We start from the raw sequence: 115,343 nt of genomic DNA, 5'->3' as shown, positions 1-115,343 counted from the left end.
GGACAATGCTTTTTGAAGAAATCAACCCGGAAAAGCTGGACCTGATCACAATTGTAGGTGATGTGAAGGGCATTGACAGCTTGAGTGATGAGAAAATCAAGGAAATTAACCAGCACCTTCTGGTGCGCAGCTTCGACGAATTTTTGGATAAATTTTCGCCGACTGTGTATTCGTTTTTTAACGCGGCTAATCAAAAAGTGGTCTATACCCTCAAAAAGCCGGAAGGGATTGATGAGGACAGCATTTCTGAAATTCGTGTGAACCAAAGTAATGATTTTCTGAAAATGTTGTTTACGCTCATTGACACCAAGCGTAGTCAAGGAATCACAAACGTAGATTTCAAGTTTGAAAATCTGCTGGACATGATTTCTCCGAAAAAGGTTATGGACGATATTCGCCAAGTCCGCAAAGAAATTCACTATATGTATGGTGAATATGACAAGCTGGATGATGGCGATCCGAAGAAACTCGACATGGGCGACAAGCTGAATGGCATGTTCGAGGAAGCAAGCCAGAACTATAACAACGTTATGGCGATGCTGCCATTGGCGATTGAGGATATCAAAACCCGCCTTTTGCTCGGTGGTGCCCAGGAGGAAAACTCCGGTGAGCTGATCCAGGTGGGTATGCTCTCCATTGGGGAAAGCGGCGAGCTGAAAATCATTGAAGCACCGAAGAGTGACAGCACCGAGCTGATGCTGCTGGATGAGAACAGCACGGGCGATCTGTCACAGGTGTTCGAGGAAGATTACAACTCTATTACGGATACGCCTTCCGACTATGTGAAGGATTTGGTGGTGCGCACGTTTGTGCCGCTGCCAGCTGTTCAGACCAAGGTCGATACAGCAGTTGAAGTTCAGAACTACAACACGTATCTGGAGTTCTATAAAAATGCCAAGGATGATTTCGTAAAGGCGGTTAAGCCGCTTGTGGAAAAAATCCTCGGTGTCAAAATGTTCTTCGATCAATATGCAACGAAGAGTAAAGGTATGTTACCAACCATGCTGGTGGCAAATAACAAGCTGGACATGCTGGTGAAAAGCAGCAATATCCCGCGTCTGGAAACATACCTGAATACCGTGAATGCCAAAAATGAATTCAGCGACACGATCTGGTTCGGTATCGTCCCATCCGTCGAGCTGGAAGCAGCTGGTAAGGTGAAGGTTTCACGTGAACGCTTCAAAGGCAACGAGAAGGTCGTTAAGCAGGGCGGAAATTCTATGGAATCGCTCTCGATGCTGCTGCAAGTCGTGAAGGATTACAAAATTCAAATGTTCTTTAATTTTGAATCCGGTGAAGAAACGACTTTCAACAGTATGGCGACAGCAGGCATCGATAAATATGTCGATAAATGCGCCAGTCTCGTTCGCAGAGAATACAGCGAATTTGCAATTCCTTGCGTACCGAACTTCACGATTATTCCGAAGGACAAATCGGGTGTCATTATCGACAGCAAAATGCTACAGACCGAAAGCGGTGTGGAGCTCTCCAAGGAGAAAGAGGATATTCTCAAGCTGTGGATCGAAGGCGTTTATGTGGGTGCAGCCTATGTTGCCGCTGGTTTGGTCGCTTCTTATCAGTGTCCTGAGTACCTGCGTGAGACATTCAAAACGGTCAACAAAAACTTCCCTGGCGTACGCTTTGACATTGAAGCGGGAGACAACAGTCTGCGCACGGTGACGACGATGGCCAAGGAAATCACCGGGTTCACCAACACGATCAAGGATGCCATCAACCGTAAAAACTTCGGTTTTGTGTTCTCGTCCGAGAATGCTCAGATTCAGGATAAGGATATCCGCCGGATTACCGTCTACAAGGCGAGAAGCATGGCGATGTCTGAGGACGGCTTTGACTCCATCTACAAGACGCTGGTCAGCACGTACATTGAACGTATTTTGCGCTACCAGACAGGAGACTTCAAGCACGAAAATATCGTCCGCTTCTTCAGTAACAATCCGAGCAGCCAAAAGAGCAAGTGGTTGGGCAGCAGAGGATCTGTTAACTCGATCATTCAGGACGGAGACGATATGAGCTTCATTATTGATGAGAAAAGCAATATGTGCCATATCGATCTGGTCTTCAACGGCAATGTGAAGAACCTGGAAGTCATGATTACTAAAGGAACCAGCTCGGTCAAATCATGATCCGAGCGCTACGAAAGATGTTAGAGGCGATTCTATCCAGAACTGCCTTTATACATAAATTGCGGAGAAGCCCTGCTTCTCCCGCCATCATATTACCTAATTTCAAGGAGGCAACACACATGGGATTCAGACTGAAAGTTGAAGGACAAGAAACAATCGAGCTGGGCTTGGATAACATCCAAACGGTTATTTATGACACCGATACACCGGACGACTCCAATGCACGTTCCACTGACGTAGGCTCCACGCTGCGCATCAGCGGTAAAATTATCACAGCCGTAGACGGCGACAGCGCGGATGACACGCTGAAACTGGCTTTGTGGTCCCTGGTTCCTGCTGAAAAAGCAGACAGCTACCGTAAAGTAACACTGGAAGTTATCGCAGCTGACCAAGTTGTGCGTAAAATCCACTTCCCGAATGCATTCGTTGTAGACTACAACGAGCACTTTGGCGACACAGAAGGTGTAGGTGCGTTTACACTCTTCATCAAACAAAAGAAAGACAAAACCGAGCTGGCTACCATCGACGGCGGATATCCGGTTTAAGCTTGACGTCCTGACGTTAAGCGCAGCTTGAACACACACTCACTCCACGTGCAAGCGTAGGGTGGATCAATATTAAGAGGCCCCCGGGTCTCTTAATATTTGTTTTTTTCGGAGAGGGGAACATCACACAATGACCAATTATTATGAGCTGCTCGGTGTCAGCCGGGATGCTTCGGAGACAGAGATTAAGCAGGCTTACCGCAAACTGGCCAAAAAGTATCATCCTGATACCAACCAGGGAAGCGAGGAAGCAACGCGCAAGTTCAAGCTGATTCACGAGGCTTACAATACCTTGCGTGACGAAGCATTGCGGCAGGCATACGATGCCGAGCTCATCCGAAAAACAGAGGGAGCTGGCGGACCGCAACAAGATAGAGGAAGAGGGTCAGCATCTTCCAGCGGTGCTCGCACCGCAGCCAAAGGGTTTAATCCGGCTGATATAGGAACTGATTTTGAGCAATTTTTCGGTTTTCATCCGAAAACGAAGGAAGGCTCACCGGGGAAAAAAACGAAAAAATCCGGTGATCCGACGGATACCTCGGCGATGTTTAATCAGTTTTTCGGTATTCGTAAAAAGTGATGATTTCAGGATAGAAACGGGGGAAGCAAGCAGTGAAAACGGCGCAGAACAGATGGGTTTTCATCATAGATGTTGCCATGTTCGGGCTGATGCTGGCGATCGCCTATTATATGTTTAGTCGTACAGGCTATAGCGGTTTGAAAACCGTGGTCGTGATAGGTATCGGAATCGGCGTGCTTGTATACATATTGCGTAATCTGGTGTCAGTTGAACGTGTAGCGAAGCCAAAGACACAGCGCAATCGGATTGCCAAGCTGATACTGATGGATGAAGAGGGTGAGTCCATTAAAGAATGGTATATCGAAGGCGAAACTTCGCTCCTGATCGGCAAAACAACGGGTCGCTCCGAGGCGGATATTGATTTGGCAGGCACAGATTATGCATCTCTTGTAAGCGTGGAACATGCAGTCCTCAATCGGGTGAACAGTGACTGGTTTGTGGAGGATGTGGATTCTGGCAATGGTACGGGGTTGCGACCTGCGAACGAAAGTGTAACCAAGAAGCTGGAAAGCGGTGAGCCGTACCGGATTTACTCAGGTGATTTATTATATATTGCCAATACGAGGCTGCTCGTTAAATAGCTGAAAAGACAATCATGACAATGGGGGAAGGAACCGATTATGAGTTTGACAAGATGCCCGAACGGACACATGTTCAGTACACGAAAGCATGGAAATACGTGTCCTTATTGTAATACGGTGGTAAATGTAGCCGCACCCAAAAGTGTTGAACCAACGGCAAAAACCAACGGTGCGGGAGACGATGACAGAACGATGCCGTATTTGGGCGAGACTGTGGGGATTCACCCGGTAACCGGGTGGCTGGTATGCATCGAAGGAGCGCAGGTGGGTCAGGACTACCGCATTATGGCCGAGAAAAACTTTATTGGACGCGCCGAGGAAATGCATGTCCGTATTATTGGGGACAACACGATTTCCCGCAGAAATCATGCGGTCATTGTGTATGATCCGAAGAAGCGTAATTTCTACTTGCTGCCGGGGGATTCGTCAGGCTTGGCGTATCACAATAACGAGGCAGTATATTCACCAGCAGAGCTGGCTGCTTATGACGTGATTCAGCTGGGACATAGCAAATTTATCTTTATCCCGCTGTGCGGTGCCCATTTTGAGTGGGACAACGAAAACTAGGACGGAAGTGGGCATGGTGCAGGGAGGTAACGAAATGCAGCCTTATTTTGTTGTATGCGGAGCTGCGGTGCTATTCGCTGTTCTTCTCATGATCCGCATGCGGCTGACGCGAAGTCCCGGCAGCCGTACCGTGAGTGGAATTGAGATCGGAAATGGTCAAACGATCGGGAGCCGAAGCGAGCAGGATGATTATTTTGCAAGTATGACGACAACTGTCGGTACGCTGGCGGTTGTCGCAGACGGCATCAGCGGACTGGCTAATGGGCGCATGTCCAGTACGTTAGCGGTGACAACCTTTACGAAGGCGTTCGTCAAACTGGAGGATGCGTCGAACCTGAACGGTTATTTTGCAGAAGCGGCAACTCAGAGCAATCGCGGTATTTTGCAAAATTTGAATGGGCAGGGTGGAGGAACGACGCTGGCGGCGGTCATTATTTGTGGCTATCAGTTGTATTACGGAGCGGTGGGCGATAGCCTGATTACGATTTACCGCAATGGTCATTTTCAGAATGTTAATTCCAAGCATACGGCGGAAACCTTGCTGGAGGAACGCGTGCTGGCTGGGCAAATGACCTCGGAAGAGGCCAAAACGAGTCCGGTTCGCAATCAATTGGTCAATTATTTGGGCTATGAGGGCTTTGAGAGCATGGAGCTTGGTGCGGCACCGATTCGCCTGTACGCAGGCGATCATGTGCTGTTGTGCAGCGATGGCATTCAGGAGGCACTGACTGAGATTGAGCTGGAAGAGATCATGCGCAAGGGTGGAGCACCGCAGGAAATGGCGGAAGCGATGATCGATACGATTAATGATAAAGGCTTTAAAAGTCAGGATAACGCGACAGTGGTTATGTTGGCGATAGGATGAAACCAGAAAGACGGGGGTAGCGATGCGCAAGGACAACAGCGATTTTAGTACCGCCTTTGTGTCGGAAGCGGGCTCTTACATAGACAACCGGGACTATTTTGCATTCATGGAGACGGACGACATGGCCTGTTATGTCCTCGCAGACGGTCTGGATTCGGATCAGGAGCTGCGCAGCGCGGAAATGGTTGTCAAAACGGTACTGGAAAACTTCATGGAGAAGCCTTCCATGTCCAAGCGGCGCCTGATGAGAGACCTGCGTGAAGCGCAGGATTGGCTGCAATTCGAAAGCCGCCGTGTGCGGCTCAAGGCCAGTCTGCTCATAGTGGTGACCAACTACAACAAAATGGTATATGTTTCGTGCGGTAATGTGAGGCTGTATCATTTTCGCAATGGACGGCTTAATTTTCGCAGTAAGGATCATAGCTTGGCTCAGTCATTGGCGGATGACGGACGTATTCCCGACGAAGCGACCAGCACGCATGAGGAACGGGGCAATCTGCTGGAATACCTGGGAAATCCGAATGGAGTTCATGCCCATTATGCCAAAAAGACGCAGCTTGCAGATGGAGATGTAATGCTGCTTGCCACATCCGGGATGTGGGAAGATGTTGAACTGGCGGAAATGCTGGGTGCGCTGGAGGAAGCAAAGGACCCGGTCGTGCTGACGGATACGCTGGAAGAGGTTCTGCTGAGCAAGCAGCGTCGGGCGGTGAACAATTATACGGCTGCCGCCATCTATGTGAACAAAATTTTTCAGGAAAAGCCTAAGAACCGCCGCAAGCTGATCAAACGGATTTTGATTGCGTTGCTCGCTTTTGTGATTGTAGGCGGAGGAGCATGGATTACCCTGGCCCGTATGGCTGCGAACAAGGCGGCTGCGTTGGAAACGATGGTCGAATCGGCTCAGGCCGCGGATGATTACGCCAGGGCAGGAGATTATGCGAAGGCGCTCAAGTCCTACAGTGAAGCGAAAAACGCGGCAGTTAAAATTAACGATAAGATTCACAAGCGACTGTATACGGCAGAGCAGAAAGTATCTCAACTCATGGTTGACGGAGACGGATATGTGGAAAAAGCAGACTTTGCCAAAGCCGAAGCGAGCTACGATAAAGCGAGGAAAAGTGCCGGTCTGTACCCGCCTTTCAATGTGAAGGATATTGAGAAAAAAATCGACCAGCTGGACAGCTATGCCGAGACGGCGAGCTGGATGAAGGACGGAGATTTGAAATTTCAGGGCGGAGATTACGCGAGTGCGCTCAAGCTGTATACGAAGGCGAATAAAGCTGCGATGGAATCCGGTTATACATCTGCGCAAAAAGAGTTGGAGAAAAAGATTACCGAGACTAATGATAAAATGACGGCCATCCAGCAGCAGCTCAAGGAAATTCAGGCTGGCAAGCTTCAGGCCAGAGGGGATCGGCTGATGAAGGACCTCGATTATGAAGGAGCCATTGACGCTTATAGCGGGGCACAGGAGATTTATCAGGAAATCGGCAAGCTAGAAAGTGTGCTGGCATTGGAGCGAAGTATTGCGAAGGCAGAGGAGAAACAGAGCGCGGACCAGCAGAAAAATGGTCAGCTTGCTGATGGAGCGTCACTATCTGACGGAGCGCTGAACGATACAGGCACCGGGGACGTAGCGGACGAAGCTGCGGCTTCGGCTGCTGCGCCAGCTGCTACAACATCGCAAACCAAGGCTGCGACAGCTACGGGTAATGCTGCGACAACGAGTTCAGGGGGTACAGCGGACGCGAAGAAGGAAGCTTCATCAGCTACAAAGAACGGCAGTACGAGTGATGGAAATGCTTCTTCGACGAAGGCAGTTGTCAACAAGGAGAAAGGAACTGCTGATTCCACTTCCAAAGAAGCAGGTACGTCTGATTCAGGCAGCAAGGATCAGGCGGCTGCGAACGGGAATTGAGGTTTTCATGTTCAATGAATGCTGGAGCCGGAAAGGAGTGAGGCGTCGTGAAAGAGCTGGTGCAGGACCGTTTGAGCAAGATGGACGATTTGGAGCAGAGACGTTTGCTTAAAAATATGATGGCGGGGGTGTTTATGAACCTCGTCGAATATCAGGAAGAAATGACCCGCCAGCTGGAACGGCGGGTATTTGAGGAAATTGAGAATACGGAAGAGAAGTTTGACGTGTACGTGTCATTGACATCACGTGAGGACTATGATCCGATTCATGAATTTTTATTTCCGGTGTTGCCGACAGATACCAAGGACAAGGTGATGGATATCAGCCGTGTGGCAGAGGTCGTTCGGGAAGGCGGAGCGTTGCCGTTGTTTACTCTTTTTCTGGAGATGGAGACCGAGCAGATCACCGCGCTTGTACGCAGCAAACGGGTTTTCGGGGGAACATTGGTAACGGAAACCGGAAGCTATCCGATTCGTTTTCGTCTGGAACACAACCGTTCTTATATTTTAGAGATTGAGAAGCTGTATCTGATGTTCATGCAAAATGGCATGCCGTGGAAAACGATTAATCACCCGTACGCTTATAAATTTGTCGATTGTGTACTGGTTGGAGGAGAAGGCGAGCCTGACGCTGATGAGGAAATCCACGAAATTACGATCTCATTGGAGGAATTCGACGTTTTTAAGAAGGTGGATGTTTTTCCACTTTGGAACATTGAACGACTGTCTCTGAAAAACAGTGGTTTCCCAATACCAGCTATAGATCATGTGAACTATGAGCATGTGCTTCCTTTAAGTAAAACAGGACCTGAGCACGGCTACCTGATTGACGGAGTGGAAGGCGATATCCGGTATATCAAACGCACGGAAGAGGAACTGACGATTGTCACGCCACGTGATAAGTCCGGCGAATGGAATGTGTTGAAGGTTACGAAGCCCGTCCCAACGCGGCTTAGTCGTCAGACCTATCCGGTGTTGTCCAATCGGCGGCAGGACAGCTTTTTGGGCCGCTATGCAGGCAAACAGGCTGTGATCGTTCGAGCCAAAGCGGAGATTACGCGCATTGTACATTCTTTTGAAGCTGCACAGGGATTGGAATTGGAGCGTGTGGACATTTGGGGAGGCACAGGCAGAAATGATGTGAGCAAGCTTTTATCCAAATCCCAGACGTATCCGTTAAATCCGTTTGTCAGTGACAACGTGCGGACGGAGGAAGGCAAGCAGATCATGCGATTGGGGTTCAGACACGGTTCTGCGGAAGCTTCGTCAACATTTCCTGCATACATTTTATCCGACTTGATGAGCTTTCTGGTGTCGGAAGTGCAAATGTATTTCCCGGAGTACAAGTGTGAAGGAGAATGGCTGTGAATTACGTCTGGGATTTGCTTATGCGCGCAAAGGAACAGGAGTTAGATGTTAACAGCTTCCGGTTTGTACCCGCTGTTAGCTACTCCCCGTATATGGAGCTGAGTCTGACCGAGCTGAATACATCCGAGCTGGAGCAGGTGGTGGAAATCAATCCATACTACCGCTTTTATTCTATTTTTCGGGACCTGTTTCCGCCGGATGCTGAGGAGTACCTGGAGCTGAGAGAATCGCTGTTCGATATTATGATACATTTTCTGGCCGAAACGGATTTGTATCAGGGCATGAATCGGCGGGAGTACCATATCCGGTTTGTTCAGCGTGACATCGGGAACGGCATTTTTGGCCCGAAGGTGAGCGAAAGCTTTGTACAGTTAAACCGTGATGAGCAGGATGCGATTGCCGAAGGATTGCTGCGGCTGTATGAGACGGGGGAAGCTGTACATCTGCTAAAAGAAACGATGCGCCGTGTTTTTCACCGCTCGATCATTTATACCAATTGTGAGGAAAAGGACGAATTGCTCATCTATATCGGTCAGGAGGAAACGCAGTTATCACGGACCAAAGCAGATTTAATTCTGGATCTGTTTCTTCCGGCGCGTTTTACGATTGAGCTGTATTGGACACGTCATTTCGGTATTTTGGAGGCAGACCCGACGATGAAAATAGACGCTATTGCCCTCTATTAAGGCCAAATGGCAGAGAAAGGACATGTGAACGATGAACGGACCCTATACATACAGACTGCTTGACCCGCTCACCGATCGAAAAGGTATTCGCTTCACGGCGAAATACACGCGGGCGGAGCTAGAGCAAATGACAACCTTTCAGTTGCGCGGAATATGCGATAAGGAGCGGCTGGTCGAGGGCTTTGCTAATCGTCTGGCACGTGAGGAACTGATCCGTGTGATTCTGCGGTTTCGGAGTGCAGAGGAGCACCTGCTCATCACACGGCCCAACCCCGGCGGCTTCGAGCGCATCGAATCGGCACTGCGGCAAAATTGGAATGATCGACGGCAGGAGAGCGGCGGTATCCGGGTTCCCGCCAAAATCACGCTGTATCAGGGTGTGCGTACAGGTCGAATGGACAATTACCGGATTGAATCCGACTTGCCCTGGCTGAATGCGTCTAATGTGCTGCTGGTGAATGCGGTAGGCGACCTGTGCGGTATTTTGAATTTGGTGAAGGACGAGGGGCGGACAGGCGTATATTACCTTTCCCGCCATCTCGACGCTGAACTGCGGGAGACGACCAACCATAATTACAGTCTGCTGTTTTTGCGAAGACAGGAATCGGAATATTTTTATAACCTCTACTATGGAGATAAGCCGATGCTGCCATTGAAGCTTCAAGGCCAACGTATTCCGGTGGCAGAGCTGATCATTCGCGGTACTGAAACGACAGATGCAGTATTGGCGGTTGATTTTGGCACCTCGAACACCACGGCAGGCGCATATCTGGATAGTTCCTATGTTACTGCCCCGGATGCGGGCATGAGCAGCACGGTACGGCTAAACGCGATCAACTATGTGTCCTTCCCCGGCCCGGAGGGAGCGGAGGGGGATTGGATCGAAGTGTTGCCGACCGCCATTCGTGTCGCGGACTGCTCTAACCCGGAGCATATCGTATATGTATTCGGAGAGGAAGCACTGCGTGGAACGGATGTAGCGGGCAGCCGGGCGACAGTACTACGGGGTATCAAGCGCTGGGTCAACGACTATAAGCGAACCGAGGAATTAATGGATTCCGAGGGGAATACGGCGACTGCTTTCCGCAGCGAAATTCTGGCGGCTTTTATACGCTATGTGATTGCCACAGCCGAGCAGCAATTCAAGTGCCGGTTTCGTAACCTTCATTTTTCAGCACCCGTCAAGCTGCAGCCTCAGTTTATCGAGATGTTTAGCGATATTTTACCGGATTATCGGATTGAAGCAGAGGATGCACTGGATGAAGGGCTGGCTGTGCTGTACAATACACTGGCAGACCAGATGGAACGAGGGACGTTTGCGGATGGTGAGGAATATCAGGCTCTTGTGATCGATTGTGGTGGAGGTACAACGGATTTATCATCCTGCCGATTTCGCATTGAGGATGGACGTATTGCCTATAAGCTGGATATCCACACCACGTATGAAAATGGGGATACCAATTTTGGCGGAAACAATCTGACGTATCGGATTATGCAGTTCATGAAAATTGTGTTTGCAGGCTATTATGCTGCGGAAACGCGATTGCCTGACACTGATATTGATGCCTTGATCGGCATTCCTTCAGGGGATTTGTACCGCCATGTGGATGAGTTTGGCGTAGATGCTGTGTATGCCGGACTGGAGGAACGTTATCGAGAGGCAGAGGCCATCTTGCCTACGGCATTCAAGCAGTACGAGCATGCCACACGGGATGAATATCAGCGGGTGCTAAGCAATTTTCATCTGCTGTGGAGCGCGGCGGAAAATATGAAAAAGGAATTTTTCTTACGCACAGGCATCCTGCGCAGCCGCTTCGAATCAGAGCAGGTATTTTCATCTGAAAGCGATCTGAACATTGCCGTGATGGATCGTTGGCTGGTTTCAGTCATCGAAAATGGACGTTTTCGTGATGAATATGGATTGCCTGATGTAGTGTTCAATATCCGTGAAATACAGCAGCTTCTCAAGGCGGATATCTATAATATTGTGCGTAAGTTTCTGGATGATTTTTATCAGGAGGGGCGCTTGCAGGATTACTCGATTATCAAGCTGACCGGGCAGTCCTGCCGAATTGATGTGTTCCGTGAGGCACTCAAGGAATTTGTGCCGGGGCGCAGTATTGAGTTCCGTCAGAAGGCGGAGGACCTGAGTCGGGTGCCCGAGCTGAAAATGGCCTGTCTGCGCGGCGCTATCCGTTACTTGAACGCCAAAAAAATGGGCACGATTGAGCCTGTCATTACCAATCATATTCCAGCTATTCCGTACACCGTCAGCGCATGGACGCATACGGGGCGCGAGAAGGAGCTGATTGCGAGCTTGGAAAGCAACCGCGTGCGCGGCTCTATTTCCAGGCCGTCCCATGCGGCCGAGGTGGAATTTTTCCTGACGGCGAACGGTGGCAAGCTGCGTCAGCGCCATGTGTACCGCAGTCGGCCAGAAGCCTTTGAGCCGATGCCATATGAGGAAATCGCCGTGCTGTACGGGCGGGATATTCCGCAGGATGATACCGACTCTATTCGCAACGGTGAGACGAAATATTTTGTTTTTGCAGGCGACAGCCGTTGGGGCTTTTATGTGGTGCCGGTTACCCGCCGGGATGAATTGCTGCATCTGGGACCCAAACGCTTTTTTGCCTTCGAAAACGATCTCTCCGAGCTGGATTTCTTTGACGGTACGAAGTAGGACAGGCCAACAGAGGCAGCATACAGCGCGATACGAAGACACTATGAAGTGCGAAATACCAGGAGACACCGTGGAATAAAAATACAATATATGGAGGATATAGTATGTTATACGCAGGTTTTTGGAAACGGGTTTTGGCGAGTATTATTGACAATCTGTTGATGTGGTTCGTGTTTATGATTCTGGGTCTGATCTGGTTTGTGATTCAAGCCATTGGGGACTGGGGGTCTTCTTCGGTGGAAACCTCTTTACTCACAGACGGATCGCCCCCTATTTTTACCATAAAGATGGTTGGACAGACTTTGCTTAATTGGGGTGCGCTGTGGCTGTATCACGCGATTATGGAATCTTCCAAATGCAAAGCCTCGGTGGGCAAGCTGGCTCTCGGGATCGTCGTGGTAGATGAGTTTAACCAGAGGCTCAGCTTTGGACGTGCCAGTGCCCGCCATTGGAGTAAGTTTATATCCGCTATCATTCTGTGCATCGGCTTTATCATGACAGCCTTTACAGCTAGAAAACAAGCCCTTCACGATCTGATCGCTCGTACCTACGTCGTGGATAAACGCGAGCTGAATCATATCCTGCGTGAGCAGGCCGAGCGGGGAGCCGGGCTGTAAAGGTAGATAAATAGATCTTAAAATCCTAATGAATCGCAGTTTTCAATCAGGGGGAGCACGATGGATATACGCAGATTTTTAGAAAAGAATTTTCGCCTGTTTACTGGATTACTCGGAGGAAGTAAAGCTCAGCCCACCGATGATGGAGTTACTGTTCCACCTCCTGCGCCCGGTGTGAATCGGCTGTCTGTTCCCCTGAATAAAGAAGAATTGTGAAAGGAGGGAAACCATGTTAACCCATATCGTTCCGAAGTTTGAGAAAGGCCGTATTCTTAAAACCGAGATGCTGGAAAATCTGCGAGATTATCCTCGCAGTTTTCTGGATATCCGGTATCAGGATTATTCGGATGGCATTATTACCGGGATGAACGTCACTGTCGGGGAGCACACGCTGACCATTGGCAGAGGCATTGTAAAGCACAAGGGCAGGCTGTACCTGCTGGAGCAAGAGCAGGAAGTACCATATAAGGCTATGGGGCGGCTGTCGGTGTTGAAGCTGCTATTTATGGAACAAACGGATCGACCGGATTTCACTGTTCATCATGCGGATATTGTGCTGGAGGATCAGCCAGAGCTGGGTCTGGATGAACTGGAGCTGGGCAGGTTTAAGCTCAAAGATGGAGCCGTGCTTCGCTCGGATTATCAGGATTTTGCTGATATGGCTACCGAATTCAATACATGGAGCGATATCCATGCTCCCTTTGCAGGCTTGCATCAAAGTACATTGCGCCCGGAAACGATGCGGTATTTTGCATCCGAGCTGCTTAAAAGTGGCGCAACCGATCCGATGGATTGTATGTTTGCGCTCATGTGCCTGAACCTGGAAGCCGTGGACAGAGAATCAATCCAGCATTACATTGCAAACCGAAGCGGTGCGGAATACAGAGACTATTCCCAGGTACAGCTACACAGACAGTTGGTTCTTATTCTGGAAGGCGCTGGACGGGGGAAACGTACAGCAGGGCGTTGGCAAGGCGGCGGAGCCGGACGGATGATTGTGGATTAGTCTCAAAATTTGACAAAGCCCTCAATATGGAAGTAGGATGCTTTAACGTATTCTTTTAAACAAAAATTTACATATGTCCAAAAGTAGGAATAAAGTCGCTGGGGCTATTAGACACTCGTTTGATGAATTGAAACTTCCTTTATTTGCGAAAAATCGACATTCATTTTGACAGAGGTAGATGTGTTGAAGGGAGTTATAAGTAAATGGAGTTGCCGTAGCAACGAACTAGGCCTCGTGAATCAGCTGTTTTTTGTTTATTTTACTTGTTACAATAAAACCATTAAACGACCGTATCCTTTTGATATGTAATTCCGTCTACCTCAATGAAACACTCAAACTCAAATGGACTGAACAAAGGGGGGCCCCAAATATGGCCTTTGTGATATCCGAACGGATGAAAAATGAATCTTCCCACTCTAAGGGAAATGAACCATTCCAAAAAGTACTTCCTGCGTTGTATCGCTACTGTCTTTCGTTGACAGGCTCCACATGGGATGCGGAGGATTTGGCGCAGGCGACTTTTCTGTATATGCTGCAATCTGAGAAAAAACTGCATGAGCTGGAAAATGGCGAGGCTTATTTAATCCGTTCCGCGCGGAATCGATGGATTGATGATATCCGCAGGCAAAATGCTCAAAAGCGCCTGTCTGCGCCTGGCGAAGGAGATTATACTCGAAAGTATGATGAGCCTTCACCGAGTTATGAAGAAAATTACACACCAGATCTGGAACTGGCGCTTCAATATTTAATGACACATGTATCAACATGGCAGCGGACCATCTTGGTGCTGCGGGATGTATGGGGCTATACGGCGTCGGAAACGGCAAAGATGCTGAATACGACGGAAGGTGCGGTAAAAGCGGCCTTAAGCCGGACCCGCGCTTTGCTTGCCCAGAAGCACAAAGAGGGAAATGGGCTGGAGTCTGTAACCCTACCTGAGCATGAAGAGGAGCGGGAATGGCTTAAGGCTTATTTGGCGGCCTTTTGTGCAGGAGACGCACAACGCTGGATTGCGCTTGGCTTGAACGATATGGCTGAGCCAATAGCGATTGCCGGATCTGTGCTGTATCAGAGCTTTTATTCTTCTGGCGCTCAAATGAACTCTAATCCTTCCCATGGCATGCAGGCTAGGATGGCCGCTTAACAAGAGGGGGGTTTTGGCAAATGAGCACCATTCCTTATGTAATTGAGCAAACGAGTCGCGGAGAGCGAAGCTATGATATTTATTCCCGGCTATTAAAGGATCGTATCATTATGGTGTCGGGTGAGATTGAGGATCAAATGGCAAATGTCATTGTAGCGCAACTGTTGCATCTTACCGCCGAGGATTCCGAGAAGGACATACAGATGTATATTAACAGTCCGGGCGGGTCCATTTCAGCGGGGTTTGCCATTTATGATACGATGCAATTTGTGAAAAATGATATATCTACCATATGCACAGGCATGGCAGCGAGCTTTGGTACGATTTTGCTGACCGGAGGCACGAAGGGCAAGCGGATGGCGCTGCCCAACAGTGAGATTATGATTCACCAGCCGTTGGGCGGAGCCAAGGGACAAGCTTCGGATGTGCTGATTTACGCCGAGCGTCTGATCAAGAGCCGGAAACAGTTGAACCGTATTTTGGCAGATCATACCGGGCAACCGCTGGAGTGTGTGGAAAAAGATACCGATAGAGATCACTTCCTTACGGCTGAGGAAGCGGTAGCATATGGCTTGGTGGATCAAATTGTTACTCGGATCTAGCCTTTATTGAAAAATTTCATGTAGTCCCTCGCTAATTCTGAAAAAATTCAAGGTTTGTTCATTGCAATTTCAAAACAATAGGTTTATAATTTCAAACGGATTCAAAGGGGCTTATCCCGGAATCCATGGGAATTCATCCTATCTGAGCTTGCGTGTGCATGCTCAAATAAGAATTAAGCGAGGGATTTACAATGAAAACCTGCTGCACCATCCAGGTAGACGAAGACAGTTTAGTTATTGATTTGCCGGAAGAAGGAACCACGCTGGACTCCCTGCTCGGTGATATTGAGAGCTGTGGTGGAAGTGAAGAGCCTTGGCTGCAACTGATCGACAAGGTAATGGGCAACTCATCTGAGACTATACTGACAGGTCAAGTGACGGATGGCGGCGATACGAAGGAAGATCAGACGATCAAAAAACCTCAGGCAGCCGCTCAGGGGTAATAGGCAGATCATACGTTAATACGATATTTTTAACACGATCCGATTCACATACATGATCATGTATAAGACTGCTATACCGGGCCGAAGGGCATGGGGGAGCAGTCTTTTTTTTAGGCTTTTTAGAAGTTTTAGGATCCTTTTTCGTAGTGGCAAAATTCGTCAAATTTCGCAATTTTCAGGTGGGTCTTTTGTCCCGAAACCGTGACTTCCTGTTCATTTTCCACCATAAAGTCGAAATATAACATGGAACTAACTATAATAGTAGTAACATCCATATACAGGTAAGTGACACCTAATGTTGGACCTGATCCTCTTGCTGTATAAAGGAGGGGAGCGAAAAGGCGGAGAACAACGTACTGATAAGCTTATCCACTTTATTAAAAGGAAGGAATGTGTAAATGATGAATGGGCAATGGGTCCTGCCAAGGATCGCAAAAAGAGTAGCGGTGATGTTAACTGCGGTGTTACTGTTGACGTTAACGAACGGATTTAACTGGAATGCGCAGACCGCAGAGGCTGCCGGGACAACTCCCGTGGAGCGTTACGGACAACTTTCAGTGAAGAATGGTAAGCTGGTGGATAAAACCGGGAAGCCTGTGCAGCTCAAAGGGATCAGCTCTCATGGTGTCCAATGGTTTGGGGATCTGGTGAATGAGGACTCGATGAAATGGCTGCGGGACGACTGGGGCATTTCCGTGTTCCGGGTTGCGCTATACACCGAGGAAGATGGTTATATTGCCAATCCTTCATTAAAAAATAAAGTGAAGGAAGCCATTGAAGCAGCACAGAAGCTGGGATTATACGTTATTATTGACTGGCACATTCTCTCGGATGGTGATCCGAACATTCATAAAAATGAAGCCAAGGCTTTCTTTAATGAATTTGCAACTCAGTACGGGAATTTGCCAAACGTGATCTACGAGCTTGCCAACGAACCGAACGGGAACGTGAACTGGAACAACCAAATTCGTCCTTATGCGTTGGAGGTATCCCAGGTTATTCGAGCCAAGGACCCGGACAATATTATTATTGCAGGTACAGGCATGTGGAGTCAGGATGTACACGATGCAGCAGATAACCCACTTCCAGACAAAAATACGCTGTACACCGTGCATTTCTATGCGGGTACGCACGGACAATACCTGCGGGATCGCGTCGATTACGCGCTGAACAAGGGCGTGGGCATATTTGCTACGGAATGGGGAACCAGTGATGCTTCGGGTAACGGGGGGCCGTTCCTGAATGAGTCTAAGGTATGGACAGATTTCCTGGCTAGTCGTGGAATCAGTTGGGCAAACTGGTCGTTGGCCGATAAAAATGAAACCTCTGCTGCGCTTTTACCTGACGCTAACCGTAAAGGGGGATGGCCTGATTCACAATTGTCAGCTTCCGGTAAATTCGTAAAACAAGCCATTCTGGAAGGCTCCAACAACAATAATGGAGGCGGAAACAATGGTGGCGATAACGGTGGTGGAAACAACGGCGGCGATAACGGCAACGGAGGAAGCACACCAGGCGGGGACGATCAAGGGATTGTGCTTCAGTATCGCACCGGAGACACGAATACCAAGGATAACGCAATCCGCCCTGAATTTAATATCAAAAACACAGGAAAAACGGCTGTCAAGCTGAGTGATTTGAAAATTCGCTACTATTACACAGATGAAAGCAAACAAGGTCAGCAATTATTTGTAGACTGGGCCAAGGTTGGAAATGAAAAGGTAAAATCGACTTTTGTAACATTGCCAGAGCCGAAGGCCAAGGCTGATAAATATGTGGAAATTTCATTTACTGATGGAGCGGGTACTATTCAGCCCGGCGGGGAAAGCGGAGAAATTCAACCCCGTATCCATGCTGCGAACTGGAGCAATTTTGATGAAACCAATGATTATTCGTATGGTTCCAGCCAAACTGCCTTCGCAAACTGGGACCGTGCAACCGTTTATCAACAGGGCAAGCTGGTATGGGGTATAGAGCCTTAAGGCACAACAGGGATCATGCCCGGAATGAGTAATGAACATGGGACTTTTGGGTCCATACTTTTCAATATTGGATTATATAGTATGCGCCTTTGGTATATGTGTACTGGAACTTTAGGAGGGCGATTTAAGAACTTTGGTTCCGGTGTTCATACTACTAAAGTACCATATGATATTCGACTTTAGTGGTGCTTGAACTACTTCCATAGCACAGAGGGCTTGGTCCTAATGGACCGTCCCTTAACAAAGAACCCCCGTGTTTGCCATTACAGGCAGGCGGGGGTTCTTTACGTTTCCAAATATAGGTATTTCTAGGTTCAATCGTGTTTAAGCTAAATTAAAAGCTTTGGCCAGCAGACGATAGGACTGAACGCGCTTATCAAAGTCATGAATGGATGAGACAACTAGCAGCTCATCGGTACGATACTGCTCAGCCAAGCGCAGTAATTGCTCCTTACACTGATCGGGTGTACCGACAACGCGCCATGATGCTGACTGACGCAGTCGCTCGCGATCAAACTCCGTGTACGGATAGGACAGCGCTGTTTTCACTGATGGCAGTGAAGTCATTTCTTTGCCTTGCATAAGCAACAGGAAAAACAGGCTGGCGCTGGAAGCCAACTGCTCGGCCTCTTCTGTAGTTTCGGCGCATGACACAGTAACTGCCGCCATGGAGCGGGGCTTATCGCCCAGGATGGAAGGCTGATACTGATCGTGGTAACGTGCGGTAGCTTCTACCCCACCTGGTGTGCCGAAAAATTGGGCAAAGGCATAGGATGCGCCCATCATCGCGGCTAATCTTGCGCTTTCTCCACTGGAACCGAGCAGCCACAGTTCAGGAATGGTCGAAATCGTCGGTGCCGCATGAAGTCCGGCAAACCGATGGTTGGCAGGCACAGAATCATGGAAATAATCAATTAAATCGAGAATCTGTTGTGGATATTGCTCGACGGATTGGTACTTACCTTCCTGCAAGGCACGTGTTGCCAGCGGCAAACCGCCCGGAGCACGTCCCAGACCCAGGTCAATTCGACCCGGATGAAGCGCCTCCAGCAGCCGGAAATTCTCAGCGACTTTATATGCGCTGTAGTGTGGCAGCATAATACCGCCTGAGCCGACACGAATACGTGACGTATTCGCAGCCAAATGTGCGATCAGCACCTCAGGACTGGAGTGTGCAAGCATTTTGGACGCATGATGCTCAGACACCCAATAACGGCTATATCCCAGCTTGTCGGCTTCACGCGCTAACGCAGTTGTATGGGATAAGGCATCCTGAGCAGTACCACCTTCAGGAATATGAGACTGGTCCAGTATACCCAGTTTAAGCATTTTGCAATCACCTCTTACACAACTGTATCAGACACAACTCATTTGGTCAAAACTTGAAGTTGGATTATTTGGAGTTGAAGCTGAATCGGTTGGAGTTTAGGAATCTTTTCGTTATAATGAAAGAAGTGCAGGATGAGAGAACATCCTTGCTTTTGGAAAGGGGAACGAATTTGTGTTAAGAACACCTTTGGGGCGTGTCCGACTCATGCTCTGGATTCAAGGTATAGCGTATTTGGCAATACTATTCACCCATCAGCCGCTGCAAGCTGCGGGCATGACCCAGACAGTCATGGTGATCGGTAACATATACCGGATCAGCTTTTTGCTGCTCCTCGTCGCTTTGATCTATGGCAAAACAGCACTGAATTGGTCCCTACGGCGGCCTCTATTCATTATGTTTGCGTCCTTCATTCCTTTTGGTCTGATCATTATGGATTGGATTTGGGTGAAAAAATGGACAGGGGATTCGGCAGCAGAACAGCGAGCCGCATCGTAATAATTTAGTAAAGGTCGAGTGAGATTCGAGGATCTGCTCCTTAAGCCCCTCAAGCGGGACTAGCCCCGGTGCAGCAGAGAAGAGAGCATTGCGCAGATTGACGCGTGGTGTTCTTTTTTTGTGCACCGGAAACTAATTTAATTGAATGCCTTCACTAAAAACTCAGCAGTTTTACGTCTTTGAAAGCCGTCCACCCAATGACCGGTAAATGGATAAATTTCAATCGTTTTGGGCGATTCAATGCGATTATATGCGGCAAAAATCGTTTCCGGCATACATACGGTATCCTTGAGTCCCACCGATACCATGACAGGAATATGAATGCGATGAGCAAGATTCATCACGTCAAAATAACTTAATGTATGTAGCACCTGCTCCAAATGCTCTGGAAATCGGTTTGCGAATTCGGCAGCTTCCGTCAGCGAGCTGGTAGAATTCATCATACCAAAATCCATATGGCACATATTAGGAATGTCAGCCACCGTAACAGCAGCTTTATCACTGAGTGCAGCTACCATTAATGCAAGTCCGCCGCCCTGGCTAGCCCCAGAGATTACAATTTTGCTCGCATCCACATCCGGCTGCTCTGCCACCCAATCTACGGCTCTGAGGGCATCTGTCGTTATCGTTTTGTAGTAGCAGGTATCCTTATCCAGGATTCCTTTCGTTACCCAGCCTTTAACCGTACCATGAGGATCATCCAAACGATCTCCTGTTTCACCACCCTGACCGCGTACATCTACGGCAAATACAGCAAAGCCAAGCATCAGCCAGGACGAGTAATCCTCAGGATAGCCCTTGCCACCTGTGTAGCCATGGAAAAGGACAATACACGGCAGCTTTTGATTTCCGGCAAATTGGGGGCGTATATACCATGCATGCAGCGGCGTATCATCTACACCTTCAAAGGTAACCCGTGAGGCATGAATATGAGGATACGGCGTTTCCACTGGTGTTTTGAACGCACACACGGGTTTAGCCTGTACATCTTCCAGTGTTTTGTCCCAGAACTGCTCGATGTCCTTCGGGGCGGTCAGATCCGGTTGATACTGCTTCAATTCGGCAATTCTTTTTTCAATGAAATTCATAGTGAAAAAATCCTCCTTCATATATAGAACGAGTATCTACTCAAGCTTTACCCGGTAGAGTAGACTCTTCCAGCTCTCTCAGCAGCTCAAATGCTTCTTCGTTTGTGCTTCCGCACGTATCCTCATCAGCATGAAATCCACTGCATACGGCTGGCCGCTCAGGCTTGCCAAACAATCGGCAACGGTTATCCGAAGTGAGCTGTGGGCAAGGGACACCAGCCGGTTTTCCATCAGGCATGCCGGGAATAGGAGATGAAATCGTAATAGCAATACAGCACGCGGCGCATCCGACACGACACTCCAGTTGGGGTCACTCCTTATCATCTGTTATTTTTGCAACGTATGCATGAAGCGACTTCAATGAAGCCATAATGTGAGGATGGCACAAAAAAAGCAGGAATACAAGGATGACTGTATTTTATACACGCTTTTCACACAAGGGTTATAAATAAGCAGTTAGGCACGTAGGATGGTATCAAGCTCCTAAGTCATTGTTCTGTTCATTAGGTAATATTAACCATTTGTGCTCAACGTGTTCAAAAGGAGTTCGAGTGGTTAATAATAGAACACAACGATAAAAACTTAAATGAGGTGAAGTAAAATGAGTTGGTTATGGGCATTGATTGTTGGAGGTATTATTGGTTGGTTGGCAGGAATTATCGCAGGTCGTGATGTTCCGGGTGGCGTGATTGGTAACATTATCGCTGGTTTTATCGGTGGATGGTTGGGTGGCTTGATTCTGGGCGACTGGGGTCCTGAAATCGGATCGTTCTACATTGTCCCTGCATTAATTGGTGCGATTGTGCTGGTTGTTATCGTAAGCTTGATCTTCCGTTCCATTGGACGGAGCAGGGGCTAACACATAAAACATCGATTCCACTAGCCCTTATAGGGCATAAGGCTACAAAATGAAAAGAAGCTGCTTCCCGCAAGGTTCGCAAATGAACCTGCAGGAGCAGCTTTTTTTATTGAAACCGCCTGATATGAGGCACACATAAAACGCCCAACACGATGCACATGCCAACGGTTGAAAACAGACCGATAGTGAAAATGCCGCCAAGCTTGTCCGCCATCGCACCCACAGCCAGATAGCCTACAGGCAGTAAGGCAAAGGAAAACATTAGATCCAGACTGGCTACACGGCCAAAGGATTCGGCGGGAACCATTTCCTGAAGGCTTGTTTCCCATATGATCGCAAATATCATAATGCCGAACCCTTCAAGCATCATGCTCATAATCAGTCCCGGCATCCAGGTGACTACAGACAACAATAATAAAGCAAGCCCGCTGACAAAAGCCCCGAGGTAAGCGAGCAGGCCGCGATGCTTCCAGTGCTTGCGCGACCCGTATACAAAGGCACCCAGCATAGCGCCGACGCCGCTACTTGCCATCGCAACGCCATACACGACTGGACTGTAGCTATGATGAACCTTGAACAGCCACGGAATGAGTACTGCAATAATGCCTGAGTAACAAATATTAATGAAGGAAAAAGCCAGAATCGTAATCCACAGCCACGGATGACTTTTAAGAATCGTAAAGCCCGCAATAAAATCTTTGAGAAAATGCTGACCTTCCTGATCCTGTTGTTCTGCATTTGCCTGGCGCTCACCGATGAGCGAGGCCAAATGACTGCTCAGCATCCAGAAGCAGGCAAAAGATATCAGATAGGCGACAGAATCCAGACCAAAGCCGACCCCTGGTGAGGTGAAGGATACAATGAAGCCGCCCAGTGGAGGGCCGAGAAGGCGGACGGCTTGAATACTAATCTGACTGAGCGCGTTAGCCGCATTGCGAATGTCCGGCGTAAACACCTGTGCGCGCAGGGCAGAATAAGCCGGATTAAAGATACCGTCCATCAATCCGTATAAGGCAAGGCCAACGAACAGATACGGCAGTTTCATCCCGTCGGTAAACATCAGCACCGCCGCAGCGAACATCAGCCCAAAGCGGGCAATGTTGGTGAACAGAAGCAGACGGATTCGGTCGATCCGATCTACAATCATCCCTGCAAAGGGCAGAATAAGCACGTTAGGCAGCATATAGACAGTCATCGCCAGGCCCATGATTGTAGTCGAGCCCGTCAGGGAATAGATAACCAGTGGCAAAATGACGGTGGTGACTGAGGTTCCCAGCATAGCGATCCAATGTCCAAGCCACAGAAGAGTGAACGCTTTGGATTGCCTTAAAGGCGAAGTGAAGGTGGCCCAAGCTGAACGTCTTCCTTCGGGTGAAGCAGAGGATAGGGTTGAATTTTGGGTTTCCATAATGCCTTCCTTTCAATCGAAAACGAGGTAAATATTACTAATCTTCATATTGAAATCAATTATACGAAACCTTGGACGTAAAGGTACAGAAAAAAGTTACTGTGAGGATAGATAAAATGAATAGTCTGTCTATGAATGAGTCAACCTAGGATAACTTTGAGCCCAGAAATGCTATAGCTCACCTTTTGCATAGGGATTATTGGATAAAAGCATTGACGTGTAAAAATGAATGATGTACTATTCAATGAGCCAGCTAAGTGCTAGGTTATCAAGAAAAAGGAAAAGAGTGTGGTTAACATGAAAAAATTTAGATTTTTACCAGTCGTACTGATCGTAATGGCTTTGCTGGTTTCGGCCTGCGGCAACAACGATAAAGGTACTAATTCAAATAATGCTTCTACCGGGGATGCCGGGTCTACTAATGGAAAAGCAGATTCAACCGCCATAGCTACTTTGGAATCTGTAAAAGCGAGCGGCAAGCTGCGAATCGGTACGGAAGGTACCTATGCTCCATTTACCTACCATGATGCTGCTGGTAAGCTGACAGGCTTCGACATCGATATTGCAACTGAAGTAAGTAAGCGTCTGGGCGTACAGCCGGAGTTTATCGAGACGCAATGGGATGGTATATTCGCGGGATTGAACTCCAAACGGTTTGACACGGTGTTCAATGAAGTGTCCATTACCGATGAGCGCAAGCAAAAATACGATTTCTCCGATCCGTACATTGTCTCCAAGGCAGTGCTGATCGTGAGCGAGGATAATAATGACATCAAAAAGTTTGCTGATCTGAAAGGTAAAAAGGCCGGGCAATCCCTGACCAGTAACCTGACTCAAATCGCGAAGAGCAATGGCGCGGAAATTGTGGCAACGGATGGATTCAATCAGGCGATTGATCTCCTGACATCCAAACGAGTGGATGCGACCGTCAATGATGGTTTGTCCTATCTTGATTTGAAGAAGCAAAAGCCTGACGCTCCCATCAAAAAGGTAGATGAATCTCCAGATGCTTCACACAGCGCGGCTGTTTTTAATAAAGGCAGTGAAGACTTGATCAAGGAAGTCAACAAAGCGCTGGCTGACATGAAGGCTGACGGTACGTATCTGAAAATTTCCGAGAAATATTTTGGATCCGACGTATCCAAATAACACACGAATAACCGGAGTCTCGCCATGTCGAACCGGACTTTCGCAAACTTATCTTTTTAAAGGATGTCTGCACAATGGATGATCGCCAGATACAAATTATTATCGATTCATTACTGCCTCTGCTGAAAGCAGGGGTTTCTTTCACGATTCCGCTCACACTTATCTCTTTTGCTCTGGGCTTGATACTGGCGCTGGTTACGGCGTTGGCTCGACTGTCCAAATGGAAAGTACTTAAGCTGATTTCCGGCTTCTATGTGTGGGTGATTCGGGGAACACCGTTGTTGGTGCAATTGTATATTATTTTCTACGGCTTGCCTTCAGTTGGCATTACGCTGGACCCTTTCATTGCTTCAGTGATCGGCTTTACGCTCAGCGTGGGGGCTTATGGCTCCGAAATTATGCGTGCGGCTATCATATCCATTCAGGAAGGTCAATGGGAGGCTGGCTACTCCTTGGGGATGACGCGCTGGCAAGTGCTGCGACGTATCGTGCTTCCGCAAGCAGCCCGTGTGTCCGTACCGCCGTTAGCGAATTCTTTCATCAGTTTGGTCAAGGATACTTCGCTAGCTGCGACGATCACCTATGTGGAAATGTTCAGAACAGCTAACCAGATTGTAGCCACCACGTATGAGCCGTTATTGGTGTATACCGAGGCGGGGGTTATTTATCTGCTGTTTAGCACCGTATTGACCGTGCTGCAAAATTACCTGGAGAAGCGGCTGAGACGTTTTTCCGTCAGATAAAGGAGATTGTACGGTGATCCAAATTCGGAATATACACAAATCGTTCGGCTCGCTGGAAGTGCTGAAGGGTGTTAATGTGACGTTGGATAAAGGGAAGGTGCTGGTAATCATCGGCCCGTCCGGCTCTGGAAAAACAACGCTTTTGCGCTGTCTGAATTTGCTGGAGGTTCCCGATCAGGGTGAGATTCAGGTGGGGGATATTGCACTGAATTTTGCCAAAGGAACGAAGCTGCGGCAGGAAAGCATCTTGGCGCTGCGCAAGCGAACGGGTATGGTGTTTCAATCCTACAACCTGTTTCCGCATATGACAGCAGTTCAAAACGTAATGGAGGGACAAGTCACCGTTCAAAAGAAAAACAAGGACGAGGCACGCAAACGCGCATTGGAGCTGCTTAAAAAGGTGGGACTGGCTGACAAAGCGGAATCCTATCCCCATCAGTTGTCGGGCGGACAGCAGCAACGCGTCGGTATTGCCCGGGCAATGGCGGTCGAACCTGAGGTGCTATTGTTCGACGAGCCGACCTCTGCGCTTGACCCCGAGCTGGTAGGTGAGGTGCTTAAAGTTATGAAGCAACTGGCTGCCGAAGGCATGACCATGGTCATTGTCACCCATGAAATGAAGTTTGCCGCTGAGGTCGCGGACCATGTGATTTTGATGGATCAGGGTGTGATCGTTGAACAGGGGACGCCACATAAGGTTCTGGAGCAGCCCACCAGTTCACGAGCTATTCAGTTTTTAAATCGGTTGAGCGGGGAAACAGAATAAAAATGAAGCTGGAAAAAAGAAGAACCTCTAAATGCGCCATTATGGGCATCAGAGGTTCTTCCTTTTTATGATGATTTAGAAGAATCCAACGCGTCCTTCGGCCACATTTTTTAACCAGTCCTGCTTACGGCTCTTATCAAGCTCGCCTCTCATACCTTTAATAATCAGCTCAATATCTGTTTTTCCACTCTCATGCCATTCCAGAGCAGTGCTGACATACAGCTCGCCGAGCTGAGCCAGGGAGAAGCCGTCAGTCATCGCTGCTGCCTTCTGTGTACCTGTCTCTCCTGCAAAAATAAGGAAGTTGCGCAGCTTGAGATACGCCAGTCGCAGCGCTTCGTCCGGCAGACTGATTTCATAGGCGCGATCGAAACGACCCGCCCGGTTCATCAGACCCGGATCAATTTTTTCGGGATAATTGGTCGTTCCGATCAGGAAGATGCCCTCCTTGGAAGTAGCGCCATCAAGCGTATTCAGGAAAAAGGAACGAACCTCCTGCGGCATGGAATCAATATCCTCAATGACCAGCACCATCGGAGCCAGACGGGTAGCCGCCTCGAACACCTCTTTGACTGATTCACTAGTTGTATACTCCGTAATTTGCCAGTAGGCGGCCGGACCTGGTACGCTGCTCGCAATAGATTTAACAAGCGTCGTTTTCCCGTTGCCCGGATGGCCATACAGCAGAATACCGCGTTTGTATGGAATATTATAAGTCTGATAGAATGTACGATCTGCTTCAAAAAACTGATCGAGTGAACGGAAAATATCGCGCTTGATTTCCGCTTTCAAAATAACGTCATCCCGCGTAATGGCACGGGTAATCGGCTCCGCCTGCCGGGATAATCCGCGGCTTGTGTCCGTAAAGACGGTGACCCGCTTCATGTTCTGCTTGCGTTCACGCCCGCGTACCCCCGCGAGGAAGCCTTGCAGTTCCTGATCGCCTGTCGCAAATACGTAATCTTCATTATATACGCCATTTTCACGGAAAAAGGGAACCCGCGCCAGCGCGATGCCCCACTTGGGATAGGCGAATACATTATTACGCATAGACAGGTGCACGCCGTATTCTGGAGTGGGCCCGTCATCGTCATATTGGATGGTACGTTCCTCCAGGCGATCAAAGACCCGTGCCACATGCTCCAGATCCGGGCTGCCTGAACGAATGTCCTCCTCCAGCAAGTCCCAATACTCAATATTGGGATCGTCGCTGGCATACAGCTCATATTTTACGCCATAGCGGTTATATAGGGCCTCACTGATGCCGTCGATCAGACGGGCATAAGCGGCATAGCCGGTAATACGCCCATCTGTACGTTCATCAAATTCGTAAATAGCTGGGATGTCTATACTCAATTATTTGGCTCCTTTCAGGGCGGCCAGCGGCTTGCATTTAGCTACAACGGCTGCGAGTCCTGCCCCGGTGACACTTTCAATAATATCATCTACATTTTTGTAGGCTTGGGGAGATTCGTCGAGAATGCTTTCCAGCGATGACTGATTGACCACAATCTCGTCGTCTGTCCCTACACCAAGTGCTCCGGCAAAATCGTCCACACTTACGAGCCGTTTGGTCGCAGAGCGTGAACGGATACGGCCCGCTCCATGGCAAATGGAGTGGAAGTTATCCTGCCCGCCCGGCAGACCGACCATAATATAGGAGGACGTCCCCATAGAGCCGGGAATCAAGGCCGGATGTCCTGTTTCCCGGTAAGGTTTTGGATTGTCGGGATGTCCGGCTGGAAGGGCGCGGGTAGCCCCTTTACGATGCACAAACACGTTACCGTGATCCGGGTGGGATTCCTCCCAACCATAATTGTGCATCAGATCGTACAAGGTGCGCAACTCGCACTTTGTACCAAAGACATCACGGAAGGCTTCACGCACGGAAAAAGCGATCAAATGTCGGTTCACCACCGCATAGTTCAGCGCCGAGTACATCATATTGATGTACTGCGCAGCTTCGGGATGCTCCAGAGGGGCAAATACCAACCTTGGATCAGAGGTACCAAGCCCAAGGCGACCCATTGCTTTGGCAATGGCAGACGAGCTGGTTTGGCTGACCGCTCCACCCCAGGCACGTGATCCGGAGTGGACCATGACGGCAACCTGACCGTCGAACATTCCCCAGGCTTCGGCTATTTCACGGTTGTGCTCGGCAATCTCAATCGCCTGAATTTCAACGAAATGATTGCCTCCACCCAGCGTGCCAAGCTGTCGGTGAGCCCGGTGCCACGTGCGATCTTCGACGAGATTAAGTACCTCTTCATCAAATGAGAATTTACTGTGCTCTACATGGGTGAGTGAGGTTGATTTTTTAGGCGTGTAGCTGTCTGGAATATATTTATTGGGTAACCCATGCAGGCCCTTGCGTACAATATGCTCCAGCCGGATATCTGAATAATGTCCCCGCTGGTGGGCTTCCATCGGCAAATATTTATCAATGGTCTTGACCAGCTTGCGGCGCAGCTTGGTTTCCTTCAAGGCATCCTTGTGCAAATTTGTCAGGTGTACGCGCATGCCGCAGCCGATATCGCTGCCGACGATGGAGGGAGATACATAGCCGTCCTCCATTCCCCATACCGCTGTCGTGCCGATGCAGGTTCCGACGCCTACATGCACATCCGGAGTATAGCCCATATAGCGGATACCGGGAATTTGTAAATTGTTATTAGCCATCTCGAACACCTTGTAATCCAGCGAGGAGAAAAGCTGCTGAGAAGCATATACGGTCAAATCGCCAGCCGGAAGCTTCATAAGATGGCTGTATGGTCCCTTTTCTAAGAACGAGTCTGTTGTGTGCTGTATATTCATATGGTTGGATAGTTCCCTTCTTCATGTAAATCAGGATTTTGCAAAATCCTGAAATCTAAAATTACTTACAAATTAAGCTTTAAAAAAGAAAATAAAAAAAAGCCGCAGACTTGTCGTCTACGGCTTCCTGCACCGAAAGTGTCATTACACGTCATGATCTATACATCATTAATACGTAAAATAACCTGTTCTTCCAATAGCATTAAATACAGAAAAAAGCCTGGTTAATCACGCCGTCAGACAGCGCGATGTCACCCATCATGTCGCCCGAACGGGGCCGATGAGACGAAAATTCATATATATGGTTTTGTCATGCTGCCTGTCTGTCACCATCATGTAAAGCTCAGTCATGTCTGTCGGCCCCCTTTTCCTAAAGTTAATTGCTATGTTAATGGAAACCTGTGGAAGCTGTCAACCCTGAAAAGAGGGAGAATGGAAAGATGTGACTTTAATCATAGTGAAGTGTGAGTTAGATCATAGTTCAAATGACCCAAACCTGTTATTGTCTAAATATTCAAATATTCAGAGATTGTTGATGGTTTACAGGACAATTTTTGTGAGGGGGACGGAGCAAGCATGGAAGGGGATCTCCAGAAGTTTAAGGCCGACTTTTTCAAAGCATTGGCTCACCCTCTGCGCATCCGCATTCTGGAGGTGTTAAGTGAAGGGGAGCGGAACGTAAATGAGCTACAGACTGCGCTCGGTTCCGAAGGCTCTGCCGTATCGCAGCAGTTGGCCGTGTTGCGCGCCAAAAATTTGGTGAGCAGCATCAAGGAAGGCACGACGGTCGTTTACTCGTTGCGGGACCCGCTCTTGACGGAACTGCTTGCGGTGGCGCGGCAAATTTTTGACAATCATCTGGTCGAAGCGATCTCGTTGCTGGAGGGTATTCGGAACGAGAAGTAATGCTACTACAGAAAAGAAGGGTTACAGAGGATGAAGTGGATGGGAAGGTTCGAGGGATATAACGCAGGAGCTTTGCGAAAGGACCTGATTTCCGGAAGTATCGTGGCAATTGTGGCAATTCCGCTCGGTATGGCGTTTGCCATTGCATCAGGAGTAAAGCCGGAATACGGGCTGTACACGACCATTGTGGCAGGAGTTTTGGTTTCACTGTTGGGAGGGTCCAAATTTCAGATTGGCGGACCGACGGGCGCTTTTATTCCGATTTTGCTGGCTATTGTCATGCAGTACGGTTATGAGAATTTACTCATAGCCGGTTTTATGGCGGGGATTATGCTCATCTTAATGGGCGTGCTGAGGCTAGGCGCGTTAATTAAGTTCATCCCCAAGCCGGTAACGATTGGCTTTACGGCGGGCATTGCCGTGACGATTTTCAGCGGTCAGATTGCTAACTTTCTCGGCTTGCGCGGAGTAGAGCGGCATGAAACGTTTCTGCCTTCTATGGCAGAGCTGATCCATCGCCTGCCTTCACTGAATGTGTACAGTATTCTGACGGCGGGTATCTGTCTTGCCGCCCTCATTCTGGTGCCTAAAAAATGGCCCAAGGTACCCGGTTCACTCGTGGGCCTGCTCTTATCCACGCTGGTGGCAGTCTGGCTTTTTCCGGGTCAGGTGGCAACGATCGGCTCCGCATACGGCGCAATTCCGGCATCTCTGCCTGAGCTGCATGTTCCAGGCGTGACCTGGGACCTGATTGTGAAGCTGCTGCCGCCCGCACTTGTCATCGCAATGCTGGGAGCTATCGAATCCCTGCTTTCGGCAGTGGTTGCTGACGGCATGACAGGAGACCGGCATAACAGCAATCGTGAGCTGGTTGGACAGGGTGTTGCCAACTTGCTCACACCGCTATTTGGCGGCATTCCTGCGACGGGGGCGATTGCGCGTACAGCCACAAATATCCGCAGTGGTGCCGTGTCTCCCATGTCGGGTATTGTACACGGCTTGGTTGTGCTGCTTATTCTGGTGGTTTTTGCTCCGTATGCATCCAATATTCCGCTGGCGAGCATGGCCCCGGTGTTGATGGTGGTCGCCTGGAATATGAGCGAGCGCAAACATTTTGCACACATCCTCAAGACGCGGACAGCTGACTCTATTGTACTGGTTGTCACCTTTTTACTGACGGTATTTACGACGCTGACTACGGCTGTTGAAGTAGGTCTGATTCTGGCCGTTGTGCTGTTCGTCAAGCGTATGAGCAGTACACTTTCAGTGGATAAGGTACTACCCGATCCTTCTGTCAAGCATGAAAAAGTCGGCGCGCATATGGTAACAGAGCAGCATGATTGCCCACAGGTGGCGATTTATAGTGTGGAAGGCCCTCTATTTTTTGGTGCCGCTTCGGCATTGGAAAATTCGGGGATGGGAGGTCAGGCTAACCGCCAGCAAGGGATTTTGCTGCTGCGTATGGGTAAGGTTCCCTTTATGGATATGACAGGAGAATCTAACTTTACCACATTGATTCAGAAATATCGGAAATCCGGTGGAACGGTGCTTGTTTCCGGCCTTCAGCCACAGCCTCTGGCATTACTTCACAAAACCGGATGCTACGACATGATCGGACATGAGCATTTTTTCGAGCATACAGGAGAAGCCCTCACGGCAGCCATAGCACTGGTGGATCGGGATGCATGTCGCGGGTGCAGCCAAATGGCTTTTCGGGAATGTGCTGCTCTATGCGGTAGATCGCAAGCACTATCAAAACCATCCATTTCGGATGGAGCTGTTCCGGTTCCCATACCTGTAAACAGCGGCAGATAGCCCTCTCTGAACTCTTCTATTGGAGTGCAGAACGAATGCTGAAAAATCTCTTTTATTTTTACGATTAGCAGTGCGCCCTCAAGATTAGCACCTGCTCGTAAAAACGGAAGAGGTTTTTTGTTTTCGAAGAAAAAGGGAAAAAATTCAAAAAAATGCTTGTATATCTGTTTTTATGACATTATACTAGATTCAAAAGATACCAATTGTATCATTCTTTTGTTTTAATTTGGTTTTTAATGCACAGATATTAAACCCCTCGATAACTTCTAGCTTCATACCCTACTTTTTCTTCACGTTTTTCTCTTACTTTTTCCAAAGCGATATAAGCTGAATTTTAAAAATTTACATGGGAACGAGGTAGGCAGAATGGTGCTGTACGAGCATCAGCGGTCACCTTTGCCCGAAGGATTACTGTTTCTTTCGGTCCTGCCCTCTTGGTTGTTCACCACAGAATCATGACCTATGGATTCCATGCTAGAATCTATATTTTTTGAAGGAGGTGAGGGCCAAAGGCTATTTTGTGAGCTTTTCACGTGGCTGTCGGCAGGTTATTCTTGAGAACCATAAAACCAAGTAAAGGGAGATGGAAAGTATTGATTAAGTCGAAAAATATCAAAAAGACGTTATCGGCTAGTTTTACTGCTATTCTTGCTTTTTCTCTGATTTCTCCGGTGTACGGAGATGCAAGCACAACCACCGCGGCAGGAGCTTCGACCATTTCCGCCAAGGTTTCAGCCAAGCTGAACCAGCAATTCAGTGACAGCGAGTACGTCACCTATCTGGTCAAATTAAAAGATCAGGTAGATACAGAGTCGGTTGCCAAGCATGCTTTCCAAAAGGCTTCCGCAGACCAGATTTCTCCGGCTGCCGCTAAGCTTTCTGTACGTACAACGGTTGTGAACTCTCTCATTGATACTGCTGAAAAATCTCAACAGCCTGTGGAAGAATACTTAAAGAAGGAAGTCAATAACGGAGGCGTCAAAAAGTACAAGAGCTACTTTATCGTGAACGCGCTTGCGGTAACGAGTACCAAGGAGGTATTGGATAATCTCGCCACACTTCCTGAGGTAGACAAAATTTTACCGGATGAAACGCGGGAGCTGCAAAAGGTTGAAATAGATAAGGATGCCCAGCCAGCAGTCGAGGAAGCGACAGCCGAACAAGCTGTTGTAGACACGGCTGTAACGGAAGAGAATGCACAAAAATCCGTGGAGGAATCCGTATATAAGGATGCTGTAACGCCGAGCCGAGCCGAATGGAATATTTCCAAAATTAAAGCACCACAGGTTTGGGCTAAAGGCATTGACGGCAAAGGGGTTGTCGTTGCCAATCTCGATACAGGCGTAGAGTACACTCACCCGGCGCTGAAAAGAAAATGGCGCGGCTTGAATGCTTCCGGTCAAGTCGTGAATCCAGAGCTGAGCTGGTATGATGCGGTTAACGGAGCATCACTGCCAACAGATTCAAATGGACACGGTACACATACGATTGGTACGAGCGTTGGCTCGGATAGTAACGGTACGAATGAAATCGGGGTTGCTCCCGGTGCCAAATGGATTGCTGTTCGAGTGTTCAACCCGAGCACGACAGATTCCATTCTGCTGGACGGAGGTCAATGGTTGCTGGCTCCAGTAGACAAAAATGGCAAGAAGCATCCTGAGCTTGCACCGGATGTGGTGAATAACTCATGGGGTGGCGGACCTGGGCTGGATGAATGGTATCGTCCTGTCACCAAAGCGTGGAGAGCGGCACAGATTTTCCCTGAGTTCTCTGCAGGTAACACGACTCTGTCAAATCCGGGCGGTCCTGGGTCTGTAGCCAATCCGGCGAATCTGCCGGAAGCTTATGCCACTGGAGCGACTGATGTCAACAACAAGCTGGCCAGCTTCTCGTTGCGCGGTCCTTCTCCATATGGCGAAGTGAAGCCTGAAATATCGGCTCCTGGGGTAAACATCCGTTCCTCTGTTCCTGGCGGAGTATATGAGGGGGGCTGGAACGGTACTTCCATGGCAGGCCCGCATACGGCCGGATTAGCGGCATTGCTGCTTCAGGCCAAGCCATCCTTGACAGTGGACCAACTGGAGGATGTTATTTCGAAAACAGCGACGCCGCTGACAGACAGCCAATATAAAACTTCACCGAATAACGGCTATGGATATGGCCTGATCGACGCGTTGGCTGCGGTCAATTCGGTACTTAACTAGAATGATCTGATCGTTCTTTAGAAAGATTTCGGAAATCCCTTGGAGCGGCTCGTCCAGAGATTGCATACACCTGCTAACCGTGTAATGTAACATTAACGCAGCCGCTACAAAGGGGTTTTCGTACATAGAAAATACAAAAATTATAAATTTCAAGGAAATTGCAAAAAAATCACTTGTATATCTGTTTTGATAACTTTATACTATCCATAATATATGTTTTTATATCAATTTTTAATATAAAATGTAACGATATAACATGTCGTGTTATAGCATGTTCTCTCTTCGACATTCTCCTGCTTGTTCTCCTTGGTATCTGCTGAATTTCATCGCATGTTATCTTTGATTCACAAACTCATCTATGAAATACATTCACCTATGAAATAAACTCACCTAAGAAAATCCAAATCGTTTTATACCTGAGCATTTTGCAACAATCCCAAGAGCGATTTCAAATTGTACTTTCGAGCGTTGGGGATCGAATGATGCAAAATGCTGACCTCTATATTCTATGAAGGAGGTGGTTGCCAACCATATCATGTTGTACAGCCCGTAGATTTGATGTGAAGGCAAGAAGGCATGAGGTCTTACTCTCGTACAGGTTATACCAGAAATATTAAACCTAGTAAAAGGAGTGGAGAAGTAATTGATTAAACCTAAACGATTTAAGAAACCACTATCTATCGGACTATCTTTGCTTATGGCCTTTTCTTTTGTTCAACCCGCTTTGGCGAATAACACACCGGATGGCTCCAAGCTGGAGTTGAAATCAGCTGCGCACAAAGTAACGACTGCGAAGGTATCCCCTAAACTGACCAAACAGTTTGAGGAGAACAACTATGTAACCTATCTGGTCAAATTAAAAGAACAGGTAGACACGAACAAGGTTTCCAAAAATGCTCTCCAAAAGGCCTCGCTTGAGAAAATAACACCCTCTGCCGCCAAAATGGCTGTTCGCAGCAATGTGATCAGCTCTCTGCGTGAAACCGCTTCAAGAACCCAATACGGGCTTGAAAATTATTTGGATAAACAATCAGAGAGCGGCGGAGTGAAGGAATATAAAAGCTACTTTATTGTCAATGCCCTGGCGGTCACAAGCACCAAGGAGGTGCTGGACCATATTTCGCAGCTGCCTGAGGTAGACAAAATTTTGCCGAATGAAACACGTTATCTGCAAAAGGTGACAGTTGACAAGCAGGCAGAGGGAACAGCAGCCAAAACTGCTGAAACAGCGACAGCAGACACTGCAAAATCTGCAACGGCAGAGAAAGCAGTAGAGCTGGAAAAGGACGATAGTAAAACATCGGCGAAGCCAGACAATGCAGGTAAGAACGCTGTAGACCCGTCTACCGTGGAATGGAATATATCACATATTAATGCACCGCAAGTATGGGAACAAGGAATCGACGGAACCGGAATCGTCGTGGCCAATCTCGATACAGGCGTAGACTATACTCATCCGGCCCTGCATCGCAAATGGCGCGGTCTGGACGCGGCAGGCAATGTCGTGAATCCCGAGCTGAGCTGGTACGATCCGCATAGTCATGCGACGTTGCCGGTCGATCAGGAAGCGGATTCCCACGGTACGCATACGATGGGAACGATGGTCGGCTCCGAGGAAAATGGAACGAACCGGGTCGGCGTTGCGCCTGGCGCGAAGTGGATTGCCGTTCGGATTTTTAATCCGGAAACGACGGATGCAATTATACTCGACGGCGGTCAATGGCTGCTTGCGCCAAGGGATGCCCAAGGCAATCTTCATCCCGAGCTTGCACCGGACGTGGTGAACAATTCGTGGGGCGGCGGACCCGGCCTCGATGAATGGTTCCGACCTGTGGTTCAAGCATGGCGGGATGCACAGATATTCCCTGAATTCTCCGCAGGTAATACTTCCCTTTCCAATCCGGGCGGTCCTGGATCGGTAGCGAATCCGGCTAACTATCCGGAATCCTTTGCTACTGGAGCAACCGATCTTAATGACAAGCTGGCTAGCTTCTCACTGCTGGGACCGTCGCCATATGGCGAAGTGAAGCCCGAAGTTTCTGCACCGGGTGTAAATATTCGATCATCCGTTGCTGGCGGTGCTTATAAAGGCGGATATAACGGAACTTCCATGGCGGGCCCTCATGTAGCGGGACTTGCGGCTCTGTTGCTGCAAGCGAATCATTCGCTTACCGTGGATCAACTGGAAGAAATTCTGGAAAATACAGCTACACCACGCACGGATAGCACATATCCGACCTCTCCGAACAATGGCTACGGACATGGTGTCATTAATGCATTGGATGCAGTCGGCTCTGTCGTTCAGGGCTTGGGCTCCGTATCCGGTAAAGTTGTAACAGGTGGAGATGATCTGGAAGCGCCTGTTCTGGAGCATACACCGTCTGCTGCGGCATTCGAGGGCATTGACATACCTCTGACTGCTCATGTAACGGATAATGTCGGGGTGACAGCAGTTGAGGCCTTTGCCAAAACAGCGGGTACGTCAAACTATGTATATATTCCGTTGGAACGGACCTCCGGCGACAGCAAAGACGGTACATATCAAGCGTCCATCCCGACTTTCTTGGTGGATAGCGCCGGTCTGGAATACTATATTCGCGTGAATGATTACGGCAATAACGGTTTTGAAACCGAAGTGTACAAGGTTAATGTCTCCAAAGGCGTCAAACCTGGCTATACACAGGATTTTGAAAAGGATATTGCTGGTATCAATGTCGGTGGACAGGGTAGTGTCTGGAAATGGGGAACCCCGGTAAGTGGCCCCGGAAGCGCACATTCGGGAACGAAGGTCCTTGCGACCAATCTCGAAGGCAAATATGCGTCCAACTCTAACAGCTATTTCCTCGCTCCTCCGATTGATCTGACCAATAGTCCCAAAGGGGCGTTGCTCAGCTTCAAGCATTGGTACGATATTGAAAACAATTCTGATTTGGGCAAGGTGTATATAGCCACCGCCAACAATCAGAATGCATTTGAGCAGGTATTATCATTTACAGGCACCAGCAACGGCTGGAAAACACAATATCTCGATCTGCGAGCATTTGCAGGTCAGAAGGTATACCTTCTGTTCAACTTTACAAGTGATAATACGGTTGTAAAAGATGGCTGGTATATCGACGATCTGTCGATTCAGGAGCCGGATACCGTTGCACCTGCCGCGCCAAGTAATCTGACTGCCGAAGCGGATACAGTCGGCAACGTCTCGCTGGCTTGGAATGCTTCATCCGATGAAGACGTGAAGCAGTATAAGGTGTATCGCTCCACCCAATCGGGCAAAAATTATACTTCGTTGGGTACAACCTCTGGACTGACCTTCACCGATACAATCACGGTCAGCGGCTCGACCTATCATTATGCAGTGGCGGCCGAGGATTACAGTGGTAACGAGGGAGCCAAGTCGAATGAGGCTTCACTGAGAGTAGAAGTGCCGGATACGCTGTATAGCGATTCGTTTGATGGCAACTCGGATAACGGCTGGACTCATTCTGGTACCAAGGATGAATGGGAACGTGGCATCCCCACAGAAGTGGGACCAGAAAGTGCAGTATCCAGACCAAACGTATGGGCAACCGATCTCGATAGTAACTATGAGAGCGGAGCTGACTTTTCGCTGGTTTCTCCAAAAATTAATTTGAATGGTGTGCGGAACGCAACACTTACCTTCAACCACTGGTTTGAAATTGAGTCCGGCTATGACTTCGGTTATGTAGAAGTGTCCAAAAATAGTGGCGACACCTGGACCGAGCTGGGCAAATTCTCTCATAACACTAATGGGAAAAAATGGACTCCAGTTTACTACAATCTGGATAGCTATACCGGCAATGAGATTCAAATTCGCTTCCGCTTGAAATCGGATAACAGTGTGAACAAAAACGGTTGGTACATTGACGATTTCCGTGTACTGGGCATTCCAGCTTCGACAGTGACCAAGGATGTAGTACCTGAGTCGAATATCAAACTGGAAAAAGCGGAAGAACAATTCCCACTGTACAAAATTACAAGCACCGAAAAGAGTGAATTCCAGGAAAAAGTGAAGCCGACGGAAACAACGGTGGACAGTGGACGTGTCGGTCTCGAAAGTCTTCCTGCCAGCGCCACAGTTACCGTACTGGAAACCGGACGTTCGGTGAAAACCGATCCGACCACAGGTAAATACAGCTTCATTCACGTAGCAGGCGATTATACGCTGAAGGCTGAAGCCTATGGCTATGAGCCTCAAACGAAGCAGGTCACGATTGAGAATAATAAAGTAATCAGAGCGAACTTTAGTCTCCAAGCGGTACCTCATGGTACGATTCACGGAGTCATTACCGATAAGCAATCCGGTGAACCGATCCGAAAAGCGAAAGTGCTTGTGCTGGAGGATGCACGCATTGCTCCGGTAGAAACCAATGAGGCTGGAGAATTTACGCTGGATGTGCTGGAAGGGACATATACATTATCCATTGCAGCAGAAAATTATTACAGCGACAGTGTCACGGTCACAGCACCTCCGAACGGCAGTGTGGAAGCGAATGTCGCATTGAAGCCATTTATCGGCTTCCAGGGGGGCATCGCTTACGATGACGGTACCGGAGAAAATGCCAGAGCCTTTAACGCGGCAGGCAACTCCTGGGCAGTCAGAATGACACCTGAATCAGAGGTGGCTCAAGTGACAGGAGCGTCGCTTCTGTTCTGGAATTCAACCTTCCCGAATCCGGGAGGAACGGCGTTCAAATACTCCGTATATGATGCATCTGGTGCGGCAGGCGCACCGGGACGTCTGCTGGCTGGTCCATTTGATGGCACAGCCGTTCGGGATGAAACACAGTGGACGACCGTACAATTCCCTGAACCCGTAACGGTTCAAGGCGACTTCTATATCGTCTATACGCAGCCAAGCGCAGGCACGCAAGCTCCGGGTCTTGCTACAGACGAGAGTGGACCCAATGCGCTTCGTAGCTGGCAAGGTGTAAGCGGCGCATGGAGCCAATCACCGGAGGATGAGGGCAATTACATGATCCGGGCGATCGTCAGATATCCGGTTAATGCGCCAACGATTACAACACCGACCAAGGCAACGTATACGAAGGAAGAGACAATCACCGTTACAGGTACTTCCCCGGCAGACGGAGCGGATATCCAGCTTTTTAACGGTAATGAACTGGCTGGTACAACCAAGGTGAAGGATCGCCAGTTCAGTCTGGCAGTCGATCTTCAGCCGGGTGCCAATCCACTGAGTGTTCAGGCGGCGGTATACGGCAAAGCAACAGATCGTTCCGAGCCTGTGGTCGTCATACTTGACCAGACTAAACCGGGTCTGATCTTGACTTCGCCAGATGAAGGAGCCCGTACAAATGCGGGTGTCGTCAGTGTAACAGGTACGGTGTATGATGAGTTCCTCACCAACTTGACGATTAACGGGGAGCCAACCGAATTTGGAAGCGACGGCAGCTTTAACAAGCGGTTGCTCATCAATGAAGGGGAAAATCAAATTACGGTAACGGCCAAGGATCTTGCCGAGAACGTAACTACGGTTACCCGTTCGGTGTATGTCGATACAGCCTTGCCGAAGCTGGAAAATATCAGTCCTGCTGAGGATGTGCGTATCACTCCAGGGCAACCGGTGCAGGTATCCTTCGACAGTACGTCCGGATTGGAGGCATCCTTCCGTGTGGAATTGCCTTTCAATCTGACCACCTTGGCCCGAAACGAAATTCCATTAAACGAAACTTCGTCAGGTCATTATGAAGGAACTTACTTCACTTCCTCTTCTCTGAGCCTGGAAGGCGGAGTCATCGTGATCCGGGTAAGGGATGCAGCAGGAAATGAAGTGGAGACGGAAGCACCCGGAAGATTGTATGTAACGAAGGGTGGAGGGCAGGACCCTGATCCGAATCCACCGACCTCTAACGAGAAACCAGTTGCAATCATTCAGGCGAATGATTCAGCCAAGAAGAACAAGAACGTTCAGTTTAACGGAAAAGCCTCACGTGATGTAGACGGTGAAATCGTCAGCTATAGCTGGAACTTCGGCGATGGCGATACAGCGTCCGGCTCCAAGGTAAAGCATAAATTTACCACAGCCGGAACGTATACCGTGGAGCTGACGGTGACAGATAATAATGGTGCAAGCGGAAAAGCTGCGCATACCATCACGATCCGTTAATAAGGTACACGGAATGTTTCTTTTAAAATAACAACAGAAGACCCACAGCAAGCCACCATTTTCGGAGGTCTGCTGTGGGTCTTTTTGAATTGTGGAACAGGTCTGGAAGCGATAGAATGAATAGAAACATATAAAGTGAATCTATTCACAATACTATTTTTTAGACAGGAGAGAATCATATGATTCATTTGCAAAAAGAAAGCGGGCGTATCCGCCTTGTGCTGGATGCCTATTTTATGGGAGAGGACATGGTCGTACTTATTTCCGGCGGCGATCAGCCGCATCTGGGAACGATTACAGCAGGCGCCAGACTGGAGCCGATCCAAACCGTTCAATTGCAAGCCCACAAGGAATTTTATATTACCGAAGAAATTGCCGTTCGTTTGCGAAAAGAGTTTGCGGGTAACTTTGCAATTTGCTGCGGGGCGCATATGGACCATGTAACGAAGGACGAAATCCGAATGTTGACGGAAATGGCTATACAATTGGGTAAAGAGCTGATCGATCAACTCAAGCAAAAACGTCTGTAACGACTGTAGCGACCTTTTTAAGAAAACTCCTGAATGAGCAGATTTCGGTATGGATATTTACTGTAAGGATACTTAAAAAGCAAAGCAAAGCCATGATCCTCGATTTGTACGGATTTCAGTGCAGTGGATGGAATCAAGCTGCGGATCATCAGAGTAACCGCACGCTGGTCTTTCTGGTTGATGGCTTTGGCTAAAGCAGAAGCAAAGCATCGATTGCGTGCCAATTCGAGATACAGCGGAAAAACGGCTCTGGCGATGGCGCGGTGAACCCTCGGCTCAAATGTAAACTGCACCGTACCGGGTGGAATCGTCGTTCCGTTCGTATAATACAGCATTGGTGGCTGGGCCAAGAAGGAGATAAAATAGCCGATGCCATTCGTGCCCAGTCCTTGCTTGGCAGCAAATGGCGCTACCGAGCAGAGAAGGGCCTTCATCCGATCCAAATTGCCATGCACTACAGCACGTGACCATTGAACGGCGAAAGAACGACGGGTGGCAATAGCTTTGTAAAATGGCAGCATGGCGGCGGATATTTTCCTGAGCATGTCAGCATTTAAGCGTTTGTGAGGCGAACACCTTCTGCGGGATGTTGCACGATATACCATAGCTCCGACCTCCTAGGCAGGATGCTCTCAGGGAGCGCATTTTATCAGTAATAGGTAAAATACTGTATGCCCGATCACTACGAAAAGTGATTATGTATCCATATTTTGTTGCTAATAATTAACTGTTTTTAAAATTTATTGGTCGAATTTCTGATCATAGAATTTTTCTTCAATTTCTAGTGATGTCTCTATCGCTTTCTTGTTTAATAAATGTGAATAAGTATCTAATGTTATAGTTACACTTGTATGACCCCATATCTCAGAAACTACCTTTGGATGTATCCCGATGGATAACATTAGTGAAGCTGCTGTGTATTCAATTCCCAAAGATTATTTTCAGAGCATACTAACAACAATGGCACTGGTATTTTGATACCAGTGCCATTGTTCAGGCATTTATTCACTTTTTTTCGTAAACTCTGATATTTACCCTAGATAAGCTTTTCATTCAACCACAATATGATTATTATCCACAATCACTTTGTTGTTACTTTTACTTTATAAGGATAAGTTTCACCATCCTCTTCAATATTAAAATGTTTAATTTCATCTGGAGTTGCGGATACAACCAAATAAACAGATTTTTCATCTCCTTGCAAATTCAATGAATTTTTCCCTTTGTTCCACATTGTAGAATATCGGGTATCCCCCGAATGCGTTACGGTAACAATGCTAGCTCTCCAATCAGCGCCTTTTGCTGTGCTTGTTCCTTGGAAATCAATGGTAACGGAAGCTTTGCTCAAATCAACATCTAAAGGAACAATGTTGTAGCCTGTCTGTTGTGGAGCCTTGTTTTCAGGGACGGTCATCCAGCCGCCTTTACCACTTTTCAGTGTTGTATATATCTTTTCATAATTGCCGTTAGTTCTCAAAAGTTCATCTAAATGTTTCAAATAATATTGTTGGCTCTTGAAGTCCATAGTTACCAATCTTCTTGCCATTCCACCCAGTAATTCTTTAGTAGAAACTCCAGTTACCTTTTCCATAGATTCAAAGTAGGTCGTATCTTTTCCGCCGTAAGACAATAAATCCAACATTGCTCGATGGCCAAGTCCGTTGATGTGATCTGGATTTTCATTAATATACAGGAGAATAGGCCATGCATCGTACCAATTCTTTACATGTGGAAAATGTGATTCCGAATTCAGTATAAAGGGGGCAAAAAAGTCAGAGTCTGGACCATATACCGTTCCACCATAACTGTAGTAATCGCTACCCAAATATTCATTACGCAAGAAGTTAGCTACCGCTTCATACCACTCATAAGGGACCTCTCCTCCATTATGATAGGTAAATACATGGCCTAATTCATGAGGAACTACCCAGCTTGGTGGGTCTACACGCATCGCAGCCGGCATCATGACCATGTAAGCAAATGCATCGTTGTCTACTGACATATAAGCCCAATCTTCGTCAATCTTTTTCAGTCCAGTGCTCGCAATGTAAATGTTCGTTTTATATTTTCCAGTTAAATTTGGAGAAGTTCCGATATCCCCCAATCCAAATTTATCCATGTAAAATGAACGGATACTTTCGAGGTTGGCCAAGTTGCCTTGAACAAAATCCCTATTTACTGTTCCAGTTGTATCTCTGTTTCCCCAAATAATTTGAAAATGCTCGGAGGTAGCACGATTTACAGAAGAATCAGATAAAGAATAAAAAGCATCTCTTGCCTTGTATTCGTTTGTATTCTTCGTACTTTCTGTAGTGATAACGCTTTCATAACCTTCAGCTTTTGCCGTTTTGGCAGTGCCTAGTAAATCAGCTACTGCCCCATAGCTTGTTACATTCAATAATAATAAAACCATTAACAAGCAGCATACTAGCTTTTTCATAATTAACACTCCTTTACATTAATGTAGTATATTGATTTCTTTTATATAATAACGCAAATTCCTCGATGCTGAAATGAAAATATTTTAATGTTTTATATTATTTTCCAATAATAAAAGAACAGCCTGCGAAATCAAATTGATTTAGCTGAGAATATTACTTAGTACCTTGATAAAATCAAATTTAAGGATAAGAGGTTTTGATTTTTTTGCTGCTGGATTCGAGTTGGCGAATGGACAGATATAGAAAAAGAAGATTACTATTATCGTTGCGTATACTCATATAGACCTGATGTTATAATTATAAGGACAGTGGCTCTTGTCTATTTTCTAGATCATTGTGCTAATTTGGGTCCTCTACGTGAGACTGCTGAAGGTTTGGGTGCCGATCGTCAACATTATTGTTGAATTGTACCAAAAGAAAAAGAAATAGACCGCTGCCCTACTTTGGTAAGGTAACAGTCCATTTCATGATACAACCTATTGGCGACCGCTCTTCAAAGCGGCTGTTGCCAAAGAGTGAGGATATTAGTGCATCTAAGCTTCTTTAGCTCTTGACTACATTTTATATAAAGGCCAATGATCTCGACAATTAAGTACAGACGTATTGCGGTAAAATGTATTGTGAACTTTAATCAGAATTGCATATGGCTTTAAAAGATAACCATCATTTTTTGAAATAAGTACTGTCCTGATTTGTAAGATTGTGGTACCCTAGAACGTATATATTGTTATTTTACATATTGGAGCTGAATCAGACAAATGAGTAATTTATACAAAGACCCCCAATCGTCCGATCCTTTTCAGGAGACGAATGGTTATAACGCCCCATTTAATCCGCCCCCACAGCTTCCGCCTACAAACAGTAAAGCTGTTGCTTCGATGGTGCTCGGTATTCTAGCTGTCGTCATTCCCTATCTGGGGTTCATTATCGGCATCATCGGTATCATTTTGTCCAGTCTTTCCCTGAAGGAAATTAACCGTCATGGCGAACAAGGCAGGGGTATGGCTATTGCCGGATTGGTATGCAGCATTATCGGAACACTGATCTATGCATTGATCATCATTTTCATAGTCGTTGTTTTTGTTTTAGCAGCCTCAAGTGGCGACAATCCGTTTTCCGACATTTAATGAAATCAGTGAGCTCATACACTTGTACTCTTCACGATGGGGATTCCAGATGCTATGATGAATGGAGTCCAATCAAGGAGAGTGAAAGTCATATGGCACGTACTCAAACACAAAAAGCGCTAAGCAAGGCGAAGCACGCCGGAAACTACTGCTCTGCACAGAGCCGCAAAACAAATGGTCATTATGGCGAGATATCGCAGCATGTGCGAATGAAGCCAACCAAGCAGGAACAATTACAAAGAATCAAGCACAAGAAGCGAATCGTTCAGAGCGACGCTTCTTTTTTTGTCTTCCGTGTTATTATTTTATTCCAAGTTGTTAAAAAAGGACTTGATAATAATTATCATTCTTGCTAAAATATAAAAAGAAAAAGGAACCCGGCTAGGGGCTCCTTTAGGGTAAACCAATGCTTTACAGAAATAACCAACCTTATTTTGCTTCAAAGGTTTTGCAGTCCGTTTCTTCGGACTTGTGAGTGTCTGTAGGTCTGTTGCTTACGATATAAATGGAGCTTGCGCTACATTTATTTTCTTGAGCCCAGTGTGTACATGAGTTCACTTCACACATAACGTCTTTTGCCATGTTGTTCATCTCCTTATGAGTTGGATGTAATAGGCTAAGCAAATAAATACGGTCAGGCAAGGTAGGACTTGTCCAACTGTGATTACCCTCTTATTGGAAAGAGGGATTTTGCTATGCCTACTTGTACAATATCAAATGAATCTTAAAATTGCAATGTTTGCTTCAAACAAAAGCTGTCCTCCATGCAGAGCGGAATACCCCTCTGACGGAGAGCAGCTTTTTTGCTGTCTGAACATATAACAATAACGGTACTAAAATGACTTAGCGAACGGCAGGGATATCCACGATCGGGTCAATGTCAGCCTCGTAATCCACACCCTCAAATTCAAAGCCAAACAGTTTAAAAAATTCGCGGCGATATCCTTCAAGATCAGACAGCTCGTAGATGTTGTCTGTCGTCAGCTCGTCCCATATTTTCGCTACCTCAGCCTGAACATCTTCTCGTAGCTCCCAATCATCAATGCGAATACGTCCTTCCTCATCCACAGGAGTTTCCGGAGCATAGAGACGCTCGGAAAACAGACGGTAGCTCTGCTCCACGCAGCCTTCATGTAATCCTTTTTCCTTCATTACCTTGTACAAAGCGGAAATATACAGAGGTACGACTGGTATAGCAGAGCTGGATTGAGTGACCAGTCCTTTGGTGACTGCCACGAAAGCGCGTCCGCCTGTGGCTCTCAGTTGATCATTCAGCTGATGTGCTGTCGCTTCCAGATGATCCTTTGCACTTCCGATCGTACCTTCTCTGTATACCGCTTGGGTAATGTCTGAACCGATATACGAAAAGGAGAAGGTGGTCGCGGAATCAGCCAGCACACCGCCCTCACGCAAGGCGTCGATCCACAACTGCCAGTCTTCGCCGCCCATAACCTCTACAGTCCCCTGCACTTCTTCATTTGTCGCTGGTTCCAGTGTAACGCTGCTCACTTCGCCAGTGTGGAAGTTGACTGTTTTATTTGTGTACGGCTTGTCAATGGGTTTGAGCACGGAACTAAACGTTTCACCTGTACGGGGATTGGTGCGGCGACCGGAAGCGACACTGTACACCACCAAATCGACTTGCCCCAACTCTTTGCGAATGACGTCCACCGTTTTGGCTTTGATTTCATCCGAGAAGGCATCCCCTGTCACGCTAAAGGATTTAAGCCCTGCTTCCTGAGCAGCCTTTTCGAATGCAGCGGAATTGTACCAGCCTGCCGATGCTGTCCGTGTAGCTGTAGCATTACTAGGACGATATACGCCGATTGTATTGGCCCGCGCTCCGAATGCAGCCGTAATGCGGGAAGCCAGGCCATATCCGGCAGATGCCCCGATCACAAGCACATTGCGAGGTCCCTCGATAGCAGGATGGGCTTGCACATAGTTAATTTGTTCCTGAACATGTCGGGCACACCCCACTGGATGAGCAGTGGTACAGATAAAGCCGCGTGTTCTTGGTTTGATAATCATTTTATTGTAATTCCTCTCTTCTTGTAGCAATCTTCACCCTTACTATTTTAACTTTTAACAATTTTTTTTCAAACGTGGATTTTATAGAGCCTTTCCTGGACAAAAGTGAATCCCGTATGCAGGGTGGCAAGTGCCTAAGAGCCTGCATATGATGCCGTAACGATAAATATGAGAAGGGAGAGAGCTGCTTGAAGAACAAGAGCCGAAAGACCACCAGAAGCAAAAAGCCGCTCTATCGTGTAATTGACCCGGATATGAATGAATTAAGTATGATACAGCGCTTGAAGCCACAGCCTGCGGAGAGGGAGACAGAAGCAAGACTTCATCAGGTTGCTTCTCCGCCTCCCCCAATGGTAGAGGAGGCGGAGCTACAGACCATTGCCGAGCCCGAAGTCCCAATCGGGGACGGGACGGAGAATAAAGATGCAGGTGCAGCAGAGGAAACTCAAGTATTGATGGATGTGCCCGAAGAGCCTGAGCTTCTATCTGAGCCTCTATCTGAGCCTCTGTCTGAGCCCCCGTCTGAGCCATTGCCTGAAGCGATTGACGTCGAAGAAATTTTGAACAATAAAAAGGCGCCACATGTAAACAATGCTTTCATCTATACAGACGATTTAAGTGATCTGGCTGTAACCGGTGAGAAGATCGCTCCCGCCTCCATAGATTCCAGCAAGCTGAAGCAAGAGAGCGTCCAAACGGAAACTCTGGCGGATTATGCTGTTCATACCATTAAAATAGCTGACGGTGCAGTAACTTCTTCGAAAATTGCCCCGGATTCCATTACGGTGGAGCATCTGTCGGACGCATCGGTGGCAGGCAGCAAGTTGCAGGATCGTTCCATTGGCGGTGAGAAGCTTCGTGATGGCAGCATCACCCCGGAAAAGCTGGCCGATAAGATTATCAGCAGCGATCATATCGCGAATGGCTCGATTGAAAGCCGACACTTTAAGCAATGGATTGTGTCTTCAGAAATGCTTCAGGATCAGGCGATCACCTCTGATAAAATTCGCAGCGGCACAATCCAATCTAACAATTTGGCCAATGAGGCCGTCGACAGCTCCAAGCTTGGAGATCAGTCTGTGACCACGTCCAAACTGCGGGATGGGGCTGTGGATGGCTCTAAAATTCAGGCTGGCAGCATTGAAAGTGCACATTTAACGGAGCATGCCATCACTGCCCGGCATCTGGCACCCGGTTCGATTAACCGCAAGCAGCTTTCCGACGGAATTGTGGGCAAGGAACAACTGGAAGAAGGAGTTGTCAGTGGGCGTCATCTGGAGTATGAGGCCGTCACCAGTGCGCATATTCAGGCTGGAGCGATTGAAAGAAAGCATCTGAGTCCCGGCTCCATTGGGGAAGAGCAGCTTGGAACGGGCCAAGTAACAGCTCGTCATTTGGCAGACCGGAGTATCCAGTCCAACAAGTTGGCGGATCAATCTGTAGGCTCGCTGCAAATTGTCGATCAATCCGTGACTTCATCCAAAATATCGGATCAAAGCATTTTACCGCACAAAATCGCCGATGAGGCGGTACTTACCAGACATATTGCCACAGCGGCTATACAAGGCCCTCAGCTTGCTCCGGAGGCGGTCTCTTCATTACATCTTCAGTCCGAAATTATTCGGGAAAATCATATTGTAACGGGTGCAGTTACGGAGCATCATTTACAGTCCGGGGCTGTCACGAGCGAGAAATTAGGGAAGGGCGCAGTTCTGGATCACCATGTGGCGAATCAGGCGGTCAAGGAAAATCACATTGCTTCGAACGCTATTAAGCCTGACAAAATTGCTGACGAAGCGATTACGGAAAGCAAAATTGCCGCAGGGGCGGTAACCAGAAATAAAATTGCGCCTCAAGAAATTGCAGATGTACACATTGCATCCGGGGCTATTCGTGAAAACCATCTGGCGGACAAAAGTGTGGGTGGTAAGGCATTACAGGCTGAGTCCGTTCGTTCGGCGCATTTGGCCGTGGGTTCTGTGCTAAGTGAACATATCGGGAACGGAAGTGTGGGAACCTCGGCTTTGCAAGGGCAGTCTGTTACCGCAGACATATTGGGTGAAGGCGCTGTTCAAACAGGGCATCTGGCGAGTGGAGCGGTGTACTCCCATCATTTGCAGGATCATGCGGTAACTTCGCTGAAACTGTCGCCAGAGAGCGTAGCTACGGATAAAATTAATGATCTGGCGATTACAGCTCCTAAATTGGCAGAGGGCAGCGTAACTTCCTCCAAGCTGTCCGCACGTTCCGTGCAGCCGTGGCATATCACGGATAAAGCTGTACAGAGCAATCATCTGGCTGTTGAAGCGGTGGAAGCGAATCATCTCGCTCCTGAATCCGTCACCTCCAACCATTTGCAATCTGCATCGGTCCTGACCAAGCATCTCGCCCCGGATAGCGTATCTGGTCATATACTTCAGGCGGAAAGCGTCACCTCGGAGAAGCTGGCGGCTCGGGCCGTGCAAGCGCCCAACCTGGCGGAAAGCAGCGTCGGTCCTGCACATTTGGCTGCGCAAGCGGTACACACCCAGCATTTGGCAGCCGGAGCGGTACAGGAAACGGCACTGGCTCAGAACGCGGTGAAGTCCGAGCATCTTGCACCGGAATCCATCCAATCGGAGCATTTGCAAAACGGGGTCATTCAGGGAGAGCATATCGCATTCCAGGCCGTGGCGACCTCGGCCTTACAGGATGAAGTGGTCACCTCTGTCAAATTGGCGGAGGAAAGCGTAACTTCTACCAAGCTGTCTGCCCATGCAGTGCAGTCCGGGCACATTTCAAACGAGGCGGTCCAAAGCAACCATCTGGCTGTGGCAGCTGTCGATTCGGCGCATCTGGCAGCCGGAGCGGTCACCTCGGTACATCTACAAGCTTCCACGGTGCTTACGAGACATCTGGCCCCGGATAGCGTATCCGGTCGTGCGCTCCAAGCGGAAAGCGTCACCTCGGAAAAGCTGGCGGCGCGCTCGGTACAAGGAATGAACCTCGCAGAAGGCAGCGTCGGTCCTCCGCATCTGTCTGCGCAGGCCGTACACCCCCGGCATCTGGCAGTTGGAGCGGTACAGGACAGAGCGCTGGCAGAGGGAGCTGTGAAGTCCGTGCATATCGCACCGGAGTCCATCCAGCCGCATCATCTGCACATCGGAACCATTCAGGGCGAGCATATCGCATCACAGGCGATATCGACCGATGCTTTGCAAAGTGAGTCTGTTACGTCCGACAAACTGGCGGAGGAAAGTGTAACCTCCACCAAGCTATCTGCCCATGCAGTGCAGTCTGGGCACATTACAGATGAAGCCGTACAAAGCAGCCACCTGGCTGTGGCGGCTGTGGATTCGACACATCTGGCAGCCGGAGCGGTCACCTCGGTTCATTTGCAGGCTTCCTCGGTGCTTACGCGACATCTGGCCCAGGATAGTGTATCCGGTCGTGCGCTCCAAGCGGAAAGCATCACCTCGGAAAAGCTGGCAGCACACTCGGTGCAAGCGACGAATCTCGCGGAAGGCAGCGTTGGCCCTGCACATTTGTCTGCGCAGGCCGTACATCCCCAGCATCTGGCAGCCGGAGCGGTACAGGACAGAGCGCTGGCAGAGGGGGCTGTGAAGTCCGTGCATATCGCACCGGAGTCCATCCAGCCGCATCATCTGCACATCGGAACCATTCAAGGCGAGCATATCGCATCACAGGCGATATCAACCGATGCTTTGCAAAGTGAGTCTGTTACGTCCGACAAACTGGCGGAGGAAAGTGTGACGGCCGCCAAGCTGTCCGCCCACTCGGTACAGCCGTGGCACATTACGGACGAAGCGGTGCAAGGGAACCATTTGGCAGAAGAAGCGATTCAATCGAGCCATTTGGCCCCGGAAGCCGTCACCTCTGACCATTTGCAGGCTTCGGCGGTGCTTACGAGACATCTGGCTCCGGATAGCGTATCCGGTCGTGCACTTCAAGCGGAAAGCGTCACCTCGGAAAAGCTGGCGGCGCGCTCGGTACAAGGAATGAACCTCGCGGAAGGCAGCGTCGGTCCTGCACATTTGTCTGCGCAGGCCGTACATCCCCAGCATCTGGCAGCTGGAGCGGTACAGGACAGAGCGCTGGCAGAGGGGGCAGTGAAGTCCGGGCATATCGCACCGGAGTCCATCCAGCCACATCATCTGCACATCGGAACCATTCAAGGCGAGCATATCGCATCACAGGCGATATCAACCGATGCCTTGCAAAGTGAGTCTGTTACGTCCGACAAACTGGCGGATGAGAGCGTGACGGCCGCCAAGCTGTCCGCCCACTCGGTACAACCGTGGCACATTACGGACGAAGCGGTGCAAGGGAACCATTTGGCAGAAGAAGCGATTCAATCGAGCCATTTGGCCCCGGAAGCCGTCACCTCTGACCATTTGCAGGCTTCGGCGGTGCTTACGAGACATCTGGCTCCGGATAGCGTATCCGGTCGTGCGCTCCAAGCGGAAAGCGTCACCTCGGAAAAGCTGGCGGCGCGCTCGATACAAGGAATGAATCTCGCGGAAGGTAGCGTCGGTCCTGCACATTTGGCTGCGCAGGCCGTACATCCCCAGCATCTGGTAGCTGGAGCGGTACAGGACAGAGCGCTGGCAGAGGGGGCAGTGAAGTCCGTGCATATCGCACCGGAGTCCATCCAGCCGCATCATCTGCACATCGGAACCATTCAGGGCGAGCATATCGCATCACAGGCGATATCAACCGATGCTTTGCAAAGTGAGTCTGTTACGTCCGACAAACTGGCGGAGGAAAGTGTGACGGCCGCCAAGCTGTCCGCCCACTCGGTACAGCCGTGGCACATTACGGACGAAGCGGTGCAAGGAAACCATTTGGCAGAAGAAGCGATTCAATCGAGCCATTTGGCCCCGGAAGCCGTCACCTCTGACCATTTGCAGGCTTCAGCGGTGATGACCCGGCATATTGCGCCGGGAAGTGTATCTGTTCACGCGCTCCAGGCAGGGAGCGTGAACGCTGAGAAGCTTGCGCTTCGGGCAGTGCGTGCTTCGAATCTGGCGGAAGCCAGCGTAAGCTCCGTACATCTGATGGAGCAAGCAGTACACCACCAACATCTGGCTGATGGGTCGGTACAGGAATCAGCGCTGGCAGAAGGCGCGGTGCAATCAAGGCATATCGCATTGGATTCCGTCCAGTCGGAGCATCTGCAAGCAGGTGCCATCCAGCCGCAGCATATAGGCTGGCAGGTGGTGTCGGAAGACGCAATGCAGGAAGGAGCGGTTACGTCCAGCAAGATCGTGAATGGAGCGGTACAGTCCTGGCATGTGGCCGAGGAGTCCATTGAAGGCCGACATATTGGCGAGGAAGTCATTGATACGTATCACCTGAAGCCAGGGGCGGTGACGCTGGCTCAGCTATCCACAGATATTCACCTCGCGGGGCTTTTGCCGGAGGAAGGTATCAGTGGCGACAGACTCCAGGTAGATAGTGTATCTCGAAGCCATCTGAAAGCTCAGGCCGTCGACAGCGAGGTGCTGAGCCCGGAAGCTGTAGGATCGGAGCATCTACAGACCGCTGCGGTACAAAGCCATCACTTGGCAGAGCAAAGCATTGAAGGGCATCATCTGGTGGAAGGCTCCGTAGGCTCGCGTGAGCTGGAGCTGAACGCAGTGAAGCCGGAGCATCTGAGCATCACCCCGGTTCGTACTTGTGCCAATCAGTCTGCATTGCAGCAGTTTGGCAGAGCGCCGTTTCTTTTGAAGGGCAGCGAAGGAGAGACGGAAGTGACCATTGTATTCGCAGAGCCTTTTATGAACCCGGACTATACGCTGGTAGCGATGACGAACCATCCTCTATTTCATGCGACGCTGAAATCGCAGACGCCGAATGGAGCGGTGATCGTAGTAACCAAATGGAACGAAACCGCGCACAACTACGGTATTGTTTCCTGGATTGCCATCGGTTAGTGAATGTAATTGTGTAAAACTTATAGCGTGCAGACTCACGTATTTTCTGAATACGGGGCTGCACGCCTTTTCATATACTTTTCACACATTTGTTCCACAATTATCCCGAATTCTCCTGATAAGCTAAAGATACTTTAAAGGAGAGGTGATACAATCATGAAAAAATGGACTAAAAATGCAGCAGCCGTATTGACCGTAGTAAGCGTACTGGGAGGAGCAAGCAGTGCATTCGCCGCTACAGCGACACCAACGCCAGCTACAACTGCAACAGCAACGAAAGCACCGGCGGTTACGACCCCGGCTACCAAAGCACCAGCAGTAAAAGCACCTGCGACGAAAACACCAGTGGTGAAAGCACCTGTTAAAAAAGCTGCAACAGCTCATAAATCAACAACAAAAGCGAAAAAAGCTCCAGTCAAAAAAGCGGTTGCTAAAAAAGTAGCCCACAAAGCAAAAACAGTAAAAGTGAAGCATCGTACCGTTAAACATCATGTGAAAAAACATCATGCCGTAAAAACAAAAGCGCCAGCTCACAAAACTCGTGCACACCATGTTGTAGCTAAAAAAGTGGCTCATAAAGCTCCTGTTAGAAAAGTGACTCATGCAAAAACAGTGGTAAAAACAGCTCCAAAAACAGCAGTGAAAACAGCCCCAAAAGCAGCTAAAGTGGTAACAACCAAGAAATAAGGTTGGAGCGCAATTCGCCTCCAGCTCGCCTGGCATATACAGCAGCGATTCATGATAAGAAAAGACGGGACCGGGGACGGTATACCCGTCTTTTGTCTATTTTGCTAGGCTTCTGTTAAGCTTATAGAGAGGATGAAATCATCCAGAACAACGGCAAGGGGTTAAGGTCATGACAAAAATAGTGGTAGTAGATGATGACGTGTTCATTTTGCAATTAATATCTGAATATTTAAAAAAGGAATCCTACGAGGTGGCTTCCTTTTCCAGTGGAAAAACACTGGTAGAGCATATCCGTACCGACCATCCGGATTGTCTCGTTCTCGATATCATGATGCCCGGAATTGATGGACTTTCCCTGTTGACTCAGCTGCGTGAATTTACGGAAATGCCGATTATTATGATCTCCGCTCGAGGGGAAGAAACTGACCGTATTCACGGGCTGGAGCTGGGATGCAGCGATTTTTTAACTAAGCCATTCAATCCTCGGGAGCTGGTTGGCAGAGTCAAAGCCATGCTGAGGCTGACCAAGGCCGGAACATCTGTACCGGACGATAAGGAGGCAGCAGAGGCAGTCGGAAATGTATGTCGTGCGGGCAATCTGTGTATTTTCGCTGAATTTCGTAAGGTAACGGTGGACGGTCAAGAGCTGAATCTAACCTCGCGTGAATTTGATTTGCTGCTGTTTCTTTCGAATCATTTGGAAAGACCTTTTGGCAGGGAGCATCTGATTCAGCAGGTGTGGAGCTATGATTTTATAGGTGATGTGAGGGTCGTGGACGATCTGGTCAAACGGATTCGTAAAAAGCTGGCGGAATGCCACTCTACGCTCGTCATTAATACCGTTTGGGGATTCGGATATAAAGCAACGGTTCAGGAGCAGTAGCCATGCGTACGATGAGAGCTAAAATACTGCTGTCTCTATCCATCGCAATGCTCATTACCGTTTGTATTACGGTGGTTTTGTTCATCAGGCTTATCGACGACCTTCTTGTAAATCAGGCTAAATCCAAGCTTCATGAGCAGGCACGCAAAGCCGTCCATATTATGAGCGACGGAGGCTTTGATCGGCTGGATAACGCTGAGCTTAACTATGTTATCAAAGGTATGCTTTTGTCTGCCGATTATTTTATTTTAAGCACGGATAACCGCATCATCGACTCCAGTGTTTCTGGAATGGAGGGCAAGAAGATAGAGAGTTTGCTATTGATCCGTCAGGGTTTTTTTGCATCCGTTCATCCGTCTGCCCATGATCTGGCTACCGTACATGAAGGGGTTGCTGTGCTCCAAGGTAAAAAGATACTGTTTACAAATGAAGAACTGCCCGGGCAGCCTTTTCGTATTTTTGTATATTCACCGCTGTCTTCTTTAAGAGCGCTGTATGTGCCATTAATGAGAACCACGCTGCTATCCATTGTCGCGAGCTTTGTCGTCATTCTCGTCATTGGACTGATGGTCGTTTCACGTCTGGTGCGCCCACTCAAACGTCTGAAGGAGGCCGTAGGCAACTACGAGCCGAATCAACCACAGGATAGTGATTTTCCACAAGCGGACAAAAGTGAGATTGGCGAGCTGATCGGTACTTTTCACTCCATGTCTACCCGTATACAGCAGCATCACCACGGTCAAATTGAATTTTTGCAAAATGTATCTCACGAGCTAAGGACACCGTTAATGTCCATTCAAGGCTACGTTTACGCCATTCAGGATCAGGTGGTATCCCAGGATGAGGGGCTGAGTATCATTAAAGTGCAGTCCCAGCGATTAATTGATATGGTGGAAAAGCTGCTTCAGCTATCGAGGCTGGAGGCGTTGAACGAAGAATGGCCTGTCTCTCTGATTGATCTTAGAAGCATGGCAGAGGACGCTGTTCATTTGTTGATGCCGGTGGCTGCCGAACGCTCGATCTCGCTTCGCGTGGAGGGGGAGGGCCTGCATGTAGCTGTTCCGGCCGAGCAATTATTCCGTATGATGCTGAATTTGTTGCAAAATGCGGTTCGACATACCTCCACGGAGGTTGTCATCCATTTGGAGGCGGGAACGACACCGGAGGTTGTATGGATAATCCATGTGGATGACGACGGAGAAGGTTTAACCGAAGAAGAGGCGGCTGAGGTGTTTGGACGATTCTATACCGGCTCGAACGGTGTTACAGGTCTGGGATTGGCTATTTGCCGCCAAATTGCCTCCCGGCTGAACGGAGAACTGATCTGCACACGCTCGCCATTGGGTGGAGCACGGTTCAGCTATATTCAACGCATGTTATAAATGAGTGCAAAAAATGGTTAAAAATGATCGTTTTTCTGGATAAACATTCCGTTAATATAACACAATATGACAGGTTTTAGGTATTATTGCAGATATAGCTTGACTGGCGGGTACTAAACTGAGTAAAATTAATCGTATATACCTTGACTCTTGAACGTCGTTTTTTTAGATAGTGGTCAATAATAGTGGTTAATAATAAATGAAAGAGTGATGAGATGAACCGCCTTTTGGAAGTGAAGGACTTAACGATATCTTTCAAGACCCGCCAGGGACTAGTGCAGGCCATTCGTGGCGTAAACTTTCATGTCAATAAAGGAGAGACGCTGGCGATCGTGGGCGAATCCGGCTCAGGCAAAAGTGTAACTTCACAGGCTGTGATGAAGCTGATTCCGACCCCTCCCGGTATTTATCAAAAGGGTCAAATTATTTTTGACGGACAAGAGCTGATTAATAAAACGGAAAAGCAGATGCAGAAAATTCGCGGTAAGGAAATCGGACTGATTTCTCAGGACCCGATGACCTCGCTTAACCCGACGATGAAAGTCGGCAAGCAAATCACGGAAGTGCTTTTCAAGCATGAAAAAATATCCAGGGATGCTGCTCATAAACGTGGTATTGAGCTGCTTAATCTGGTAGGTATTCCACATCCGGAGCAGCGTTTTAACCAGTATCCGCATGAGTTCAGTGGTGGTATGCGTCAACGTGTCGTTATCGCGATGGCATTGGCTGCCAATCCGAAGCTCCTGATTGCCGATGAGCCGACGACTGCACTGGATGTAACGATTCAAGCTCAAATTTTGGAGCTGATGAAGGACCTTCAAAAGAAGATCGACACTTCCATCATCTTTATTACCCATGATCTTGGCGTTGTAGCGAAGATGGCGGATCGTGTTGCTGTTATGTATGCCGGACAAATCGTGGAAACGGGTACAGTTAATGAAGTTTTCTATAACCCGAAACATCCATATACATGGGGACTTCTCGCTTCCATGCCAAGTTTGGACAGTCACGGTCAGAAGCTGGCAGCGATTCCGGGTACACCTCCTGATTTGCTTCATCCGCCTGTAGGGGATGCTTTTGCAGCCCGCAGTGCTTATGCGATGAAGATTGACTTTGAGAAAGAGCCTCCGCTCTTTCAATTATCCGATACGCATTTTGTGAAATCATGGTTACTGCATCCGGATGCGCCTGCGGTTGAGCCGCCAGAAGCGGTAAAGGCCAAGCTTCGCAAGCTGGATAATGCATTTGAAAAGCCCGTTTTGGTAGAACAATACGGCGGTTAAGGTGTAATGTAGTTTGTAAATAAACCGAGTCAAAATAAAGAAGGGCTGTTCTCTCCGTGGAAGAATCTACGGTGGGAACAGCCTTTTTGGTGTGAAGCCGCAGGTTGTGAGAGCCTGTGGCTATTTGAGCTAGCGGGGCAGTTTTTTACAGCTTGCCGGAACCGGCTTGGGAAGTGACTTCTGCCTTCACGCTGGCGGATGGAGAAATCTTATCGTTCAGCGATGGTTTCCAGCCTACAGAGGAGCTTAGACCCGCGCTGGAGCCTGCATTTACGGCTTGTCCATTCAGGAGAGTGCCTGTGTCGGACAGGGCGGTGCCTCCAAAGACAGTTACGATTTTAGCTGCGGACAAACCTGCAACGTCGATAACATTGTTTTCGGCGAAGATTTTGGAGGATTTGCCTGCGCCCCATATATACAGCGAAGGATATTCGGAGCGTTTTACATCACCTGTATAGTAATTGTTGTACAGATGGACTTGTCCATACCGCACGCGTGGTGTGCGTTGTACTGTGTTTTCATAATAATTGTGATGCAGGGTTACACGTAAAGCCCCTTCATCTGCTGTTTTGCTGTCGCTGTTGCCAATAATCGACGTTTTATCATGATCGTAAAAGTGATTGTAAGAAGCAGTAACCAGATCGCCTTGGTTAATCACATCGAGAAGTCCATCATGATGCTGATATTCTTGACCGTAAAAGGTGCCGTTTCCGCTATCGGGGCGAGATCCATCATTGAAGGTATTGTGGTCTACCCATACATGTGTGGCGCCATTAATTGTAATGCTGTCATATTCCGAATTCCAGTTGCCTGTACTACCGTCAGTTGGGTCCCACTGAGGGAAATAATCGTAGGCATCCTGGAATTCAATATTACGGATAATGACGTTGTCCGTCCCTTTTTTCAGTTGGAAGTTTACGCCGTTAATGACGGCATCGCTACCCAGACCGACAATCGTTGTATTGGACGGAATTTCAATGACGACACGACTGGCTTGACTTTTTTGTGAAGCTTCACGTGCCTTTTCCAATGTACCGGACGGAACCTTTTTACCCCACGTAGATGGATCATATGCTTTGAGGTATGCATCGAAATCATATTTAGGGTCCTTGTAATCGTTTAATCCTAACGGCTTGTTATTGTCATCGACATTGACATTGATTGTGCCTTTGACATAAATGATTTTAGGAGTTGTATTACTGCTTTTACCCAAGGCATCCACAAGCTGTTTGCGATTTGTTACGGTGAAAATATTGGAAGAAGAGGCTGCAGATCCGCCTGTTGTGCCTGTAGAAAAGGCTGCCCATCCGTTCTTGCTGCCGAGCACCTCCTTACCAATATCGCCTGCCGCATGAGCGGGTGTGCCAAGAGGAGCAAGGGTAGTGAACAGCAGAGCTGCTGCAATGCCGAGTGAAAATCTCTTTTTCATAAAGTGACCTCCGTATATGGGGTTAGTGGAGTAGACGAACGAAGGGAGTCCCGGGTGCTCCTATGGTTTCTACTTTTCTATCATACTTCTTGTTCCAGTATTTGTTAATATAATAAAAGTTACATACTAAAATATTTGTCGAAAATTTTACATAATACAGCGTACCCCTACTTTTTTCCATTAATATCGTAGTTACACTAATGGAAACGTTAACAATCATATGAAATGGGAATTGTATATATGAATATATGGAATTGTTTTTGTATTTTCTACTCGGAAAATCATTATTTTCCGTATTCTGAATTCGCGCTTTCCGTGGAAAAATACTGGGAAACGAACAAATTTCATGCTACAATCAAAATTGGTAAATATAACAAAATTGAGCATATTTACCACAATACTAGCAATGGGTCGTACACTAGACAAATGGAAGTGAACATAGGTTAGCTGAAAATGTTAACGATTTCAATCTAAGAGGAGGAATCTCAAATGTTAAGAAACCGCTCATTTTATCGCAGATTTTGGCTGACTGCGTGGGCAGTCCTGTTACTCATACCAGCCGCTCCAAGCTGAAATATATAGATGAATAGCACCATTTTGATCTATATATTTCTGATTACAAGTCACTTTGTGGATTTTCGCAAAATCCTCAGGTACAATCCTTGTAATATAGCTGAGGAGGAATGGGCATCATGGCAGAGCATTTAGCAGATATCTTGAAGTTATTGAAGCAAAAAGAGTGGGTGGATTTGTCCCACGCCTTTTATCCTGAAATTCCTCATTTCCCGGTATTCGATGATGTTCAGGTAGACACGCTGTTTACTCATGACGATGGTTTTTTTGTGAAGCAATACCGCTTTCCGGGTCAGTATGGTACTCATATTGACGCGCCAGTTCATTTTGTGAAGGGCAAACGTTATTTACATGAGCTTTCCTTGAAGGAACTGGTTCTGCCACTGGTCGTTATCGATCGTGCAGCAGCTGTCGCCGCTAATCCCGACTATGAGCTTACGGTTGCGGATATTGTAGACTTTGAGAAGGAGCATGGACGAATTGTTGATCAAGCTTTTGTAGCCTTTCGCAGTGATTGGAGCAAGCGTTGGCCTGATTCGGAAGCTTTTTCGAACAAGGATGCAGCCGGAGACGCACACTGCCCGGGCTGGTCGCTGGAAGCGCTGCGCTTTTTGGTGGAAGAACGGAATGTGGCTGCGATCGGACATGAAACGCTGGATACCGATTCCTCCGTGGCCTATCGCAAAGCAGGCAAGCTGGTAGGGGAATATTACATATTGGAACAGGATCGTTATCAGGTTGAGGTGCTGACGAATTTGGACAAGCTGCCCGCGATGGGTGCTGTTATTTATAATATCGTTCCGAGCATTCAGGATTCCCCCGGATTTCCGGTACGTTCCTTTGCTATTTTACCTTAATCATAAACAAGGAAAGGTCGATTACAGACATGAATATCTGTGATCGGTCTTTTAAGATCTATATGGGTAGTATGCAGTTATGCCAATCGGTTGCTTTTCCATCCTCCTGGGCTGAAACAGTCAGCTCATTTGATTCACTCCTCTTATTCACGGTTTAGAACGTCCGTTTTTATTTGGTTACATATCCATTTTTATATTAATAAAACAAGACGATAGTTATCCTTTTTCGCCTTGCATAAATATCATTTGCAATTTAGTTAGTTATCACTTACTATATGCTTATGAACAAGAAAACACATGTAGATAGCAAAAAGAAGGATATTATGCAAGCAGCTATGCGCTTATTTGCAACCAAAGGCATCGACGGCATTTCTGTCAAAGAAATCGGGGAGGCTGCCGGTGTGACGGATGCCGCGATTTATAAGCATTTTAAGAGTAAAGATGCGATGGCCCTGGAAGTATTCGGGCAGTATTGCAACAGCTACACTACGTTGATTGACTTCTATCGCAAGCAGAGCGGGAGCTTTATTAGTCGTTTTCATCAACTGGTGGACGAGGTGCTTGTGATGCACGATGAAGACCAGTATGGTCTGCTTCTGTTATCACAGCATCATGAGCTGTATGTAGAGGCCAGCCAAAGCTCGAATGTCCGGCAGCCGCAGGATGCGTTAGTCGAATTTATCGAGCAGGGGATTCAGCACGGAGAACTGCCCAAGCAGGATGCCCTGCTATCTGGTGTGCTCATTATTGGGGCCATTACACGCTTGTCCGTGTCCAGTCTGGAGGGTGAATTGCCCCAGCAGCTTATTCCGTTTGCAACGGAGGTCAAGGAACGTTTAACCGCTTTATTAAGTCAAGGTCAGTAGTGACCTTTTCTTTTTAAATATAAAGTTAGTGTTTTCTAACTAAAAAAATAAAATATGAGGGTAGGAAGTGGCTCGAATGTCTAAAAAGATATTGGTTATTCAGGGAAATCCGGTCGTTGGCAGTTATGGAGAAGCGCTGGCTCAATCCTATGTAAAAGGAGCGGAGGCTGCGGGGGCTGAGGTGCGTTTATTGCAGTTGTCCGCGTTGGACTTTAATCCTAATCTATTAGGTGGATATCGCAATAAATTGCCGCTGGAACCGGATTTAATCAAGGCTCAGGAATCCATTAAGTGGGCAGAGCATCTCGTTTTCGTCTTTCCGATCTGGTGGGGCAGCTTGCCCGCATTAATGAAGGGTTTCATTGACCGTACCTTTATGCCGGGGTTTGCGTTTAAGTATCAAAAGGGAAAGTCGTTGCCTGACAAGCTCTTAAAAGGCAGAACGGCCCGCCTCATTACTACGATGGACGGACCGGGCTGGTATTACCGATTTTTCCAGGGACAGCCTGGGCATCGAATGATGAAGGATTCCACGCTGCATTTATGCGGTGTCAAACCGGTGCATTCTACTGTGATTGATCTCATGAATAAGAAAACAGATCAACAGCGCAACGATTGGCTGAGCAAGGTCGAGCAGCTAGGACGCAGCATGAGTTAAGTTTTCATGATGCCGGGATCAGTCTGATTCCATTGCTGGATTTAATGAATCAGTGGGGACAGGATCATCAAAAGCTGAGAGCTGCATCGGAGTAGATTGGTTAATAGAATAGGGTCAGCCTAACAGTCTCTCTTTGAAGTAAAAGAGGGGCTGTTTGTGGCACGTCTCACAGGGCTACATCTGGGAGATGATCCGGCTAAAGTAACATTCTCCCCTTTGAAAAGTTGATTTCCCTATCCCGTCCTGTTTTTCGTTCCCTCTATAATCAAATTAAAGATTCTAGGGGGGCATTCGATGAAACTGAAAAAAGTACACGCCTATGTGTTTGTATTCCCGAGTTTGTTTCTGACCCTTGTGTTTGGCATTTATCCTCTGCTTTGGGCACTACGCTATATGTTCTATGATTATCAGGGATTCGGGACGCCTGTTTTTATTGGCCTCGATAATTTTGCGCGAGTTCTGCGAGACCAGCAATTCTGGTCCTCCGTGGGAAATACCGGGATTTACGCTCTCGGCAAGCTGCTCATCACCATTCCAATGTCTCTGGTTTTGGCTATTATTTTGAATCGTAAGTTAAAAGGGCGTTCCTTGCTGCGGGCGATTTATTATGTGCCCACGATTTTCAGCGCCTCGGTGATGGCGATCGTCTTTTTTATTATCTTCAACTCCTACAACGGAATTTTGAACCAACTGCTGCTCAAGTATCATCTTGTCTCTGCCCCGATTAACTGGCTTGGTGCCGATCAAGCCATGATGACCACCATTATCATCGCCATCTGGGGCGCTGTGGGCAACTACATGCTACTGTTCCTCGCTGGTCTTCAAGGCATTCCCAACGACCTTTACGAAGCGGCTTCGCTTGACGGTGCTAATGAGTTCCAGAAGCTTAAGTATGTGACGATTCCGATGCTGGGACCTGTTATGCAGATGATCATCATGCTGGCCATTACCATCTCCCTCAAGGGCTATGAGAGCATCATGGTGCTGACCGAAGGTGGTCCTTATGGAAAAACAGAGGTGATGTATCTGTATCTGTTCAAATTGCTGTTTCCGGTGTCGGCTGAAAGCCAGTCGCTCCAGCAATTGGGTTACGGCAGTGCCGTCGGCTTCACTACAGCGTTGCTTGTAGGGGGAGTTACGTTCATCTACTTCCGTATTTCCAAGAAGCTGAATGATATTTACTAGAAGCAGGCAGGAGGAGAACAGAATGAATCATACTCATACCAACCATACCTTATCCCCGAAGCTGGTGCGCTGGACTGGCAAGACAGTGCTCTGGGTGTTCCTGCTCACGACGGCCATTCTAGCGATATTCCCGATTGTCATCGTGGTACTCGGCTCGTTCAAGACGAATCAGGAGCTGACCAGCAGTGCAACCATCTGGCCACAAAGCTGGCACTTTTCCAACTATGTTCAGGCCTGGAAAAACGCCAATTTCTCCCGCTTTACCCTGAACAGCATTTTTGTAAGCGTGGCTACGACAATCGGTACTCTGCTGGTCGCGTCCATGTCCGCCTATGCAGTGAACCGGGTACATTTTATCGGCAAAAAGGCGTACTCTCTGCTCATGGCATCCACCTTGTTTATCTCGATCGGGGCTGTGGTGCTGCGTCCGCAATTTGACTTGATGGTCATGCTCGGTCTGAACAAGACGCTGTGGGGCATCATCATTATACTGGTCAGCACACATGCCACCTGTTATTTCATGCTGATTGGATTCTTCAGAGGTATTCCCAAGGATCTTGACGAGGCAGCGATGATTGACGGCTGCAACTTTTATTCGGTGTATTGGCGGATTGTGCTCCCGTTGCTGCGGCCTGCGCTTGCCGTTGCCGGGCTCTCAGCCTTCCAGGGCTCATGGAATGAGTATATTTTGCCGCTTGTGTTCACGATGAGTAATCCGGAATTGCAGACGCTCCCAGTAGGATTGGCTAATCTTCGGTACGGTATCGGAGCTGCCGCGGAGGTTCAACTGATGATGGCTGGCGCCTGCCTGTCCATTCTGCCGCTTCTGGTGGTCTATGTGTTCGCCAGTAAATCGTTTATGCAAGTTACCGCTGGTGCTGTCAAGGGGTAGAGTAACTTGGGTTCTGTTGATACAATGGGCTTCAAGGAGTGGTGGCCAATGAGACTCAGTTTCTACAAGCTTTCTCTGAAAAAGAGAATTCAACTGCTATTTATTTTCCTGGCCATATTGTGCATCAGCGTGACGGGGATCTGCTCTTATCTCTTTGCCGCTCGCAGCATCGAGCGCAATGCCTTGCAGCTTAAGCAGGGAATTTTAAAAAAATCAGTGCAGGTGATGGATGAACATCTCAGGCATATTGTAGTTTCGTCTTATTCCTTTATGCTTAATGAAACGTTCAACCAGGTGATGAAGGATGTGCGCAGCAATAATGCTGTCAACTATTATCAGAATCTGTCCTTGTTGCAGACTTCGTTTGCCCAGTTGAAGCTGGTGGAGCCGCTGATTGATACAGCTTATCTGAGTACGCCAATCGGCGATTTCTTCTCCACCAAAGATTTTCCCGACCGGACGAAGCACTTTTCGGAAGAATATGGAACCTATACAAAGCAGATAGGCTGGAATACCCTGTGGATCGGGACCCATCGCAACGAGCTGTTTCAGTGGAAAGGCAACGTGCTGTCGTTGCTGCTAAAGCCGACGGTGCTGGACAATCATTATATTCCGAATGTATATATGGTTGTGAATATGAGAGAGCAAGCTATGCGGGCCATTCTGGAGCAGGATCTGATGAATAATCAGGTTCAGCTTTTTTTGCTACAAAAGGATGGAACGATGGTGATCCAGCCCGAAGCCCGGCAGTATGATTTTAATACAGAACGGGAGTTTATCGACCATTTTAGCAGGGGAGGAGAAGGGGATTTCCATTATACGAATGCCAAGGGAGAGGAATTGCTGGTCAATTACAACACACTATCCATGAATGAGGATTGGGTGATGGTCAGCATTCAGTCCAAGGCCGACCTGCTATATCCGTTGAAGAAGATCCGCTGGCTGATCATTTGGATTATGCTGTTCTGCATTGTGCTCGCGCTTATCTTGTCCAACCTGCTGGCCTCCGCTTTATTGAAACCGCTTCATAAACTACAGAGCCTGATGGCTAAGGTGGAATACAATGATCTGGATGTGCGGTTCAACAGCAGGTATGAGGATGAGGTGAGCAGTGTTGGCCATACATTTAACCGAATGCTGGATCAGATTCAGTTGCTGATTCAGGAGGTGCGGACTTCGGAGCAGGACAAGCGCAAATCCGAGGTCAAGGCGCTTCAGGCGCAGGTGGACCCTCATTTTTTATATAACACGTTGAATACTATTTTTTGGAAAAGCGAAAGCGGCGAGAAAAAAGATGTTAGTGAGATGATTGTCTCCTTGTCGCTATTGTTCCGGCTAGGACTGAACAACGGGAACGATATCACTACCTTGAAACAGGAAATTAAGCATGTCGAGCAATATTTGCAATTGCAGCAAAAATGCTATGAGGACCTATTTACGTATTCGATCCATGTTGAAAATCTATCATATCTTTCCATTTCAATGTTGAAAATACTACTTCAGCCGCTGGTGGAGAACTCCATTCTGCATGGGTTTCGAGACAAGGCCGTTCTTGGCAATATCTTCATCAAAGTGTACCGCCAAGGCGAGTTCCTGCTGCTACAAGTGACCGACAACGGCTGCGGAATGGATGCCGGGCAGATGGAAAAGGCTGTGTACGAGCATGATGCCGACCGCAAGGGTTATGCGCTCTCCAACCTCCGGAGCAGGCTCAGTCTGCATTACGGGGAATCGGCATCCATTACGTTCAGGAGTATTCCAGACATCGAGACGACCGTTACCATCACAATCCCGTTCATGTAGGAGGTCAGAATGGATCACTTGACGATGTGTGTTATGGATGATATTCAAGCCGTTGTAAAAGGAATATCTGCGACCATTCCATGGTCGGATCACCATATTGAGGTTGTGGGCACCGCAGGTGATGGCGAGCATGGTTGGACTCTTCTGCTGGAGAAAGATCCGGATATCGTCATCAGTGATATCCGGATGCCGAAGCTCAACGGTCTAGAACTGATGAGGCGCGCTTCTGACCAATGTTTACGCGCCAAATTTATTTTTATCAGCGGTTATTCCGATTTCAGTTATGCGCAGGAAGCGATTAAGCTTGGCGCTTCCGATTATTTGCTAAAACCGTTCACTCCGCCAGAAATTCTGGAAGCGGTGCTGAAAGTGAAGAAGGTAATCGAGTCCGAACGAGCCAAGTCGGAGCAGCTTAAGCAGTTGGAGCAAAAAATGGACGCCAGCCATTTGCAGCTCCGCCAGGATTATTTGACCAGTCTGCTTCGCCAGGAAACAGGTGGCCGTCTAAGCGATAGCCGTTGGAGCGATCTCCATATTGATCTGGAAGCCGATAAACTAATGGTCATGGCCATCGAAATGGACTGCTATACCGAATACGGCTACACTCTGCATCTTGACGACAACGAAATCATTCCCTTTGCGATCAAAAATATTTTGGACGAGACGCTGAATTTGCATACCCGGGGTGTTGTGCTGCATGAGAGCAAGCAGCGGCTGGCAGCCATCTTTAATCCGCCAGATGGGATGGAGACTTCGGAGTTGCTGGAACTTTGCCGGGGAAATGTGGAGAAATTCAGCAAAAAAACCGTTTCGATTGGCCTGGGCACGATGGCCCGGGGACCCAGAGAAATCCATGCAGCGTTTGTGCATGCCGCCAAAGCGCTGGCTTACCGTTTTTACAGCGAGGGCAATTGTGTATTCCGGTATACGGAACTGGCGCAGGAGGATTTTGCAGCTCCAGACTACCCTGTGGAGAAGGAAAAGGAATTGCTGTATGCGCTGAGATGCGGTAATAAAACGAGCTGTCACCTCATGATTGACGACATTTTCCACCAATGGACATTGTCCCAAAAATTTCCGGAGCCACTGGCTATGATCCGCTTACTGTCAGGGCTCGCCTTCGCCATGTATCGGGCGTTTTGTGACGAGATCACCGAGGAAGAACGCATCCAGTTGGAGGCTGACTTAACAGCGCTGGAGGAGAACCGTTCGTTGACCTTCGGCGGCTGGAAGAGCTACATCAATCATTTCAGCAGTAAGGGCTGTGAATTTGTAGAGAAGAAGCGGCTCAGGGATGTTACGCAAGCGATCCATCGGGCCAGGGAATACATCCGCCTGCATCTTCAGGAGAATCTAACGCTTCACAATTGCGCTCGGGCGGTTCATTTAAGCCCAAGTTATTTTGCAAACGCCTTCAAGAAGGAGACAGGCATGACCCTGATCCAATATATTACCAAGATGAGAATGGAAAGAGCAAAGGAACTGCTGATTGCAGGAGTACAGGTGCAGGAAATTTCACAGATGCTCGGATATGAGGACCGTCCGTATTTCAGCGGTCTGTTTAAAAAGTATTGTGGCATGACGCCCACCAGTTTCAGGCAGATGTATTTGAAATGAACACCAAGCCGGGACAATCATTTTTTCCCCCATACAAAGTTAAAATGTCCCTCACTCCCGTGAAAACGGAACCACTATGATTACGTTAACGGGTAACCGCAGAGGTTGTCCGGAAAAACATAAGGGGGCATAACGATGGTAAAGAAGTGGATTATCCTAACATTGAGCGCAGTCCTGGCCTTGAGCCTGGGCGGCTGTTCATCGGACAGTGGCAATAATCACGCTCCGGCCGATTCCAAAGGAACTACGGGAGCGAAAACCAAAATCATTTACTGGACGCCTGACCGCCATGATGCCGATTTCATGAAAGCAAAGGTTGACAAGTTTAACCAGACAAACCGAGATAATATTGAAGTGGAAATGAACGTTATGGGCGACAATTATCCGCAGGCGGTGGACATCTCGTTTGCCAGCAAGCAGGCTCCGGATGTACTGCAAGTCAACGATTTCCAGACCTATTACAAGAAAGGCTATCTGGCCCCGATCAACTCCTATATGAGCGACGAGATGAAGGCGACCTTCAAAGACAGCCTGATCGAGAATAAGAACACCATCGACGGCAAGATATTTACCTTGCCCAACACCGGGCAAATCTGGAGACTGATTTATAATAAAGATATCTTTAAGAAAGCAGGCATCGCTACTCCTCCCACAACGCTTGCCGACATGGTGGTTGCGGCCAAAAAGATTACAGAGGTCGGCAAAAGCGAAGGTATTTACGGCTTTGCCAGTCCGTTCAAGAGCGGAAACGGCTTCTGGCGGGCGGCGAATACGATTGCAGGCGTCAGCAACAATACAGGCATCGACGGTTACAATTACAAAACAGGCCAGTTTGATTTTGGCATGTACAAGGATATCGCTTTGGCGCTGCGGCAAATGAAAGAAGACGGCAGTATGCTGCCGGGAGTGGAGAATCTGGATATCGATCCGCTACGCGCGCAATTTGCCCAAGGTAAAATCGGGATGTACATTAACCACTCGGCTGAACCCGGAGTGTACAAGGACCAGTTCCCGACCACCGAAAACTGGGGAGCGGTTCCCGTGCCGTCTATTGACGGAACCATTAAAGGGGCATCGCAAATTATCGGCGGTTCCTACATTGGTATCAGCGCAGATTCCGCCCATAAGGAAGCGGCCTGGAAGTTTATGGAGTACGTGTACAGCAAGGAATTGCAAAGTGAATACTATGAAAAGGGTTATGGAATCTCCTTAATCCCAGCCGTGTTGAGCTCAGGCAAGAAGCCGAGTATTCCGGGCATTGAAGGATTCCTGCCAAAACGGGTTGACGCTATTTATCCAGCTAATCCAAGTATAATTACGGAAAGCTCTTTGGAAGGCATGAAATGGGCAGAAGCCTTTAACGTATTTGTATTCACCGGCGGTGATGTGAATGCCATAATCAAGGATTTGGATACCAGGTATAATACATCTCTGGAAAAATTAAGAGCATCTGGTACTACCAATATTGTAGCTGATCCCAATTTTGATGCTGCCAAGCTACAGGGCAAATTGTCCACAGAAGAATAACCTGTGGCTGTCCCGCGGCCGATTCCCCAAGCGGTTCGGCCGCTTATTTTATCTGAAAGGGGTAGAAAAGCATGATTATTGAAAATGGGGAAGCCAAAACGCATGTCATTGACGGAAGCAGCTCCCGCAAAATTCTCGGTATGGGTGGAACGCTGATGATGGTGGAGGTCACCTTTCGCAAGGGCGGAGTCGGAGAAGTCCATTCCCACGATAAGCATGAGCAGGTCAGCTATATTGTAAAAGGAAGCTTCGAGGTCCGAGTCGGCGACGAGACGCGCATTCTCAAGGCGGGAGATAGCTTCTACGCGGGTTATAACGTTCTGCATGGCGTGAAGGCGCTGGAAGACTCCGTCATTCTGGATGTGTTCAATCCCTTCCGCGAAGATTTTCTTGAGGATCAGCAATGAACGACTATTACCTGCCGCAGCTCGAATTGCGCAGGACTGCGGAGTATTACGCCCGCCATTTTCCCGGCGAAGCCGAAGCGTCAATCGCCATTGCCGATCATGCTGTGGTCAATGAATTTATCGTGCCTTACACCCATGACTTGAGCCGCTGGATTCCACTAGGCGATCCGGTAGATTGGCTGCATAATCCCTCCAAGGACCCGGAGTTCACCTGGGGAATCAATCGGCATTGGCATATGCCGGATCTGGGCAAAGCATACCTGATGAACGGCAATCCGCAGTACGTCTCCGCGTTTATCAACCATTATCGCGGTTGGCGAAAGCAGAACCCGGTTCCAGTCGTTCCGTCCTATGAAGAAGCCGTTTTCTTCCAGAAGCTTGGCCCTTGGCGGCTGCTGGAAACCGGATTGCGCGTGCAGTCCTGGATCTCTGCCTACAAATATATGGAGGACAGCTCACTACTGACGGAACCGTTTCACGCCGAATTTTTGCAGGGGCTGGAAGAGCATGCTGAGTTCCTCACCCGGTATCTGGGCAGTACCGAAATTAATCATGCCATTATGCATATGCAAGGTCTGTTCATGATCGCCACATTTTATCATTGGCATCCACGCGCGCCGTATTGGCGGCAGTTGGCGGCCGAGCGGCTGGAGCTTTGCCTGCTGCATCAGGTTGGCCCCGAAGGGGTGCAGATTGAGCTTACGACCCATTATCACAATGCCAGCATCGAAATGTTCGGTACCCCTTATTTACTGGGCCGGCTGTCCGGTTATCCCTTCTCGGAATGGTTCGGCGAGCAACTTCGCAAAATGACGGCATTCACGGAGGGGCTTATTCGGCCAGACCATCAATCTACCGGAGTCGGCGACTCCGACTGGGTTGGTGACGGGCGGCAGCGGTTGACGCTGTTGGGCGCGATTCTCGAAGATGACGAACTGATCTGCCGGGGGGCGGAAAGTTCGGAAAGCCTGTGGCTGCTGGGAGCGGAGAAATACGAACGTTATATGCAGCTTCAGGCTGCTTACAAGCCTTCAACGGCGAGCCGAGCATTTCCACAGACCGGGTACTATGTAATGCGGGATGAGCAGCAGTATTTGTTTTTTGACGCCGCCGCTATGGGCGGGGCGCACGGTCATGCCGATGCGCTGAATCTGGAATGGATGTGGAAGCAGCAGCTTTTTTTCACAGATACCGGACGGTATACCTACGAAGAAGGGGAATGGCGCCATTATTTCAAAAGCACACGGGCGCATAATACGATCACGGTGGACGGTGAGGATCAGACGCCGTATGTGTCCACGCAGCAATGGGGCACACCTGCGGCCGAAGCGAAGACATACCGCTGGGAGAGCAACAGCCGTTATCACTTCATTGATGCTTCCCATGACGGTTATACTCGCTTGTCCGATCCTGTAACACATCGCAGGTGGGTGCTGCTTGGTTCGGAGGTTCCAATTATGCTGTTAGTCGATTGGCTGGAAGCCGAAGCGGAGCACGAGATGGAGCAACGGTTTCATCTGCACCCGGAAGCTGTAGTAGAGCTGTTGGAGGGCGAGACGGGTAGTCTGGGCGCTTCCGCTTCCTTGGTTTATCCGGGTTCTTCTGTCAAGCTTGCTATACAATGGACAACGGCCGGGTTGACGGAAGGGCGCTTCACGGTCAGCGAACAGCAGGGCTGGGTATCGAAAATATACGGCTCCAAAGCGGAGACGCCTGTGTTACAGGGACAAGCCGCTTTTTCAGGAAAAGCAGGCATTCTTACGGTGTGTCTGCCGGAGGATTCGGCCGATAACGGCGAGCCGCTCCGCCTGACCGCGTGGGAGATCGATCCTGCGCGTCAGCGGGTCGAGGTGTCCTATGTGTATGGTACCGCATCCGGAACCATCGTAATTGATGGCACCACGCTGGAATGGAGGGATCATGGATGACGGGCGATGCTAAGCCGGACACACCTACCGCGTGGATCGCGGGGATTGATGTCGGCGGCACCAAGACCTTGTTTTGCCTCGCTGGGGTGGACGGGAGCATTCGCGGCAAACGCAAGCTCGATACGCAGCTGAGCAGGGACCCGAAAAGCTTTATGGAATGGCTGTTTGCCGAGCTGGGGCAATTTTGCCAAGCTCATGGAACCAAACTTTCCAAACTGGCTGGAGTGGGTATCGGCTTGCCGGGAGTGATGAATGAGCAGACAGGCATTCTGTCCAGCGCTCCAGCACTGGACTGGCCGGCAGAGGATATTCGCCCGTGGATTGCGCACAACTATGAAGGAATTGTGGTGCTGGACAATGATGTGAACATGGCGGCGCTTGGGGAGCAGTGCAAGGGTGCAGCGGCTGGCTGTGAACATTTTATAATGATTACGGTCGGCACTGGCATCGGCGGTGCGTTGTACCTGAACGGGCAGCTGTATAAAGGGGTGACCTTCTCCGCTGGGGAGATCGGGTACTTCGTGATCGAAATGGATCGGGAGACGCTGTCCGCAGGGAAGAGCGGTGTCTTGGAGAGGTTCGGGGCGTTGGAGAATCATGCTTCCGGTACTGGCATCGCATTACAGGCGGCGCGTTGTATGGAAGACGGGGAGCTGTGCCCGGTGCTCTCGCTGCAGGCGGCTGGCGGTCCGGTCACGGCCAAGCATGTCTTCGCGGCGGCTGCAGAGGGCAGTCAGCTCGCGGCCCGCGTGTTGGACCGGGCTTATCATCTGATGGCCGTTGCCATCGCCAACTTGACCATCACACTTAATCCACAGCTTGTTGTGCTGGGTGGCGGCGTCGTGGAGAAAAATGCGGAATATGCTGGCGAATTGGCCGAACGTGTCTCCGCATTAAGTCCTGTTGCTGTGGACATTCGCAAGGCGGCACTCGGCAACGAAGCGGGCGCGATCGGAGCGGTCGAGGCCATCAGGAGAGCGCTCCGGGGCAGTGGGCGGCTGACGGAATCTTAAGCATCCTGCAATACGTACCCCGTTATTTATGAGGAGGCCTATCTTGATAAACGTACTGAAATTAGACAACGTTGAAGATTTTGTACAAATTCGGGCCAACCTGATAGTCAGTCTGCTTCAAAGCCACTTCAACGTCGTTGTGATAGTCGATAAAAGGGTCGGAAATGCCTGAAATAGCGGTTGCAAGAGAGGGATTATCTGCAAAGTTAGAGTACCGACAAATAACCGTCTCCAGTTGAATGGTAAGTGTGCAGGATTGCACGCTCTGATCATCAACTGGGGAACGGTTTTTTGTTGCACGAACGATTGGGATGGGAAGCTTCATTATTCCTGAGATCGTAGTAGGGATAGTCAAATCAGCTTGTCTCCCTCATTACCAAGGTCAATCTCATTGTGACGTAGTGAATCTACTCTAATTTGTGAATGAAGCATGGAAAAGTTGATCGCGACAAAAATAATACTTCAAAAAAAGGATGATACAGGAAAATGTCGAAATGAAGAAGAGGGGTATACCTATAACACCATGATTTTACATAAAAGCATACTAATCGAAGATATAGAGGGATCGAAACATAATGGATGAACAGAAGTTTTTACTGATATTAAAAGATAGGGATCGTACTGCAGAAGTTCTTTCATTCGCGATACAAGGGAATAAAGCGACTGTGACGTTCCAAAATGACTCTAGTAAAACCTATAACTATCCGCTAGATCAGTTGCATACGTTAATAAGCCAAAATCCGAAAGTGATAGATGTATCCGAACAGGAAGTTTTTGTACAAGAAAAGCCTTTGAAAGATGTCAAGCAAGTCATTTTATTCGACCAAAAGGTGAAAATATGGCTTACATGGGGAAGAACACTGATTGTAGATGCTGATCAGCTTACACTGCACCATCGCGCCTTAACCAATGCTAATGCCATCCGCATTCTTCAATATTGGACGGAAATATCAGAGCATACCCAGATAGATAATGGAAACGATCTCGAATCCGAGTCTCATTCTTTTTTGAGTAAACAAATGGTAAGGTTGAATGCTTTTATTCATCTCCAAAGTGCTCTTAGCTGTTTTATAAATCAAACTGCCTTAACTCGGAATGCACCGCAGACAGATCATATGATTTTTCCTTTTAAATTTAATTTGAGTCAAAAGCAAGCCTTGATTCATGCACTCAGTAGCAATATTTCCGTGATTGAGGGGCCGCCTGGTACAGGTAAAACACAGACCATTCTCAACATTATTGCGAACCTGACGATCATGCAAAATAAGACAGTAGCAGTTGTTTCAGGAAACAATGCAGCGGTGCAAAACGTGAAGGATAAGCTGGAGAAGTCGGGGTATGGCTTTTTTGTTGCTTCGCTGGGCAATGCGGAAAATCAGAAAGCTTTTTTTGAGCATATTCCCCAATATGACAAGTCTGAAGAATGGAAAAGCGAGCAATCCGTGCCCGAATTGATGCACCGGATCAAAGAATTGGATGATCAGATCCATAAGCTGATGGAGCTTCAAAATGAGCAGGCCCAATTAAAGCAGCAGTTAGCGGCCTACCAATTGGAGCAGCAACATTATGAGCATTACTATGAGAATCAGGATTCCGAGGAAATTAAGCCAGGACTCTTATACCAAGTATATCGCAAGTTTTATCGGGAAAGTCCGCAAAGTATCCTTTCGTTTCTGGCTCATCATCATGTGGCTGCGGCGCAAGGAAAGCTGAACAGTTGGCTGTATAAGGCCAAAGCAGCGTTCAAATTCGGCTATACCGATTTTGTGAGCTTACGTGAACATCAAAATGATGTTTTGTTGAATCTTCAAAAAGAATTTTATGCCGCTAAAATTAAGTACATCGAGCGAAAAATAGAGCATATTCAAAAGGAAATGGATAAAGCCACATTTGATGAATTGTTGTGTGAGCATGAGCGGATTTCGACGACTGTATTTAAGCATCAACTACACAGCAAATACCACGCAAGACAAAGCTTGAATTTTGAACACCGCACCTATAAAAGAAAGTATAAGGAATTTGTTCAGCATTTTCCTGTGGTGTTGAGTACCACCCATTCCTTACGCAATTGTGCGCCACCAAACTTTCTATTTGATTATGTCATTATCGACGAGTCCTCACAGGTGGATCTACTGACAGGAGCTCTTGCTTTGTCATGCTGTAAAAATGCTATCATCGTAGGGGATACGAAGCAACTGCCGCATATCGTGGACTTAAAGATCAAGAACAAACTCAGTAAGAACGATGTTGCTCATCATTTCGATTATTTCCAGCACAATATCCTGTCCTCCATGCTGTCGCTGTATGGTGAAGCTTTACCCAAAGTCATGCTGCGAGAGCATTATCGTTGCCATCCCCAAATTATTGGATTTTGTAACGCACAGTACTATGACGACGATCTGATTCCTTTTACCACACACGAAGAGAATGTCGAGCCGCTTATTTTGTTTCATACGGCTAAAGGAAATCATATGCGTGAAGTGACGCGAGGGGAGAAACTAGGGAAATTCAACCAGCGAGAGCTGGATATTGTGGAGGAGGTACTGGAGCACCCATTTGTAACGGTGAAAGATAAGAAGGAAATTGGTTTTGCTACACCCTACCGAAAGCAGGTCATCAAAGCAGGGCAAGTGTTATCTGAGGAAATTGAAAGTGATACTATCCACAAATATCAAGGACGTGAAAAACCACTCATGATCCTTTCCACCGTGCTTGACCAGAGTGCTCAAGGTAAAAAGGGAATTCGCTTTGTCGATGATCCTTGCAAAATTAACGTAGCCGTGTCCAGAGCACAACAGCAATTCGTGCTAGTGACAGGGCAAAATGTTTTCACCAAAGCGAACAGCGATGTAGGCAACCTGATCCGATATATGGAGTACAGCACTTTGAACGAGAACATTATCAAAAGCGAAATCGTATCTATTTTTGATTTATTGTATAAAGAATACTCTGAGGTTTTAATTGGACTTCGCGATAAAAAAATAAAAATTTCCAAACATGAGTCCGAGAATATAGCGAATGTTTTTTTGCAGGAGTTATTGAAAAGGGAAGAGTACCATATTCTGAACATACAGAGACAGGTATACCTCAAAAATTTCCTGAGCTCGACAGACCTGCTCGATGAGGGTGAGCGGAAATACATAAAAAACAACGCTTCGCTCGATTTTGTAGTGTACCACAAGCTGGACAAAAGGCCTCAATTGGTTATTGAAGTGGACGGGTTTGCTTACCATGAAAATAAGCCAGAGCAGCTGGAGAGAGATCGCAAGAAAGACAGTATTTTGGCGAAATACAAGGTTCCTTTTTTGAGATTAAAAACAGAGGGGAGTGGGGAGGAACAAAAGGTTCGGGAAATGTTGGATAGCGTGTTAGGCTATAAATAATATATCTTTTCTTACTGGTAAGAAGCTTAATATCCAATAGTTTTGAACATGCAAAAAAAGCTTATTCCCACTCATGTTAAGTTGGAATAAGCTTTTGAAAGGATGGGCTGCTATCATTCACCTGCGAAGCATGGACAACAGGCTTATTCAGCGGTTGCTGTCGCTTGCTCCGCTGCGAAGATGACGGGCTTCATAATCCGGCTCAGCATATCCTGTTTTGGACGATTCCAGGTAACCCAGTCGTCCAGCAGCAGCCCGCCTGTGTCGCCGCTATTCGGATTCAGGGACCAGTAGGTGAAGTACAGGTTGTTGGCACGAATATAGTCTACGAGTGTATTTTGCCATTTACCTTCTGTTGAGGACATATCGACATTACGACCGCCAAATTCACCGACCAGCACCGGAGCTATGTTTTGCTTGCTGATGTAGCCCCAGGTTTGATCCCAGATGGCTGGCAGGTTGGACGGGAAGGTAGGGTCGTTGAACCATGGCTGCGAGGACACACCAGGGCCGTAATCATGCGGAGAATATACGACGCGGTTCGGTACATCCAGAACAACAGGGTAGTTCGCTACACCTGTCAGATTGCCACCCCACCAGTATTGGCTATTGTTTCCTTGTACATTGTGGTCCACACCTTCGACGAGAATCAGCCAATTCGGATTCACGGACAGAATCGCATTCCCAGCGCGCTGTGCCGCCAGACGCCAGTCTGTGGAGATATTGCCTGTCCCCCAGCTTGCCTGACCGTGTGGCTCGTTGTGCAGATCTCCACCGATGACGGTAGGATTGTTTTTATAACGTTCAGCCAACATTTTCCAGTCGCTGATCCAACGAGTCTCAGGGTACTGGGACGTGTACCACAGCTCGGATTGTCCACCTGAGCCTGGACGGTGACGGTCAAGGATAATCTGAATACCGCGTTGTCCAGCTTTTTCGATCACCTTGTCCATAATTTGAATCGGAGTCAATCCGACCAGATCAGGGTTTTTGTAATAATCAATACTGTCTGGACGGGAACTGGAATCGAACAACTGATTACTGTATGGCAGACGGATCAGATTGTAGCCTTCTTTCTTCACCTGGTCCAGCATGTCGTCCATTGAACGGGCCCACAGTCCATGCAAGGTGTAATTAGGAGTTTCCAGACCGAACCAGTTCAGGCCGTTAAATGCCGCCTCTTTCCCGGATTCATCTACAATCTTGTTTCCTGCGGTGTGGTAATATCCTTTCACACTGGCTGCATCTGCCGAAGCGGGAGTGTAGCCATACAGTGAAAAGCCCATTACGAGGGAGGCAATGACGAAAAATGTCTTTTTCAACCCTTTTTTCTTCATGTTTTTGCTTCCTCCTTTATTTTAATATATTTGTAACCGATTACAATTCCATTTTATGTTCAAATATTCCATCAAACAAGTTCATAAAATTCGTATATTTCTAAGATTTCGTTCTAATTCAATAGATTTGTAACAACGGATGGTCAAGCTAAGTGCGAAAGTTCCTCTTGTAAAAGATTCGTAAGGGAGTTCAACACTTCATTTATTATATTTTCCTCCTGTACAAGAAGGTATATAATAAAGTGAAATTCGCTTTACATACAGGTTGCAGAATATATATTTGAAAATGAACACGCCTAACACGCAGAAAAAGAGAGGGGGTTAACCATGGTCACAACGATGAAAGAAGTTGCAGAACGTGCGGGGGTGTCGAAGAGCACAGTTTCGCAGTTTCTGCATAAGAGATACAACTATATGAGTGAAAACACCAAGAAGAAGATCGAGCAAGCGATTGAGGATCTCAGTTATATTCCCAATGAGGTGGCACGCAGTCTCAAGCAGAAGAAGACCTTTATTGTGGGTGTTATTTCTTCAACCATTTTATCGAGATTTACAACAGAAGTCGTGCGTGCAATTGAAGATGAATGCCAACTGGAAAATGTCCAGGTCATTGTCTGCAATACCGATGATGATTCGCTCAAAGAGAAAAAGTATGTCCAGTCGATGATTGCTCGGCAAGTGGATGGACTTATCATTTTTCCGACGGAAGAGAACAAGAAATTATATGTTTCTCTTGTCAAGAATGGCTATCCTTTCGTGTTTGTGGACCGAAAAATCGATGAAGTCAGCGTAGACACGGTGCTGTTGAATAATGAAAAAGCCAGCGAGCTTGCGGTTGAAGCATTCATTGAGCATGGTCATAAAAATATTGGCATCATCACGTTCCCTTTAGGCAAAAAAGCGATCACCACACGAAGTGAGCGGCTGTCCGGTTATAGAAATACGATGGGCAAACATGACATCCCAGTGAATGAAAACTATATCAAAAGCGGCAGGTTGGATGAAATGCCAAATCTTATTGGACAACTATTCCACATGAAGAACCCGCCCACCGCAATCATCGCTACTAATGACATGATTTTGGAGCAGGTGCTGATTTATGCAAAAAATAACCGTCTGACTATACCTAATGACTTTTCCTTGATTGGCATAGATGATGTATCCTTTGCGTCTTTTTATAATCCGCCGATCACTACCGTTTCCCAGCCGAGCTTTGAAATGGGGAAAAGAAGTGCGAGGCTGCTGCTGGAGAAAATCGATCAAAAAGAGCAGGACCATGAGGAGCTGTCAGAAATCATCCGATTGGATCCGGCCATTAACCACAGAGAATCTGTACAAAAATTGAACTGAATAATTTGAATAAGTCTTTTTATCTTTTTGGAAACGTTTTTATGAATTCTATTGTAAAAAGAAAATAATGAGCTATAATGATCCTATGATTCGAGTCATGAATACCCTTTCATTTATGTATGTCCTGATTTTAGTGATGTTGCGATTGAAGAGAGGGGAGGAATGAAGCTTAAACGAATAATGTATGGAGTAAGTTGTGATTTAATTCACAAAAAATAATTCTGCTTCTTTTTACATTCCCGGAAGGGAAATTTTTTTCAAGTATTACTAAATCGATTTAGTAAGAGTGAAAATTAATAAAAGAAAGTCGGAGATCACTATGGAAATGTTTATGAGTATTATCAGGGAGCCATCCATCATTATCGCGATTGTGACATTACTCGGCCTTATATTTCAGAGGAAGAAAGTATCCGAGATCATTACGGGAACTACCCTTTCTTTCATGGGTTTCACCATGATCAAAGTCGGCGGCGGAATTTTAGGAGGCGTTCTCACCAACTTCAGCCAAATTTTTTCTTATGCGTTCAAACTTAAAGGTGTCGTACCAAGCAATGAAGCTATCATGGCACTGACCATTGATCAGATCGGGGCGGATGCTGCGCTCATTCTACTCTTTTCCATGATCCTTAACATCGTGCTTGCACGCCTGACCAAGTTCAAGTACATTTATTTGTCTCTTCACTTGATTCTGTTCATGAGCTTTGCCGCTACAGCCGTTATGAAAGGTCTTGGTCTCAGTTCGCTGACTACGATCATCGTCGGTTCTTTGGTAATCGGGAGTTATATGGCAGTGTTCCCTTACCTGCTTCGGAATGCCAGCAAAAACATTATCAAATCTGATGAATATACGATTGCTCATGCTTCCATGACCTCTTACATTCTCGGCACCTATTTAGGAAAAGTTTTTGGTAACCGTGAAAATGACACCGAAAATGTAAAAATTAATGACCGCATCAGTTTTTTGCGCGACCCCAATGTTGCAACGACCTTGACGATGCTTGTGCTTTTACTGGTATCCGGACTGGTTGCTGGTTCTGATTATGTCAGCAAATTATCTGATGGCAAAGAATACATCGTCTTCATCCTCGAACAGTCAGCTATTTTTGCTGCCGGCTTGTATATCGCAAAAGCAGGTGTTAAGCTGTTCACGACTGAAATTGTACCCGCTTTCAAAGGGTTCTCCCAAGTGTTCGCACCTGGAGCAATCCCTGGTGTGGATGTTCTGGTACTGTTCGACAAATCACCCAATTCCGCGTTGGTCGGCTTCTTGGTCAGCTTCTTCACAGGCGTTGCCTGCGTCTTTCTTTTTCCGCTTGTCGGATTGCCTGTCATTGTGCCGGGGATCATGGCCTGCTTCCTCGCTGGTGGTGCAGCCGCGATATTTGGCAATTCCAGCGGTGGTTTCAGAGGGGCTGTCATTTCCAGTTGTCTTAATGGATTCTTGCTCTGTCTGCTGCCGGCCCTCACCTTGCCGCTCTTTTCTTTTTTGGGTGCCGAAGGGGTGACATTCGCCGATCCCGACTTTACTACCCTTTCCGGAGTACTGTGGCTTATTTTCCGTTGGTTTTAAACTAAATCGATTTATGAAGTTTTTTAGAATAACTCATCTCAATAATTTGTGTTCTAAATGAGGAGGAATTATCCATGTTTTTTAACGACCAAGATATTCAACTTGATACCGTTGACAGTAATACCACCCGGAAAGTGCTGGCCCACAGCGACCAGCTTATGTATGTCAAAGTGATGTTTGCTAAAGCCCAAACAGGGGAGATCCCATTGCATAAGCATATCCATGAACAAGTCACTTATGTAATAAAGGGAAGTTTTAAGTTCATGATCGATAATGGCGAAACAAAGGATGTGCAGACCGTTAGAGAAGGAGACAGCATCCATTTTCCATCCGATACTCTTCATGGCTGTATCCCACTAGAGGATGACGGTATTCTGCTAGATGCATTTACACCAGCACGTGCAGATTTTATGTAAATTCCCTTACTAAATACGGTGTATCTATTGAGTATGTCGAAAAAATGATTGATGGACAGGAAGAGTAAAAGAAAGGGATACTCCCAATGCGAGCATCCCTTTTTGTATTTGTCTACCCAGCGATATACCTTGTTTCAAGTAAAGGAAAAACTATTAGTTCTATAGAATATGAATAGCATAAGATCTTTGAGAGGAGTATGACTATAGAGCTATAAATTGTTTCCGCCTGAATGGTGATCATTGTTTATAGTAATCAGGGGATTGCGTAAGAAATGGGGCGAGAATACCGGGAGCAGAAAATACTGGAAGCCGAAGACTTATTGAATATGGCACAGAGCTACATGAAACAAAAGTTTGAAGAAGAGGTATGGAAGGCTCATATACATACACCTGTAGAAAGTGTGCATTCCAAGGGACAGAAGCATGAACGCATTATGAGTCTGGAGCCTGAAATTAGGAAAGGGCATATTCTATTCAATTCGGATAACCTCAGATATAACTATCAGGTTAAGGATTACAATCGAAACTGTACATACGACGATGCGCCGGATAGTTTATATGGGCTGTCCAATTGATCCAATCCGTTAAGCAAGTGGGCAGATCAGTGCAAGCGTATAGTCTTGCCAAAATGTACAAAGACGTCTAACATTTATTTCGGGTGTTCGTGATGAAAATAGGAGGCGTTCAAGAATGAAAGAAAAAAATGTCAGGGGAATTAGGGTAACTGATTATCATGATATTTATTTGTTAAACCAAGACTTTAACCCAAAACTATATCTATTTTCTGAAGAAAAAGTAAAAGAGAAGATTGAAATCATAACAAAGAAAACAAATGATATTATTTTTGTTTGTGAAGAAAACAACGAGGTAATAGGATATATTCATGGGAGCCCGTATGAATTACTTTTTTCTGACTCTTTAGTAAACGTACTGGGGTTTGTTGTAAAAGAAAAGTATAGAAATCAAGGTGTAGGTAGCCTGTTGATTGAGCGTCTTGAACAGTGGGGAAAGAGCCATGGATTTTCTGGGATTAAACTGTTATCTCACCCAAGTCGAATACATGCTCACAGGTTCTACGAACAACGTGGTTATATGTTTACAAAGGACCAAAAAAATTTTATAAAAAAGTTCAAATAGTACATATGTGGAACGAGAGCTCACTGAGCAACCAGGATAAGGCCGCTCAGTAAACTATGTGTCCAATTCGGATCAGGACGAAGCCATACATAATATAGACGTACATATGAATCATTGGGATAAAGAGCATAAACTACAGCTATGGAAACAATCTGAAATCTTTGGCGAGAGCTACAAATTGAACTATATCGACTCGAATGGACAGTTTTCTGCCATAGTGTTATCCCCTTTGAATGCCTATGTGCTAGAAGACGGAACACCAGAAAAGAAATGTATTCATTGGCCTACACAAATTTAGAGACGATTTGATAATCTTGCTACTGTAGAAAAAGGAAAAAACCTAAAAATGAAGATGTGGTAATAAATGTGTTGACACAAAAATGATTAGGAACCATACTATATATATGAACAAGGATAATAAAATAACCAACGACATTGATGCTATTCCCTCGCTTGCACAATCCAAGCGTCAGATTGATCGCTATAACCTAGACCTAGATGCACAGGCTATACTCGTCGCGTCTAGGCTAATGGAAGCGGGAGCCAAGCTTGGACATGCCGCAGAGATTCATTTCTCCAGATTCGGTTTATCAACAGGGCGATATCGTTTATTGGCAGACCTTGAAGATAACGAAGGAGAAGAGTTGCCCTCGCAATTATCTGAGCATCTAGGTGTGACACGTGCTACAGTGACTGGTCTTATCGATACTCTTGAGCGAGATGGGCTAGTATCCCGGCGATCAAGTTCAGAGGATGGACGTCAGAAAGCGGTCATATTGACAGAGCAAGGAGCGAAGAAACTTCGTGAAATGGCTCCTGAGCATTTCGCTCGGCTGGAAGCCATGGTGGGATTACTGGATATCGAGGAGCGCAGCGTATTCCTCGATCTGTTAGGCCGAGTTACACAAGGTATATCGGCACTTACGGACGAACCAAAACGAACTAAAGAAACACATCAGTAATGAGTAGAATGGGCTAGTGAAGCTAGCCCATTTTCACTCTTATATAGTTAGGATCCTAATTATATGTCACTGAAAGCAGCCGCTGAACGATTAAAAAGAATAAAGGAGCAATTAAATGAACAAGACGACGGAGTATCCCAATCAGACAGATGGTGTTTACGAAATCAAGTCTGCTGGTTCTGGCACAAAGACTTTTGTACTGTGGCGTGAAGTCGTAATGGCCTATGCGTCTCCTGCCATTATGGCAGGTATCGGGGGATTGGTCACTGCCGACAAGGGGCTTCAATTAGGGGCCTTGACCACAATCGGCGGAACATCGGCCTTCTTGGCTTTGATGCTTGGCCTTTGGCTGCGCAGTAGAGGAGGCCATAAAGGGTGGATCATCGGCGCACCTCACTTGGTTGTGGTTGGGCTGTTCGCGTTGGTGGGAGCAACATTTGGTCTATTCGCCGCATGGGCGACATCTGGTTTACTAGAAATTATGATTCCGAGCAATCACTTGGCCTGGGTCGGTCGTGTCTGGATCGATTTCCCGTTGTCCGGATTCATAGCAAGTACGATAGTGACATGGCGGTGGCGTCTTGCCGTCACTACAAATTTTCCATCCAAAAGGAGAAGATAAGAATGATAGTTATTATTGGAGCAACAGGTACGATAGGCAGTGCGCTTTTGGAACGTTTGGTTGATCTTGGAGTACCCGCCAGGGCGCTGAGCAGAGAGCCTGAGAAGTTGCGTGATCAGATTGGAGAAAAAGTCTGGTCGACTATCGAGATCGCATCGGCTGATGCTTCCGACCCCAAATCACTGCGCCGCGCGTTTACAGGAGCTAGCCAACTTTTCCTTGCAATATCCAATAGTCCAAGACAAATTGAATTGGAAACTTCGATTATTCAGATTGCCCGCCAAAGCTGGCATCAAGCACATCGTAAAGATATCCAGTCCTGCCTTTGAGCAGAGCTCTCCAGTAGCAGTGGCGGGCTGGCATCACGAAATCGAGAAAACCCTTAGCGAATCGGGTGTCACCCACACCGTGTTACGCCCCTATGCGTTCATGCAAAACTTATTACGCTTTGCACCAACGGTCACAACCCAAAATGCTTTCTTCGGCTCCATGGGCGATTCACCCTGTAACTTCATTGACTGTCGCGATATCGCAGATGTCGCCGCAGAAGTTCTGACCAATCGAGAGGTATCTGGCCAAATCTATACGCTTACCGGTTCGGATATTTTCAGCTATCCTCAGATCGCGAGTAAACTATCCACCCTGCTCGATCGGCCGATACGCTACATCAACATGGAGCCCCAAGCACTACTCCGCAATCTCATCGAGCACGGGCATATGCCTCCTTGGCTTGCGAATCACGTTGTGGAAATTCAAACTATGTCTACGGTGGTTCCGGAAAGACCAACGGACATTGTAAAGCGTTTGCTCGGTAGAGAGCCCCGCAAGCTAGACGCTTTTCTGCATGAGCATGCAGAAAATTTCAGATAGAGGCGGAGTTCAGCTAAGGATCAACCAGAAAGAAATGGTTGACCTCATAATACGAACGGGCAGGATAGTTCAATAAGAAGCTGTAGTGGAAGCGGATCCGGTATCGAATGGTAAATAGGGGCAGCGAGCCCCTATTTTTTGTTATTGGGTTTGTTATCGTACTTTGTTGATTCTTGAACAAAAATATGACCGCCATTAGGTATAGGTGATCACGTGATTATTAAACTAATCTTAACGTTTCCCGTTAGAGTATAACTTCAAACATTTTGTGTTCGCATTCACTCATCTTATAAATAGTAATAATAAATGAATTACCGCAAGAATTCCCATTGGATAAATAATTGATCTAGAGAACGTATTCTTAAATCCATTACGGGGGTGCTTTTCAAAAAATAGGTGCAGGATTGCATGGATGAATAAAAATAAATCTAGGAACCAAAAAATAATTGTCTGATATTGGCTGAAAAGTAAAGAGAGTATTATTGTGTAAAGAGGGAGGTGAATAAATGTGAAGACTTTATAGGCTTTAGAATCTTCCATATCTTTAAGTACGATAAACAATCTCCACTCAGAATGTCTTATTGCATCCATTTCGTGCAAAAGAAATAAAGATAAGTTAAGCAAGAATAGCACAAGCAAAAAATCTGGCATATAAAACCTCCCACAATTTTATAACTCCATGTTACTACAGTGTAATAAATAAACCCAGCAAAATATGGAATTATTTAATACGTATAACTGCCTGTGGCAAATAAGAATAACCATATTGCAAATTTGTGTGTTTATCGAACGTAATCTATTCAGAGAGTACCCTCATGTTGTCGATTACCCTGTGACTTTCTATTTCCTATCATTCCTGCCATTTTAATTAATCTCTACTAAAAATACACCAACATAGGGGAACGATGCGATAGAATAGAAAATAGAAAGCGTTATCATTATCCATTTTGCTGCGATGATCCAGGGGGAGAAGGCATATGCGTTCAAGGTTCCAACCATTAAACACATTGCGTAATCAGATTTTTATCGGCTTTATATTGGTAATGCTCATTATGATGAGTGTGGCGGGGGCATTCATTTATCTCAATGTCTCTCACCTGTTGAAAAACAGTGCCGAGCGGCATATTGGTCAGACCGCGGTACAAGCGAGCGGCAGGCTGGATGCATTAATCGGCCAAATGGACAGCCTGACGGAACAGGTGGCAAATCATCCGTCTGTTCAGCATATTTTGCTGGAGGAGCGCAACGGGGGGAAGGTGTCTTTTCGGCAGCGTCAATCACTACTGCAAATGATGCATAGCTATCAGGCTTATATGCCGAGTGTCGGCTCGCTGGAGCTGTATACCGCCGAAGGGAAGATGTTGTTTCCGATTAGGGAGGGCAGTTTGGAGGACCGCATCGGACAAGCGGACATCCGGGAAGCGAATCAGATGAAAGGAAGATTAGTCTGGATCGGCATTGATCCCGAGGACTCCCGGTCGCTGCTGGCGATTCGGCAGGTGAGCCTGGTGGATCGCTGGTTTTCACGCGGAGGATATCTGATTACCCGCATGGAGCGCAGTTATTTCAGGCTGAATGATGCGTCAGCGGTCAATGAAGAAGCGGATGAAACCATGTTGCTTGTAGATCGTCAGGGCCAACTGCTGTCGGGTGAACCTTTGAACCAGACGGATTTGTCAGGTGTACTGCACAGCAAGACACAGACGGTTCATATTGGAGAGCGGGAATATGTGAAGGCGGTCCAGCAATCGGAGCGAACCGGATGGTCGCTGCTGATCCTGATTCCGGTTAGCGTCGTCACAGACGGAATTACGGTTTTACGGACTACACTTATCATCTCCGCGTCTCTTGGTGCAGTGTTATTCCTATTCATGTCTTTTATGCTGTCTACGTTGATTACCAGACCGATAGGTCATTTGATTCAGGCGATGCGTCGTTCACGGCAAGGGGCATTGACCCTGAATCCAGAACCGGCATCAGCGGTCGAACTGCGGGAATTGAATGTAGAGTACAACACGATGATTGTCGACATTAATGAATTGATCCGTGTCATTTGCGAGAAGGAGGTTTTGCAAAGCCAAACCGAGCTTAAAGCGCTGCAGGCACAGATCAACCCGCATTTTCTTTTTAATACGCTGGATGCTTTTAACTGGTCGCTACAGGAAAAAGGAGAGGAGGAGCTTGCCGGGCTAATGGTGTCCATGTCACGGCTGTTTCGTTATATTATCGAACCGGCTCACCATGACTCTTGGGTGACACTCGGGGGAGAAATGGCACAAGTCCGCCGTTATCTGGAACTGATGGAGATGCGTCTGGGTGAACGTCTGAGCTGGCAAATTCATATGCCTCTGGAGGCGGCCCAAATTCCGCTTCCTAAGCTGCTGATCCAACCCATTCTGGAGAATGCCATTTTGCATGGCATCGAAAATCGTATCGGCAACGGCTGTGTTGAAATCCGTGTCACTCCTGCGGTAAAACCGGGCTGGACCAAGATCGCGGTCATAGATGACGGACCTGGCATGACACCGGAGGAACTTGCGGCTGTGCGTGCAGCGCTGACGGGGGGATCGGCCTGCCAGAGCAAGGGGACTGGTATGGGGCTGGTTAATGTGCAGCGCAGGCTTGCCCTCTATTATGAGAGTGCATCTGATCCAACGAATGGTTTGCTGATACATAGTGCTGTGCAGGAAGGAACTGTGGTGGCTTTTGAAATTCCTGATGAATACGGAGGGCGGTAGGAATGAGTGTTTCATCCAAAACCATTGTCATTGTAGACGATGAACAGAGAACACGTCAGGGGATACACCAGACACTGGAGCAATGGGCCGCCGGAAAATACCGGATTGTGACAGCGGCAGATGGTTTGCAAGCATTACAAATGCTGCGGGCGGAAACGGTTCATTTGCTGATTACGGATGTCCGGTTGCCGGAATTCAGCGGACTGGATTTAATCCGTTCCCTGGAACGGGATTCACGTCGGCCGGCGATCATTGTCATCTCGGGATATGCAGAATTTGATTATGTCCAGCAGGCTCTTCGTCTGGGAGCTGTCAATTATTTGCTCAAGCCGATTGATAAGCAGGAGCTGCTGAAAGCGGTAGATGAGGCGCTCCGGCTGGAGGAGGAAAGACAGCGGTATGAGAAGCTCGAAAAGCTGGCTGACCCTGTTCTGCTGGAGCTTGACCTCCAAGCGGCTACTCTTAGTGATCCGATACGGCGTGCCTTCATCTATATGGCGGAGCATCTTCACGAATCCGTTACGATGGCGCAGACTGCCGCGCATGTACACCTGAATGCCAGCTATTTCAGTGTTTTGTTCAAGGAGCAAATCGGTTTGTCCTTCAGCGAATATCTGCATCGACTGCGGATCCAACGGGCCAAGGAGCTGCTGCTGCATAGCCAGTTGACGATTGCGCAAATCGGAGAGCGTTCAGGCTACCGGACAGATAAATATTTTATTAAAGTGTTCAAAGCGACCGAGGGGGTAAGTCCCAGCCGCTACAGGCAGCAGATGCGTAAAGGGCCACAGGATATTCACTGACAGCATAGGCAGCTCATAACCCAATAAAAGTGGAATTATACCCAATCAGTGTACCCTGTTGGAAGCTGGAATGGAGTGCTAAACTTACAAATGATAACGGTTACAAAAAATAAAATTACAACAACGGAGGTCTAACGATGTCCAACGAGTATGGTTTACGTAAGCGCTCACATCGAAAATGGGTTGCTGGGTTGACCCTGATGCTATCCTTGATGCTGGTGCTATCCGGTTGTGGTGTTGGTAAGGATGGCAAAGGGGGTTCCAATGGAGAAGGCGGGAAGATTACGCTCAAAATGATGCACCTGTGGCCAGAGGGAAGCTCGGCACAGCAGAGCAAGCTTGTGACCCAGATTATAGATCAATACCAAAAGGATCATCCGAATGTCGTCATTCAGCAGGAAGTGCTGGAAAATGAACAATACAAAAATAAGCTCAAAGTGCTGTCGGCTTCCAATGAATTGCCGGATATCGGTATTACCTGGGCAGCGGGCTTTATGGAGCCTTACGTTAAAGGCGGATTATTTACGCCAATGGATGACCTGTTGAATGGCTCCAAGCTAAAGGACAAATTCGTACCGGGAACGACCGAAGCCTATGCGCTGAATGGAAAAACGTATGCGCTTCCGATCGAATTAAATATTTCACCCATTTACTACAACAAATCCATATTCCAAAAATACAGCCTGAAAGTACCTGCAACATTTGACGAATTTAAGCAAGTAGTGAAAACACTTGCAGATCATGGAGTTGCACCGATTGCACTGGGCAATAAAGACCGCTGGACCGGCTCGCTCTGGTATATGTATCTGGCGGATCGTATAGCAGGTAACGAGACGCTGAAAAAAGCAATTGACGGCTCAGGATCGTTCGATGACCCTGGTTTAATTCAGGCGGCATCCGAAATCCAGACGCTCGTGGATATGAATGCCTTTAACAAAGGATTTAACGGCTTGTCTAATGATGAAGGAAAATCCGAATTTATGAACGACAAGGCGGCAATGTATTTAATGGGTACTTGGGAATTACCGAATTTTACGACCAATCCCGCAATCCCGCAAACATTTAAAGACCAAATGGGCTTCTTTAAATTTCCGATGGTTGCAGGCGGCAAGGGCAACGTGGACAGCTGGGTAGGAGGTCCGGGAGTAGGCTTGTTCGTTTCGGAAAATTCCAAGGTGAAGGAAGAGGCCAAAGCTTTTGTTGAGTATTTCGTGGTCAAATGGGGTGAGCAATCGGTAACGCAGGCGGGAGTTATTCCGGCGACGAAGGTGGACACCTCCAAAGGAAATTTGCCTAAGCTGTATGTCGATTTGCTGAATGAGCTGAATCAAGCCAGCAGCATTACATTGTTCGCCGATGTACAGATGAAGCCGAATGCGGCGCAGGTACATTTGAATATGATTCAGGCGTTGTTTGGTAAAGCCGTGACACCACAACAATTTGCCGATCAGCATAAGGCTGCCATTCAGAAAGGAAATTGAAATTGAGCACATAAGGAGGTTGGGCCGTGGAAAAGGTCATGTCCAATAAGCTTGTCATTGCTCTGTATGTGTTGCCTTCCCTGCTGCTGTTACTCACTGTGATTTATGTGCCCATTGTGCTCACTGCCTATTACGGCCTGAATCAATGGAATGGAATAGGCTCTATGACTTTCGTAGGGCTGGACAACTATCAACGTTTGTTCACAGACACGGCGTTCTGGCAAAGTGCTTGGCACTCGCTGCTGCTGGCTTTGTTTTCAGGTGTCAGTCTGATCGGTTATCTGGTCATTGCGATGATTTTGTCAGGAAAAATCAAGGGAGCGAATCTGCTGCGGAAAATTTATCTGATCCCCATGCTATTGTCTTCTGTAGCTATCGCGCAATTGTGGCTCAAAATATATCATCCGACGAATGGAGTGCTGAATTCCTTACTGACGTCGGTCGGAGTCCACAATCTGCCCGAATGGCTGGCTAATCCGTCTCTGGTGCTGCCTGCCCTGTTCATCCCGATCATTTGGCAATATGCAGGCTTTTATATTCTGATCTATTATGCCGGGCTGAAAAACATCCCCGAAACGCTGGTGGAGGCTGCCCGGATCGACGGAGCCAGTGCCTGGCAGATTGCGACTCGTATCAAATTGCCCCTGCTGCGCGAGGTGCTTAACGTCACGATCATATTGTCCATTGTTGGCTCGCTCAAATATTTTGACCTGATCTACGTCATGACTGACGGTGGGCCGAACGGAGCCAGTGAAGTGATGGCTTCTTACATGTACCACCAGGCGTTCCGCAGCTTTGATTTCGGATATGGCAGCGCTACAGCCTTTGCCCTGTTGTTCATCTGTCTGGTCGCTACGTGGCTGATCCGCAAGGTTACGGCTTCGAGTGACACCATCCAGTATTCATAATACGGTCATGCAAATAGATCATGGGTAACAAAGGACAGGAAGAGGGAGGAACGGATATGAAAACCCAGGCAGCCGCCAGCTATCCGCTTGGAGTCGCTACCCGTGACAGAATGTTAACTCGGGTCGGTTATGCCGCTTTGTATACACTTTTGATCATCTTGGCGGTGACGCAGCTTTTACCGCTGCTGTGGCTGATGCTTTTCTCGCTTAAAAATAATCAGGAAGTGTTTAATCTTCCACCGTTTGCACTCCCGCCCCAGCCGCATTGGGAAAATTATATGAATGTGTGGACCAGCGGCAATATTGGGAGGTATTTTATCAATAGTGTGTGGATTACGGTAATATCCGTGGCGCTGACGGTGCTTTTGGCCAGCTTTGTAACGTTTGCGATTACACGTATGCGCTGGAAAGGAAGCCAGTTGGTCCTCGGACTCTTTATGGTCGGACTGATGATTCCGGTCCATGCCACCTTGATTCCGTTGTTCAGTATGTTTCTCAAGCTGCATCTGACAGACACGCCGCTGTCCATCATCCTGTCGTATATCGCTTTTAATCTGCCTACAACGATGATGATCTTGCTGGGATTCTATTACGCATTGCCCCGGGAAGTGGAAGAAGCGGCCGTTATGGACGGCTGCACTGTCAACCGGATGTTCTTCCGGATTGTGCTGCCCATGACGACCCCGGTCATGGCAACGACAGCCATCATTAACATGATCTATAACTGGAATGAGTTTATTTTCGTCAATACGTTCATTAGCTCGGACGAAAACAAAACGCTAACCGTTGGTGTCCAGAACTTTATCGGACAATATACGACCGACTGGGGAGCTATCGGAGCTACGTTAATGATCAGCATTTTGCCCATTTTGCTGGTGTTCCTCATCATGAGTGACCGGATTGTTGAAGGGATCGCAGCCGGGTCGGTAAAAGGGTAAAGAGTAAGGGGTAAAGGGCTACCAGGACACAAATTCCCTTGTTGGATTTGAAGAGCACCCTCTAGAGTAGACTTTGGAATAAACCTCCTGGTTTGTCCGATGAATGCTAGGGGGTGCATTTTTATACGAGTCTAGTTTGAGTTGAAGGAAATACATAAATGATTCTGTCCTGATTTAAATATTAAAGCAGGTTTAAATGAAAAAGTGGATTTTGTAGATATCTGTGGTATACATGGACTCTGTTTGTTCTGACTTAGCTGATAGCCTGTTGCTCACTGGCTAATTCTAACTGATAAAGACGTTGGCGTATTGCTTCTTAAAACCAATTTGGCCAATTTGACATTGAGTGCTTCCCCTCCCGTGTTAACTCTAATGGGGAGGGGCAAGTGATTGTTTTTGGTAGGTAGATTGGTGGGGGCTTTTTTTTATTTCTTTAAATTGAAAAAAATTCCATTCCTCTAATAATTCAAATTGGAATGGAATTTCAAAATTTTAGAGTGACTCGTATTAAATAAAGAAGTAAATGAATCTAATAAATAATATTTAATAATGATTTCTCTGATAATTCACTCCCGAATCTAATACTGAGTTCAATTATTTATAGCTATGTTTAGGCAGTAGCTTTAAAGAGTTATCCTTTTAGTCTCTAGGAGAAATTAATTTAAGAAAAGCTGCGAATGATTCACATACAAAATCTAATGTTTCGTCCTGCCAGTCTTCAAGTGATTTTTCTTCTAATTCCTCTTCGGTTATTTCACTTTCCAAGATTAAATCCTCATGGTTTTGAAACAAAATTTCCGGTTCATTTTTATCTTTCCGGTAATCAAATAAAAATTTATCACCAGATCCATTAATAGCAAAGGGAAATATATTTTTCGGTAACGCCTCACTTAAAGTATCGTACGCTAGTTCAATTGGAGAAATTACTTCTCCAAGAACTTCTTTTTCTATTAAAGATAATAGTTGTATAGACCATGTGAATTTCCCAGGTACTTCTACAACGCCCGTCATCTCTTCACCATTTTGATCTATTATATATGGTACTGATCCATCATGATTTAGCACAATTTCTACGTACTCTTTAGGAAAGTTGATATTCCATCGCTCCTCAAGACCTCTCAATTTGCTTTCATCTAAATTTATATTATCAGACCATTTTAGCTCATATCCCATTGTAGTTCTCCCTTCTAATTTATTAGAGGTTAATCGCCATTACCCCATATTTTATTTCCACCCGTATGATTTACTTTACCATGAACATTCTCATCTACCAACTGCATTCTTCCTGTTTCTTGATGGTGATGCCAAGTAAAGCCAGGTATTTTATCATCCCCTTTTATAATGGCACGTATTTGTTTCTTATCATATTTTAATACATCTTCTAAATATGTGTTTAAATCCAAATTCGCTGCTTTTGCCTCCAGTTTTAGCTTTTCACAGTATAACTTTGTTGAAGCTTGTAAATGGTTAGGTCGAGACATATTCAGTAGATGTTTTGATGTGTGACTCTCTAGTAAGGATATTTCAAATTTGATATATTTTTTGTCGAATATAGGGAAACCTAATGGATCGAATTCCACGCCTTTAAATATTGCTCCTGCATTGCCTGAATTTAAAACATTAGGACGTTTATACTTAGGGTTGTTAAGATAATTACTTTGAAGATTGTTCACTGATTCTTCTAATTTTTGCACATTAGTATAGCCCCATTTTGTAACATCCACTTTCCCATCCCTCGCTTTTTTAAGTAAATCCTCAACACTTTCAAATCCGTTTGGAACTATCCACCTTTTAACTACTTTACCGTTGGAATCAATTCCTTCTCTTAAAGTACCTTTAGTTTTAACTTGTTTAACTATGTCTTTTACATCGTCAGGAATGTAATCGTGTTTCTCCAGCGTTTTAGTGCTCTTACCTGTGTACTCTCCTGATTCTAACGCATCAATCTGTTTTTGTCTCTCAGGCGAAACCTTCGCACCCGCTTTGGAATGAGGGACATCAGGACCCAGATCATGAAACTTATAATGACCTGCATTAGTTGCGAGGATCGGTGATTTTTTAGTTATACGGATATTCATCTTTCGGGCTACACTCTGCAAGTAACTCCCCAAGGATTCGAAATTGGTCGGGAGGCGGAGGGCGTTCGTTTTGAATTTTCCATCTCCGGCCTTCGCTAGAGCAGAGTCGGCTTTCGCTGTATCCCCGAATAATCCCGGCGTTCCACCTTTTCCACCGTTCTTTTCTTCAACATCTTTGAGTCCTTTAGATAAAGAGGCTTCTTCTTTGCCTAGCTTTCCTAAATTTTTAGTGAGTTTGGCTCCTCCCTTGACGATTGTAATGACATCCACTCCACGCTCCACAGCTTTTATGCTGTCATACCCTGCATCATAACTTTCTTGCTTCGTGTCTGTCAGCGGGTTTGGAATAAAATTGTTCCACTTTTTCACAAGAGGTTCTGTAAAACCATCCCAAGCCTTTTTCCCGTCATTGAGAAGTTCGTTCCCTGATTTTTGAAAGGTGACCGTTTCCGCAATATATCCTCCTGCATGCTTAATACCTTCAAGTGTCTCATTACGCTCCAGAAAACCTTTCCCGGTGACGTTACCCGGCATGACGAAAGGAGTAGCCACCATGACTCCCATATCTGCTACATCGACAACCATATCCCATACGCCTGTTACAAATTCTACACCCGCATCCCATTCTCCCTTGAGCGTGGAGCCTACATTCTCCTTCACGCGTGCTCCCATCACACTTTGGATACCTTTTTCAGCGACCTGCTTCTCAAAATCAGACAACAGCGGCTCAGGGTAGTATTGATGGAGGGAAGCTTTGAGCTGGATTTCAGCGCTCACGCTGTTGACTTCCTGTTCCAAATCCAGCGTATCGGTGGTTGTATTCAGGTGTAAGCCGTTGGTTCCTTTCAGGAGGATGCTTCCTGCTGAAAGACTAAGGCTGCCGGTAGCTTGAATTTGTATACGTTGGGTACTGTTCAGGCTCACGCCATGATGGGCATTCATGGAGATGTACAGCGATCCTTCCTGCGCACTCATCGACAGCTCGGAGTTGCCCAAGGAAATTTCTTTTCCCTGCGGATTCGCAAAGGATTTGACCCCGGGATCGGCTGTTTTACGCTGGTGGCGTTCTGCAGGTGATTCGACCACGGCGCCTTGAGCGGTGTGAGAGGAAGGGGCCGCAGCACCCGATGGTTTCGTCCGCACGGATTGAATGACCATCGCATCATCTTCGTCTGCACTTGGAAAATACAGCTTCACCTGTGCGCCTTTTTCCGGCATCAGATACCAGACCTGATTACCTTCGGCAGAATAGGGGAACCACTGAGCCTCATGAGGACTTTGCTGATCGTCCATATCCAAATGCAATCGAACCTGATTTCGGCTGACCTCCAGTATTTTTCCTTCAATAGCCGCACCAATGATGGTTCGATTATATATTTTAGGGACCTTCAAGCCCGCCGACAACGCGCATTCATACGACCAAGTCATCAAGCCACGAATCAGTTGGCCTTCACGTTTGGTGATGACGTAGGTTTCGTGATTGCGCTCGACTTCATCTCCCAGTTGCAGCATGTGATCCCACTCAAAGGTATAGCGGGTGTAATCTCCAATCGTGGCCGATTTCCAGCCGTTCGCCTCCTGATCCAGATAGGGAGCGATCTTGCGCTGTAACGTAAAAGGAACCTCTTTCAATTGAATATGCTGTCTGCCCTGAGGAATACCGATCCAAATTTGCGCATGGTGTGAAACGATATTAGGAACGAGAAGGGCTCCCACATGCGAAGCCAGACGTTTTAAAAAAGTCCAATCTGTCTCCTGATACTGCATGATGAACTGACCAGTCTCTTTTTTCTCAAAAGCTTCATCAATCTTGTCCGAGCCTTTATAATCGGCCAGTACTGCATCTACAATCTCCGCATACGTTTGATGGATGTGTTGAAAAGAACGGTTTTTGAGCTGCGTATCCAGTTTGAAACTATGAGAAATGACATCGAGATTAACCACGATCTCTTGATGCAGGTGTTGTACATCTACGCAGTACAATTGCCCCATAAATAAGGGATGTTTCCGTTCCTTGGCATCCGAATACCAGAGTTCGATCTTATCGTCACTGCTTGCTTTAGTAATAATCGTGTCTGCTTGATCGGCTTCCAAGCTGCCTGTGATCACCAGTCTGGCATGTTCTCCCAGCTCATGACTCATGTGGACGTGCGTAAGACGCAGCTTGCCATAGGGCCAAGTGACATGTAAGTGCTGATAGGTAAAGCGGTCTTTCGCTACGATGCTCATCCCTTACTCTCCTTGCTTGATAAAATCAGCCATCCTGTCCGTCGTCTGTAATGGAGATGATGCCTCCACCACCCGATCCCGTGGCGGAATTGTCCGTGCTGCCTCCAGCAAAAAAGGAGGATATCGCCTCTTGTACACCTGTGCAGCTACACATTAAGGTTGAATTACTGAGCAGGGCAGGGGCCCCTTCGATCAACACATCCTCTTTTCCGCCTGTCCACTTGGATCCAAACGCAATTTCCGGTTCACAGGGAAGACCCTGCTTCAATTTACACACCAAAAGCATTGATTTTGCTAATATTGGCTCCACAAATGGCATCGTCCACGCTCAGGACGGGTTTATCTTTAATGTAGACGCCGTGGCTGTACATCGTATTGAGCACACCCGGGTCTGTACCTTGGCTGCACTGTAACTTGGCTCCTCTGACCACATAGGAATGCTCTCCGCTGAGCGCACCTTGGGCCAGTGCCTTAATAAGTAGGGGTAAAAACATATAAACACCTCCTTGGATAAAAGGTAAACATTTAAGAAAGCTCCGACCATGTCGCGGTGTGCAGCATGGCATAGGTTAAGGGGACCCATAGGGGGGCATCCTCCAGCTTAAATTGGCAACTCCCGATCACAGCCTTGCCACGCCAGGAGCGCACAAAGGCAATCTGATAATAAGGGGAGGGGGAAACTAGAAAAATAGATTCATAGCAGCCGATGATCGCGTCTTGAATAGGTAGAACTTTTTCGTCCACCAGCTTCATCGCAGGTTGTACACGACTCGTTTGCTCAATCATCTGTTGTTGATAGATTTCTATTTGCGTGGGGTCCAGATCTTGCCCACTTTGGTGCAGTCCGAACAGGATTCCGTCCAGCTTGTCTTGAACGACGAAGCTTTTCGATGGGTCTATCGTCTGCCTAGCACGAGCTTCTGGAATGAGAGAATCCGGCAGGGATATGGTGAGTTGATCCTCGAAGACAGGAAGGGTTTGAAACCGGATTTCCTGTTCATCCGGAAGGGCTAGTGAGCCTTTCAAAATTCCCTTTATCGCTTCTTCAATAGATACCAGCATCCAGCTTTCATCGTTCTCCGCTGTACTTAATTGCTCTTTCAACGTTTGTTGATAATGCAGCTTCAAAAAAAATTCATCCCAATGCTCCGTCAAGGTTGAACCTCCTTATAAGAGTTCTAGCTTTTGTAGCCGAAAACCACTCAAACTCCGACGAAGCAAGCTTTCAGCAGCCTCCAAGCTAACGATGAAATAAGGTTCCTTCACGTTGGATAGTCGAAAAAAATGGTGTTCTTTCACCTTTTGACTATCCAGCACAAGGCGCTTCAGCGTTTGATCATGCGGATAAAATTCAGTCTGCTCCGAAATACCATCCACGGAGGGAATAGATGGAATCCAATATAACTCCTGGCGGCTAGGTTCCCGGTTCACGAGATACAACTGTTTAAAACGGGCTTGTGGATTATATAGCTCTAGAATCCGTTTCATCGGATCGGAAAATAGCGGTTGTGAGGTTGAAAATGGTAGCCAGTCTGTATACTCGGCATCTTCTGTCGCATGAACATCTAAAACCTGAGCCGGGGGCATGCCAACAAATGGTGTTTTAAAAAGAACCGTATTTATAGGTTCGATATGGCGCGAAATCCGGTTGTCATCGACCAGCACATAATAATGGCGCATACACATTCCTCCTTACTCTGTCCACACGATGGATTGACGCTGTACTTCATTCAGCTTCCAATGTTGTTGGTACTTTCGCGGGACAAGAGTTCCTTGCATCGAAGCCCCCTCAAAATACGCATGTTCAAACGAATGTACATCCGTAAAATCGGCCCCATCCAGATTGGCGTGTTCAAAACGCAGTCCACATAGCCCTGGCACCCGAACTCCATGTTCCCGATGTGGCTGTCCACTAGCACTGCTGAAGTTAGCACCTCTCAAATCGCTATATCTAAAATCCGTGTCGGTCAGTAGGCATCCCTGAAAGCTGCCTCCTTCCAGATTCGCTCGTTGCCAGATGCTCCCGATCAATATGCAGGTGTGAAACTGGCTTTCTCGTAAGTCACTGTGGCTAAAATCGTTATAGCGCAAATCCTTTTGGATCAGGTGGAGGTGGGGAAGAGAGAGCCGCTTTAGGTTTTCGTAAACATAGGGTTCTTCTTCACTGGATTGCATCAATTGTTCGCTCACATCATCTGGAACAAGCGCTTCCTGATCTTCGACATATAGATTCTCGCTGATATCCTTGTACTCGCCCGTTCGGATGGCTAAACGATCAGTTTTATGAATAGCGAGATACTCAGGCATTTGAACGGCTTCTGCCAACCCTAAGCGCAGGAGGGAGTTCACAAACTGGTGGAAAAAAGGAGCGGATTCCAGCATCAATCGTTCAACGTCCACAGAAGTGATCGACCCCATATATATTTTTCGCTCCTGCTCCAAGGCTTCCAACATGGCACTCATCGGTGCGTAGGCCCATGATGCGTCATAGGTTAGCTTGCAATCGGAATCATCTTCGTACCATTCAGCAGAATAAGCCTCGACCATATATAGGTAGGATTGTTCAAGAATTTGAGTGCGCAAGAAAGAATAGTGGATATATCCAATCGCTTCTTTTTGACCTTGTTGTTGCATGCCTAGAATGTGTATACACAAATCCCTAAACGATTCTTTAAAGTCGGAGATCAGTTGAGCTTGGCAGCGATGAAACTTGGCTTCCAGCATGTCCAACTGAATGTCCAGCAAAGGTGTAAAGTGATGCTCTTTAAAATGGTGTAACGCCGCTTGTTTATCCATCTGCTAGTTCTCACCTTCCGTTAGTTCATCTTAATTTCCGTGCCGGAGAAGGTGGTTTTGTCATCCAGCGTAATCGTGTTGCCTTTACCAGACAGCTCAATTTTTCCGGCGGAAAGCTGGATGTTGCCGGAACTCATAACGATATCGGAGGCCGCGCTAATACTCACATTTTTTCCGCTTACAATATCAATGCCTGTTTTATCGTTAATGACAATGGACATTCCGTTACCTGAGATGACGATTTGATCCGGGGCGAGCATGATTTCTTTTCCATATTTGGTTCGCAGTGTCTTAATGGCAGGGTCAGCCATTCGATCTGGCGCAGGAGCTGCTGCGGACAATGCCGAAGAAGACCTTGCTCCGGCAGACGAAGTAGAAGCAGTCGCATGTCCAGAAGCGGCAGAAGATTTTCCCCCGGAAGGCTGCGGTTCTCTTTTAACCGAGCTGATCGCGTAGCCTTCTTCTTCCTTATAGCTGGGGAAATAGATACGGATGCTGTCTCCGTCCTCAGGCATACAATACCAGCCCGTGTTATCCGCAGATGCATAAATGGTAGAGTAGGGAAACCAGTAATCCGTGTTCGGATCTTGCTGATCGTCCATATCGAGCTGGGCGCGGACCTTGTCCCGACGAACGCTCCGTACCTTGCCATGAATGGAAGCACCGATAATGGAGCGATTGTAGTCTTTAATAGGACGTAAGCCGCTTCGTGGCGACAGCTTGGCAGTATGGGTCAGCACCCCATCTTTCATCTCTGTTAGCACCTCAGCTACGATCAGCTTATGACCTTGAAAGGTTACTTCATAGCCTGGCTCTAGCAGCTTCTCTGTTTCGACTTCATACTGGATAAAATCAGCATCACGCACGCCGGGGATATGGTTTTCAGAGGCGGTTTGAAAATCCGCAACCCGTTTGGTGACCTTATAATTGGTGGATTGTATTTCTCCTTTGCTCAGGCCCATAGGCAAGCCAAAATAAAACTTCGGCACTCCATAGCCCACCGCAGGAATGAGTGGAGAGTAGAAGTGGGAAGCCATCCGTTTCAAAAATTGCCAGTCGGTTTCATCATATTGCATGATAAAGGTGCCGATGGGCTTTTTATGGGACACAACATCCATGGCTTCGGCTTTGGAGTAGTCCGATACAATACTTTCGATCAGACCCGTATAGGTGAGCTTGGGGTTCTGGAAAGAGCGTTGATGCCGCTTAATATCTAGCTCATAGGTATGAGATATGGCTTCGACGGTCAGGTAATGAACGCCGTGAACGACTTTTTCCTCCACATCCAAGGCAATACCTCGAAAAAGGGGCTTTCGATTGCCATTTTTGTCTGTAACAAAAGCTTTGACCTGAGTTTCTTCATCTGAAGCACGTACATACAACTCGCGCTTTTTCTCCGAGATGATGCCTGTACAGATCATTCGGACATGATCATTGACTGTTTTTAAGATTTTAAGCTCATGAAGGCGAACGAATTCATAAGGCATGATTTTCGATATGACCGTACGTCACGATGTTTTCCATAGGTGTCTCCTTCTATAGTTGTTTTTGGTAAATGTTATTATGAGATCCCCAGCTAGTAATGTTGTTATTGATAAATCCAACATATGTATTTATCGGTTAAAAGAGAGATTAACTTTACAGAATGACCCATTGATTGGGGTATTTACTATGTGTATTTTTGGAAGCAGGTGATATGGGAGGGAAATGTAGAGTAGAAAAAAGCATATAATAGGTGGTAAGAGGGAGTATATCCTTTCTCCGTCTCGACACATGTGGAGTGCGTGGTAGTAATATATCGAGATAAGAAGCATTGATGCACGAGGGTTTGAAGACAATATGAATATGTTCCTGCATTCAGAAAATCGCTTTAGGACTGAGTGCGGGAACATATTTTATTTACATTCATAGGCATGTGAAGACGATAATATTGATGGTTCGAAGTAAAGAATTGATGTATAAGCGATGGATCGACTTGTAATAAGTAAATACCTTGTAACTCTCTAAAGAATACTCATATTTATTTAGAGGCCACTGAAAAACTACTTGTTTTTTAGAAATTCAACATTTTTAGGGGGTCAAATATGATTCCCGGAACGCGAAACGAGCCTTAGAAGCGATTCTAGAGGCTCGTTTTTTGCTCGGATTTTATTGCGGAGACTTTTTCAGTGGCCTCATTTATTTATGGGTATTTTTTATATCTTTAGATTTAAATAATTAACAGCTAATGTACTTTAGTTATCGAATATTTAGTAATAATCCCGTTTAATAATTTTATATTGGGTATGATTTGTACACAGTGAGCTTTTTATAAAAACTCCAAATGTATCAGGGTTATAGTATGTGATTGTAAAAAGCACCGCAATTTATATACTACTTATATCAGAATGTATCTGAAAAATATAATTCGACAACAGATTTCGACTACTTTCGACATGGGTCTAAAGATATAATGAAATAGGACTTAAATACTGGTATGAATCAGTGCTATGCAGATAGGTGAGGGTTGAAATGAATACAATTGAGTTTGTATCAAAAAACGACAGAAAAAATTTAGTTTTGTTTATACATGGATTTACTGGGAGTAAGGAAACATGGGCTAATGAAAATGGACAAGAATTTCCAAAAATGCTTCTTGAGGAAGAGGGAATCGAAGAGCAGTTTGATATTGCTTATATTACTTATTATACGAAACTAATTGATCTATATGGTATCAAGTCAAAAACAAAAAAGTTAATGCGAATGTTTAATTTTAATACTGGAACTGCAAGAAGAAATGTTGGTATTGAACAATTAGGCGAATTCATTCAAGCAGTTATTCAGTATCAATGCGAGTCTTATGAGAATATTATAATTATCGCACATAGTATGGGTGGGTTAGTAGCAAAGTCTTATATATTGAGTGAGTTGCAGCAACGTCCTACTACTCCTCAAGTAAAATTGTTTATTTCATTGGCGGTTCCTCATATTGGATCAGAATGGGCTACTTTAGGTGAAAAGCTTTTTCGAAATAAACAAGCAGTTGATCTCAACCCTTTAAGCCCGTTGTTGTCACAAAGTAATAGGGCATGGATTGAGAGCTCAAACACCCCTAAAACAGTATGCTTTTATGGACAATTTGATGATGTAGTTTCAAAAGAGAGTGCTGTATTGTTACAAGTTGAAAAACCGGAAAGAGTGCCTTGTGATGAGGATCATAATACAATTACTAGACCAATTAACAAGGAAAGGCTTGTATATGTTGCTGTAAAATCAATATTACAAAAATTTTCCAAAGAGGCATCGGAACAAACGGTATTAACTGTTCAGGAATTTGTAGATCAAGGCCAAATGGACGACGAAATTTTTGTAATTCGTTTATTAATTGCCGATGTACATAATATTCACGTGAATAGTGCTAAACAAACTTTCTTCAATGCAGAATACATGAGGAAAGTCCTTATGAATCAGGGGGATCATGCAATAAAGGTTTTGACTGAGTTATATGTGAAAATTGAATTCTTTTATTCTGTTGCTTTTGGAAAGCTAATGATTAATGAACTAAAGGACAGTAATCACTTGGTCACCTATGTTCATGATGAAATTATGAAAGAACCAGAATCGCTCAAATGTGCTATTCCTTTGTTAAGTAGTTTTCATAAAACAGGTATGTTACATCAACTAATGAATAAATTAGAGAAGGATTTGTGGTGGGCACAAGGTCATGATATTCAAACAATTGAAGAATTCAGAAAGGTACGAGGAAAATGACAATCTTACCTTTTATTATTCCTGAAAATGAATATAATGTTAGACTTGCAAGGTTGTTAATTTTAATAAAAGAACTGGCTTATACCAAGAGAGGTAAGTTGGTTATGAGCCTCGATCGTTTAGCTATGTACGATCATCTGTTGAGGAATCCTGTGTTACTTAAGGGAGTACTGGATGCAGAAGGGCAGGGTAGATTAATGGAATTAAGATATGAAGAGCGAGATTCTATTGAATCCTTGTATCCAAACCGAGCATCCTTATATGACTCTAATAGCATCAAAAGAATCACGTACTCTCTATTTTATCTAGGATATATTTCAGCTAGACATGACAAAGAAGGACGTATTTATTATTTTACAACCCCTAGCGGAGATCAATTTGCTGAAGAACTTGAGTCTTCATATTTCAATCGAACTCGAACTCTGAGTAAAGTCTTGGTCTCGCTCCAAAAATTGTCCAATGCTCAATTGCAGAAGCTTATAAAATCAATTAATTATGGGGTGCTTTTCTAAACATGAAAACTAATCTTTCTCCTAAAATGATCATTAATAAACTTATCTTGATTGGTAGAGATAAGAACTATATAGTTCCTTTTTCATCGGGCTTAAATATAATTTTTGGTGATTCAGATACTGGTAAGTCAAGTATTCTGAATCTAATTGATTATTTGCTTGGTGCTAGTGAAGTCAATATGTATGACGAAATTGAAATGCATGGACAGTATGCTTTACTTGAAATCAATTTGAATGATCAAGTGTATACTATTAAGAGGGATATATTTGATTCAAATGCGTATATTGAAATTTTCAAAGCCCCAGTAGATCAAATTAATCAAGTGTTTCCAAAGGAATATGGACCGCATTCCAGGAAAGAAGGACCTTCTGGATACTTATCAGAATTTTTATTAGAATCACTCAACATCCCACGGGTCAAATTGAAACAAGCACCTTCGAAAGTTGATTCCAAAATGTCTACTTTAAGTTTTCGTGACATCTTCAAATTCTGTTATATGGATCAAGATGAGGTAGGCAATAAGGATATATTGGATCAGAAGAACCATTCTGTATTTGTTAAAAACAAAGAGACATTTAAGTTTCTTCATCATTTGTTAGACGATAAAATTACACTCTTGCAAGAGGAAATTGGTGAGAAAAATCGTGCGAAGCAATCCATTATCCAGCAATTCACAATAGTTTCTTCCTTTCTAAGAGAAGCGCGCTTAGAATCAATGGAATCGTTAGAGGATAAATTCACTCAATTAAAAGAAGCATTACAAACTGTGGACTTGGAAATTTTGGATATTACCCAAAGTATGAAAGCTGACAGTGAGCAAGATGAAGAGATTAGAAAGTTAGTTTTTGATAAACAAGGTCAGCAAGATAACTTATCTATAAGTAGAATGTATAAAGAAACACAAATGGATCAAAATCTAAGACTGAAAAAGGATTATCTTCAAGATATAGATAAATTAACAGCTTCTCTCGAAGTTATTCGTAAAATGCCTAAGCATGAATCCCATCATATAAATTGCCCAATATGCGATAGTGAGTTAAAAGCTGCTAAATTTAATGAAATATTTAGTCACTATGATTCAACATCCATTGAGCAAGAAATCAAGAGCTTAAAAAATCGGGCTAAGGAACTGACTGCCTTAATTGAGCAAGATCGGGAAGATATTTTAAAGTTAATTTCTGAAGCAGATACTGTTCAAGATGAAATTCGCAGAGCTAAAGAGTTATTAGATATAAAAACGCAAGACTTCGTCTCACCTTTTATCGCGCAAAGAGATATACTTCTCAGAAGAAGAGGAGAGATAACTGAGGAAATCAAACGGGTCGAATATTTAAAAAAACTTCGAAATCAAGTCAACGATCTCACGAAAAGATCAGATCAATTAGCCAGTCAAATTGAAGAACTAAATAGTCAATTGGAGATTCTTGCAGCAAGTGCTCCTTCTGTTGATGGCGTTCTGGGAGGAATAGGAGATATATTAAACGATTTTCTTAGAAAAATCCCGATACGGAATGCTTATGGAATCAGTATAAGTAAGAATACATTCCTTCCTGTCGTTAGAGACAAGGATTACTCAAAACTAACATCAGGTGGTCTTAGAACTTTGGTATCAGTTGGCTATTTGATTAGTATTTTGAGAAATAGTCTAGGGAGCCAAACTAATTTTCCAAGCCTTGTTATGATTGATACGGTAGGTAAATATATAGGGAAGACTAAACCAAAGTATTTGTCATTAACTAATCAAGCTGAAGATCGTGCTGAGGGCCTAAGCGATCCTCTTAAGTATAAAAATATTTATGATTACTTAATCTCAATGTGTGAAGACTTGCTTAGTAAGCATGATTTTCAAATTATTGTTGTGGACAATGACTTGCCTGAAAATATGGAAGAGCAGTTGGAAGACAACGTGGTTAAAAAATTTAGTGCGGTGCCAAGAGAAGGTTACGATATTGGATTTATAGATAATGCAATTCCGAGAGACTAGAATATAAAAGAACATAATTGAGTTGTCTATGCCTGATAAACTGTTTTTTAAGAACTAGAAAGTGGGATTTTAAAATGTTAATAGAATAACTTTTAAACTATTGACGGATTGTAATATGAATGTCACACCTGTTGGAAATAAAAAAATAGCCCATGGCCTGATTCGTGTAGAATGAAAGTTCCAGCACCTGCATTCACACAAGGAGAATCAGTCCATGAGTTATTCACATCTTAGCACATCGAACGAAGCAAGCTAGAAATCCTGCATAGACAAGGCTGGAGCGCGCGATTCATTAAGGATCTGTCGCACTTGGCTTGATAATCCGTCGAGCTTGAGTTCATGCTTAGAACTAATGAACGGCATGGACAGCGTTTTGATAGGTTGTCAAGTTCGGCAGGGCTTTTGTGAATAATTCGAGAGCGATTTTTCAGTCTAAATATTTGAAAGGAAGTGAATCATAAGATTAAAACATGCCTCGCGACTTCCACCTGTACTAACCTCCTTAAATCTTTTTCTTTACAAAAACAATTATACTAGTATGAGTCTAACCGACCGTTAGGAGGAATAAAGAATTATGAATAAACAACTTTAATATGTAAGAGGTGCTTCCTTGGAAATCCTAAGATCAAATTATATGTCTATTTTGGGGATTGTTTCAATTTTAATATGGACTACACTCTATATAAGACATCAAAAGAAAGTAAGACTTTTTATTAAGAAAGAATTAGAAAATATAGACTTTAATCCTGACGTTAAATTTAAATATAAAGATACTTTATTACTTTTAAATTGTAATGAAGGGAGATTAGCAGATATACAGTATGGAACTGAAACAGAATTGTATAGCTTCTATGCTGAGTATTGTCTGACTAATCGAAGCAGGAGTAAGATACTTTTACTAAATGAAGAAAATAATAAGATTATAATTTTTTATAGGAAAAGTAAAGAAAATTTCATTTTTAATTTATCAGATATTAAAGAGGTTGAAATAATACTAAATCAAAGTTCTGATGACAAAGGTAATGTAGTGTTTTGCCCCTCCTTAAGGCTGACAGTATCAAATAAATTAAATCCTCATCACGAATTTGAATGGTTTAGATTTAGAGTTAGAATGGATGATAAAAGTGTCCAAGAAGAATTTAAAGAGCTGGAAAAAGAAGCAGCAGTACTTAGAGTTTATGTGGAAAAGGCGAAGGATAAGATTAGTGAGGAAAAGCCTACTTTCTATATTGGATATGCACCTGGTTCTATTATAGGTAACCCATCGAATGCTGTAATGAATAATCAAAGTTTCAATGAAGAAGTTTTAGAAGCTAACCAAATTCTTCACGATTTTATTTTAAATGAAGTACAGGAATTATTAAACAGAAATAATAAAATTAATCAAGGGGAACTTGGTGAATATTGTGAAATTATTAAAGAAGATACAAAGTTAAAAAGCTATGTTGCCGATCTAGTAATTGATTGGTTGACATATAAGTGAGTAAGTTAAGGCACCTTAATTCTAATAAATATTAAGGAGAAGTGGCGTATGTTAAAAAGATTCATGAAGTTATCCGGAGAAAAATTTAATATTATTAGAAATCACCAAATTGTTGGTACAGCAGAAGGGTTAAGAAATACTGAAAATAATACTCAAAAAAAATATATTGGTTTTGATCCTAATACTGACATCAAACCCCAAGATATTATTATAGGGGTAGTCTCTAATGACGAATTTTACATTGAGGATGTCCAGAGCCATATTTATAAAGGGAGTGTATTGCAAAGAAAAGCTTATTGTATGACTAAAAATCAATTTGAGAGAATGCAACATGAGAAACAGTTAAATGCTGCTTCTTTTCATATCGAAAATGCTCATAATTCGATAATAGGTAATCAACAAACTGTTTCAATGACAAATACTTTTAATATTAGTCAAGTTGAAAAAGAAATTGAGCAAAGAGGTGGAGAAGATAAAGAAGAATTAAAAAAAATGATGGCTGAAATACAAGAGATGTTTGAGGATTCTGAAAAAATGAAAAAAGGTTCGCTTTCGAAATTTTCTGAAATGATGCAGAAACATAGTTGGATAACTAGTTCTATAGCTAAAATGGGATTAGATTTTTTAATGGGTGCCGTAAAAAGGATATGATTAAAAATTCCCTTTTCATAGAAATATTGTAGAACTAAACTCATTAAGAAAAAAATTTCATGTAGATCTTGAATTATATAGGGGCAGTAAAAGATTACAATCAAAGATTAGGAAGCGTCATAGGATTTCGGGCAAAATAGCAACTACAAGATTCATCTAAGATAATAAAACTGCTGCTCACTCAAGATACACTGAGCTTTAAAAAAGTTATTTGCCGAAACCTAGCAATTTTAACCGATGTTTGGGCCTTCCGCTATCCCTTTTATTGTTGCTTATTAGAATTAGGGAGGGCTAGCAACAATTTTATTTCTTTCCGATTGTTCTTGGAATTTATCTCTATGTGAAACAATCGAATTTAACACTTGTGATTCGAACTTATATTCGATATACTATATATGCGAACGTTTGTTCTTTTTGGTACAGATACAAAATCCATCAAACTGGAATGTTCACAACCATATCACACAAACCAACAAACAGGAGGCCAAAATTTGTCTAGTAATCCAACACGAAATCAATACCAAATCAAACTGTTCCATTTTAACGAGATCACCCATGTAGGCAACCAGCTTTGTGCGCCACCATCTCGCACTCGTCTCATCACCGTATCGAACAGCATCTATCTTGATCAACTCAAGCGAGTTGTAGCAGAACGTGATCCTTCCACCGATGTTACCGAAGTCATCTTTATGCTCAAAGCTGATCAAATTGACGAAGATGATCCATCCCAACTTGCTTTGTTTGAACGTATGTTACGAGATGGCATCTACTATAATGGAAGGAAGTATGTCCGTTCGATTAAGTCACCTGCTATGGGACGTACACAGCGAACGGAATTTATCCAAGAAAAGTATGTTGCTGATCTGTATCGACGCATTACACTTGGCAAAATGCCACCACTCACCAACATCCATAAGTGGGAAGCTGCACTTGGTGTGAGTCGTTCAGCAGCACAACCAGTTCCGTATATTCCACGTATCGTTGTTATTCCCGATTATGAAAAAGATACGATCATCGAGGATGTATGGAAAGTGGAAAAGTGTGCTGAAGATTTGGAACAGCAGAAGTTGATATTCGATGAAAAGACGAAGCAACGTGAATATTTCAAAGCGAAGAAAGAATTGAAGCCAACCAAGGAACAATTACATAAGTTAGAACGTATACCGAATAAAACGATCTCGTGGAATGGTCGTGCAAAGCCTGTTCCTGATCAAAATGAATATAAAACTTTCAATGGATGGAATAAATATAATCGTCGTGTGAAGCTAGAAGCAATTCCTTTTCCTGTTCATTCGGTTATGTATAATGACAAACTATATCCTTGCTATCCCATCGAGCAAACGGAAGAAATCCCGATCATAGCAATCAATGAAGAGTCCATCGGGTTTAAGCGAGTCGAGTATCCACAGTATGAAAATAAGAATGTTCAGTTTTTCGATGGTCAAGGTTTAATGAGCTTCCAGTTTGCAGAGCGTATTGGACAACACCTGAACCTATCCTATTCACCTAATGCAGTTCAGGGAAGACTTCCATATATTAAAGGTAACTTTATTCGATTCGATCTAATGAAATGGTTTAAGGAAAATAGCATCACAGAAATAAAAGATATTTTCGATGAATCACAACCCATCATCGACAAACAGGGTCGTCCTATTGATCTCATCCTCACCAAATCCTGTTTCAAAGCATGGCATCAATACAGTGAGGGAGAAGCAAAGCCCAAGTGTTTGTTTGAAAATATAACGGAATACGATGCATTACTGAAAGTACATAATCATAACAATTTCTGGATCGCCAATTATGCGAAGCCAGCATATCAGATGAACGCCTACACACCACTGACATACCAATATATTCATGCGCTGAATCTTACACTGAACGATTTATTTCAATTAGCTACGCCTCTAATGGATGTCATCAAACGTGTCCTACATGGACAAAAGAATGACACCCATGGAAAGTGGCTTCGAGATATCGCGTACACGAAAGCGTTCCTACATATGCTAGTCCAAGAAGACGATGAACCCAAAGATGTAGATGAAGAACCCGACGAACAGGAAGATGAAATAGAACGGGGCCAGAAGAAAGAGTTTATCAATGAAATCATCCAAGCTATTGACTTGAATGAACTAATGCTGTATGACGGAAACGTCCGCAAATTCATCGTGAAGCAAGCCATGCAGAAGGTACAGGATATGTTGAAAGGTCGCATCCCGATTCAGGGTAGCTACTTTTATCTGACTAATGACCCGATTGCATTCATGGAGCATGCCAGCGGAAAACCAGTAACAGGTGTGTTAAAGAAGAACCAGGCTTTTATGAATCGGAAACGTGGAATGCATGCGCTATTCCGGTCACCGCTAACCATATTTAATGAAGTGGGCAAGCTAGATTTTGTACAAGTACATAACCGATATATACGTCATTTAGATAATGTGATTGTTCTGAACTGTTGTGATTTAACACTGGCAAGGCTCGGACTAGGAGATGTGGACGGAGATACAGCTCTTTGTAGCAACGATCCCACCATACTCAAGGCAGTAATCGATGCGCCTACGATCATTAATGAAGATGATAAAAAAGTGGCTGCTCCTGTACCCAATAATATGGACAGCATCGTCAAGATGGAATTAAAGAGCCTACATAATCTAACTGGTAGATGTACGAATGTGAATACGTATTTTCAGAATCTGGCTTTGGAGGAGGGGAACCTTCAATAACGGGTTTTGGAAAACTCAGTCTTAAAGTTTCTCCAAGGCCAAATCATTGATGCGACCAAAAATGGACTGGAAGTAGAGATTCCATATGTACTGGAACGTCTGGCTATCCAAATGCCATATTTCTTTCGTTTTATTAATGGTGGCAAAGCGGATGATTATCAGTACTCGAAAAAATCGCCGTTTAATCAATTTTGCGTTGTGGCGGAGAAGTACATAGATGACAAGTTCCAGATGAAAGATGGCAAACTGGATCAGTCTATTTTGGGCATCGAAAGCACGAGACAATTGTTACAGGATATGAGCAAGGTTAGTCAGCGCAAGTTTCTGGATTATCTGGCTCGTATTGAACCGTTGTATACAGAATACAATGAGCAGAAAACACCAATTGATTATCGACGTATGCAATTTAATGAGCTAAAAAAATGGGAACGAGATAATGATACTCGAAAAGCAATCAGCGCGGAATACGCTAGGTTACGTGAGGAACACAAAACTCGGTGTGAAGAGATCTGTCCTTATCCTTCGGTACTTGCCAGTGTTGCTGTTGAGATCGCATATCAAAACTACAGAACGTACTCCTTTGCATGGCTGTTTGTAGATGGGCTACTGGAAAATCTAAAGCAGCATGAAAATGTTTTGAAGATGGAAGTACGAAAGGTGAACAGGCTCACGAATCGTAATGTAGAAGGTAAGGAGCTTACCGTTCAAGTTGGCATCGCTACAATAGATGATCTGGAGTTTCCATTCCATGTGCCGGACGGTGTTTATTCGTTATTTGAGATCATGGGACAATTCTTTATTGGATATGAAGCTGAGCGGGAAAGCGTAGTACAAACCAGTAATACGTCTTCTTTGCTGGATGGGAAAAGTACAAGACGAACATTGAGGGATTACTTGCTCGGCTTCAGCACATTGAAAAAGTCTCAGGAAGAATCGCAGTTGATAGCTGACGATGTATTGGGTAAGAAATTGCAAATTCAGGTGGTCGAGCATAACTATGTTCATATTATAGATGAGCATGAAGAAAGGAAATGTATAATTCCGAGAGATCAGGCCATTCGTCGAGATGAGGAGTTATCCTTACTAGATTTTGACGGTGCGACAATTGAATTTATCACGATTCAGAAAGTAACGAAATCAAGCTTTAAGGCGATAGTCCATATCGAATAAATTGAATCATAGTGTGTCATGATAGGCGCCTGTTAACACGGGCGCTTGGGTGACAACCAGAACGTTATATACGAATCCAAACATAAGGGAGATATTATCAATTGAACACCACATTAAAATTAAGCCAGATTGTTACCAACTCGAATCAGCCACGCAAGCATTTTGATGAAGAGTCTTTGCAGGAACTTGCAGCATCCATTGTAAGCGATGGATTACAGGAAGCTATATTGGTCAGACCACAGGGAAGTCAGTATGAGATTGTTCAAGGGGAGCGCAGATATCGAGCAAGTCAAATGGCTGGACTGGATACGATTGCAGTGAAAGTAAAGGAATTAAACGATGAGGAAGCTTTTCATCTATCTGTCATCGAAAATATCCAGCGGGAGCAAATGACTCCTATTGAAGAAGCTCATGCATTTTATGAGTATGTACAAAGAGGATACACGCATGAACAAATTGCCAAAAAGGTTAGCAAAAACAGAGCTTTTGTTACAAGCCGCTTAAGACTATTGAAACTATTACCTTTTATTCACGATTGGATTGCAGAGGGGTATATTTCGGACGGTCATGCCAAGCAACTATTGAAAATGGAATCGTTTTTGAACAGATTGCTAAAAAAACAAACCGACATCAAAATTCATTCATGAAGACGGTTCACAGAGGGAAGAAAGTCATTTTGAAAACTATCAACTGAAATTTCATAGTTCCTTTTGGGAGAAGCATGACATAAAAAAAGAAAAGCTAACCGTAAACGAAGTCAAGAGATGGGTGGATGATTGGCATTACGGTTTAATCATCTCGCCTATTTTGAATTATACGGGACTTGGCTCTGTAGTTATTTCTACAAATCGAGGGTTTGCTTTAACCGCTCAAATGGATTGTATTGTCAATCATCTTCATATCTCCAACATTACAGAAGAAGATATTGATTTTGCAGTTGTTTATGATTTGGGAAAAAATAAAGATGATTTTGATTCCGAATTTAGGCCGTGGATGGTTGAGAAATTTTGGGATGAGATGCGAAATGAACTTTTTTACTCTGAGATCAACATCGAAGAAAAATGGAATTTACATAGCTTTCAAGATGAATTGAAAAGATGTAAAAATTACAGCGATGCTTTAGCGGGAAAATCATTGGAAACGTTAACGGAAGAAATCAAATTTTATAAGCAACAATTAGATCATATTGCCAAAGAGAATCATGTTTCAACGGATGACATACTGGATGACTTGCTGGCCATGGAGTAAATGGTGTCACGTGACACATATAGCGCCTGTTAACACGGGCGCTTGGGTGACACCTGATACATAGGTGCGATTCCACAAATGAGAGGAGTGAATCTGATTGAGCTATTTTTATTGTTACGATGGTCAGATGATGCGGAAATTACAGGATAGGAATATTCGGTACATTACTCGTGCTTTGACGATTGATAAGCATCAAAAGTTTTGGCTGTATGCTATTAATGAAGAATTTCAACAGGCTTTAGAGGGAATTAAGAAACCGAAAATATAAGGAGTGAATCTGATTTGGCAGTGAATCAATGGAGCGATCTGGAAGCTTATATTTCTCGTCCGCATATGAACAGTCTCCACGAAGAGGCGTTTATAGAAACATATCATGCATTAACAAGTTTTGTACATAAGGGATTTCAAATGAATATGGATGAATCTGGATATGAAGAATCCTATTTGTCATGGGTAGTTAATTCTGCTCCTGGCACAGGGAAAAGTACAGCATTAAATGTTCTATGCAAGAGTCTATTACAGAAAAATGCTTCAAATCAACATGAAAAGTATCCGCTATTGCTTGTGTTTAATAATAACGACACGATGAAGAATAATGTATATAAGGATGTCTCTGAATTTGCCAAGCAACATGAAATACCAGACGCCATTGCATATGTTAATTCTGATGAGATTCATAAAGTGATAGATACCATGAGGAAATATCAAATTTTATGTATTCCTCAGCAAAGACTTCGAGATTTGATGTTAGATGATGAGAACATGAATAACTATTTATTATATTACCCGCAGCGAGCTAAGAATAAGAAAGATGATGCTCAGCTTAAAGAAGTACATAAGTGGAAACGATTGGTGATTATAGACGAGATGCCTATTTACTATGACAGTTGTGTCTGGGATATTGGCAGTAAAGACAATTCATTTGACTGGTTTGAGCATTTGGCAGATCGTGTTCATTTAAGTAATCGTGAATTTAAGGAAGCTAGAGATATCCTGAGTGAGTTGATCAACTTGGAATTAAAGGACAATGTAACTTCCCATTCAACATTACGATTGAATCGATTTATAGAGGGTTCAGAAAGAGAACAGTTCTTCAATACCATCCTGGCTAAATTGGCTGATGCTAAAGGTGAACTCGAGGATATGAGAAGATATACGTGGTTTATGAAGATGTATGCAAAGGATCATATCGGATGTATAGAACGAACGAATAAGCAAGCTATTATTTGTTCAGAGTGGCTGGACTATAGTCGTTTACATACCCATGTGCTGATTTTGGATGGGACAGCACATATCAGCCAAAGTATATATGAACGTTCTGGATTTGAACTGATCCCCATGACAAATGTTCATCGATATGCTGAGCGGTTGAATATTCGATGGAAAAATATAAATACGTCCACAACATTATCTTACCGTGAACTAAAAGAAGTCAAGGAAGCGACAGCAGGAGATTTCTTGGAGATACAAAGTAAACTACAAGAAAAACGTCCAAGTTTCAAAATGATTGCATTACCTAAGCAGGATGATATCGCATTTTATCACGCTGAGGGTGTAATTACGGACGAGCAGCTCAAGCAATTTTTCACCATCAAGCAGAAGTCAGATGATGATATGAGGAAACATCTTTTCAATGTGGTAGGTAATAATGATTTTTCTAGCTTTAATGCGATGGCCTTATTTGGTATTCCCATTCGCCCTCCTAGGCATTATCGGGAAATCGCTGTAGCCATGTATGGTGTAGACATCGATATATCCTTAAATGAGAATCGAAATAAAGGAAACTGGTTTACAGATGAGAGAATACAAAAACTATATATAGAAGATGTGCTGGCTAATCTTTCCCAAATTATTCATAGAACATCCCTACGCAATGTAAATTTAAGCGAAGAAGTGGATATTGTGATGTACTCGAAACGGACAGAATGGTTAACGCTGATGCAAAAAGAATTTAGATTGCCGGATGAACGAGTCCATATGCATCAACTACATAATGAACTTCGATTTAAGAAAGCTTGTACCAAGAAAATGATCGAAATGGTTAAGCTCATGGTGGGCAAAAAAAATATCAAGCTTACCGCTAAGGAAATAGGTGGAAAAGCACTATATCAGTGGTTTAGAGATAATTGGAAGGGAAATAGAAAGCAATTCATTTTGAGTGAGTTAAAGAATCATAATATATTGCTATTTGAAAAAACCTCAAAAGTTGGACGACAATATTGGTTGTTTATGCTAGTGGATCAAGATGCATTCACCGATCACGTGGTTAGCGAGCATTATCGTAAACTATTGTAGTAGTCCGAAAGGAAGATTTTCTCCCTAATATTAAGGGAAGATTTCTTCCTCTTATGATAAATTTGCAAATAAAGTGTCCATAATGAGCCGCAAAAGGGTGAATTGCCGAAGGCAAGAGGGGAAACGGCGGCAGGTCGATGAATACCGTTTACGAAGCGTAGCGAAGTGGTTTTTATCGAGATGGTGAGAGAGTTTCCCCTTATTTGGTACAAACGTTAAGATCAAAAGAAACCGTCAACAAAAATTTGTAAACAAATTATTTCTTTCCGTAGCCATCCAACAATCGTTGGCTGTCTTCATTTTATTTTTTTGAACATGATAGATTGACGTGACCCTACTTTTCTATATATAGGGGAAACTGGGGTCAGTCCATGGAATGTAGCTTAAACTTAGAAAGGATGAAATGGAGAAATGATGCTAACCTCATGCCCAAGACACTTATTCGTTTGTGGTCAGGTTGCTTATTTTAAAATTTTCGATTTACAGGTTGAAATTTAACTTGTTGAATATGGACTGGTATTTGCAAAATTTTAAAGTTGCATTAAACCATTTGTACTTAGTAACTAGAGAGGAAGAACAAGACCGTTTTACTAATTACCGAAAATGGCCGTCAAACGGTCATCTAAGAAAATATCTTCAAATGAAGTAGCTGGCAATGCAGATTCTTTGAAATGCTCACTTTTTTAGAGTTATCCTTACTTACAATAAATGCCCCTTACTACATATATAAAACTATGCAGCAGGGGCATACACTTCAATGCTAAATCAGCTTACAGCACTTGTATTTGAATTACAATTCACTTCTTGTCGAAGCTAATTTACCATAAGCTTGACCTGACATTTTAGTATTACTTGTGTTAAAAGTAGCGTAGAATCTTCCAGTAGGCCAAGCTGAACTGCTAATCCAACTAAAAGTATCTCCCGGGGCTATCCTTACCTCAGTTCCACTCATAACCGAACCACTAGATGAGTCTTTGTGTACGGCGAATTTAATCGTTTCGGTACCTGTATTCCTCACCCATAACTTAACATAACCCATTCCCGCAGGGATAGAGAAAGACGCTTCTGATTGTTGACCGCCCAATGTCGTATCAAACGCGGGCTGTGTGGATTGAGGAGTGATAACATGATCCCCTGTTGTTGGTGTATTCACATCGGTCGATGTGTTTGCAGATTGGGAAACTGCTGCTGAGCCGGTTGTAGCTGGCGCAAGATCGGTCGTAGCTGCGGCAGAAGCAGTTAATGGAATGGCAACAGCTAAAGACAAAATAGATAATAATGAAGCCTTTTTAATGTTTTTCATACTCATAAGCCCACTTTCTTTGATTTTTTTCCTGCACGCTTTATCAATCAACCAGTATGTATAGAAACTATTAGAGTATTCATGATCAATAAAGTTTTTTTACAGGTAGTTATATACATTTACATTATAAGTCTTTTATTGTAATTGTTCAACAAAAAATTGGACAATGATTCCATTATCCTAATATGGCACGCTTCGGAATTAAACCGCGCAAGGGTTCCACACAGGCTGTTCATGTTTCCGTTGGTTAACTGGTTCCTTGCCGCCGTGCCATAAAGCCCCGGATGAATCGGGAAAATGATTCATGTCGGAAGCTCTGCTGCGAGCAGTTTGAGAATCGGTGGTGTTGCGATGAGTTGGCCGTCAGACTCGTTTGTACATACTTGCCGTGCTGTGAGGCATGCTCTTTGTCAGAAGATACAGGATGCCGTCCTTACACAAAAATGCAAAACGTGGTTGTGTATATAAAAGTGTGTCACGTGACACAATGAGCAGATTTACAATTATAGAATCATAACACGGGAATTCTGGCTATTGGCTAGGGTTCCTTTTCATTTAGAGAGGAGAAATATGAATGCTATTAATGTTACAAGCAATAATCATAGAAATCATACGCGCTTTCGCTTCGGTAAGTATGCTTTGTGGCTTGATTTGGACGATTCAGTTTTCAAAAGTCAGTGTGGAAAGGGGAATGAGCTGGATCGGAAAGCAAATTCGAAAACGTAGAAATGTTGATTCCTTACATAAATAATAATGCAGTTTATGTGGCTAGGAGTATTGAGAATTATGGATTTAAAGAAAAGGAGCAAATTTTATAAATGAAATGGATGAAATTGAAGATCGATCAACTGGTACATGCGGAATATAATCCAAGGAAGGATTTAAAAGCGGGTGATCCAGAGTTTGAAAAGATCAGGAATAGTGTTATCGAATTCGGTTATTGTGAACCAATTATTTGTAATAGCGATTATACCATCGTGGGAGGCCACCAACGTGCCAAAGTGTTGAAGGTACTCGGATACGATGAAGTCGATTGTGTCATCGTCGATGTGAATAAGTCGAAAGAGAAAGCTCTGAACATAGCGCTCAACAAAATTACAGGGGAGTGGGACTTTGACGCACTGGCTACATTATTAGATGAGTTGAAAGAAGCAGATTATAATATTGAGCTAACGGGCTTTGATTGGTCTGAAGCGGAGAAGTTGTTAGACTCATTGCATGAAGATACAGCAGCCGATGAGGAAGATGATTTTGATTTAGAAGAAGCTTTGCCTGAACATCCGATCACTCGCAAAGGTGACATTTGGCTACTTGGTAAGCATAGGCTCATATGTGGAGACTCGACTAATCCGCAGGATATTGTAACATTGATGAATGGTAAAAAGGCTCAGCTCATTGTAACTGATCCGCCCTACAATGTGGACTATACAGGTAAGACCAAGGATGCATTGAAAATTGAAAACGATAAGATGGATAATCACGAGTTTTATAATTTCCTATTGGCAGCTCATACTCGAATGTATGAAGTAGCAGATGATGGAGCAAGTATTTATGTGTTCCATGCCGATAGCGAAGGCTTGAATTTTAGGAAGGCATTTATTGAAGCTGGATTCAAACTGGCACAGTGTTGCATATGGGCTAAGCAAGCAATGGTAATGGGTAGACAAGATTATCACTGGATGCATGAACCCGTATTATATGGTTGGAAGCCGACAGGTGGACACTACTGGAACAGTGATCGTAAGCAAACGACATTATGGCAATTTGATCGCCCTTTCCGCAATGAGTATCATCCCACGATGAAGCCGATTCCCTTGATTAGCTATCCGATTAAAAATTCAAGCAAGCTTGGTGATATTGTGTTTGATCCATTTGGTGGTTCAGGTTCAACATTGATTGCTTGTGAAGAGACTGAGCGGATTTGCTATACGAGTGAGCTTGATCCAAAATATGTAGATGTGATTGTGAAGCGGTATATTGCCCATGTTGGCAACGATAGCGGTGTATATTTGATTCGGGATGGTAAGCGGTATAGCTATCAAGAAGTAGTTGCTGAGTCGGCAAGGTCAGAGGTATCATGTGCTGACTAAACCGA

93 protein-coding genes and 1 pseudogene (1 of these 94 running past the window's edge) are annotated in these 115,343 nt (G+C 45.8%); 71 read left to right on the top strand and 23 right to left on the bottom strand.

The features are described from left to right. The 17 genes from ABIA61_RS22825 to ABIA61_RS22745 form a co-directional block, all read left to right on the top strand. Positions 1–2,144 carry the 3' portion of a transcriptional regulator gene (locus ABIA61_RS22825; protein ID WP_283656309.1) on the top strand. Its footprint begins 25 nt before the window's first position, so the window shows 2,144 of its 2,169 coding nt (coding positions 26–2,169); the start codon falls outside the window, past its left edge; the stop codon is at positions 2,142–2,144. 119 nt (positions 2,145–2,263) lie between these two features. Continuing rightward, positions 2,264–2,689: a membrane-associated protease 1 gene (locus ABIA61_RS22820; protein WP_283652913.1), complete on the top strand. Its 426-nt coding sequence runs from the start codon at positions 2,264–2,266 to the stop codon at positions 2,687–2,689. 130 nt (positions 2,690–2,819) lie between these two features. Next, positions 2,820–3,269, top strand: a complete 450-nt coding sequence (locus tag ABIA61_RS22815) for a J domain-containing protein (protein WP_283652912.1) — start codon at positions 2,820–2,822, stop codon at positions 3,267–3,269. Positions 3,270–3,301: 32 nt separating this feature from the next. After that, entirely contained in the window at positions 3,302–3,850 is a 549-nt protein-coding gene (locus tag ABIA61_RS22810) for an FHA domain-containing protein (protein WP_283652911.1), read from the top strand. A gap of 39 nt (positions 3,851–3,889) precedes the next feature. Next, positions 3,890–4,417 (top strand): FHA domain-containing protein, encoded by a 528-nt coding sequence (locus tag ABIA61_RS22805; protein WP_014282882.1) that lies wholly within the window; start codon positions 3,890–3,892, stop codon positions 4,415–4,417. A 34-nt stretch (positions 4,418–4,451) separates the two neighbouring features. After that, complete coding sequence (locus tag ABIA61_RS22800) at positions 4,452–5,282, top strand: PP2C family protein-serine/threonine phosphatase (protein ID WP_283652910.1); 831 nt, start codon at positions 4,452–4,454, stop codon at positions 5,280–5,282. A gap of 22 nt (positions 5,283–5,304) precedes the next feature. After that, the gene (locus ABIA61_RS22795; RefSeq protein ID WP_283652909.1) at positions 5,305–7,203 is read left to right on the top strand and encodes a serine/threonine protein phosphatase; all 1,899 of its coding nucleotides are present in this window, start codon (positions 5,305–5,307) and stop codon (positions 7,201–7,203) included. Between the two features lie 47 nt (positions 7,204–7,250). Beyond that, positions 7,251–8,570, top strand: coding sequence for a normocyte-binding protein (locus tag ABIA61_RS22790; protein WP_283652908.1), 1,320 nt, complete (start codon positions 7,251–7,253; stop codon positions 8,568–8,570). Beyond that, positions 8,567–9,256, top strand: coding sequence for an iron-dependent peroxidase (locus ABIA61_RS22785; RefSeq protein WP_283652907.1), 690 nt, complete (start codon positions 8,567–8,569; stop codon positions 9,254–9,256). Before ABIA61_RS22790 ends, ABIA61_RS22785 begins: the two co-directional genes overlap by 4 nt. Positions 9,257–9,287: 31 nt before the next feature. After that, entirely contained in the window at positions 9,288–11,939 is a 2,652-nt protein-coding gene (locus ABIA61_RS22780) for an Hsp70 family protein (RefSeq protein ID WP_283652906.1), read from the top strand. A gap of 104 nt (positions 11,940–12,043) precedes the next feature. Then, a complete protein-coding gene (locus tag ABIA61_RS22775) occupies positions 12,044–12,556 on the top strand; it encodes an RDD family protein (RefSeq protein ID WP_283657251.1) in 513 nt (170 codons plus the stop codon). Between the two features lie 60 nt (positions 12,557–12,616). Then, the gene (locus tag ABIA61_RS22770) at positions 12,617–12,772 is read left to right on the top strand and encodes a hypothetical protein (RefSeq protein ID WP_170970890.1); all 156 of its coding nucleotides are present in this window, start codon (positions 12,617–12,619) and stop codon (positions 12,770–12,772) included. Between the two features lie 13 nt (positions 12,773–12,785). Continuing rightward, positions 12,786–13,562, top strand: coding sequence for a DNA and RNA helicase (locus ABIA61_RS22765; RefSeq protein WP_404581303.1), 777 nt, complete (start codon positions 12,786–12,788; stop codon positions 13,560–13,562). Positions 13,563–13,932: 370 nt separating this feature from the next. After that, positions 13,933–14,706 carry an RNA polymerase sigma factor gene (locus ABIA61_RS22760; protein ID WP_404581301.1) on the top strand — a complete coding sequence of 258 codons (774 nt, stop codon included), beginning with the start codon at positions 13,933–13,935 and terminating at the stop codon, positions 14,704–14,706. Between the two features lie 20 nt (positions 14,707–14,726). Further along, on the top strand, positions 14,727–15,308 hold the full coding sequence (gene clpP / locus ABIA61_RS22755; protein WP_283652901.1) for an ATP-dependent Clp endopeptidase proteolytic subunit ClpP: 582 nt from the start codon (positions 14,727–14,729) through the stop codon (positions 15,306–15,308). A gap of 191 nt (positions 15,309–15,499) precedes the next feature. Then, positions 15,500–15,751 carry a hypothetical protein gene (locus ABIA61_RS22750; RefSeq protein ID WP_283652900.1) on the top strand — a complete coding sequence of 84 codons (252 nt, stop codon included), beginning with the start codon at positions 15,500–15,502 and terminating at the stop codon, positions 15,749–15,751. 398 nt (positions 15,752–16,149) lie between these two features. Then, on the top strand, positions 16,150–17,733 hold the full coding sequence (locus ABIA61_RS22745) for a cellulase family glycosylhydrolase (protein WP_404581300.1): 1,584 nt from the start codon (positions 16,150–16,152) through the stop codon (positions 17,731–17,733). Between the two features lie 324 nt (positions 17,734–18,057). Here ABIA61_RS22745 and ABIA61_RS22740 read toward each other — a convergent pair whose 3' ends face one another. Then, positions 18,058–19,062 (bottom strand): LLM class flavin-dependent oxidoreductase, encoded by a 1,005-nt coding sequence (locus ABIA61_RS22740; protein ID WP_404520984.1) that lies wholly within the window; start codon positions 19,060–19,062, stop codon positions 18,058–18,060. 172 nt (positions 19,063–19,234) lie between these two features. On the opposite strand from ABIA61_RS22740, the gene ABIA61_RS22735 reads away from it, so the two are divergent. After that, positions 19,235–19,558 (top strand): DUF3817 domain-containing protein, encoded by a 324-nt coding sequence (locus ABIA61_RS22735; protein WP_283652897.1) that lies wholly within the window; start codon positions 19,235–19,237, stop codon positions 19,556–19,558. A gap of 137 nt (positions 19,559–19,695) precedes the next feature. Here ABIA61_RS22735 and ABIA61_RS22730 read toward each other — a convergent pair whose 3' ends face one another. Further along, positions 19,696–20,646, bottom strand: coding sequence for an acetylxylan esterase (locus ABIA61_RS22730; protein WP_404581299.1), 951 nt, complete (start codon positions 20,644–20,646; stop codon positions 19,696–19,698). Between the two features lie 40 nt (positions 20,647–20,686). Further along, complete coding sequence (locus ABIA61_RS22725) at positions 20,687–20,950, bottom strand: YkgJ family cysteine cluster protein (protein ID WP_082067208.1); 264 nt, start codon at positions 20,948–20,950, stop codon at positions 20,687–20,689. A 297-nt stretch (positions 20,951–21,247) separates the two neighbouring features. Between ABIA61_RS22725 and ABIA61_RS22720 the strand changes: the two genes are divergently transcribed. Continuing rightward, on the top strand, positions 21,248–21,505 hold the full coding sequence (locus ABIA61_RS22720) for a GlsB/YeaQ/YmgE family stress response membrane protein (protein WP_404520982.1): 258 nt from the start codon (positions 21,248–21,250) through the stop codon (positions 21,503–21,505). Between the two features lie 106 nt (positions 21,506–21,611). Here ABIA61_RS22720 and ABIA61_RS22715 read toward each other — a convergent pair whose 3' ends face one another. After that, positions 21,612–22,913 carry an MFS transporter gene (locus tag ABIA61_RS22715; RefSeq protein ID WP_404581298.1) on the bottom strand — a complete coding sequence of 434 codons (1,302 nt, stop codon included), beginning with the start codon at positions 22,911–22,913 and terminating at the stop codon, positions 21,612–21,614. Positions 22,914–23,210: 297 nt separating this feature from the next. On the opposite strand from ABIA61_RS22715, the gene ABIA61_RS22710 reads away from it, so the two are divergent. From ABIA61_RS22710 to ABIA61_RS22700, 3 genes are all read left to right on the top strand, one after another. Further along, the gene (locus ABIA61_RS22710; RefSeq protein ID WP_404581297.1) at positions 23,211–24,062 is read left to right on the top strand and encodes an amino acid ABC transporter substrate-binding protein; all 852 of its coding nucleotides are present in this window, start codon (positions 23,211–23,213) and stop codon (positions 24,060–24,062) included. Between the two features lie 74 nt (positions 24,063–24,136). After that, positions 24,137–24,805, top strand: coding sequence for an amino acid ABC transporter permease (locus tag ABIA61_RS22705; RefSeq protein ID WP_404520979.1), 669 nt, complete (start codon positions 24,137–24,139; stop codon positions 24,803–24,805). 13 nt (positions 24,806–24,818) lie between these two features. Continuing rightward, positions 24,819–25,571: an amino acid ABC transporter ATP-binding protein gene (locus ABIA61_RS22700; RefSeq protein WP_404520978.1), complete on the top strand. Its 753-nt coding sequence runs from the start codon at positions 24,819–24,821 to the stop codon at positions 25,569–25,571. 75 nt (positions 25,572–25,646) lie between these two features. On the opposite strand, the gene ABIA61_RS22695 is transcribed toward ABIA61_RS22700, so the two are convergent. Both ABIA61_RS22695 and ABIA61_RS22690 read right to left on the bottom strand, forming a co-directional pair. Continuing rightward, positions 25,647–26,927 carry an AAA family ATPase gene (locus ABIA61_RS22695; protein WP_283652892.1) on the bottom strand — a complete coding sequence of 427 codons (1,281 nt, stop codon included), beginning with the start codon at positions 26,925–26,927 and terminating at the stop codon, positions 25,647–25,649. Then, positions 26,928–28,385: an RtcB family protein gene (locus tag ABIA61_RS22690; RefSeq protein WP_283657249.1), complete on the bottom strand. Its 1,458-nt coding sequence runs from the start codon at positions 28,383–28,385 to the stop codon at positions 26,928–26,930. It abuts the gene before it with no gap. Positions 28,386–28,961: 576 nt separating this feature from the next. Between ABIA61_RS22690 and ABIA61_RS22685 the strand changes: the two genes are divergently transcribed. The 5 genes from ABIA61_RS22685 to lpdD all read left to right on the top strand — a co-directional run bounded on the left by ABIA61_RS22685 (position 28,962) and on the right by lpdD (position 39,988). After that, positions 28,962–29,291, top strand: coding sequence for an ArsR/SmtB family transcription factor (locus ABIA61_RS22685; protein WP_014282840.1), 330 nt, complete (start codon positions 28,962–28,964; stop codon positions 29,289–29,291). A gap of 30 nt (positions 29,292–29,321) precedes the next feature. Then, on the top strand, positions 29,322–31,106 hold the full coding sequence (locus ABIA61_RS22680) for a SulP family inorganic anion transporter (RefSeq protein WP_404520977.1): 1,785 nt from the start codon (positions 29,322–29,324) through the stop codon (positions 31,104–31,106). Positions 31,107–31,699: 593 nt separating this feature from the next. Further along, positions 31,700–33,310, top strand: coding sequence for a S8 family serine peptidase (locus ABIA61_RS22675; protein ID WP_404520976.1), 1,611 nt, complete (start codon positions 31,700–31,702; stop codon positions 33,308–33,310). A 643-nt stretch (positions 33,311–33,953) separates the two neighbouring features. Then, a complete protein-coding gene (locus ABIA61_RS22670) occupies positions 33,954–39,458 on the top strand; it encodes a S8 family serine peptidase (protein WP_404581296.1) in 5,505 nt (1,834 codons plus the stop codon). Positions 39,459–39,637: 179 nt separating this feature from the next. Beyond that, positions 39,638–39,988 carry a prenylated flavin chaperone LpdD gene (gene lpdD, locus ABIA61_RS22665; protein ID WP_283652888.1) on the top strand — a complete coding sequence of 117 codons (351 nt, stop codon included), beginning with the start codon at positions 39,638–39,640 and terminating at the stop codon, positions 39,986–39,988. Positions 39,989–40,005: 17 nt separating this feature from the next. On the opposite strand, the gene ABIA61_RS22660 is transcribed toward lpdD, so the two are convergent. Together ABIA61_RS22660 and ABIA61_RS22655 are read right to left on the bottom strand one after the other, a co-directional pair. Further along, on the bottom strand, positions 40,006–40,593 hold the full coding sequence (locus tag ABIA61_RS22660) for a hypothetical protein (protein WP_283652887.1): 588 nt from the start codon (positions 40,591–40,593) through the stop codon (positions 40,006–40,008). A 476-nt stretch (positions 40,594–41,069) separates the two neighbouring features. Further along, positions 41,070–42,428 carry a DUF6055 domain-containing protein gene (locus ABIA61_RS22655; protein WP_283652886.1) on the bottom strand — a complete coding sequence of 453 codons (1,359 nt, stop codon included), beginning with the start codon at positions 42,426–42,428 and terminating at the stop codon, positions 41,070–41,072. A 759-nt stretch (positions 42,429–43,187) separates the two neighbouring features. Here ABIA61_RS22655 and ABIA61_RS22650 point away from each other — a divergent pair. Further along, positions 43,188–43,556, top strand: a complete 369-nt coding sequence (locus tag ABIA61_RS22650; protein WP_283652885.1) for a DUF4190 domain-containing protein — start codon at positions 43,188–43,190, stop codon at positions 43,554–43,556. A 92-nt stretch (positions 43,557–43,648) separates the two neighbouring features. Continuing rightward, positions 43,649–43,912, top strand: coding sequence for a hypothetical protein (locus tag ABIA61_RS22645; RefSeq protein ID WP_283652884.1), 264 nt, complete (start codon positions 43,649–43,651; stop codon positions 43,910–43,912). Positions 43,913–43,985: 73 nt separating this feature from the next. Here ABIA61_RS22645 and ABIA61_RS22640 read toward each other — a convergent pair whose 3' ends face one another. Both ABIA61_RS22640 and fabV read right to left on the bottom strand, forming a co-directional pair. Then, positions 43,986–44,138: a DUF1540 domain-containing protein gene (locus ABIA61_RS22640; RefSeq protein ID WP_081473770.1), complete on the bottom strand. Its 153-nt coding sequence runs from the start codon at positions 44,136–44,138 to the stop codon at positions 43,986–43,988. 261 nt (positions 44,139–44,399) lie between these two features. Next, a complete protein-coding gene (gene fabV, locus ABIA61_RS22635) occupies positions 44,400–45,587 on the bottom strand; it encodes an enoyl-ACP reductase FabV (RefSeq protein ID WP_404581294.1) in 1,188 nt (395 codons plus the stop codon). A gap of 188 nt (positions 45,588–45,775) precedes the next feature. Between fabV and ABIA61_RS22630 the strand changes: the two genes are divergently transcribed. The 5 genes from ABIA61_RS22630 to ABIA61_RS22610 all read left to right on the top strand — a co-directional run bounded on the left by ABIA61_RS22630 (position 45,776) and on the right by ABIA61_RS22610 (position 55,758). Continuing rightward, positions 45,776–51,523, top strand: a complete 5,748-nt coding sequence (locus ABIA61_RS22630; RefSeq protein WP_283652882.1) for a WIAG-tail domain — start codon at positions 45,776–45,778, stop codon at positions 51,521–51,523. Between the two features lie 156 nt (positions 51,524–51,679). Continuing rightward, the gene (locus ABIA61_RS22625) at positions 51,680–52,210 is read left to right on the top strand and encodes a hypothetical protein (RefSeq protein ID WP_283652881.1); all 531 of its coding nucleotides are present in this window, start codon (positions 51,680–51,682) and stop codon (positions 52,208–52,210) included. Positions 52,211–52,379: 169 nt separating this feature from the next. Continuing rightward, positions 52,380–53,093, top strand: a complete 714-nt coding sequence (locus ABIA61_RS22620; protein ID WP_283652880.1) for a response regulator transcription factor — start codon at positions 52,380–52,382, stop codon at positions 53,091–53,093. A gap of 2 nt (positions 53,094–53,095) precedes the next feature. Then, positions 53,096–54,475, top strand: a complete 1,380-nt coding sequence (locus tag ABIA61_RS22615; protein WP_283652879.1) for a sensor histidine kinase — start codon at positions 53,096–53,098, stop codon at positions 54,473–54,475. Positions 54,476–54,690: 215 nt separating this feature from the next. Further along, positions 54,691–55,758 (top strand): ABC transporter ATP-binding protein, encoded by a 1,068-nt coding sequence (locus tag ABIA61_RS22610; protein WP_044648917.1) that lies wholly within the window; start codon positions 54,691–54,693, stop codon positions 55,756–55,758. A gap of 145 nt (positions 55,759–55,903) precedes the next feature. Here the strand turns inward: ABIA61_RS22610 and ABIA61_RS22605 are convergent, their stop codons facing one another. Then, positions 55,904–57,187: a pectate lyase family protein gene (locus ABIA61_RS22605; RefSeq protein ID WP_283652878.1), complete on the bottom strand. Its 1,284-nt coding sequence runs from the start codon at positions 57,185–57,187 to the stop codon at positions 55,904–55,906. 692 nt (positions 57,188–57,879) lie between these two features. On the opposite strand from ABIA61_RS22605, the gene ABIA61_RS22600 reads away from it, so the two are divergent. From ABIA61_RS22600 to ABIA61_RS22550, 11 genes are all read left to right on the top strand, one after another. Continuing rightward, the gene (locus ABIA61_RS22600; protein WP_283652877.1) at positions 57,880–58,617 is read left to right on the top strand and encodes a cyclase family protein; all 738 of its coding nucleotides are present in this window, start codon (positions 57,880–57,882) and stop codon (positions 58,615–58,617) included. A 281-nt stretch (positions 58,618–58,898) separates the two neighbouring features. Beyond that, positions 58,899–59,483, top strand: coding sequence for a TetR/AcrR family transcriptional regulator (locus ABIA61_RS22595; RefSeq protein ID WP_283656308.1), 585 nt, complete (start codon positions 58,899–58,901; stop codon positions 59,481–59,483). A 76-nt stretch (positions 59,484–59,559) separates the two neighbouring features. Continuing rightward, positions 59,560–60,141, top strand: a complete 582-nt coding sequence (locus ABIA61_RS22590) for an NAD(P)H-dependent oxidoreductase (protein WP_283652876.1) — start codon at positions 59,560–59,562, stop codon at positions 60,139–60,141. Between the two features lie 294 nt (positions 60,142–60,435). Continuing rightward, positions 60,436–61,326, top strand: coding sequence for a carbohydrate ABC transporter permease (locus ABIA61_RS22585; RefSeq protein WP_283652875.1), 891 nt, complete (start codon positions 60,436–60,438; stop codon positions 61,324–61,326). 22 nt (positions 61,327–61,348) lie between these two features. Continuing rightward, positions 61,349–62,218, top strand: a complete 870-nt coding sequence (locus tag ABIA61_RS22580; RefSeq protein WP_283652874.1) for a carbohydrate ABC transporter permease — start codon at positions 61,349–61,351, stop codon at positions 62,216–62,218. A gap of 48 nt (positions 62,219–62,266) precedes the next feature. Beyond that, positions 62,267–64,021, top strand: coding sequence for a cache domain-containing sensor histidine kinase (locus ABIA61_RS22575; protein ID WP_404521717.1), 1,755 nt, complete (start codon positions 62,267–62,269; stop codon positions 64,019–64,021). A 9-nt stretch (positions 64,022–64,030) separates the two neighbouring features. Beyond that, on the top strand, positions 64,031–65,638 hold the full coding sequence (locus ABIA61_RS22570; protein WP_404581293.1) for a helix-turn-helix domain-containing protein: 1,608 nt from the start codon (positions 64,031–64,033) through the stop codon (positions 65,636–65,638). A gap of 135 nt (positions 65,639–65,773) precedes the next feature. After that, positions 65,774–67,165, top strand: a complete 1,392-nt coding sequence (locus ABIA61_RS22565; RefSeq protein WP_404581292.1) for an ABC transporter substrate-binding protein — start codon at positions 65,774–65,776, stop codon at positions 67,163–67,165. A 71-nt stretch (positions 67,166–67,236) separates the two neighbouring features. After that, positions 67,237–67,572, top strand: a complete 336-nt coding sequence (locus tag ABIA61_RS22560) for a cupin domain-containing protein (protein WP_044648869.1) — start codon at positions 67,237–67,239, stop codon at positions 67,570–67,572. Beyond that, positions 67,569–69,500 (top strand): alginate lyase family protein, encoded by a 1,932-nt coding sequence (locus tag ABIA61_RS22555; RefSeq protein ID WP_283652870.1) that lies wholly within the window; start codon positions 67,569–67,571, stop codon positions 69,498–69,500. Before ABIA61_RS22560 ends, ABIA61_RS22555 begins: the two co-directional genes overlap by 4 nt. Beyond that, complete coding sequence (locus tag ABIA61_RS22550; protein ID WP_283652869.1) at positions 69,497–70,513, top strand: ROK family protein; 1,017 nt, start codon at positions 69,497–69,499, stop codon at positions 70,511–70,513. Before ABIA61_RS22555 ends, ABIA61_RS22550 begins: the two co-directional genes overlap by 4 nt. Before the next feature lie 61 nt (positions 70,514–70,574). Here ABIA61_RS22550 and ABIA61_RS22545 read toward each other — a convergent pair whose 3' ends face one another. Next, positions 70,575–70,838: a hypothetical protein gene (locus ABIA61_RS22545; protein WP_404581291.1), complete on the bottom strand. Its 264-nt coding sequence runs from the start codon at positions 70,836–70,838 to the stop codon at positions 70,575–70,577. Between the two features lie 250 nt (positions 70,839–71,088). Here ABIA61_RS22545 and ABIA61_RS22540 point away from each other — a divergent pair, with 250 nt between their 5' ends. Further along, positions 71,089–73,896: an AAA domain-containing protein gene (locus ABIA61_RS22540; protein ID WP_404581290.1), complete on the top strand. Its 2,808-nt coding sequence runs from the start codon at positions 71,089–71,091 to the stop codon at positions 73,894–73,896. 143 nt (positions 73,897–74,039) lie between these two features. Here ABIA61_RS22540 and ABIA61_RS22535 read toward each other — a convergent pair whose 3' ends face one another. Further along, positions 74,040–75,233 (bottom strand): glycoside hydrolase family 5 protein, encoded by a 1,194-nt coding sequence (locus tag ABIA61_RS22535; protein ID WP_283652866.1) that lies wholly within the window; start codon positions 75,231–75,233, stop codon positions 74,040–74,042. Positions 75,234–75,560: 327 nt separating this feature from the next. On the opposite strand from ABIA61_RS22535, the gene ABIA61_RS22530 reads away from it, so the two are divergent. The 9 genes and pseudogenes from ABIA61_RS22530 (at position 75,561) to ABIA61_RS22490 (ending at position 82,160) form a co-directional block, all read left to right on the top strand. Next, positions 75,561–76,583, top strand: a complete 1,023-nt coding sequence (locus tag ABIA61_RS22530; protein WP_283652865.1) for a substrate-binding domain-containing protein — start codon at positions 75,561–75,563, stop codon at positions 76,581–76,583. Between the two features lie 319 nt (positions 76,584–76,902). Next, the gene (locus ABIA61_RS22525) at positions 76,903–78,153 is read left to right on the top strand and encodes a PTS ascorbate transporter subunit IIC (RefSeq protein WP_044648863.1); all 1,251 of its coding nucleotides are present in this window, start codon (positions 76,903–76,905) and stop codon (positions 78,151–78,153) included. Between the two features lie 74 nt (positions 78,154–78,227). Beyond that, a complete protein-coding gene (locus ABIA61_RS22520; protein ID WP_404521705.1) occupies positions 78,228–78,569 on the top strand; it encodes a cupin domain-containing protein in 342 nt (113 codons plus the stop codon). A gap of 272 nt (positions 78,570–78,841) precedes the next feature. Then, entirely contained in the window at positions 78,842–79,144 is a 303-nt protein-coding gene (locus ABIA61_RS22515) for a hypothetical protein (RefSeq protein ID WP_283652863.1), read from the top strand. A 115-nt stretch (positions 79,145–79,259) separates the two neighbouring features. Beyond that, the gene (locus tag ABIA61_RS22510; RefSeq protein ID WP_283652862.1) at positions 79,260–79,706 is read left to right on the top strand and encodes a GNAT family N-acetyltransferase; all 447 of its coding nucleotides are present in this window, start codon (positions 79,260–79,262) and stop codon (positions 79,704–79,706) included. Positions 79,707–79,812: 106 nt separating this feature from the next. After that, complete coding sequence (locus ABIA61_RS22505; protein ID WP_349361862.1) at positions 79,813–80,004, top strand: hypothetical protein; 192 nt, start codon at positions 79,813–79,815, stop codon at positions 80,002–80,004. A gap of 106 nt (positions 80,005–80,110) precedes the next feature. Continuing rightward, positions 80,111–80,668, top strand: coding sequence for a MarR family winged helix-turn-helix transcriptional regulator (locus ABIA61_RS22500; protein WP_283652861.1), 558 nt, complete (start codon positions 80,111–80,113; stop codon positions 80,666–80,668). A 217-nt stretch (positions 80,669–80,885) separates the two neighbouring features. After that, positions 80,886–81,290 (top strand): hypothetical protein, encoded by a 405-nt coding sequence (locus tag ABIA61_RS22495; protein WP_404581289.1) that lies wholly within the window; start codon positions 80,886–80,888, stop codon positions 81,288–81,290. Between the two features lie 2 nt (positions 81,291–81,292). After that, positions 81,293–82,160, top strand: a pseudogene (locus tag ABIA61_RS22490) (SDR family oxidoreductase). Between the two features lie 282 nt (positions 82,161–82,442). Here the strand turns inward: ABIA61_RS22490 and ABIA61_RS22485 are convergent. Continuing rightward, on the bottom strand, positions 82,443–82,811 hold the full coding sequence (locus tag ABIA61_RS22485) for a DUF6713 family protein (protein WP_349362243.1): 369 nt from the start codon (positions 82,809–82,811) through the stop codon (positions 82,443–82,445). Between the two features lie 326 nt (positions 82,812–83,137). On the opposite strand from ABIA61_RS22485, the gene ABIA61_RS22480 reads away from it, so the two are divergent. The 5 genes from ABIA61_RS22480 (at position 83,138) to ABIA61_RS22460 (ending at position 89,028) form a co-directional block, all read left to right on the top strand. Continuing rightward, complete coding sequence (locus ABIA61_RS22480) at positions 83,138–84,898, top strand: cache domain-containing sensor histidine kinase (protein ID WP_404521701.1); 1,761 nt, start codon at positions 83,138–83,140, stop codon at positions 84,896–84,898. Between the two features lie 2 nt (positions 84,899–84,900). Beyond that, a complete protein-coding gene (locus ABIA61_RS22475) occupies positions 84,901–85,701 on the top strand; it encodes a response regulator (RefSeq protein ID WP_283652857.1) in 801 nt (266 codons plus the stop codon). Positions 85,702–85,838: 137 nt separating this feature from the next. Further along, a complete protein-coding gene (locus tag ABIA61_RS22470) occupies positions 85,839–87,182 on the top strand; it encodes an extracellular solute-binding protein (RefSeq protein ID WP_283652856.1) in 1,344 nt (447 codons plus the stop codon). A 26-nt stretch (positions 87,183–87,208) separates the two neighbouring features. After that, a complete protein-coding gene (locus tag ABIA61_RS22465; RefSeq protein ID WP_283652855.1) occupies positions 87,209–88,090 on the top strand; it encodes a carbohydrate ABC transporter permease in 882 nt (293 codons plus the stop codon). A gap of 56 nt (positions 88,091–88,146) precedes the next feature. After that, a complete protein-coding gene (locus tag ABIA61_RS22460; RefSeq protein WP_283652854.1) occupies positions 88,147–89,028 on the top strand; it encodes a carbohydrate ABC transporter permease in 882 nt (293 codons plus the stop codon). Positions 89,029–89,667: 639 nt separating this feature from the next. On the opposite strand, the gene ABIA61_RS22455 is transcribed toward ABIA61_RS22460, so the two are convergent. The 8 genes from ABIA61_RS22455 to ABIA61_RS22420 are packed head-to-tail and all read right to left on the bottom strand — an operon-like array spanning position 89,668 to position 97,618. Beyond that, positions 89,668–90,201 (bottom strand): SMI1/KNR4 family protein, encoded by a 534-nt coding sequence (locus ABIA61_RS22455; protein ID WP_404521698.1) that lies wholly within the window; start codon positions 90,199–90,201, stop codon positions 89,668–89,670. A gap of 29 nt (positions 90,202–90,230) precedes the next feature. Then, complete coding sequence (locus tag ABIA61_RS22450) at positions 90,231–93,335, bottom strand: HNH endonuclease (RefSeq protein WP_404581288.1); 3,105 nt, start codon at positions 93,333–93,335, stop codon at positions 90,231–90,233. Between the two features lie 25 nt (positions 93,336–93,360). Next, complete coding sequence (locus tag ABIA61_RS22445; protein WP_404581287.1) at positions 93,361–93,612, bottom strand: PAAR-like protein; 252 nt, start codon at positions 93,610–93,612, stop codon at positions 93,361–93,363. Then, a complete protein-coding gene (locus tag ABIA61_RS22440; RefSeq protein WP_404581286.1) occupies positions 93,605–93,829 on the bottom strand; it encodes a PAAR-like protein in 225 nt (74 codons plus the stop codon). The genes ABIA61_RS22445 and ABIA61_RS22440 overlap by 8 nt, the downstream gene beginning before the upstream one ends. Before the next feature lie 31 nt (positions 93,830–93,860). After that, positions 93,861–94,490 carry a hypothetical protein gene (locus ABIA61_RS22435; RefSeq protein ID WP_404581285.1) on the bottom strand — a complete coding sequence of 210 codons (630 nt, stop codon included), beginning with the start codon at positions 94,488–94,490 and terminating at the stop codon, positions 93,861–93,863. A gap of 12 nt (positions 94,491–94,502) precedes the next feature. Then, positions 94,503–95,015 carry an imm11 family protein gene (locus ABIA61_RS22430; protein ID WP_283652849.1) on the bottom strand — a complete coding sequence of 171 codons (513 nt, stop codon included), beginning with the start codon at positions 95,013–95,015 and terminating at the stop codon, positions 94,503–94,505. Between the two features lie 12 nt (positions 95,016–95,027). Next, positions 95,028–96,131 carry a pentapeptide repeat-containing protein gene (locus tag ABIA61_RS22425; RefSeq protein WP_404581284.1) on the bottom strand — a complete coding sequence of 368 codons (1,104 nt, stop codon included), beginning with the start codon at positions 96,129–96,131 and terminating at the stop codon, positions 95,028–95,030. Between the two features lie 20 nt (positions 96,132–96,151). Next, on the bottom strand, positions 96,152–97,618 hold the full coding sequence (locus ABIA61_RS22420; protein WP_404521689.1) for a hypothetical protein: 1,467 nt from the start codon (positions 97,616–97,618) through the stop codon (positions 96,152–96,154). A gap of 1,024 nt (positions 97,619–98,642) precedes the next feature. Here ABIA61_RS22420 and ABIA61_RS22415 point away from each other — a divergent pair. The 10 genes from ABIA61_RS22415 to ABIA61_RS22370 all read left to right on the top strand — a co-directional run bounded on the left by ABIA61_RS22415 (position 98,643) and on the right by ABIA61_RS22370 (position 111,945). Continuing rightward, positions 98,643–99,881: an ABC-three component system protein gene (locus ABIA61_RS22415; RefSeq protein WP_404581283.1), complete on the top strand. Its 1,239-nt coding sequence runs from the start codon at positions 98,643–98,645 to the stop codon at positions 99,879–99,881. Then, complete coding sequence (locus tag ABIA61_RS22410; protein WP_404581282.1) at positions 99,878–100,393, top strand: ABC-three component system middle component 4; 516 nt, start codon at positions 99,878–99,880, stop codon at positions 100,391–100,393. The genes ABIA61_RS22415 and ABIA61_RS22410 overlap by 4 nt, the downstream gene beginning before the upstream one ends. Positions 100,394–100,395: 2 nt before the next feature. Next, a complete protein-coding gene (locus ABIA61_RS22405) occupies positions 100,396–102,378 on the top strand; it encodes an AAA family ATPase (protein ID WP_404581281.1) in 1,983 nt (660 codons plus the stop codon). Positions 102,379–103,012: 634 nt separating this feature from the next. After that, positions 103,013–103,861, top strand: coding sequence for a hypothetical protein (locus tag ABIA61_RS22400; RefSeq protein WP_404581280.1), 849 nt, complete (start codon positions 103,013–103,015; stop codon positions 103,859–103,861). Between the two features lie 48 nt (positions 103,862–103,909). After that, a complete protein-coding gene (locus tag ABIA61_RS22395; protein WP_404581279.1) occupies positions 103,910–104,512 on the top strand; it encodes a hypothetical protein in 603 nt (200 codons plus the stop codon). Between the two features lie 395 nt (positions 104,513–104,907). Next, positions 104,908–107,232, top strand: coding sequence for an RNA dependent RNA polymerase (locus tag ABIA61_RS22390; protein ID WP_404581278.1), 2,325 nt, complete (start codon positions 104,908–104,910; stop codon positions 107,230–107,232). Positions 107,233–107,238: 6 nt separating this feature from the next. After that, on the top strand, positions 107,239–108,402 hold the full coding sequence (locus ABIA61_RS22385) for a hypothetical protein (protein ID WP_404581277.1): 1,164 nt from the start codon (positions 107,239–107,241) through the stop codon (positions 108,400–108,402). Positions 108,403–108,503: 101 nt separating this feature from the next. Continuing rightward, positions 108,504–109,049 carry a ParB/RepB/Spo0J family partition protein gene (locus ABIA61_RS22380; RefSeq protein ID WP_404581276.1) on the top strand — a complete coding sequence of 182 codons (546 nt, stop codon included), beginning with the start codon at positions 108,504–108,506 and terminating at the stop codon, positions 109,047–109,049. Positions 109,050–109,209: 160 nt separating this feature from the next. After that, a complete protein-coding gene (locus tag ABIA61_RS22375) occupies positions 109,210–109,650 on the top strand; it encodes a hypothetical protein (RefSeq protein WP_404581275.1) in 441 nt (146 codons plus the stop codon). A gap of 282 nt (positions 109,651–109,932) precedes the next feature. After that, positions 109,933–111,945: a hypothetical protein gene (locus ABIA61_RS22370; protein ID WP_404581274.1), complete on the top strand. Its 2,013-nt coding sequence runs from the start codon at positions 109,933–109,935 to the stop codon at positions 111,943–111,945. Positions 111,946–112,735: 790 nt separating this feature from the next. Here the strand turns inward: ABIA61_RS22370 and ABIA61_RS22365 are convergent. After that, on the bottom strand, positions 112,736–113,299 hold the full coding sequence (locus tag ABIA61_RS22365; RefSeq protein WP_404581273.1) for a hypothetical protein: 564 nt from the start codon (positions 113,297–113,299) through the stop codon (positions 112,736–112,738). A gap of 767 nt (positions 113,300–114,066) precedes the next feature. On the opposite strand from ABIA61_RS22365, the gene ABIA61_RS22360 reads away from it, so the two are divergent. Next, positions 114,067–115,338, top strand: a complete 1,272-nt coding sequence (locus ABIA61_RS22360) for a site-specific DNA-methyltransferase (protein WP_044649194.1) — start codon at positions 114,067–114,069, stop codon at positions 115,336–115,338. Positions 115,339–115,343: the final 5 nt, after the last annotated feature.

Source organism: Paenibacillus sp. RC21 (assembly GCF_044907935.1).
GTDB lineage: Bacteria > Bacillota > Bacilli > Paenibacillales > Paenibacillaceae > Paenibacillus > Paenibacillus terrae_A.
This window is presented reverse-complemented; position numbering and strand designations above follow the sequence as displayed.

Excerpts from the sequence above, each read along its gene's own strand:
- ABIA61_RS22580 (WP_283652874.1), top strand. The coding sequence starts at position 61,349 with ATGAATCATACTCATACCAACCATACCTTATCCCCGAAGCTGGTGCGC.
- ABIA61_RS22750 (WP_283652900.1), top strand. The coding sequence starts at position 15,500 with ATGAAAACCTGCTGCACCATCCAGGTAGACGAAGACAGTTTAGTTATT.
- ABIA61_RS22715 (WP_404581298.1), bottom strand. The coding sequence starts at position 22,913 with ATGGAAACCCAAAATTCAACCCTATCCTCTGCTTCACCCGAAGGAAGA.
- ABIA61_RS22730 (WP_404581299.1), bottom strand. The coding sequence starts at position 20,646 with ATGAATTTCATTGAAAAAAGAATTGCCGAATTGAAGCAGTATCAACCG.
- ABIA61_RS22615 (WP_283652879.1), top strand. The coding sequence starts at position 53,096 with ATGCGTACGATGAGAGCTAAAATACTGCTGTCTCTATCCATCGCAATG.
- ABIA61_RS22570 (WP_404581293.1), top strand. The coding sequence starts at position 64,031 with ATGGATCACTTGACGATGTGTGTTATGGATGATATTCAAGCCGTTGTA.
- ABIA61_RS22410 (WP_404581282.1), top strand. The coding sequence starts at position 99,878 with ATGACAATCTTACCTTTTATTATTCCTGAAAATGAATATAATGTTAGA.
- ABIA61_RS22720 (WP_404520982.1), top strand. The coding sequence starts at position 21,248 with ATGAGTTGGTTATGGGCATTGATTGTTGGAGGTATTATTGGTTGGTTG.
- ABIA61_RS22775 (WP_283657251.1), top strand. The coding sequence starts at position 12,044 with ATGTTATACGCAGGTTTTTGGAAACGGGTTTTGGCGAGTATTATTGAC.
- ABIA61_RS22400 (WP_404581280.1), top strand. The coding sequence starts at position 103,013 with ATGTCTATTTTGGGGATTGTTTCAATTTTAATATGGACTACACTCTAT.
- ABIA61_RS22565 (WP_404581292.1), top strand. The coding sequence starts at position 65,774 with ATGGTAAAGAAGTGGATTATCCTAACATTGAGCGCAGTCCTGGCCTTG.
- ABIA61_RS22585 (WP_283652875.1), top strand. The coding sequence starts at position 60,436 with ATGAAACTGAAAAAAGTACACGCCTATGTGTTTGTATTCCCGAGTTTG.
- ABIA61_RS22650 (WP_283652885.1), top strand. The coding sequence starts at position 43,188 with ATGAGTAATTTATACAAAGACCCCCAATCGTCCGATCCTTTTCAGGAG.
- ABIA61_RS22555 (WP_283652870.1), top strand. The coding sequence starts at position 67,569 with ATGAACGACTATTACCTGCCGCAGCTCGAATTGCGCAGGACTGCGGAG.
- ABIA61_RS22545 (WP_404581291.1), bottom strand. The coding sequence starts at position 70,838 with ATGAAGCTTCCCATCCCAATCGTTCGTGCAACAAAAAACCGTTCCCCA.
- ABIA61_RS22405 (WP_404581281.1), top strand. The coding sequence starts at position 100,396 with ATGAAAACTAATCTTTCTCCTAAAATGATCATTAATAAACTTATCTTG.
- ABIA61_RS22440 (WP_404581286.1), bottom strand. The coding sequence starts at position 93,829 with ATGTTTTTACCCCTACTTATTAAGGCACTGGCCCAAGGTGCGCTCAGC.
- ABIA61_RS22515 (WP_283652863.1), top strand. The coding sequence starts at position 78,842 with ATGGGGCGAGAATACCGGGAGCAGAAAATACTGGAAGCCGAAGACTTA.
- ABIA61_RS22500 (WP_283652861.1), top strand. The coding sequence starts at position 80,111 with ATGAACAAGGATAATAAAATAACCAACGACATTGATGCTATTCCCTCG.
- ABIA61_RS22705 (WP_404520979.1), top strand. The coding sequence starts at position 24,137 with ATGGATGATCGCCAGATACAAATTATTATCGATTCATTACTGCCTCTG.
- ABIA61_RS22595 (WP_283656308.1), top strand. The coding sequence starts at position 58,899 with ATGAACAAGAAAACACATGTAGATAGCAAAAAGAAGGATATTATGCAA.
- ABIA61_RS22505 (WP_349361862.1), top strand. The coding sequence starts at position 79,813 with ATGAATCATTGGGATAAAGAGCATAAACTACAGCTATGGAAACAATCT.
- ABIA61_RS22525 (WP_044648863.1), top strand. The coding sequence starts at position 76,903 with ATGGAAATGTTTATGAGTATTATCAGGGAGCCATCCATCATTATCGCG.
- ABIA61_RS22640 (WP_081473770.1), bottom strand. The coding sequence starts at position 44,138 with ATGGCAAAAGACGTTATGTGTGAAGTGAACTCATGTACACACTGGGCT.
- ABIA61_RS22415 (WP_404581283.1), top strand. The coding sequence starts at position 98,643 with ATGAATACAATTGAGTTTGTATCAAAAAACGACAGAAAAAATTTAGTT.
- ABIA61_RS22430 (WP_283652849.1), bottom strand. The coding sequence starts at position 95,015 with ATGCGCCATTATTATGTGCTGGTCGATGACAACCGGATTTCGCGCCAT.
- ABIA61_RS22740 (WP_404520984.1), bottom strand. The coding sequence starts at position 19,062 with ATGCTTAAACTGGGTATACTGGACCAGTCTCATATTCCTGAAGGTGGT.
- ABIA61_RS22685 (WP_014282840.1), top strand. The coding sequence starts at position 28,962 with ATGGAAGGGGATCTCCAGAAGTTTAAGGCCGACTTTTTCAAAGCATTG.
- ABIA61_RS22450 (WP_404581288.1), bottom strand. The coding sequence starts at position 93,335 with ATGAGCATCGTAGCGAAAGACCGCTTTACCTATCAGCACTTACATGTC.
- ABIA61_RS22645 (WP_283652884.1), top strand. The coding sequence starts at position 43,649 with ATGGCACGTACTCAAACACAAAAAGCGCTAAGCAAGGCGAAGCACGCC.
- ABIA61_RS22480 (WP_404521701.1), top strand. The coding sequence starts at position 83,138 with ATGCGTTCAAGGTTCCAACCATTAAACACATTGCGTAATCAGATTTTT.
- ABIA61_RS22540 (WP_404581290.1), top strand. The coding sequence starts at position 71,089 with ATGGATGAACAGAAGTTTTTACTGATATTAAAAGATAGGGATCGTACT.
- ABIA61_RS22660 (WP_283652887.1), bottom strand. The coding sequence starts at position 40,593 with ATGGTATATCGTGCAACATCCCGCAGAAGGTGTTCGCCTCACAAACGC.
- ABIA61_RS22800 (WP_283652910.1), top strand. The coding sequence starts at position 4,452 with ATGCAGCCTTATTTTGTTGTATGCGGAGCTGCGGTGCTATTCGCTGTT.
- ABIA61_RS22420 (WP_404521689.1), bottom strand. The coding sequence starts at position 97,618 with ATGCCTTATGAATTCGTTCGCCTTCATGAGCTTAAAATCTTAAAAACA.
- ABIA61_RS22560 (WP_044648869.1), top strand. The coding sequence starts at position 67,237 with ATGATTATTGAAAATGGGGAAGCCAAAACGCATGTCATTGACGGAAGC.
- ABIA61_RS22765 (WP_404581303.1), top strand. The coding sequence starts at position 12,786 with ATGTTAACCCATATCGTTCCGAAGTTTGAGAAAGGCCGTATTCTTAAA.
- ABIA61_RS22590 (WP_283652876.1), top strand. The coding sequence starts at position 59,560 with ATGTCTAAAAAGATATTGGTTATTCAGGGAAATCCGGTCGTTGGCAGT.
- ABIA61_RS22805 (WP_014282882.1), top strand. The coding sequence starts at position 3,890 with ATGAGTTTGACAAGATGCCCGAACGGACACATGTTCAGTACACGAAAG.
- ABIA61_RS22470 (WP_283652856.1), top strand. The coding sequence starts at position 85,839 with ATGTCCAACGAGTATGGTTTACGTAAGCGCTCACATCGAAAATGGGTT.
- ABIA61_RS22495 (WP_404581289.1), top strand. The coding sequence starts at position 80,886 with ATGGCCTATGCGTCTCCTGCCATTATGGCAGGTATCGGGGGATTGGTC.
- ABIA61_RS22690 (WP_283657249.1), bottom strand. The coding sequence starts at position 28,385 with ATGAATATACAGCACACAACAGACTCGTTCTTAGAAAAGGGACCATAC.
- ABIA61_RS22710 (WP_404581297.1), top strand. The coding sequence starts at position 23,211 with ATGAAAAAATTTAGATTTTTACCAGTCGTACTGATCGTAATGGCTTTG.
- ABIA61_RS22815 (WP_283652912.1), top strand. The coding sequence starts at position 2,820 with ATGACCAATTATTATGAGCTGCTCGGTGTCAGCCGGGATGCTTCGGAG.
- ABIA61_RS22620 (WP_283652880.1), top strand. The coding sequence starts at position 52,380 with ATGACAAAAATAGTGGTAGTAGATGATGACGTGTTCATTTTGCAATTA.
- ABIA61_RS22760 (WP_404581301.1), top strand. The coding sequence starts at position 13,933 with ATGGCCTTTGTGATATCCGAACGGATGAAAAATGAATCTTCCCACTCT.
- ABIA61_RS22575 (WP_404521717.1), top strand. The coding sequence starts at position 62,267 with ATGAGACTCAGTTTCTACAAGCTTTCTCTGAAAAAGAGAATTCAACTG.
- ABIA61_RS22770 (WP_170970890.1), top strand. The coding sequence starts at position 12,617 with ATGGATATACGCAGATTTTTAGAAAAGAATTTTCGCCTGTTTACTGGA.
- ABIA61_RS22820 (WP_283652913.1), top strand. The coding sequence starts at position 2,264 with ATGGGATTCAGACTGAAAGTTGAAGGACAAGAAACAATCGAGCTGGGC.
- ABIA61_RS22600 (WP_283652877.1), top strand. The coding sequence starts at position 57,880 with ATGGCAGAGCATTTAGCAGATATCTTGAAGTTATTGAAGCAAAAAGAG.
- ABIA61_RS22455 (WP_404521698.1), bottom strand. The coding sequence starts at position 90,201 with ATGGGATATGAGCTAAAATGGTCTGATAATATAAATTTAGATGAAAGC.
- ABIA61_RS22795 (WP_283652909.1), top strand. The coding sequence starts at position 5,305 with ATGCGCAAGGACAACAGCGATTTTAGTACCGCCTTTGTGTCGGAAGCG.
- ABIA61_RS22360 (WP_044649194.1), top strand. The coding sequence starts at position 114,067 with ATGAAATGGATGAAATTGAAGATCGATCAACTGGTACATGCGGAATAT.
- clpP (WP_283652901.1), top strand. The coding sequence starts at position 14,727 with ATGAGCACCATTCCTTATGTAATTGAGCAAACGAGTCGCGGAGAGCGA.
- ABIA61_RS22780 (WP_283652906.1), top strand. The coding sequence starts at position 9,288 with ATGAACGGACCCTATACATACAGACTGCTTGACCCGCTCACCGATCGA.
- ABIA61_RS22390 (WP_404581278.1), top strand. The coding sequence starts at position 104,908 with ATGCGAACGTTTGTTCTTTTTGGTACAGATACAAAATCCATCAAACTG.
- fabV (WP_404581294.1), bottom strand. The coding sequence starts at position 45,587 with ATGATTATCAAACCAAGAACACGCGGCTTTATCTGTACCACTGCTCAT.
- ABIA61_RS22475 (WP_283652857.1), top strand. The coding sequence starts at position 84,901 with ATGAGTGTTTCATCCAAAACCATTGTCATTGTAGACGATGAACAGAGA.
- ABIA61_RS22460 (WP_283652854.1), top strand. The coding sequence starts at position 88,147 with ATGAAAACCCAGGCAGCCGCCAGCTATCCGCTTGGAGTCGCTACCCGT.
- ABIA61_RS22550 (WP_283652869.1), top strand. The coding sequence starts at position 69,497 with ATGACGGGCGATGCTAAGCCGGACACACCTACCGCGTGGATCGCGGGG.
- ABIA61_RS22510 (WP_283652862.1), top strand. The coding sequence starts at position 79,260 with ATGAAAGAAAAAAATGTCAGGGGAATTAGGGTAACTGATTATCATGAT.
- ABIA61_RS22395 (WP_404581279.1), top strand. The coding sequence starts at position 103,910 with ATGTTAAAAAGATTCATGAAGTTATCCGGAGAAAAATTTAATATTATT.
- ABIA61_RS22520 (WP_404521705.1), top strand. The coding sequence starts at position 78,228 with ATGTTTTTTAACGACCAAGATATTCAACTTGATACCGTTGACAGTAAT.
- ABIA61_RS22425 (WP_404581284.1), bottom strand. The coding sequence starts at position 96,131 with ATGGATAAACAAGCGGCGTTACACCATTTTAAAGAGCATCACTTTACA.
- ABIA61_RS22655 (WP_283652886.1), bottom strand. The coding sequence starts at position 42,428 with ATGAAAAAGCTAGTATGCTGCTTGTTAATGGTTTTATTATTATTGAAT.
- ABIA61_RS22625 (WP_283652881.1), top strand. The coding sequence starts at position 51,680 with ATGAAAAAATGGACTAAAAATGCAGCAGCCGTATTGACCGTAGTAAGC.
- ABIA61_RS22610 (WP_044648917.1), top strand. The coding sequence starts at position 54,691 with ATGAACCGCCTTTTGGAAGTGAAGGACTTAACGATATCTTTCAAGACC.
- ABIA61_RS22535 (WP_283652866.1), bottom strand. The coding sequence starts at position 75,233 with ATGAAGAAAAAAGGGTTGAAAAAGACATTTTTCGTCATTGCCTCCCTC.
- ABIA61_RS22530 (WP_283652865.1), top strand. The coding sequence starts at position 75,561 with ATGGTCACAACGATGAAAGAAGTTGCAGAACGTGCGGGGGTGTCGAAG.
- ABIA61_RS22745 (WP_404581300.1), top strand. The coding sequence starts at position 16,150 with ATGATGAATGGGCAATGGGTCCTGCCAAGGATCGCAAAAAGAGTAGCG.
- ABIA61_RS22605 (WP_283652878.1), bottom strand. The coding sequence starts at position 57,187 with ATGAAAAAGAGATTTTCACTCGGCATTGCAGCAGCTCTGCTGTTCACT.
- ABIA61_RS22680 (WP_404520977.1), top strand. The coding sequence starts at position 29,322 with ATGAAGTGGATGGGAAGGTTCGAGGGATATAACGCAGGAGCTTTGCGA.
- ABIA61_RS22485 (WP_349362243.1), bottom strand. The coding sequence starts at position 82,811 with ATGCCAGATTTTTTGCTTGTGCTATTCTTGCTTAACTTATCTTTATTT.
- lpdD (WP_283652888.1), top strand. The coding sequence starts at position 39,638 with ATGATTCATTTGCAAAAAGAAAGCGGGCGTATCCGCCTTGTGCTGGAT.